This is a genomic window from Candidatus Bathyarchaeota archaeon, assembly GCA_026014805.1.
Taxonomy (GTDB): domain Archaea; phylum Thermoproteota; class Bathyarchaeia; order Bathyarchaeales; family SOJC01; genus JAGLZW01.
This window is the reverse complement of sequence record JAOZHR010000016.1, coordinates 1-91953: the sequence shown is the minus strand read 5'-3', so window position 1 is coordinate 91953 and position 91953 is coordinate 1. Positions and strand designations below refer to the sequence as shown.

Below are 91953 nucleotides of genomic sequence, written 5' to 3'. Positions count from 1 at the left end.
TGAAGTTTCATCCTTCATCGCAAAAGCTCTTCTCTCGTAGGGATCTGCTACTATCGTAGGCTTTGCCGTAGCTAGGGCTACACCTAATGCATGGAATTTTCCGCCGCCAACAAAGAGAAAAGCGTCTACTTCTTTTGAAACTGCTTTTGCATTGCTATAATCACACCCAATTACTTGCCCTGCATACTTCAACCGCCCAGCATCTCCAACTGCGACGGTTTTTCCTTCTTCCAAAAGTATGTTTCTCACTTCATCAAGTTTGTGCACGTGCTGAACGGTTGTTACTAACCCTATTTTTTTACGCTGTTTGAGGTAAGGAATTGCTTTTCTTACGGCGTTTATGACGGAGCTCTTTGCTTTCGCTTCGATGTAAAACGTTGAAAACGCGGTTTGCTTTATCATTTCACTGTGACCATAATGAACGATGAGATCCGCCCCCAGTCTTTCTGCTTCAACTATCGCCAAGTCACAGGCTCCATAGCAAGGATCGGCAGAAACAATTGCGAGAGCACCAGCACTTTCAACCTCAGCAGCCAACATTGGACCAAGAGGTTTCAACCCTTCAGGAAGCTGTATAAGAACTAATTTAGCTTTTCTTTTCTGAACTTCCCTTCGTAATTGTTTTTCTTCTAGGTCAAATGTTAAGGACGACATTTGCGATTTTCCTTTAGAGAGGAATACCTTGTGAAAGGGAGGGTGCAGTGCTTATTCAAGAGTCCATTCAGGGCTTTGTGAAGCCTTCTTTTTTGCCTTCTCTTGCACTTGTTTCCGGTTCTCTATTGCTTGTTCCAATATGATTTTCTGTTCAATACTTGCAACCAGCTGTCGGGTGCTTATCACGGCGTCGTTATTTACGGAGATGCTGTCGATACCGCAACGAACTAGGAATTCAGTAAAGTCTGGCAGGTTTGAGGGGCCTTCCCCACAGATGGAAACTGTTATTCCATTTTCGTGGGCTACTTTGATCAAGTGTGCGATTATGCGCTTGATTGCCGGGTCTCGTTCGTCGAAGTAGCCCATTTGTCCTAGTCTTTCGGAATCTCGATCTATCATTAGGATGCCCTGAGTCATGTCATTTGAGCCTATGGAAAAGGCGTCACAGAGCTTTGAGAACTTGTCTGCCATTATCGCTATGGAAGGAGTTTCAGCCATAAACCATACTTGAAAGTCTCTAGAACTTTCCAACCCTTCCTCTTTCATAATTTCAAGGCATTTCTTGGCTTCCCACAAGGTTCTTATCACTGGAAGCATGACCCAGATATTCTTGAGCCTCCACTCTTCACGACATTTGCGAATAGCTTTACACTCCAGTCTGAATGCCCCCTCGTACCATTGACTTATGTAGCGGCTTGCTCCTCGCCAACCAAGCATCGGGTTGGCTTCTTCGATTTCATATTTTTCGCCCCCCTTCAAATCTCGGTATTCATTTGTTTTAAAGTCACTAAACCTAACAACCACTGGTCGAGGCTGAATTGTCCTTGCAACTCTAGCTATTCCTTCTGCCAGCTTATTGACGAACTTGTCTCCCTCGCCTTTTTCAAGCAAGTACAGTGGATGTTCACGGATGTAACTGGCGAGAATAAACTCAATGCGCATAAGTCCTATACCATTAAAAGGTAGATCTTTATAGTCATCAATTTTTTCTGGAACTCCAAGGTTCATAAAAATCTTCGTGGCAGTCACAGGTGCAGATTGAACCATTGAAATGGAACCCGTGCTGACCATTGAGGCTGCTGGTCCTTCAAGGCTCGGTATTATGCCTTCGTAAATCACACCGTTCCAAGCATCCACAGTATATTCTTCATCTGTCTTCATAACTTTGGTTGCTGTCTCTGTACCTACGATGCACGGAATGCCTAGCTCACGGCTTACAATTGCTGCGTGGGCTGTGACGCCGCCTTTATCCGTTATTATGGCACTGGCAAGTTTCATGAAAGGCACAAAATCTGGGTTAGTCATGGGTGTAACAAGTATGTCTCCTTTTTTAACTAACTTTGAGGCGTCTTCAGGCGTGAAAACAATCTTTGCCACGCCAAATCCTATATCTCTTCTCCCCGCCGCAATGCCTCTAACAACAACTTTCATTTCTGAGAGTTGCCTTGGTGCAGCGGTTGCTTCAAGCTCCTTTTCTTTCTCCTTTATGCTCCAAACGGTTTCAGGCCTCGATTGAACAATGAAAATGTTTTCAGGAAACACTAAGTCACGGTCCATAGCCCATTCGACGTCTTGAGGTTTGCCATAATGCTGGTCGAGCTGGTTGCCTAGTTGAGCCAATTTATGAATTTCCTCATCGGTAATGCAAGGTTTGTCCTGTCTTTCTGAAGGCACCCCAGCACTCTCTGTTTTTCCAGTTTCTAGGTTGCGGACGTACTCTACTGTTTTTTTCACTATTTTTCTCCCGATTATTTCGAGTGTTTGTTTGTCTACTACAAAATGGTCGGGAGTTTCTGCGCCTGAGACAACCGCTTCACCGAGGCCCCAAGTGCCTTCGATGATTATTTGGCTTCGGTCACCAGTCACAGGGTTTATTGTAAACATAACGCCTGCCGAGCGGGCATTCACCATTTTTTGGACGCCTACGCTTATGAGGACTTGTTCGTGTTTGAATCCTTTTTCGGTTCGGTAGAAAATTGCTCTGGGAGTGAAAAGGCTTGACCAGCATTTAATCGTTTTCTTAACCAGTTCATCTGGTCCTTTTACGTTTAGAAAAGTTTCTTGTTGCCCCGCAAAAGAAGCATCTGGCAAATCTTCAGCGGTTGCGCTAGAGCGAACAGCCACAGAGAGGTTTGTAGTATCCGTTTTCTCACTTAATTCTCGATAGGCGGCTTTGATAGCTTCCTCTATTTCTGTGGGTATTCCTGTAGCTTCAATGAGTTTTCTGATTTTTTTGGAGGCTTCTTGATATTGTTTAGGGTCATCAGTATCAGTAATGGTTTCTTTAATGATTTGATATATTTTTTGAGCGATGTTTGTTTCGGTTATAAACTTCTTGTACGCTTGGGCTGTTATAGCAAATCCTGGGGGGACGGAAACCTTTGCTTGTATCATTTCCCCCAAGTTTGCGTTTTTGCCACCGGCTGTTGGAATATCGCTCTTCGTTAATTCTTCAAACCATAGTACAAGCTTTTCTTCCGTTGGGTCGCCCATGGCTGTTAGTCTCCTACTTTTTCGGTTATTATGCGGCAGGGCATTGGGAGCTTTGCTTGGCCGAGTTTTAGGGCATGTTTTGCAGTTTCTATGGAATCTTCGTTTATACCTACAACTATTATTGGCTGATTGGGTCTTACTCGTGCTGCTATTCCTATGGGTTTGCCGAATGCTCCGCGCATACCGTCTTGCAGTCTATCTGCGTGGGCGCCGAAGATCATTTTATTTTCTCTTAGGATAATGTGTGGGTAAGGCATGATTCGTAGGAAGTAGTTGTTTCCCAGTTTTGTTGATAAATGGCGGTTTGAGGCTATTCTTGCTGCTTCTAGGGCGTTGTGGCGGATTTGAGCTTTTTCAAGCGAGATTAGCTTGGCTTTGACTGGGAATTTTGTTTTTGTGTCGCCCATAGTGAACTTGGTGATTTTTGAGGGTGGTGAGCTTTTGGCATACTTTTTTCTTGTGTAAGCTTGACCTTTTACTTTACGGTAATTTTTTGCTTTCACTGCTGTTCCCTTCTGCATAGCGATTTCGCTGATATTTAAAGCGTTTGTTGTGATAGTTTGTTATGACTGTTATGAATTGAAAATATGAATTGGGTCGAGAAAAACAGTTAGAGGGTTGCTGGTGACTTGTTTTTGAACCATTTTTTTGCTAATTCTTCATAGTTTGGGAAAACTTTCTTTAGGATGGGGATATACATTTGTTTTTCCTCTTTTGTGAGGTATTGGAATTGATAAGGCCCTGTGTAGGGGGATGGTTCACCTTCGCGGGTTATGAATTCGATGTGCATGAAGGGGTCGCCTCGTTTTATTGTGATGGGGTTGCGGTTGTTATTGAGGTTGACGATTTCTAGTGCTAAGCGTCCGATGAAGCCGCTGTGGACTTTTGCGGCGTTAAGGAAGCTTAGCCCCATGCGCCCGTATTTGCTTTTAGCTGTGAGGTGGGCTACGAGGTTGGGTGGTGTGAATATTATTTCGTAGCTGATGATGTTTTGGTGTTCTAGGTAGTTAAGGGTGGTTTCTTCTTTAACGGTGAGGACATAGCCATCCCCGTCGAGGAGCTGGTAATCATAGGGGTAGATTATACGGTATTGCTCTATGAGATTGAAGATTTTGTCTTTGCCTAGGATACACATGGTTTTGGATGCTCCTGTTTGTGTTTGATGTCTGTAATGTGTATGGTGGTGAAAAAGATTTTCGGTAAGTCGTGGCGTTTATGTGTGACGCTTAGACTAGGCCATTCTATTAATCTCCGAAAATGATAGTTAAGACTTAAAGATGTGCACGTGACATCCATATCTTTTCCAGATTTTATTTGGTCAAGCAGGTATCAAATAGAAAAACTGCGGATAGGATTCGTTGATTAAAGATTTTAAATTGTTCTTTTAATGTCCATAAATAGCCCAAATTTTCTCTTGAGAACTTTTCAATTCTTCTGTTTTGCTCACCAAATCCAATAAGGCATAAGTTGTTAAATGTTTATATGGTTGGTTTTTGTTTTTAACCTAAACGCAACAAGCACGCGCGTGCACAAATATGGATTTCCCCAAAAAAATAAACACGTACTGTCCAAAATGTAAAGTTCACACGGAACACTCAGTAAGCCTTTACAAGGCTGGAAAACGCCGCGCCCTAGCTGTCGGCGCCCGCCGCCATAAAAGAGAAAAACATGGCTACGGCGGGCAAGGATGGCCTCTCCAGAAAAAATTTGCCAAAACAACCAAAAAACAAACTCTCAAATTTAAGTGCAAAAAATGTGGCTTTATCATCCAGAAAAAGGGCATTCGCCTGAGAAAATTAACTATCGGAGGCCAAGCCTAGACAATGAGCACAGATTGGGAAACCTTAATTCCTAAGCCTAAATCCTATTTCATCCGCGTTCGTTGCCCAGATTGCGGCAACGAACAACTCATCTATAGCAACCCAACTAACACCGTAAAATGTAACATATGTAAAATCACCCTTGCCACTCCAACAGGAGGCAAAGCAAAAATCAACGGTGAAATTACTGCTATAATGGAGTGAGGCTGCGTAACGATGTCCATAATCCGAAAACCCGAATGGCCAGAAAGAGGCGAACTCGTCCTCGCCACAGTCAAAAAGGTCATGGACTATGGTGCTTACGTCGCCCTCGAGGAATATGGCAACAAGGAAGGACTCCTGCATCGAAGCGAAATCAGCACAAGTTGGGTTCGTAACATCCGCCACCATGTCCGTGAAGGCCAAAAACTCGTTCTCAAAGTCCTTCGAGTTGATCCGGATAAGAAGCACATAGACCTTTCTCGTAAACGTGTCAACAAACGTGAACGCATAGATAAAATCTACACTTTCAAACACGATCGCAAAGCCGAAACTTTCCTACGCATTACGGCTGAAAAACTCAACAAACCTCTTGAGGAGATTACAGAAAAAGCAGTCGTCCCCATGGAAGAAATCTACGGTGATGTCTACACGGCTCTCGAAGATGCAAGTCGTCAAGGCTCTGAACCATTAATAAAAATTGGCGTTCCCCTCAATATCGCCCAGACTTTAGCTGAACTGGCGAAAGAAAAAATACGCCCTCCACTAGTCGAAATTAATGGAGTTCTCCAACTCACCAGTACAAAATCTGATGGCGTCAACATAATCAAAAAGGCTCTGCACTCGGCCCAAAAAACCCCGACTCCCAACACCGCGAGGATCCACATTTACACCATTGCAGCTCCAAAATACCGCCTAAAGATAGAAGCTGAAAACTACAAAGAAGCCGAGACCATAATCCAAAAAGCCTCAGAAGCAGCCATAAAAACAATCTCGAAAGCAGGTGGAGAAGGCAGCTTCAAAAGGGAAAAATAATGGTTTGGCTTCTGAGAAAATGCGAAAAATGCATTCGCTACACCTTAAACACGGAAGAATGCTCTCACTGTGGTGGCAAAGTCCACATTCCCCACCCCGCAAAATTCTCTCCAAACGACAAATACGCCAAATACCGCATAGCCCTGAAAAGGAAGGATCACACGCATGAAAACAATGATCAAAGATATATCCAAAATAAACCCCAAGAACCCTGTCCTCATTGAAGGGCTCCCAGGCCTAGGAATGGTTGGTAGAATCGCCACTCGCTATCTAGTTAAGCAGTTAAAAGCTGAAAAATTCGCCCTCCTCCACTCACCTCACTTCCCATATTACGTCATTGTAAATAAGAAAGGCAACGTTCGCCTTCTCCGCGGCGAGTTTCACTACTGGAAAAACTCGAAAGGCAATGATGTTATTTTTTTCACTGGTGACAGCCAGGCTCAGACTATTGAGGGGCAATACGAAATTGCTGAAACTATTCTAGACTTTGCCAAGAAAAACAAGGTAGAAACTATAATCACCGTTGGCGGCTACCGCAAAGAAGCTGGTGAGATACCTAAGGTTGTTGCCACCGCCACAGACGCCGAGACAATAAACAGAGCCCTTAAAGCAGGCGCCTTTTGCAGTCCCCCAGGAAACCCCATAGTGGGAACAGCAGGCTTGCTCGTTGGCATGGCAAAGTTCAAAAATATTCCGGCGCTATGTCTTTTGGGAGAAACTCGTGGCTATCTTCCAGACCCTAAAGCCGCTAAGAGTATTATCATTATTCTGCAAAAAATGCTGGAAATCACCGTTAGCTTGGATGACTTGAATAATGAGATTGTAAAATCGGACAAGATCTTGGAGAAGATGCGGCAGATAGAGGCGCGAAGAGAAAAGTACGCGAGGAAAATACGTAAGGGCGAAGAAGGTAAAACCACTTACATAAGCTGAAAAATTGCAGGTTCGCGTTAATTGGTAGAAGCTGTTTCTTATGAAGGATAGAGAATGGAGGATTCTAGTCACAGGTGCAGGTGGGCTTTTGGGAAGCAAGATCGTTGATAAAGCAGAGAAAAAATATGCAGTCTATCCGACGCATGCAACGCGTCCACTTTTCCCGAATTCGTTGAAGATGAACATTACAGACGAAGATGAAGTGCGACGTGTTTTTGGCAAAGTTAAGCCAGACATCGTAATCCACACAGCCGCGGAGACAAACGTTGACAAATGCGAGAGCAACAAGGATCACGCGTTTAGGGTGAATGCTGAAGGGACAAAGATTGTGGCGGAGACATGCAAGGAAGTGGATGCTAGAAGCGTTTATGTTTCAACCGATTACGTGTTTGATGGTGAAAAAGGGCTATACGTTGAAGAGGATGAGCCGAACCCCGTTAACTATTATGGCTTGACGAAGTTAATGGGAGAAAAATATGTTGCAGAGCTTTGCGAAAGTTTTGTTATTGTAAGAACAAGCGTCTTGTATGGTGTGCATCCAGAGAAACCGAATTTCGCAAAGTGGGTGATAGCAACTTTGACGGAAGGAAAACCACTTACAGTCGTGGAAGACCATTATAATTCTCCAACTCTTGCTGAAAACTTGGCTGATGTTATTCTTGAAATAATCGATAAAAAACTGGAGGGTGTATATCACACTGCTGGAAGTGAGCGTATAAGCCGATATGAATTTGCCTTAGAGATTGCTGAAACCTTTAACTTCGATGCGGGTTTTATACAACCAATTAAGATGAGTGAATTGAAAGCTTGGGTAGCGAAGAGACCGAAAGACTCATCATTATGTGTAGATAAAGTCAGAAAAAAGATAGATATGGAGCTTTTAGGGGTTGCGCAGGGTTTGAAGGAGATGAAAAGAAATTGGGCAAAGACAAAATAAAAGGGATTATCTTGCATGGGGGTCACGGGACAAGACTTAGACCGCTAACCCATACAGGTCCAAAACAGCTAATCCCTGTGGCGAACAAGCCAATGTCACAATATGTTTTAGAAGACTTGAGAGATTCGGGTGTAGGCGAGATTGCGATTGTAGTTGGAGACATTTTGCCAGAAAAAGTCGAAAACTACTACAGGGACGGCAGAGAGTTCGGCGTAAAAACAACCTACATTCACCAAAAAAAACCTGGTGGAATAGCTCAAGCAGTCAGCCTCACAGAAGACTTTGTTGGCGATAGCCCTTTCATCGTGTATCTTGGCGACAACTTGTTGAAAGGTAAGATTGCAGAGTATACGAAAGAATTTAGGAATTCAAACTACGATGCAATGATTCTTCTGTGTGAAGTCGAGAACCCTCGGCAGTTCGGGGTAGCTGAATTTGACAAAAATGAAAAACTGGTTAAGCTAATTGAAAAACCGAAAAAACCACCAAGCAACTACGCTCTCACTGGAATATACTTTCTCACGCCCGTAATTTTCAAAATGATAAAGGGTTTGAAGTCTTCTTGGAGGGGAGAACTAGAAATCACCGAGGCACTACAAGGCTTACTAGATGCAGGATACAGAGTTGGCTACAAGTTTGTAACAGGATGGTGGAAGGACACTGGAACGGTGGAAGACATACTGGAAGCAAATCAACTGGTCCTTGACGACCTTGAAAAGAAAATAGATGGCATCGTTGAAGAAAAATCCTCCATCCAAGGGAGAGTATCCATAGGAAAAGAGACAGTCGTCAAGCGTGGCGCTTTAGTGAGGGGGCCTGCTATAATCGGCAAAAACGCAATCATAGGAGAACATGTCTACATAGGTCCTTACACAAGCATAGGAAACAACGTAAAAATCGAAAGAGGAGAAATAGAAAACTCGATCGTCATGGATGACTGCTACGTGGAAATTGAAGGCAAAATAACCGACAGCCTCGTAGGAGCTGGGACAACGTTAACTACAAATCAGAAAAGCCCAAAAGGCTATAGACTTGTTGTAGGTGAATATTCAAGAATAGTTTTGTGAGGCGTTGTAATTGATTGAAGGAGTAGTTACAAGGCAACTGAGGCTAATTGCAGATGAAAGAGGCTGGTTAATGGAGGTCCTCAGAAGCGACTGGGAATTATTCGAAAAATTCGCCCAAGCCTACGTCACCGCAGCCTATCCAGAAGTGGTGAAGGCTTGGCACATGCATAAAAAACAAACAGACAACATAGCCTGCGTAAAAGGAATGGTTAAACTCGTTCTATGCGATGGCAGAAAAAATTCGAAAACCAAAGGAGAAATCAACGAGTTCGTCATCGGCGAAAAAAACCCTCTACTCGTTAAGATACCGCCCCAAGTCTGGCATGGATTCAAAGCAATAGGCGAAGAAACCGCCCTCGTCATGAATGTACCCACTAATCTATACAACTACAAGAAACCAGACGAACACCGATTACCCCCAGACACCGAGAAGATTCCTTATGACTGGAAACTTGCACCATGGCTAAAACACGGGTGAAAAAGAGTAATGAGAGTCTTAGTTACAGGCGGAGCAGGCTTCATCGGCAGCAACTTCACAAGACACATGTTATCAAACCATGAAGACATAGAAATCGTCAATTTTGACCTGCTTACCTACGCGGGTAGACTTGAAAATTTGCAAGATGTAAAAGACGATTCACGTTACAGATTCATTCACGGAGATATTCGAGACAGAAAAGCAGTAGAGCCCTTAGTGAAAGAGAAATTTGACTTGATAATAAATTTCGCGGCTGAAACCCACGTTGATAGAAGTGTTGCAGAGGCAGGTTCCTTTGTTTTGACTGACGCATACGGAACTTACATCCTCCTAGACGCCGCAAGAAGATTCGAAGTCAAAAGATTTGTGCAAATTTCCACCGACGAAGTCTACGGCAGCATAAAGAACGGATCTTTCAAAGAAACAGACATTCTAGACCCATCCAGTCCCTACTCTGCAAGCAAAGCCTCAGGCGATCACATTGCCTTGGCCTTCCATAAAACATACGGACTCCCAGTGATTGTCACCCGCAGCTCCAACAATTACGGACCATTCCAATACCCCGAAAAACTAATCCCCAAGCTAATACTGCGCGCCCTCCACAACCAACCTCTACCCATCTATGGTGACGGGAGACAGGTAAGAGATTGGCTTTATGTCACAGACAACTGCGCGGCTATAGATTTAGTGGCTCAAAAAGGAAAAGATGGAGAAATATACAACATCGCTTCGAGCGAGGAACTCATGAACATTGAAATCGTAATGAAGATTTTGAGAATGTTGAATAGATCAGAGGGCTTAATAAAACACGTACCCGACAGACCAGGTCATGATCGTAGATATTCACTTAATATTACTAAAATAGGAGCTCTTGGCTGGAAAGCAACGTTCGCATTCTCTAGAGGTCTAGAAAAAACGCTTGATTGGTATAAAAGTAACAAATGGTGGTGGAATCCTCTTTTAGGAGATAGATTTTTCAAAGCTGATACACCATGGAAGTCTCCACGCGCTGAGTTCCGCGTCAGCTCATGAGCTCAAACAAGTTTCTTCGTACTAGTCTTCTGCGACGCCATATCGGTAAATGCATGCATGGCTAGTGGGGCAAAACCCCTCAACAACCCTCAGAAAATTCATAAAATACAACCTGCCAACGCTTCGAAAATAACTGGAAAGGCGACGAGAGAAAAACATCCTCACCAACATTAAAGCAAGCTACCAGTGCGATGTATGCATGCAATTGTTATTATCTTAGATGCGTTTCTTTCATACATTTCTCTAGCATATTTAAACGCAGACTTAACAGGGGTGGCGCTTTAAGGTTTTTTGCTGCGCTTGCAGGGTTTAGTTTAGGAACATATGTGCTTTGGGCGAGTCTCAAGATAGAGTTCGACAGAGAAGCAATATGGAAGTCGGCAACGGCGTCTATAACCATGATTCTATCACTTTTCGCGTTGGAACTTTTAAGGGCAATCACTGATCCCTCGTCTTATCAGTTTCTTGTTCTACGTTTACGTCTGCTTCCTGTTTACGCAGCCGTAGGTGTGGTCGTTTATCTTCTTTCTTTGATTGTATTGAAAGCCGTGGAAAAGCGAGACATAGAATTACTACATAACTATCTTCCATCGCGCCTCCGATGGATTGCCGGCTTGCTTAATCATATTGTACGTGCAAGAGAGTAGCAGCGCACTAGATATTTTGAGGCAGAAGAAAGCTTTGGGCATCTTTGTTTTTCCTAAGATTTCATATTCAGTAGTTCACAAGCTTCCCATCAGTATCCGTTGCAAGGCTAATCATCTTAATATTACTAACTCAACAAATATCAAAATGCTTGAGTACCGCAACAGATCTCATCTTTCGTAAGCCAGTCACCTATCAATCTCTAATCTTAAGGAATTTTCTTCCTGTAGTTCACAAATTCTCTTCCAGAGAAACTGCACTCTATCGTAGCTATGCTGCGAAATTTATCACTTTGCCGTCTGTGTTTTCTGGTATATCCAAGCCAAGAAAATCCAATATTGTGGGAACGACATCATACACTCTTGTTCCATTTACCCAAACTGGTCGTACATTTTTTTCGTAGAGTATTATGATACCATCGGGGTGGTGATTAGAAAAACCTCTCCTTATCACTGACTTAGGCGCGATAACGTCGCCACGAAATGCGAATCCTCCATCAAAGTTCGGAACTATCACCAAGTCTGGCATAGCCTTCAACTGTTCCCCATCATAAAGTTCTTCTTTTTTCCATATCCCTCCGACGAAGGTTTTTTTCTTTAACATTGAGATAACGTAATCAATCAGTTTTTTTTCTTTTACAAAAATTCCAAATCCATGCGCAAATGCTTTTGATGATTTTGGGTTAACATGAGTTGTAAGTGCCACCTTGATGTCTGCCTTCAGAAATTGTTTATAGAGTTTCAGCAATATTGCTTCAACTGGTGGTGGAATTGCAGAAATATATCTGTTCAACTTTTCTGGTAGGCGAAATTTTACTTTAGGTTCGCCGATCTGCCGTTGACAAGAAATATTTTTAATGGTTTGTTGTGATACTTTTTCTGCCAACCCTAGATTTCCAAGTGTAGTATTGACATATACTCCTTTGCTATACTTACGGAAGCCATGATCAGAAACAACTATTATTAGATCAGCAATATCCTTAACTATTCCAAAAGTCTCGTCGATCTTAGTGAATAATTGCATTAGTCTTTTGTCTCTTTTCATGACCAAATCATAGTATCTATGGAACAGATGGTCTGGTTCGCTATAAACGACCCAAAACAAGTCCCAATTTATCTTTTGTAGAAGTGTGTTGACTGTATCGACACGGCTTGATACATCAACGTATTCGGAATGCCAATTTTTTGTTAGTAGAGGCAGCGGCTTGCTCAATGTGGGTCCTCGGTAATTCTCCGCGTATTGTTTTATCTCTGGGGAATATTTTATTTCTGGAGAGAGCCAATCAGTAATTACGTATGATTTTTGGATTCTCTTTATAGGATAGGTCAGAAGTTGGTTTACACAGACGCTTGTTAAGTTCTGTATCGCGACCATTTCATGAATTCTTAAATATTTAACGTCACGGGAACTCATGATTCTTATATCATCATAATTTTCTGTGGGTTTTGTGAAACTAAAGATTCCATGTTTTCCTGGATTTACACCTGTTGCTATACTTGTCCATGCAGGAGCTGATTCTGGAGGAATTGTTGATCGCAAAGTTCCTCTTAGTGATTCTTTTGTGAGCTCTTCAAGATTCGGCATAACTTTCCATTCAAAAAGCTGGTCTAGAATGTGCCAGGACATACCGTCTAAGCCTATCATTGCGGCTCTTTTCATATGTCTTCTCCCAACAGTTCCTTTAGACGTTTTCTATGTTCTCTGAAACGTTCTATTTCTATAGCGGGTCTTCCAACCACTTTTGTTCCATCAGGAACATTGCGTATCACCAAACTTCCAATTCCTACAAAAACGTTGCTACCTATTTTGATACTGTTTTTTATAGTTGAATGTGGTGCTATGTAGGTATGATCTCCTATTTCAGTTGCTCCCGCCACTAGAGTCATCCCTGTTATTATACAATGTTCTCCAATTTTCACCTCATGCCCAATGTCACAGTTCGGTCCAATTTTGGTGTCCTTTCCTATGATTGTAGGTCTAAGTATTCCTTTTTGAACTATTGTATTGCTTCCTATGTCTACATCATCCTCGATGATTAAATGGCCCATATGGGGTATTCTTTTTAGCTCACCTCTTTGGTTTCTCCCATAGTCAAGTCCTTCTGCACCTAAAACAGCGTTTGACCTTACAATCACTCTATTTCCTATTACTGTATTACCATGAACTACTACACCTGGATGGATGTCGACATTTTTTCCTAGTTTCACATTCACAGCCACGTAGGAAAATGGAGATATCATGGGTGTTTCCTTCACAAAGAACTCTTGGAGAACTTTGGCAAAATCGTATTTTGGTGCTTCACTAAGAATCAGCGTGGGCTTGACATTGATTCGTTCAAGCTTCCTTCTAAGATTCTTCTGACATATTATTATCCCCGCTTTTGTTTTGCTTATTGCTTCCAAATCTCTTTCATCACTCTTTAGATAACAATATGTCAGCTCGTCTCCTTTGGCTGTATGCAAATAACTTGGCTTCGTCACATCTTTCATTGGATTGCCTATAAGTTCCCCGCCAATAAACGAAGCTATTTCTTTCGCTTTCATTGTTATCGCCGTCGACCGAAGAGAGCGGTCATTGCATTCTCGTGGAAAAATCTTTCGTAATTCTCTTTCTTAACGTATTGCTTCCATTCTTCCACTATGGTAAATGGCAGCAAAGGGTAGTCACTTGCAAAAATGAATTTTTGGCTCAGGTATTTGTTCATAGCACTAATGTATGATTGTGGTAAGTGTTTTGGTCGCAACGCGCTCACTTCCAAGTATACGTTTGGATGCCTGTGTGCCAACACTAGAGGCAAGTCTCCGAAACCATTTCCAGCATGGGACATGACTATTCTCAAGTCTGGAAAATCAACACTAACGTTGTCGATTCTGAACGGACTGTTCAGTTCTAGTTTCGATCCAGTGTAATAGTGTAGCGATGAGTGTACTATTGCACATACGTCGTAGTCAATGCAAAGGGCATATAATGGATAGAGTTTTTTATCATCAATAGCCATCGGCGGATTTTGCAGGAGTCCACCGAAATTAAATCCGAGCAAATTCGCGCTCAATGATTTCTTTAATTCCTTGTAGGCGTGCATTACTCCCTTGTTGAGTTTTGCTCCTGCTATTCCAATGAAAACATCACTGTATTCTTTACACATCGTAGCAAGAATCTTGTTTCCTTCCGCGCTACCCGAACACAGTACCGCTTTTTTGATTCCTACACTTCGCATTTCTTCGATTGTTTCCTCTGGAGTTTGATAGGTTAACCGAGGTTTCATCTTGTAGAAGTCTATGTATTTTTCAAACTGAGGTATGGGTTTGGGAACCCAAGCTTTCAATGCGCTGGGTGTTCGAAGTCTCACTCTAAAGTCAACTATTTCAGACATGTTCTCTAGATCCCTCGCAGTAGTAAATTTCTTATTTTCTTTAGCAAACTTTTGTCACTCAAAGCAACTTGAATTCTACGTGGAGAGCGACGGAGAATGTAATATTTGGGGGTATACACAAATTTATAGTTGCTTGCAATTTTCTGAATGCTCGTATCTGTTCCATCCCATCTATAAGATATTTTGACTTTCTGCCAAACATGTTTCGGTAAACTATAACAACCTGTCCAAGGATTAGGGCTTAAAAAACGTGCTACTACTTTGATAATATCAACAAGGCTTCGTGTTAAGTGGCAGAAACTTGTTACTTTTCTTTCTTGAACGTGGGATAATATATCCGGGAACAAGTAAAATTCAACATCGCATTGAAGAACAACATCACATGTTTCGAATAGTTTATCAAACAAACGTGTTCTAATTCCCTTTAATCCGTCTTCACCCTCGTTCAAATCCACTAAATAAGTATGTGGCGGGGGGTCAAGATTAGCAATGGCCTGTAAGCATGCCTCCAAAAAATGCTTATCTTTGATGTGACAAGGAATCCCTATTCCTATCTTTATAGTTCTTTCGTTTTCTTTCTTTCTGCGCTTCATTTCTCCATCTCTTTACATGACAAACGTGAACTTTTGCCATTTTCTTAGCAATCACCGGACAGGTTAACTAGCCAAAAAGTATGATAAAAACATTTTACTAAAACCTGCTGTGCTGTTTTTTCTCAAATAAACGAATCAAGATAAGCCTCTATCCGATTCCAAGTTTGTTGAATTGACTCGTTCGTGTTGACCACTGGGTAGTTTAGCATCATCGCTATTTTTTTGAATTCCTTTCTTTCAATCTTATACTGCTCAATTGAGTATCGCAGGTGCTTCTCTCTTTTCTCCACTCTCTCGAAGGCAATTTCTGCAGGTAAGTCGAAAACTATGCTGATTTGGGGCTTTATCAGAGTGGAAAGTCTGAAAAGAAAACGTGTGTTGTATCCAAGAGCTTTGTGTTTAACGTAGTTGTCCCAGATAAAACGGTCGCAAACCACGTATTCCCGCTTAACGATGTGCGGAAGCACTCTAAGAATGTAAAATATGACGTTGTCAACAAGAGCCACGTAAGGTCTAATAAGAGAAAACTTACTAGTCTTGGCTATAGGAGCCCTGTTTCCCGTTGCTTGGCTTAGTTTTCCTCCACTTTTCAAGTTAGAAAGCTTGCCAAGAAAGAGGTATCTGTGGAACGGCAGTATTTCGCATTTTATACCTTTGCCTTTTAACCAAGAAGAAATGTTGCGAGCGTGCGTTGACTTTCCAGTGGCGTCAATACCGGTCAGCACAATAACCCCTTTATGCCTGTACAACCTCCTCACAGCTTCGTCATTTGCAAAAACACCAAGTAAAACAAACAAGAGCCCAGACATTATAGAAAGAGGCGAGAAAAAGCCTAGTAACACGGCTCCAACGGATGCAGATAAAACTCTTAGGACATTTGGCAGTTCATTGAGGTATGAGTTTCCTTTTCTAACTGATAGAATGGTAGCCACTATGCTGAAGGCTATCGGCGGGACCAAAATTATCCAAATCTTAGATACTGGGAGAAGTCTTTCTAAGACTATGAGCGACATAGAGACCAGTATCACTATGGCTTTCATTTTCAAACGACTTTGCCCCTGCAAATCTGTATATGCTGTAGCTTATTGCCTTGCAGCCTTAAAAAACGGCTTCTAATGCTTAGCGCCGCGGATAGGGTCCTCATCTGTTGCATAGCACCTATCTAATAAGCGAGTCTACTTCGATTCTGCTTCTTTTTTCCGTCTTTCGTTTGACTCCAGAAGAACCTTAACAAAAGGGGACGGATACAACTCTTTCAGCAACTCGGCGTTTGGAATCACACAGTGTCCTGTTATAACTCCAGGACTAAACACCGGGCGCAGATGCCTTCCCCCCGAATCTCTTTCATTTGTTCTGAAAAACTCGATTACCTCTTCCTCTTTGAGCTGGAATTTTTCGCAGATTCGGTGGATTTCTTGGAACCAAGTAATCATAAGCCCATAATAGGTGGTGTTGAGAACTTTCATGAACTCCGTTTCCAAAGGAGAGTTACATACGTGTGTTTTGAAGCCTAACGATTGATAGTATTCTTCTGTCATTTTTCCAAATTCTGGTTTTGCGGGTCCAATGAACTTTGTGTAGGTGAAGTATGCCCATTTGAATCCGTCGGCTTTTCTTCCCCGCACTGGACTGTGAGAGACTGGTTTTTGGGTTTTTTCATAGATTTTGCTTGTTGTGAAGGGGAGAACTGTGCTTTCTATGATGGTCAGTTTAGGATTAAACTTGTTCATATAATTGACCGTGGTCTCTACAAAATTTGTACTATAGGGGAAGCAAATATGCAGCACATCAACGGGGCCATGAACCTCTTTAGGCTCAATGTCTAACCCTTCTGCACTATGAACTCCCTTAACAACCTCCAGAAGAGGAGCACCTATCTCTCCCAGCCCGATAACCAGAACCTTTTCAACCCTCAAGCGTCTTTTAGCTCCATGAATACTTTTATTGTAAGATGTGGACGTTCCACTCTATTTAGCTCTTATGGATTGCAGAATTTGATAGAAATGCTGCTTTTAAAAACGCAAACTTCGTTTTAGTATTGTTTCAGCAGCATCAGAGTTTCTTTCTAATGATTTTTTCAATATAGTCAACTGGATTTTCAAGCAGTTCCAACCGTTCTTTAACATCCCATTTTTGACTCACATGTTTCTTCGCTAGTTTGAAAACCTCACTCGGCTCCACCGTGAATAATGTGAATCCCAGCTTGAAAAGATAATCATTGACGTAAGACGCTCCAAAAATGGGAATCACCAAACTCGGAGTCCCCTGCAACGCAGCTTCTCTAGAAATCGTTCCCCCAACACTCACAACTAGATCTGCAGCAGCTGAAAGACGGACAGAGTCAGCAAATTCCTGCGGAACAATCAACCCGCGTCTGGGGCTTCTGTCATATCGTGGAATAAACATTACATTCCCAAGAGAGACAAGTTTCTGCGCTATCTGTTCCGTGGCATCGCGTTTTCCCTTGGCGTAAGACGCCATGGTTTCCATTTGTCTAACAACTATTAGGGGCTTTTCGTACTCGTCGGGTCCATGCTTGTAGCCCTTCACCCAAGCCACTTCGTCCACTCCGTCAAACTGGACGATTTTCTTAACTCCAAAGCTCTCATATTCCCGTGGAGGGATTGCCTTGGAAGCGATTAAGACATCGACTAGTGGCAGTGCAAGTTTGTTTGCTGCAATAGCGTGGGGAGCATCAGCCGTTGATATCGTAGGTACGCCCAATCCGAAAGCAACTCGACACAAGTCGATAGACCCGTGAGAGACAGCATAATCTGGCGGTTCATTCTCGAACATTTCACAAAAAGCGAGTTGACGCTTCAAACTTTCCTTCAGTCTAGATTGAACTGAAGAGGGGGAATACTTGCCTACAACTTTGAACTTTTCGCCGAGCAGTTTGGATAATGCAAGTGTGTCGGGGTGTTTTCTGGTGGTGAGTATGACTTCGTGCCCTAAAGCTTTGAGCCGTTGGGCTATGGCAACTCCGTATCTTACGTGTTTTCCAGTACAAGCATCATACCAGACTTTCAAGCCATCACCCTTAAGAATGCGCAACCGACTTGTTTCGCTGCGGCTTCATCGCTGTCTCTGTCTCCGACCACGACTACGCTGTGGGGCTCCAAGCCTATTTCGTCTATGGCTTTTCTAATTTGTTGCGCTCTATCTATCTCACCTTCCCTAGTGACTACGGCATTAAAAGATAGGTGAAAGTGGTCAAGGATTTTTCTGACAACAGTCTTGCCTTGCATGGTAACTAACGCCACGGGCTTGTTGGAGTGTTTTTTGTATATTTTCATTCCTTCATCGTTGGCGCTCATGTTCGGTAACGCTTTCAATTCAGCACGTTCCCAAAGTTCGTAAACTTTCTCCCGTGACTTGCCGTCTAACTTCTTAACAGTTTTAGTTAACGGTTTAACTCTCGAAATCCTTAGCTCTCTCTTTATCTCTTCATACAACTTCTCATAGTCTATAGGAAGTTTAACTAGGGTTCCTTCTAAATCAAAAACGACGCCATCAATCATCTATACATTGCCCCAACGACTTTCCCCGCCTTGACAAGTCTTGCCGGTGCGTCGATATGTCTGATCCAGTAGAGGTCTTGTGGCAAAATGTTATATTTTGGAATGTTGGGAATATGCTCTCGGTAGCCTAGTTTAAGGCAGAGGTAGGGAAAGTTTGCGTGATAGCTCTTCAGCAATTTCTTGCTTGTGTAGGAGAAGAAAAACGAGGTTGTGAACATTCGTCCAGCGTTGATTTCCGTGGCGCACGGGATTCCCTTGTTGTTTTCCTTCAAGTCTACACATGCAATGCCATTGAAGCTTGGGTCGATTGCTAGTACAGCCTCGGTGGCGGTTTCGTTAACCTCGTCATCGTGTATTGTTCGTTGAACAGAAGGTGTACCAGTTATTCCAGAGGGGGCAAGATGGGGATAGATGTACTGTACCCGCTCTCTAGCCATTGATGTAACAAGCTCGCCATCTTTCCACAGACTGTGAAATCCGATGTTCCTGCCCTGTAGATATTCTTGAGCAATGAATTGCCATTCTTTGTTACGAGATTTCCAGTAATTGATCCACGATAACGCTGTTTCCAGACTGCTTGCAGGGGTACTTCCTTTTCCTCCAGCTCCCCATTTGGCTCTTATCCAAAGGGGGGTTCCGAGTTCTCCAAAGGCTCTTTCAACGTCGGCTTCGTTCTTTAACTCGATTGCTTTTGCCACAGAGACACCTTTTTTTTTCCACCTTTCAGCTGATTTAAGTTTGTCTTGGCAGATTTGTATTGTAGTCTTTGATGGAAGAAAGATGTTTACTTCTAGTTTTTCCCTGTTCTCTGAAAAAGTTTTCACTTCAATATCTGGTTGTGGATGAGCAAATTCGATTTTTTCTTTTTCAATAATTTGGGTTACTATATCGATGTAATTGGAGGCTGTTGCTTTTGAGACAACATATATCTTATCAGTCGATGCCAGATTGGCATAGTACTTGTTTGCTTCGGTGCCGACCAAGAACATTTTCTCTGGTGCAATCTTCAACGACTGCGTGAAGTTTACACCAGCTGGACCGCCAGCGCCTGTTATCAACACTCTTTTTATCATGTAAACCACGCAAAGACTGCTATGAAAGTTGAAAGTGCAATAAGCAACGACACAACTGATACAAGTTTCCGCTCAGTTAAAGGTTTATAGTAAGCGATTAGCGTTAACAGACTGCGCCTGTTTTCTGAACATAGTGTGTGATTCTTTAGAATGAGATGGGCTGTCTTGCCCAACAAGAAAATGTTTAGCAGTATCAGGGAGGAGTTGAGGATGAAGGGTAGAATTGAAATCAGTAACGTTTGTTCGTTATTCGCGATGATTGCGTACGAGGCAAGTGTGATGCCTACGGCGAAAGTACCAGTATTCCCAACAAAAATCTTTCCAGAAAAGTTTAAGCAGGCAAGAATTAGGTAGATGAGAAAAGGCGCAAAAAGAAGAACATTGGTCTTAGGGGAAGTAACCATTAATCCAACCATGATAATAGAAGGGCAGATAGTTTCTAAACCGTTTAACCCGCCAAGTTGATTTACTGCATTAGTCGTTATAGTGACTATTATCGGTATTACTATGATGTAGAAGTAGATGCCGAAATCAATTTTGCCGAAGATATACGTCGCCATTTTTGTGGCTTCGGGACCTATTGCTTCTCTCTGCACGGCTAAGGGCAATGATGCAAATAGTGGTAGAAACGCTTTGTATCGCCATCTCAAGTCTACCCAGTCATCAAGAAGTCCCATAAATCCGCCGAATAAAATACACCCGGCTAAAGGCAAGGCTGTTGCATGGTCAAAAAAGTAGAGTACAAAAAGGTAGACTGCACTAACTAGGACATATGTCACGCCGAGCCCATTTGGAACTAAAGGTTTGTTTGGCTTATGTTGATCAACCGCTTTAGGAAACAAGTTTTTCGCCTTCAAGCAGCGGGGTAATTCACTTCATAAAGAGCAACCAACGCGAAAAGGTACACGGTTTGTTCTTCGTAAGTTCCAAGGGATGCTATTGGGTTTCCAGGCGAGAAGTGGGAGACTTTGAAGAATTCTAGGTCAGGTGCTTCTTCGGGAGCACCACCTAAAGAGTACTTTGCTGTTTCCATCAACTTGTAAATTGTTGTGTTTTTTCCCACATCATTCCAAACCCACTGTCCCTCCTCCGTTATGTTTCCGAAAGTATTGGATCGTTCGTCTTCTGACTCCCAATAGAAGCCAGGAGCTACACTTTGGTTGGCAATTCTAGCCATCCATCGCCATTTTCCCTCGTCACCATAATTACCGTCGCCTCCTAGACTGTTGAATGTCGTGAAGACAAGAATGTGTGTTGGGGGTCCATCGGGCCCGTTGAATCGCTCTTTTAGAATTTTTACTGCTTGGGTTTCATTGGACATAAAAACTTGGCCTATCAATCCTATGTGTGTAGTGTTGAAAGTGGCATTATCTGCAAGAGATGTTCGATTCCCCTTCACTGATATCCAATATCCGTAGTCCCACCAGCTGCAGACAATTGCTTTTTCTGGAAGGTTAAGTTTCATCCATTCAAGCATCTCAGTCCACTCAGTAATTGGCTCTGATGGTCGTATTGGGGTGCTTGCGGAAAGTATTGTAGGTGGTGAGTATGAATGGGTATACATTCTCGGCGAAGGAAAGGCATAGGTTAGTGTTAAAAGCAAGAATATGAGGATGAGAACCGATCCGCTGAATTCCTTTCCAACATGTCCTGTGATATATCTTTTGCCTAGGGCTAGTTTTGGCGTCTCTTTCATTATGGTTATGAATGGTTTCAACAAGTTCACTATTCCGATTGCCATCAGAAGGCAGAATGCGGGCGCTAACAATATGGTTAATCGAACCATAGAAGAAGCGAAGTATAATGCCGTTAAGCCGAAGATAACAAAGAAAAGGTTTCTATTAGTTAGGTCTCTTATTGCAAAGAACAAGCCTAACACGAAAAAGAGCACGCCAACACCGTAGTCATAGTACAGAGAACCCCATGCTGTAAGTCTGTGCTCTTGAACTGATTGATATATTTGCGATGCCCCTCGCTGCGTCGGATTTATGACACCGATAAACTTTCCTGCAATCGAACCCATATACCCCAGATATGACAGGATTAGGAACCCACCAATCATCGTTGCAAAGAAAACTGCAGTTAAGATAATTTTCCATTTTCTGCTGCTTATGGCGTTTAACACTTCATTAAGACATAGCAAACCGAAGATGCCTAGCACTGGCAGAATCGCCCATGTAGTGAGGTAACTAATGGAGTTCTTAGGGACATTAATTGCTAGAAATAAGCCAAGGCCGAATGTTATGCTGTATGAAATAAGCAAGCGACGTGTGTAACGCTTAAGCAAAATCAGGGTAAATACAAAGAGAGTTGCCATCGCTATTGGGTAGAGTGCTGCTCCCCATGAGGCGGTTACATAACCAAGCGTCAAACCAGCTGTGACGGCATAAAGTGCAGAGTGTTTTTTGGGGCGTTTTTCATCTAAGGCTCTGAGAAACAAAAACGCGAAAAGGAGAATAGCCCCTATTCCAACGGTTTCATCATCGAAAAATCCTATAGATGTTCTTGTAATATGGGATGAATTCAATGCGAGGAAGAAGGCAGAGAAAAGACCTACAGTCTTGCCTCCAACATCGCTTCCTAAGAAAAACGCTATTAAACACGCCAACGCCCCAAAAATAACTGGAAATATTATGCAAAAGTGGTATAGGGATATGGGCACCCCCAAGATAGAGAGTATGTTGTACAGGGTTGCAGCGGTTAGAGGAAGACCAGGAAAAGCTGCGCGCCCGACCGATACTTCAAGAGGATACCATCGATTGGCTTCAGACGTTTTCCACGTAACCCAGTCGAAGTATCCGTCTTTCACTATTTTTTCTGTAAACTGATATTGAAAGTACGGGTCGAATTCTGAGAGTTCGAGCCCCCAACGGATAGGGAACAGTCTTATAGAGAAGGCGACAAAGAAAATTAACGTTAATGCTGAAATTGTGAGCAAAGTGGAACGAGAAACAGGGATTCTTAAGTTTGATAGACTATGTAGAGCGTCCACTATTTTTTCTCGTGATATCAAATTTCTAAGGTCCAATAGTCACGTCCCCTTTTTGCTCAATCAAGTTGATAAAACTCTTTTATTTCCCTTGCGGTTCCGAAAGCATTTTGCATCAGTGTTTTCTTGCGTGACCATATCGATTGGGGTCGTAGAATGGTGATTTGACTATCTCAGCTTTTGCCTGTTTATTTCTTATCTTTACGTTTACTGTTTCACCTTGAATTGCATGCTCCGTTTGGACATAGGCCATAGCGATGCCGTACTTTAATAGAGGCGAGAAGGTTCCGCTTGTCAGATAACCTATTTTCTCCCCGTCTTTAGAGATTTCATGCTTGGGGCGTGGAATTCCAGGTCCAAGCATTTTTAGACAAATACGCTTTTTCTTTACTCCTTCAGCTTTCTGTTTGAGCAGGGCTTCCTTGCCTATGAAATTTTCTTTTTTCAGCTTCACCACAAAACTTATTCTCGCTTCTAGGGGCGTAGTGTTTTCGTCAATGTCGTTGCCATAGAGGCACATGCCAGCTTCTAGTCTTAAAGTGTCTCTGGCGCCTAAGCCGCAAGGCTCAATGAGAAATTCGTTTCCCGCTTCAAGAATTGTGTTCCACGCTTTTACTGCTTTTTCCGGGTTTGAAACGGGAGTGTTCCAGATGAACACTTCGAATCCGTCTTCGCCTGTGTAGCCTGTTCTTGAAATGAAAGCTTCAAGGCCTGCGAGTTTTGTCCAGCCGCATTTGAATCGTTTAATTTCGTTTAGGTCTTCGGTGGAAATTTTCTGTAGCGTTTCTTGGGCTTTGGGTCCTTGGACTGCGAACATGGCTATGTTGTCTGACATGTCTTCTATTTTTACGTTGAAGTGGGTTGCTTGTTTTGTTAGCCATTGATAGTTTTTGTTTCTGTTAGCGGCGTTGTATACCATGAAGAATTTTTCTTTTTCTTGTCGTGAGATGACGAAGTCGTCTTTTATTCCGCCTCTTTCGTTGCACATGGTTGAGTAGTGGGCGCTTAGGGGTTCTAGGGTGGAGACGTTGTTTGTTGTTACGTAGTTGAGGAATGCTTCGGCGTCAGGTCCGGTGATTATTACTCTTCCCATGTGAGTTACGTCGAAAATACCAACGTTGTTTCTTACCGCCAAATGTTCTGGAATTATGCCTTTGTACCAAATTGGCATTTCAAACTCTGCGAAGGAGACTATTTTACCGTTTTTGGCGTTAAACTTGTAGAGGTGGGTCTTTTGTCCTTGCTTACTCAAGTCACGACACCTTGTCAACTTTCTATTCTGCTGGCTTGACTTCCACATCTATGGGTACGGAGGATAGTTTTCTGCCGCATTTTGGACATTTTCCGTCGTATTTCTGTATGATTTCGTCTGGCGGTTTCAGGTCCGGGCCGTTATATAAAACGTAACCGCATTTTTGACAAAAAACCTTTTGGGGCATAAATATTATCCCACGTGATAACTTCAAAAGAACAAATGGGATAAACTATTTATGTCTTCTTATAAGCGTGATGGGATTCAGCTTGTGCCCCGCTTCTAGGGATTTTATTTGTCTCTGAATAGGCTTCTGATCAGAGCTGGGACTGTTGCGGTTTTGGGAAACTTAAATATGTGGTGGGACAACTGGGAAGTTTATGGCGTCGTTTATCGAAGCGGTGATTTTTGGGGTAATTCAAGGCTTGACAGAGTGGTTGCCAATGTCTAGCTCGGGGCATTTGGCTATTGCAAAGGAATTTTTTGGTTGGCGACCACCTGTGATTTTTTTTGTTCTTCTTCATGTGGGTACACTTGTTGTGATTGTGGCTTTCTTTCGAAGAGACATTGTAGAGGTTTTGAAGGCGCTTGTTAGGCGAAATTTAAGGTCTGAAGAGGGGAAGCTTGGCGTTTGTGTTATTGTGGGCAGTGTACCTACCGCGGTTATTGGTTACATTTTTCAAGATCTTTTCGAGTCTTTTTTTGACAACTTGCTTGTCGTGGGAGCCGCTCTTTTGGCAACTGGCTTCTTACTTTTCTTCTCAGAACAAAGAGAAGGCGATAAGGCTTTAGGCTTTCTGGACTCGTTGCTTGTAGGAATAGCACAGGGAACCGCTATAATTCCCGGTATTTCAAGGAGCGGAGCCACTATTTCTATAGGGCTACTGCGAAGAGTGGGTAAGGAAACCGCTTTTAGATTCTCTTTTTTATTGTCGATTCCAGCGGTTTTAGGTGCGACTATCGCGAAGTCGGGCGATTTGAATTTATTAATTGGCCACGGAGATGTGATTGCAGTGGTTGTAGGTGTTGTGACATCGATGGCTGTGGGTTACCTATCGCTCAAAGTTTTGCGGAAAGTAGTTATGAAAAAGAGGTTTCACTGGTTTGCGCTTTATTGCTGGGCAGCTGGTGCTTTAGTCATAATTTCTCAAATGCTTTAAAACACTATCTTTAATAGTGGTTATATTTGCGTAAACATGGATTGTAAACGGGAGGAATGTGTGAGATGCCGGAAGACGAAATTATGGGATTCTTTAGAGACCAGATTAAATTGGAACATCATATCGTTGAGTCAATCACGAACAGCCTAGAAACAGTGAGAAATCCCTTAGTGAAGCAAGTTTTACGTGCAATAGCTTTTGACTCTCAAAAACATGCCGGAATCTACAAAGCAGCAATGTCCATCACTACAGTCACTCCAGCGTTAACAGACAAAGAATATAGAGAACTTGAAAAGATAACCGCAAAGCACATCGCGGACGAAGAAAAGGTCATATCCACCCTAGGCGAAATTATGCCTAAAATAAAAGACAAGAAAGTCAAGTTTCTACTAGAGTCCATAGCTGTCGACGAAAGAAAACACCATGAACTCCTCAACAAAATCATGGAGTTAGTCGTCAAAAAAGAAGCCATAACAGAAGAAGATTGGTGGGAAATCCTCTGGAAGAACGTTCCATTCCACGGTACACCAGGCGGGTAAACCGCGGAAACTGAAGCATTAACAACAGACCAGTAGCTAGATTTCAATCCGATGGCTTTTGAAGGTTCACATAAATCATTACAGATGTAAGGGGGACAGGGTTCAGCGTTAACCCTTGAGGTTGGGAAAGTTTTGGAACTGAAAGCTGTCTAGCTTAGGGACAAGTTCTCATAAAACTTTTATATGGTAGGGCTATGTCTCATATTCATCAGGAGTCATTAACGTGAACAGTTTAGAGCCAAGCAAGAAACCCTTGAACGTTTTAGTGAAACAACTAAACAGCAATGTCAACATAACACTGAAAAATGGCGTCACGTATAAAGGTAACATGAAGAAATGTGATGGTCATATGAACATTATTCTAGAAGGTGCCACTGAATGTAGAGGTGAAAAGCTAATCGCCAACTATGGCAGCGTCTTAGTTAGAGGAAATAACATCCTCTACATTTCTATAGAAAAATAGTCAGAATTTAGCCCTTTCACTGTATAAGCAGTGAATTTCAATGATTGATTCTACTCTTTTATCGACTTTAGGTTTCATGCTTATTCTAGCAGGAGTCATAGTAGTTTTTATTGCTGTAATTTTTCTGCTTTTTTCGTCAACAAATGGTGAAAAGAAAGTTGGAGGTGGAGGTGCAATTATCATCGGGCCTTTTCCTATAGTCTTTGGAACCGACAGAAGAACTGTGAAAGCGCTTTTTGTTCTATCTATTATTTTGGTGGTGCTTTTCCTCGTCAAAATTGCTTTTAGCTATTTGTAGGAAAGACATGGAAGTATGGCGATGTCTCAATTAACTGGGTTTAGGTTGCTTCTGGTTGGCCTTTCACTAATCTTCACAGGAACTATCTTGATTATGGCTTCCTGCTTTGTCTCTGGCAACTCTGTTAGCACAGGCATCATAATTTTCGTCGGCCCTATCCCAATTATGATTGGATCTGGACCTCATGCTTTATCAGCCATGTTCCTTGCTATAGTTTTGACGTTTTCATGTTTGCTTCTGTTCTTTCTCATTAGACATAAAGCAAAATAGATTTAGTGGAATTATGTCACAGTTCCCTTTTTGATTATTGAGTTCCTTCTTCTTGCCCGCGAAGTAGTGTAAGGAAAATGATCACCAAAGTTATGAACGCCGTGGTCATCAAAATGTACATTATTGCTTGGAAGAACTCTTCTATGCCCAATGTGGGTTTTCTCCTTTTGCATAGTTAACACAATTGGTTATTTAAGCTATCGCCTTTTTCCATTCCTTCATTAACACGCTATAAAGCCTATCTTCTTCTTTATACGAGTCATAGCTTTCTAATGTTTTAGCTAGCTTCTGTGCTATCAGGTGGTAACATAAATGTATCTGTCTATCCATTACTCGGAAGTAGAAATCGTCACATGTGCAAAAATCAACTGCAGGCATTATTAGATAGTCCCGTTCTTTTCCTACAACGATCCAGACGATGCGGTTGCTGGGTTTGAAAACATACTTTTTTACGCGTTTGTCTTTGACCGTTTCCCAGGCTTTTGCGAAACGTTGGTCGAAGGCACTGGAGAGTTTGTTCAAGTCAGCCTCCTTGATTAGTTTTCCAGTTGCTGCTTTTTTGCAGATTTGCTGAAGTATTTCAAGCTCTGAGGTTTTTGCCAAGTGGTTCGCCGCGATTAGTATTAATAAGAATTGCATAAAAGGGTGGCTGCGAACAAGAAAGGTAAGAAAAAGGTGGCTTACTCTATTTTGATGGATTTTCCCTTTGCTTTGCGCTTTTCAGTCTTTTGCAACGTTACTTCTAACACGCCGTTTTTATAGGATGTCTCTGCGTTTTTTGGTTTGACTTCAGTCGGCAGATTTATTTCTTTGTAGTATTTGTGATCTGGCGTGTTAACAGAAATCGTTAGTATGTCGTCCAAAACGTGGAGCTTTATGTCTTTTTTGTTTACTCCTGGCAGTTCAGCAACTACTTTTACTTCGCCATCTGTGTTTACTACGTCGACTAGAGGTTCACGTTCTTCTTTTATCATTGGTCCACGCTTGCTGGGTTGGATGTTTCCAAATTCTCTTATTACTGGTTTTCCGTTGGGGCCGATTGTCATGGAGTAGCCGTATACGAAGGGGCCTAATTCGCGGATTTTTCTTCCATCTGGCAATTTGCGTTCTCTCACGTAGCCTTTTGGTATGCGAGAAGTGAATTCTTTTAGTTCTTTGTTCATTATTTCTTCAATGTCACGAAGCATTTCATCTATATCTTCAAAGAACCATCCACTGGAGAATGGTCGTCGCATTTTTCTTCTAAACCATCTTTCAAAATTTTCGTCCCTGGACAAGATTTTTTCATCTCAGTGTAAAACTGGAGAACGAATCTAATAAGATTTTTTCCTTTGCAGCGTCTAGTTTAGCGCTTTAAGTTGTTCTATGGTTCCTAGGAATGTTCCATCGAGCATGTATACTTCTGCTTTGTCTCTGTTTATTGCTTCGGAGCGGAGAATCGGGCCGATGTAACTTTTGCGTTCGCGCTTTTTGTTGATAGGGCGTCCTCCGAGGAAGTCGTTGAAGCACGGCATTATGATTAGTTGCTTAACTCTGGGTTTTATGTTGAATTTTTTTTGGATGATTGCAGTGGGGTTAGTGTTTGTTTTGATATGTTTGCCTTTTAAGTATGCGCTTGCCAGCTTTTCGGTGTTGCATTTGGCTTTTATCCAAACTGGCGTTGTTATTCGGAATCCGAGGAAGTCGCGGAAGGCAACTGTTGGGTGGGCGTGGCCCATTATGAGGGTTTTGCAGTTTAGGAGTTTTTTAGCTGGCCATGTGTGTCCGTGGAAAAGCCCTGTTGTGTTTAGGGTTATGCCTGTTGAGGGGTGTAGTTGTACGGTTGGAGGGAGTAGTGGTTTAAGGTTTCCGTCGTGGTTTCCGCGGATGACTTGGATGTCGTTGACCCTGGTTTTTATGGTTTTGAAGAATTCAGGTATGTCTCGCCATTCGCTTGGCTCTGCTTTTACTATGCTGTGTTTTACGTCTCCCAGGATTATGAGGGTGTTTGGTTTTGTTTTGTTCATCAGTTGAAGGAGTTCTTGAAGGATTTTTGGCATTTGTGACGGGATGTGGATGCCTTTTTTCGCGAGGTTTATTTCCCAGCCTAGGTGAAGATCTGCGATGATGAGGGTTTTGTGTTGTTTTTGTTTGTGGAGGAGGGCTGGATAGTCTTTTACAAGTGTTATCATTAAGATTGTGCCTTTTCGAGGGTTTTTAGTATGGTTTGGTGAAGACTAGTGTTTCCTGCGGCGATGAAAGCTACTTTTTCTGTGGGGCTTAGCAGGTTTTTTAGGGGTGTGTTTTGGGGAGTGGTGATAATGCCGCCTGCTTCTTGTATGATGAGAGTGGCTGCAGCTATGTCTGTGGTGCGGATTTTGCTTCGGATGTCTATGAAGGCGTCCGTGGTGCCATCAGCTACGTAGCAGAGTTCCAACGCGTTGGCTCCGAGATGACGGATGTGTCTGGTTTGTGTTAAGAGTTGGTTGAGTTTTGCTGACAGTTCCGGGACTTTGTAGGTGTTAAGATCCAAACCTATGAGGGCTCCGGTTAGGTTGGCTGTCTGTGCTGGAGTGATTTTTTGGTAGTTGCGGTAAGCGCCGAGGTTTTTTTGGGCTAGGTAAGTCGCATCGTGAAAGAGGTCTGCAACTACGGCTGCTTGAATGGCGTCGAGGTGGGGGGTTTTGCTGATGGCGATGCTGGTGCAGGCGAAGGGTATGCCTCTTAGGGTGTTGGTGGTTCCGTCTATGGGGTCTGTTGTGACGTAATAGGTGGGCTTTGAACCATAACATTTTGTGCCTGTTTCTTCGCTGATGAGGGTGAAGTCTAGGTTGTGTTCGGTTAGTGTTTCTATTAGTGCTTTTTCGGCTTGGAGATCTATGTGCTTTTTTAAGTCGCCGCCTGCTCCTGTGCCGTAGGTTTTTTCGGCGATGGGAGTTTTAATTAGCGGTGTGACTGTTGCCTTTATATGTTGGGTGGTTTCGGTGAGGATTTCGAGCCAGTCCATGGTTTATGGTTGTGTGTTGTGGCTTTTAAGACTGTATGTTTGCCTTTGTGCCAGAATGTCCTATTAGGTTTAGAACATACTTAGTGGGTTGTTGGGTAAGAGTTAATTTTCTGTATTGTAATTATGTGTAGTTGTTTAGGCAGGGGTTCCCAAGCTAGGTCAAAGGGGTGAGGTTCAGGTCCTCATGGCGAAGGCCTTCGTGGGTTCGAATCCCACCCTCTGCACCATCATTGGCCATCAGCCGTTTTGAGGACTATATAGGCATAACCTATCCAATTTTTCCTTTGACTGCTTGCTAAAGCAAATCGCTTAAATTGGCAACAACATTTTGAACTCTGTGATGTGGTAAAAGGATGAAGCCGTATTTTATGGTCCGTAAATATCAAATTGGTGATAGAGCGCAATGTCGTGGTTTATGGAGAGAGCTAACGGAGTGGCATCGCGAGATCTATGAAGACCCTACCATTGGTGGAGAGCACCCCGAGGATTATTTTGATGAGCATTTAGCGAAGGTTGGGCCAGATCGACTTTGGGTTGCCATCCACGACTCTGAGGTGGTTGGGCTTGCAGGATTAATTGTCAAAGGTGAAGAAGCTGAAATGGAACCGCTTATAGTAAGTAAAGCCCGCCGCGGCAAAGGTATAGGGAAGCAATTAGTGAAAACAGTTGTTTCCGTAGCACGCAATTTGGGAGTGAGATTTCTCAGCGTCAAGCCTGTGGCGCGAAATGTTCAAGCAGTAAAATTCTTTTATGGGCAAGGCTTCAAGAATCTCGGGCACATAGAACTATGCTTAGACTTTTGCGAGTACGCGTGGAAGCCGGGCTTTCAATTCTTTGAGTGCGACTTCAGCTTTTAGGAATTGTAGAAAGGCGCGTGCAGGGCTATCAAACCGAAAAACGTATATAACCATCCATGATTTCATCGATAAAGAGGAAAATATTGATGGTGAAATAGAATGCCAAAAATCGTGACAAGAACTCGACTTATAGAAAATGTTCGCACAATAGTTGACAACTCTAGGACTCACAGCGTTGTTTGCGATCTACCGATTGATAAGAGAGGTGAGGATACCGGACCAACAGCGTTAGAGCTAGCAATAATGGGGCTGGGGGACTGTGCCGCTACAATATTTGCAGACGTAGCCAAACAAAGCGAAATTGAAATTACAAACCTCGAAGTGACAGCAGAAGCCGAAAAGCCCGCAGACTCGCCAAAACTAAGTAGCGTTAAGCTCAAAATTCACGTTTCTGCTAAGGCAAGAAAACAGTTGCTTGAAGCTGCTTGGAGGAGAACCGAAGCAAACTGCCCTGTAGTAGCGATATTCAAAGAAGCAATACCTGTAACAGTTGAATTGGAAATAGAGACTGTAGAATGACTTCGTAAAAATCTTATGTGGACAGAAGCCTCTACGGCAAGAAATTCGTGACAAACAATCAAAGGAATGTGTACATCAACTTTTTCTATAAATTATATCTGTCTCATATGTGGTTTACTATTGCCTTTCAATGAAGATCAAGTGAAGGAAGGACGCGCGCGCACTAGTTATTGTTTTTAATAGGCGTAATTCAATACAGTATCTCTGTGGAAAACATGCTTGTTACAAACAAAGAAATTATGTCAGTTGCTGCCGCTAGAGGTTATGGCGTCGGCGCTTTTAACATAAACAACCTTGAAACAGTGTTAGCTATTACTGAAGCAACAGTTGAGGAAAAATCGCCAGTCATCATCGCGGTAACTCCGAGCGCCATCAAATATGGTGGGTTAGAATATTTGGCTTCAATAGTGAAAGCCGCGGCGAGAACCGTTCCCCAATCTATGTCCTTACATCTTGACCATGGAAAAGATGTAGAGACAGTGGTTAAGTGTATTGATGTGGGTTTCACTTCGGTGATGATTGATGCGTCTCATCTGAGTTTTGAAGAGAACGTTGCCGTGACTAAGACGGTTGTAGGGTTGGCTCATCCGAAGGGAGTCGCGGTTGAGGCAGAGCTTGGAAGGCTGGCGGGTGTGGAGGAGTCGACGGTTGAGGAGAAGGATGCGGTGCTGACAGATCCCGATGCGGCCAAAGATTTTGTGGAACGTACAGGGGTGGATGCTTTGGCGGTTGCAATTGGTACTTCGCATGGAGCTTACAAGTTCAAGGGGAAGCCGGAGCTGGATTTTGAAAGGTTGAAGGCTATTCGGGAGCGGGTGGATGTTTTGCTGGTTTTGCATGGGGCTTCTAGTGTTCCTTCGTGGATAATTGAGAAGGCTACGAAGTATGGGGCAGAATTGGCTGGGGCTAAGGGGATACCGGAGGAGCATATTAAGAAGGCTGTTTCTTTGGGGGTTTCAAAGATTAATATTGACACTGACTTGAGGTTGGCTTTTACTGGTGCGGTTCGTGAGGTCTTGGCTACTTCGCCGAAGCAGTATGATCCGAGGAAGATTTTGGGTCCGGCAAAGGAAGCGATGAAGATGGTTGTTAAGGGTAAGATGAGGTTGTTCGGGAGTTCAGGTAAGGCGCAGTGAAAGGGGGAAGAAAGTGGATGAAGGTTGGAGTTTTAAGCGGCGGAGGGGACGCTCCTGGGATTAATGCTGTAATTAGGGCTGTCGTTAGGAAGGCAATTCAGGAGCATGGCTATGAAACTGTTGGAATTAAAGATGGGTGGCGGGGTCTGGTTGACGGTGATTTTGTTCCTTTAGATTTGAAGGCAACTTCAGGGATGCTTCCTCGCGGGGGTTCTATTCTGGGGACTTCGAGGACTAATCCTTTTAAGCGTGAGGATGGGTGGCGGCGTATTCTGGAGAACGTTGAGAAGTATGGGATTGGCGCGGTGGTTGTTATTGGCGGAGATGATACTTTGGGAGTGGCGCATAAGATGTATGAGAAGGGGCTTCCGTGTGTGGGTGTTCCCAAGACGATCGATAATGACTTGGCTGCAACTGATTACACTTTTGGTTTTCATACGGCAGTTTCAATTGCGTGTGAAGCTCTTGACAGGCTTCATACTACTGCGGAGGCTCATCATCGGGTGATAATTCTTGAGGTGATGGGTAGGCATACTGGGTGGATTGCGTTGTGGGCTGGGCTTGCTGGGGGCGCGGATGCTATTTTGATTCCTGAGAAGCCTTTTGATGTTGGTAAGGTGTGTGGGTATATTAGGCGAAGACAGAAGCGGGGTAGAAACTTTAGTTTAATTGTTGCTGCTGAGGGTGCGAAGCCTAAGGGGGGTAAAGAGATTGTTTACAGCAGCGGCGTGGACGAGTTTGGGCATGCTAGACTTGGCGGTATTGGCTATTATCTTGGGAGGGAGATTGAGAAGAGGATGGGTGTTGAGACGAGGGTTGTGGTTCTTGGGCATATTCAACGAGGGGGGTCTCCTATAGCTTTTGACAGAGTTTTAGCTACTCGATATGGAATTGCCGCCATCGACCTTGTTCATGAAGGAAGGTTTGGGCGGATGGTTGCTCTTCAGGGAAATGAGGTTGTTTCTGTTCCTTTCAAGGATGTTGTTGGTAAGCGAAAGACTGTTGATTTGAAGCTTTATGAAATAGCAGAGGTGTTTTTCGGCTAAGACCTTTTCTCTGGGACGTTTGGTGTCAAAACGCTTCAAGTCTGCCTAGGTTCCGACGTATGTGCATTCGAAAACCATGTTCTGATGGTCTGGGAATAACCAGTATATTTAGAGGATTTTATTCGAAATCTAGATGACTTCCACTATTAATTTTCGCATCTTATTTCAAGATAATAACGTTTTAATCGTTTCCCCCAGAGTAACTAGTGATTCACATGAAACTTCAATGGAATCCAAAAATCCTTCTGGTAGTTAATGCTATTGGAGCAGTGTTAGCTATTGCTGTAGCTTTATTGCTTTTTGAAATAGATGGGATAGTTAATGTTTCACTGTATGGCTATGGTTTGCAGTTCAGCGACGAATGGGCAATACCATATTGGATGTTTTTGCAGTTAGCCCTCGGGTTGGTGGGCGGCATTGCGTGCGTAAACGTTTTTGCGATAGTGTATGAGATTCTGGGTCGTAAAATCGTGCCTACCCCGAAGGCTGTTAAGCCTCGTCTATCTCCTGCCCCTGCCCCTAGGTTGAAAAGTGCGCCTAAAGTTGTGGAGGAGAAGAAACTTGTAAGGGAAGATGATGGTGTCCAAATTGCTGCTATACCTATGGTGTGCAATAAGTGTGGAAAGGTTTTCACTCAACCCCTTTGTATGTTTGATTTCAAATCGGGAAAGCCTAGGCTGGTAAACGTTTGTCCCTACTGTAACGCGATACTTGCAGTATCAGGTAACTCGAGATCGGAATGAGAAATCAGTGTTGAAAACGAAGATTTCAGAACAGTAGTCTAAGCTCACAAAGCTTATGGGCTTTTCTCTTCGATGAAAATACAGGAAGATGCACTCGTGAAAATCAACATCAACTTATCTGCAGTTGTCGTGGCTCTGATAGTTATGGCTGTGGCTTCTTTTTTGGTGATGGTTAGCCAAACGCAGATAGACCAACTGGTTCACGGGGTTTTGTACGATTTTGGATTACGATTCAGCTACCGATGGGCTATGCCCTACTGGGCCAGCTCAGGTGCTATTGTCGGTTTGTCTTGGTTCAATATAGTTGCGTCAATCACGCTGGTTTACTATATTTTTAGAAACAAACGTTCACCACGCCCGGAAACCCAACAAGTTGAGCGAATTGAAGCACCAGCTGAACAATTGGTTGCGCAACATGAAGATATAGTGGAAATACAGGTTCTTGACCAATATTGTGAGTCCCAGGTGCTTAAGATTAGGAGCTATGATGTGAGGCATCCTCGGGACGTAGTTGATAGTCAGTGTTAGTTCTCGGTTGATTCGTAAGCGAGCTCGATTTGCAGTTTATTTCTCTAGTAATTTCTTGTCGCAGAAGGGGCATTTTTTCAGAACTTTGAATTTCGGTAAAGCTTCGTTCATGCTGATGTTGCCGCCGAGTTTGGTTAAGGCGTTTCCGCAAGATTTGCAGACAAAAACTGTTCTTGCTATTTCGTTCCTTGATTTTTTGTAGGAGAAGTAGCCGATTAGAGTAGTGGCGACTAGTGTGAAGCAGAGCAGTCCGAGGGTTATTCTAAAGGTTGTCCAGTAAATATTCGCCCAGCCTAAGCTGAATTGAAGCCCGTAATAATATAGTGTATTGTTTACGATCCAGTCTAGCTGTAGTGACAAAATTATGATTATGATTATTGCGCCGTCCACTATTAAGAAGGGGAGGAGTTTGCTTAGTTTCTCAATGTGCACTTCTTTAGTTCCTCGTGCTGGTGTATATCGAGCCTTTGGGAAGTTAAATTTTTGTGTTTTCCCACGTTTGCAGTTGAAGTGAGTATGTGGAATCAGTTTGCTCAGGCTTTCATCTACGCGTTGAACAGTATTTCTTGGTTGGTGACTTGCGCTGGGCTTTAAGCTGTCTTGAGTTGTAAGATATTTCTTATGAGGTTTCTAATTTCTCCATTTGCTCGTTTGATGCTTTGTAAGTCTTCCATGCCCTTCTTTGTTAGCACGTAAATCCTTCTTCGTTCATCGTAGGATCCTTTGATTAGGCCGTTTCTTTCCATCGAATACAGTGTGGAGTAAACTGTGCCTGAGCTCACTAGATAATCGAATTTTTTGTGGATTAAGGCTATGAGGTCATACCCGCTCATTGTAACCTCGCTTAGCTGCGACAGGATTAGTATGTCTAAGAAACTTTTGATTGTTCTTCCACGTAATTCTTCCACTATTTTTTGTGCCAAATTAATCAGTCTCCAAATCAGATTTTGTTCTGTATTTTATTTCTATAAAGCTTTTCTATTTGTTTGGATTCTGAATCTGAATGGAGCATGGAAACTGTTATTTTGATTCAAGGTGAGTTTGTTTTAGGTTCAAATTGGTCTACCTGTTGGATAGACACGTGCATCTGTGGTGGGTGTTATGTCTAGACCAGGTTTAGTTCTTTTCTAGTATTCAGTTCTATAAATAAACTTTATAAGTCATCTACATAAATTGTAGAAAAACGTCGCCACACATGGTTGCCGTCAACCTTGACCAACGAAGAAGAAAAAGCGTTCACAGTGTATGTGCGAGTTGAGGGAAGAATAACTATTCCTAAAGAGGTTAGGGACGCGTTGAAACTAAAGAAAGGCAACTTGGTGGAGTGTCGGGTTAGAAGAGTTAGGTGATTTGTGGAATGACTTCGAAGCTGGGTTCGCTAGATAGATGTGGTTTAATCATGTTGAGGGCTAAGGCGTTTAGACGCCGTGTGTGGTTTAAGACGTTAAGTGGAATGGAGCGAGGGCTGATTAACTCAGTCATAAAAGTTGTGGATAAGGTCCGCAGCACATTGCTGGCAAAGGTTCTAACATCGATTGTAAAGAAGCTGTTAACTGCGTTGGAAAGCCATGTTGCACGTATGATGAGAGAAGTCGGTAGACCACTCGCTAAAAAAATAAGCCTTATCGCCCAGTCGTGGGGGAACAAATCCGCCAGAGAATGGATGAGTAATAAAGAGTTTATCCAGTTTTTAGCGGTGACCATGATGAATACGCCGTCTTCATTTAGGGTATGATGCGTGCACGCGTTAGACTATCAGGCTAGTTTGTGTGCGAACCCGTTTTGATCGTGCGCCTGCGTGAGAGCTGTTGGATTCGGATTTCAATCAGAGGCAACTTTACCAAGGATTCACAAGCGATTTATATTCAATGCTCATTTGCAAGATAGTTTGTTCTGAAGTACGCAGGTTAGGGGATTAGCAGAAATTGAAGGTAAAATGCTTAAGCTTAAACCGTCGATATAGAGGGGCATGAGTTTGTTTACTGTTCTCTTAATTGTATTGTCTGCCGTGGTTTATTCTTGGGCGCTTTACAACTTGCCCGTGTTGATAGTTGGAATTAGAAGTTTCCGCCGTGATGGAGCTAAGAAGCAATCTTTTGGGCGAAAGGCGGTGTTCGAGAAGAATCTTCCTACGTTCTCAGTTGTTATTCCAGCGAAGAATGAAGAATCTGTTCTTCCTCGATTGTTAGGTGCTCTCTTAAAGCAAAATTATCCAAGGAAAAAAGTTGAAGTAATCGTGGTGGAGGATGGTTCAACTGATGCTACATTAGAAGTTTGTGAGAAGTATGTGAAGGATTTTGGTGGGCGGTTAAAGATAGTCCGTGGGGGAGATTCCACTGGGAAACCTTCTGCTTTGAATCGAGCATTGAGAATCTCTAGCGGCGATATAATAGCTGTGTTTGACGCAGATAATGTGCCAGAGCAAGATGCTTTGCTTAATGCCGCGAAGCATTTTCAAGATGAGACAATTGCTGCTCTTCAAGGTAGAACGTTTACGTTGAATTCAGGTGTTAACATGCTCACGAAGTTTGTGTCTTACGAAGAGGCTGTGTGGTTTGAGGGTTATCTGAAGGGAAAGGACACTTTGAACTTGTTTGTTCATTTGAAGGGGAGCTGCCAGTTCATTCGTAGAAGCGTTTTGGAGAGCCTTGGAGGATGGAGTGAGAAGCATCTTTCAGAGGATATGGAGATGTCTGCGCGGCTTACGCAGAAAGGGCATCGAATTAAGTACGCAGGTGATGTTCAGTCGTGGCAGGAGAGTCCGGAAACCTTAGTTCAGATGTTTCGTCAGAGAATTAGGTGGTTTAGAGGGTCTATGGAAGTTGCCTTTAAGTATGGGCGTTTAATGGAGAGACCTAGTTTAAGAGTTTTTGATGCTGAAGTAACGCTTTTGGGACCTTTTGTGCTGATTATTTCGCTTTTAAGCTACATACTGGGCCCCTTAGTTTTCTACCAGTTGGACAGTTCGGTTGTCTTCGCTATAACTTTGGTCGGGTGGGGCCTTCTAACAGGTTCAATTGTGGCTGGGGCTCTGGCGTTGCTGTACACCACAAGGCCGAGAAGAATTAAGGATTTGCTGTGGCTTCCTTTTATATACGCTTACTGGTCGTTCCAGGTTTTCTTGGCAACTTGGGCTTTGATAAAGATTCTTTGCAGGGCGCCAAAGGAGTGGAATCGAACGCCGAAGACGGGGGTCATTGCTGTAGCTGGTTCAGCTTTGCCGGATTGTCTTGTTGTCTCGAGTTGTGCGGAGAGAAGGCAGTCTCTCGATGCCGCTGGGAAACCGTTTGGATGAGAAAAGTGGTTGACTTGAGGGTTCTTGTCACGGGTGGGGCGGGGTTCATCGGTAGCCATGTTGTTGACAAGCTTGTTATGATGGGCTGTAAGGTTTGTGTGCTTGATAATTTGTCGACTGGGCTGTTAGAAAACCTGCAACGTTACATGGAGGGTGGGAGCGTTGAGTTTGTTAAAGGCGACATACAAGACAGTGAGCTTGTTGAAAAACTTGTCAAGAACGCTGATAGTGTTGTCCACTTAGCCGCTGTAACTAGCATTCCCTTTTCGGTGGAGCACCCTCTTTCGACGAATAGGGCGAACGTGGAGGGTACGTTGAATCTGTTGAATGCGTGCTTGGACGGCGACGTTCAGAGGTTTCTGTTTGTTTCCTCTTGTGCCGTTTATGGTGAGCCCTGTTACTTTCCAGTTGATGAGAAGCATCCTGTGTGTCCTTTGTCGCCTTATGCTGCTTCTAAGCTGGCTGCAGAGTATTATTGTCGGGCTTTTGGGCGTTCGTATGGGTTGGAGACTGTTGTGTTGCGTCCCTTTAACGTGTATGGGCCTAGGCAGAGGAGAGAAGACATGTATAGCGGCGTCATAACTAGGTTTTTCGAGAATCTGTTTTCTGACAGGCCTCTGGTTGTCTATGGTGATGGTTCGCAGACGAGGGATTTTGTTCATGTTTTTGATGTTGCTGAGGCTGTTTGGTTGGCTCTAAACGTTAAGGATGCTGGCGGTCAGGTGTTTAATGTGGCGTATGGACGATCGGTTAGAATAAGCGAGTTAGCTAAGACTCTTGTGGAGCTTGTGGGCAACCATGTGGAAATCACGTATGAAGCAGCACGTGTGGGCGATTTGAAGCATAGTTTTGCAGATATTGCGAAGGTAAGGGAAGGCTTGGGGTATGAGCCGAAGATTTCGTTGGAGATGGGTTTGCAAGGCTTGCTGGATCAGTGGAAAGAAGAGACCCCTGCAAATCAGGCTGTATTAGCGCATGGCTTCACGCAATTGGAGAAAACTGAGCAGGGTCTTCGGTCTTTTGCATCTTGAGATCAGTAGCAAGAATGGGAGTTTTGTTGTGATAAGGGTTGAGAATTGGCTTTCCGCTTTTCGTCCTTCGGTGAGAACTGGGTTGTTGATGGCGTTTGCATTTGGGGTGGCCGTTAGGGCGATTCCGGAGCTGCTGTCTTATCCGTATCCGATTGGCTTTGACACGATTTATTATGCTTGGAGGATTGAGGAGGGGGTTGTGTGGGCTCATTGGAGCGGAGTTTTCAGTGGTTGGCTTCTGTATGCTTTGTTGGTGTCTGGGTATAGTTTGTTGAGGGTTGAGCCGTTTCTTCTGCTAAAGATAGCTATGCCGCTGCTTTTTGGGTTAAATGTGTGTGGAGTATATTATTTGGCGACCAAGGCTTTTAACTGGTCAGCAAGGAAAAGCTTGTTTGCGGCGGGGCTGTTTTCGTTTCAAGTTGCTATTCTTGGGATTTCGTGGCATTTTTACAGGAACATGTTGGGGTTAGGAGTTTTGCTTTTCACGCTGCCTTGGATTTTGAAGGATAAACTTGACTTGAAAAGCTTGGCGTTATTTAGCGTCTTATCGGTTTTAGTTGTTTTTAGCCACGAGTACGGCTCAGTGCTGTTGTTTGTGTCTGTCTTAGGTGTTGCGGCTTCACATCTGCTTAGAGCGAGAGGTCGTACGGCTCTGAAGGTTCTCGCGGCCACTTTGCCAGCTGCGGGGGTCTTCGTCGTAAGTGTTTTTCCAATAATTTCTCCGAGGTACTCCGTTGTCCAGTCGAATGTTTTGAGGGTCTTTCAGAGTCAGGGACATTATTCTGGGCTGCTGCGTTTCTTTACAAACTATCTTAGCGTAGTTGACACTGTTCAGTACTATCCAACTTATCTTGATTTGGCAGCCTCTGTTGCTTCGCTGTTTGCGTTATTGTACGTCGCGATTCTTCCTCTTGCAATTGTGGGTTTTTTCAGACATCCGGCGGTGGACGCTTGGATGATTCTGCTTTGCGTAGGAGCCTTCGGCTGCTTGGTACTGCCCTTTTTTGCTTTGGACTTGTGGAACAGGTTGATGCTTATGTTGGTGTTTCCGTTGACTTATTATGCGGCTAATGGCTTTGTGAGGGTTTTGCACTCGGTTAAGCCTGTTGCTGTGTCGTTTCGTCATTTTGGTTCGTTGAAGGTTTCGAAGAGAGTGGCTAAGGGGTTGGTGTTGGCTTCTGTGGTTTGCGGCTTCGTTTTTATGACTTCGCCAACATTATTCGGGAGGGGTGGAGTTTTCGGTCTTCCCACTACAGTGAACTATTTGCCTTCAACTATGCTCTCTAATGCTGTTCCTTTAAGCGATGTGGATGGTACGGTTGAGGCGTTTCGATGGGTAGATGTAACGATGGATGGTAGTTCTTGTTTTTTGGCTCATGATGCACTCTTCTATTGGGCTAGATTTTCTCTGGATGAACAGCATACTATTGTGTTCTTTAAGAACGATGTTTTCGGTGCAGTTAGTTTGGCGGCTGAACGTGGTTATGGTCGTTTTTGGCTTGTGTGGTGGAATACTGACATTGGCTGGTATGGTTTCAAGGTTCCTCAAGGCTTTGAGGAGGTTTTTAGCGCTGGTAGGATTTCGGTTTATGAGTACGGGGGTTAGAAGCTATTGGTGACTGTGGAAGAAGTCAAGGGTGAATTTGAAAAAGGCGCGGTGTTGGTTGAGAAGCCTTTGATTGCTATTGGTATTCCGGCGTATAATGAGGAGAGAAGTATTGCGCGGGTGGTTTTGGACGCTCAGAAGTATGCAGATGTTGTCGTGGTTTGTGATGATGGATCTTCAGATTCGACCGGTGAGATTGCTGAGCGGCTTGGAGCTATTGTTGTTAGGCATGATGTTAACAAGGGATATGGGGCTGCTGTGCAGTCGTTGTTTAAGGAAACAAAAAGGTTAAGTGCGGACATTTTGGTGACGCTTGACGGTGATGGACAACATGATGTTAGTAAAACCTCGTTGTTGATTCAACCAATCCTTGACGATAAGGCAGACGTGGTTATAGGATCTAGGTTTTTAGATGGGATGCAGAAGAACGGTGGCAATGGGCTTCCGTTTTACAGGCGGGTGGGCATAAAGGCGATTACCAAGCTGACTACTGCTGCCTCGAAGTGCGTCATCACTGATGCTCAGAATGGTTGTCGGGCGTACAGTAGGGCTGCTTTGGAAAAGTTGTTGCTTCTTGAAAATGGGATGGGTGTGAGTGTTGAGGTTTTGTTCAAAGCCAAGGAGCAAGGGTTACGCCTTGTGGAGGTTCCGCTTGAATGTAATTATTCGGGTGTAGAGAAGACATCGACGCAAAATCCATTTAGGCATGGGGCAAGTGTTGTATGGTCTCTTGTAAGGTTGATTGTAGAGGAAAGGCCTCTAGTTTTCCTTGGAGTACCTGGTATCATCTTATTGGCAATAGGCATGTTTTTTGGGATTTGGATGCTGCAAATCTACTCCGTAGGACGTCAAATAGTTACGAACATAGCGTTGGCTTCAATGACCTTCATGTTAATGGGGTTCTTTGCCTTGTCCACTGCAATTACGCTGTATGCTATTTTGCGGCTTGCAGAAAAAACTAATGCAAAGCGTGAAGAGTGACTTGGTGCTGGAAATAGAGGTTTGCGAGATACGTGGCTACTGTCCTGTGCATAAGGTTGGCGATAAAATAGTGATTGATGATCCTGAGATAGTTTTGGGAAAGACTGATGCTTTGTGTGTGCACGCGCTTTCTTCGCTGTTGCATTATGTGTTGGTGCTGGAGAGAGGTGACGATCCTGTTGGGTTGGGGTTGTCGAAGCCTGGAGATAGAGAGCACGCGTATATTCAATGCGTTGATCCTGGCGAGCCTTACACGCGTGGGGGAACGGTGATTTTCAAGTGTCGAAGGATTAAGAAGGAAGGCTGTCAAGAGTGAAGATTTCTATCGTTCTGGGCACTCGTCCTGAGATTATTAAGTTCTCACCTATTATTCGTGAATGTGAACGTTTAGGCTTGGATTATTTTGTTCTTCATACGGGGCAGCATTATTCGTATAATATGGATCGGGTTTTCTTTGAGCAGCTTGAATTGCCTGAGGCAGAGTATAATCTTGATGTGGGGTCGGGGACTCATGGGGAGCAGACTGGGAGGATGCTGATTGGGATTGAGAGGGTTCTTCGGAGGGAGGAGCCGGACTGTGTTTTGGTTGAAGGTGACACTAACACTGTTCTTGCTGGGGCCTTAGCTGCGTCGAAGCTTGGTGTTAAGGTTGGGCATGTGGAGGCTGGTTTGAGAAGTTATGACCGGGAGATGCCTGAGGAAGTCAACAGAGTCTTAGCAGATCATTGTTCAGATTTGTTGTTTGTACCTACTGAGAAGTCTAGGCAGATACTGCTTGGTGAAGGGATTTCTGAAGACAAGATTTTTGTGACTGGCAACACGGTTGTTGACGCTGTTTATCAGAATTTGGAGATATCAAAGAGGAAAGATGGCATTCATAACCATTTTGGCGTTGATGATGAGGGTTACTTTTTGGTCACGGTTCATCGTCAAGAGAATGTTGATAATGAGAAAAGATTCCGCGGGATTCTGAAGGGTTTGGAATTGGTGCAGGAAGAGTTTGGTTTCAAGGTTGTGTATCCGATTCATCCTAGAGCTAAGAAGCAGCTTAGAGTGTTCGATGTTGAGGTGAATGGGGTTACGTTTGTCGAGCCTTTGGATTATCTGGAGTTCCTGCATCTTGAGAGTAATGCTAAACTTGTTTTGACAGATTCGGGGGGCGTGCAGGAGGAAGCGTGTATTCTAGGGGTTCCGTGTGTAACTTTGAGGTACAATACTGAGAGGCCTGAGACTTTGGAGGTCGGAGCTAACGTGCTAGCTGGAACTGATCCTTACGAAATTGTGGATAAGACAAAGTTAATGCTCAGTGGCAACAACAACTGGGAGAATCCGTTTGGTGATGGTGACGCTGCGGAAAGAATAGTTAAGGTGCTAAAAGAGAAAATTGACTAGGTCAATTGTTAAGGTTTTGGTGACGGGTGGGCGGGGGTTCATCGGGTCGAATTTAGTAGCCGAATTGGAGAAACGTGGGTATGATGTTTGGGCTTGTGACCTTATGCACGCAGAGATGGAGAATTATGTTCGTTGTGATGTGGGCAGGTTTAGACAAGTTGAACGTATGTTTGCGAAGCATGATTTTGATTATGTTTATCATGCTGCTGCAGAGTACGGCAGATGGAACGGTGAAGACTACTACGAAAACCTGTGGCTTACGAACGCTGTGGGAACTAAAAACGTTATCAAGCTTCAGGAGAAGAAAAAGTTTCGAATGATCTTTTTCGGTAGTGCAGAGGTCTATGGTGACTACGATGGCGTTATGAGTGAGGATGTTATGGAGAAGATTCCGATTAAACAGATGAACGATTACGCGATAGCTAAGTGGGTTAATGAGTTGCAGATACTTAATTCGGCGGGCATGTTTGGAACAGAAACCGTTAGAGTCCGTTTGTTTAATGTTTATGGTCCAAGAGAGCATTATACGCCGTATAGAGGGGTTGTTCCTAAGTTCATTTTCAAGGCTTTGCATGATCAACTATACACGGTTTTTCTTGGTCATAAGCGGACATTCGAGTACGTAGAGGACATTTGCAGGACATTCGCTAACATTATTGACAGCTTCAAGCCAGGCGAAGTCTATAATCTTGGAAGCGAACGGCAATATGAAATTAAGTATCTATCAGACCTGATTTTGAAGAATCTTGGGAAGAGCGACTCTAAGGTTACATACGGAGAGGCTGAGCCTTTTACTACGAGGGTTAAGAAGCCGGACTCTTCTAAAGCTGTAAGAGACTTGAATCACAAGATTACTGTGCCATTAGAAGAGGGAATCCCACGAACTATAAAGTGGATGCGAAAGTTCTATAACGTTTAGGAGTTTGCGAGTATGGAGTCTTTTATGAGCCATTATGAAGGAAAATGTGTATTGATTACTGGTGGCTCTGGGTGTATCGGAAGTAATTTGGTTCGAAGGTTGATTGACGCGAATGCTGAAAAAATTGTTGTCTTGGATGATCTTTCAGCTTCGTATAGGTGGAATTTGCCGAATCATCCCAAGCTTGTGTTCATTCATGGAAGCATCTTGAACGAAGAACATTTGAAACATGCCTTTTCCGCGAAGCCACAATACGTTTTTCACCTAGCGGCCCATTTTGCAAATCAAAATTCTGTGGATCACCCTGAAACAGACTTGCTCGTTAACGGGCAAGGCACTTTAAAGGTGCTTCAATATTCAAATCTCGTTGGCGTAGAAAAATTTGTGTTTGCGTCCTCTGGCTGTTCAGTTTATGGCAGTCAAGCCCCGCTGCCGCTAAAGGAAGATTTTGTTTCACTTCATCTTGACACGCCATATCAGATTCACAAATTGCTTGGAGAGCTCTACTGCTACTATTTCCACAACTATTATGGGCTTCCGGTGGCAATCGCGCGGTATTTCAATGTTTATGGACCTGGAGAGGTGCCGGGCAGGTACAGGAACGTGATACCTAATTTTACTTGGTTGGCTCTAAATAAGAAGGTCTTGCCAATCACAGGAACTGGTGAGGAGACTAGAGACTTCACTTTTGTTGATGATATTGTTGATGGAACGCTTAGGTTGGGGACGATTAATGAAGCGGCGGGTGAAGCTATCAACTTAGCCTCTGAAACTGAGACAAGAGTAATCGACTTAGCGAATTGGATTAACGAGCTTACGGGAAACGAGGCTGGAACAGTTTTAGGACCTAAAAGAAACTGGGACAAGGTAGTGAAAAGAAGAGCTTCTATAGAAAAGGCTAGAAAAATTCTGGGCTATGAGCCTAGAACTAAAATTAGTGATGGTTTGGAGAAGACTTTGGGTTGGTTCCGCGAGAACTGGGATAACATTGGGAGGTGTGTGAATTGAAAAGCCTTGGAGTTGGCATCCAGATGGTTGACCCAGTGGGCTTCGAAGAGACTTTCAGTGATATGATAAGGTGCACAAAGTGTATTTTGCCTGAAACGTTTCCAGGAATAGAATTTGACGAGGATGGTGTATGCAACTACTGCTTAGATTATGAGCCGGTTGAGGTTTATGGAGAAGAGGCATTATGCACAGTTTTAGACGCGTACAGAAACGCAGGAGAGAAATATGATTGTCTTGTTCCGATAAGCGGCGGACGGGACAGTTCCTTCGTTCTGCATCAAATAGTCAAGAAATACAAGATGAGGGTTCTTGCTTTGACAGTTGATAGCGGCGCTATTAGACCGGAAGGTTATCGAAACATAGAGAAAGCTACACGCGCGTTGGATGTGGATCACGTGTGGTTGAAAGATGAAAATCAGATTAAAACAGCAAAGAAGAACACGAAGATAAAGTTTCATGCGTGGCTCAAGAAGCCTTCAATTAACACAATAGTTCCTGTGTTGAACGCTGGTGATAAGACGATGAACCTTCGGATATACAGACATGCAAAGGAAAACGGAATACATTTGGTTTTGGGAGGAAACAATGTAGGTAATAGCTGTTTTGAGCAAGAACATTTCAAGACGGGGTTTTTGGGAGTTTTCCCAGACGAGCGGGGGATGTATTCCAAGTATGGCAAGGTTAAGTTGTCAGTCCTTCTTGGACTCGAATATGTAAGGAATTGGCGTAATCTTCGCTGGTCTGTATTTAAGGAATATGTGAAAGGTATGTACGTCTACCTTTTTGAGTCAATTTCTAAGCCAAAGGGAATTGCTCCATTAGGCTTCTACGACTACATATACTGGAACGAAAAGGAAGTCGTGTCAACCGTACGCAGAGAATTAGGTTGGGAAGGAGCGTCTGATACAACAGCCACTTGGAGGGTAGACGACTCTATGTATCCGCTGATTGATTATCTGTATTATAGGCTAGTTGGATTCACGGAATTCGATGAACATTACAGCAAGCTTGTTCGGGAAGGACAACTTTCCAGAGGTGAAGCGTTAAAGAGGTGTCTTTCGCATAACGCTCCTAGGATTCCTTCGTTGATGAGGACTTTTGACGAGTTGGAAGTTACAAAGGAGCGAGTTGATGAAGCCGTAGATAAGTACAGGCCAAAGCTTCTGAAAAAGATTTTAAAACGGTAGATTCGGGAACCCAGTTCTATTGCGAGTGAAATCAAAACGGCTGAAATGTAAGAGATATTGATTTGAATGTGCTTATAATTGGGCAATACTTCCCGCCGGATTTGGGAGGAGCTGCAACAAGGGCATATAATGCAGCTAAAGGCCTTGTTTTGAATGGATGCCGAGTCACCGTAATAACAGCTTTCCCACATTATCCCCATGGCAAAATACCTAAGAAGTACAGGTGGCTTCCCATTAAAGTGGAACATTTTGGAAGAATGAGAGTTGTAAGAACATTTATTCTACCATTGGAATCGACGGGTCTAGCTAGAAGAATAATCCTATTTGTGTCGTTTATGATTTCGTCATTATTTGCTTTACCATTCGTAGGAAAAATCGATGTAATATGGGCCGCAAATCCAGACATAATCTCCTTGATTCCTGCACTAGTCTATGGTAAAATGAAGAGAAAACCTGTAACCTCAAATGTGGATGACCTGCTGCTGAAAGATTTGTATGACCTTGAGTTCATGAAGGAAGGTTCTACGCTGTCGAAGGCAGCTGAACTTGTCGCAAGAATGGTGTATGGGAAAGCAAAAGCCATCACGCCAATAAGCCCAGGATACGTCGACTACATCTCCAAAAAATATCATGTGGAAAGAAGAAAAATGTATGTGGTAAGAGGTGGCGTAGACCTGACCGTATTCAAGCCAAACGCATCTCACTGGGCAGGTAGAGCGAAGAAGTTCCGAGTCCTTTATTCTGGGGCCTTCTCAGTTGCCTATGACTTCGAGCAAGTCCTCAAAGCTGCCAAAATCGTACAAGAGAAGGATGATGGAGTTGAGTTTGTTCTTCAAGGAAGAGGTGAACTTGCGGACACCGTAAGATCAAAGATCGGGGAGCTGAAGTTGAAGAACGTTAAGGTAATTGAAAAGGTTTTCAGTAGAGAGGAAGTGGCTGGGCTACTAAGTCTAGCTGATGCTTTGATCCTTCCTCTCAAAGATTTCGGTGAGCCTTATCTCGGAATGTCATCAAAGCTCTATGAGTATCAAGGCGTGGAAAAGCCGATAATATGTTGTGCGGAGGGGCAACCAGCCGATTATGTGGAAGAGACGAAATCAGGGATAGTAGTCAGACCGGGCGACCATGAGAGGCTTGCTGAAGTAGTCGTTTCTTTGAGGGGGGATCTTGGACGAATGATGGAGATGGGTAGACGAGGAAAAAGGCATGTAGAGAATTATTTGACGATAAAGATGATTGGATTTGAGTTGAAGAAGATCTTGAGTATGGTCAGAAAACAATGAGCGTGAAAGATGAAATCAATGTATATGCCAGAGCTCAGGTTTCGCCTGTCACTGGCGAAACTGAAAGCTATGATGCCGCTGTTTTTCCAAACGTTATCCGGCGCAGAGAAATTGATTTGATCAAATCTGAAATTGAGGCTGCTAGGCCAAGTATGATCTTGGATTATGGCTGTGGTGGAGGGTGGCTTTCTTTGTTGTTGTTTAAATGGGGATTCGATATTGTTGGGGTAGATATAAGTGCGAACATGGCAAGAAACGCTAAACTTGTATGCCCTAGAGCAGAATTCATCGTGTGCGACGGAGCAAAACTGCCATTTAGAGACGCAGTTTTTGATTGCATAATTGGAATATCTATTTTGCATCACTTTAGCGATATTGGACAAGTGTGGAGCAGTCTGAAAAGAGTATTGGTTAACAACTCAGAGTTCATGTTCATGGAACCTAATTTGCTTAATCCTCTGTCAGCGGTTGGGAGGAAATTATTCCCAATGGAAGCACATACAAAAGGGGAAAAGCAATTCACACCGGAATCTTTACGGAAAATGCTGAGTCTAGCCGATTTTGCTGTTAGAAGATATGTTGGGTTGTTCTTCTTTGCTTTCCCTGTTGCACGGCTTCTCAAGATTGCAGGGATAAAACTCCATCCATCCTTAGTCAAAGTGATATATTTGCTTGAGAGTTTTCTCGAAATAGTCCCTGGTGTCAGATATCTAAACTCCACTATTGTCGCTGTGGGAACGACGAGCAAGTAGATAGCCATTGAGAATACTTCATGTTGCATATATTTACCCACCTTCACTTGGGGTGGCTGACGGCATTACTAATGTGATATATAAAGTTACTAAGGGGCTTGCTAGAAGAGGGCATCAAGTCGAAGTTTATGCTTCAAGGAAAAGGAGAACTTGCAAGCTACATAGAATCCGCGATCATGGAGCTGAGCTTAAAGAACGTGAGACTGATGAAAAAAACTCTCAGCAGAAGTGAGGTAGCTGAGTTACTAAGTAAAGCCGATACGCTGATCTTACCGCTGAGAGATCTTGGAAAACCATACCTCGGGATATCATCAAAACTTTACGAATATCAAGCAGTAGGTAAGCCGATAATATGCTGTGCGGAAGGGCAACCAACAGAATACGTAAAAGAGACAAACTCGGGGATAGTAGTTAAGCCAGGGAACTATAAAAAACTCGCCGAAGCAATTTTTCTGTTGAAGGAGAACCATGAAAAAGCTAGAGAGATGGGTCGAAAAGGCAGAAAGAATGTGGAAAGATATGTAACAATAAATGTAATAGGACTGGAGTTGAAGAGTATTCTTGAACGTACACAATTATATCCCCATTCCACGAGGTGAAACTGATGGGCTGCACAAAGAAAGATAGCGATGAAAATTGTGAAAAGCTATCCTTGGCTTTGGGCACGATAGCACAGGTTTCAGTAATTATACCCACTTGGGATTCACAGGAATATATCGAAGATTGTATTTGCTCAATCCTTAATCAATCATATAAGAATATCGAAATTATAGTAATTGATCGATTTAGCACTGACGACACTTTAGAAATTGTAAAGCGACACAGAGGAGTTAGAATATTGCTCAAGGGTGGCGGGCGTTCTGCTCAACGAAATTATGGCGCTAGATATGCAGCAGGTCAATTTCTACTGTTTATTGATTCTGATGAATTTGCCACTCCTGAGTTGATTCAAGAATGCGTTAGTCTTTGTTCTTCAGAAAAAATTGATGCTATCTATGTAACAACTTTCGATACAGGCAATAGCTATATTGCAAAAAGCAGAATTCTTGGCGATATAATTGCTTATTATTCACTTAAAAACAGGGTTAATCTGCCTAACTCTCCAATACGCTTTTGCAGATCTTCCGTATTTGAAGATATCGGAGGATTTGACCCAGAGCTAGTTATAGGCGAAGATGTGGTTTTCGGAGAGAAGATTAATCAAAAAAACTATGCTGTGGCTAGAGCTAAGAACGTAATTGTGCATCACACCTCAGAATCAATTCGAAAAGAATTCCTAAAGAAGTACAACTATGGTAAGAATTTGAGAAACTTTACGAGAAAATCGCGATTCGTATCAGAGAGTTATACAAAAGTATTCCTTCTATACTTATTATCATTTCAAAAACATCCGCGTTATGCAAGGTATCTTCCTGGATTTGTTTCTGCAAAGCTTTTGCAGGTCTTTGGTCTGTTAATAGGATATTTACTATATTCCTTCTAATCAGACAAATATGTTACCACTTATTCTTAGAATCCCGATATCAAACATTCTTTTCAGTATTAGAAAACTACCGGTTGGAGAACCCCCCATTACTTTCAAACGTCTTCATGCAGATTGCCCAAGAATTTTGTTGGTTCCAACTTTTGACGTGGAGCTGCCTCCTCCGCGTCAAATGAAACTCGCGACTTGGCGCAATCTCATCAGGCACGATGAAATTGATTGCGCGTTAGCCGGATTGGAAGAAACCGTAAGTGTGATGAACAAGTTAGCTTGTCCAGCAACATATTTTCTGGAGGGTGTTTTTTGCAAGATTCTTAGCAAAAAAGTGAAAAATCTTCTATGCCATGACAGCGAAATCGGATCACATGGATTTTCGCATGAGAGCTATACAAGATTTTGGCCCAAAGGGAATTGGTTTTCCAAGTCTGAAGTGGAGAGGAGTCTAAGGAAGAGCATTCTATTGATAAAACAATTTTCAGGAGAAGATGTAAGATCGTTTAGAGCACCATTCCTTGCTCTAGAAGGAAGATGGTTAACGATTATGCACAAATATGGCATAACGGCAGATAGCTCTTTATACAACATCGCATATGGCTTTTCCTCCACTCCTTATCATTCTTCTTTTGATGATTTAAGCAGGTTGGGGGCAGCACCCGTATGGCAGGTTCCCATAACGGTTTACCCTATGCCAAGAAAGTCTCCGCTATCTAGCCCTTATCTACCAATTTTAGGAATAGAAGAAAATCGATTTAGAACATTCTTGAATGAACTGCGCGGTTCTTCTTCAAAGGAGATGGTTAGGATAATTGTTACAATCTTTCATCCTTGGGAACTTTTTGAGGGAAGTAACAGAGCCAAATCTCGTGCAAGAATAAAGCTCAATCGTCTTGTAGAACTAATAGAATTAACTAGAGAATGTGGTGGCGATATATTGACAGTACATAATCTGATAAAACGATTGGAAGCAGAACCATCGAAGATGTAGGAGGGCGTGATGTACGAGGATTCTACATGTAGTACAATATTTTCAACCTGAACTAGGATACGCAGAGACTTACATTGCGCTGTCACAATCACAACACGGAAATGACGTAGCCGTGATGACATCTTCTAGGAAGGGAAAAACCGTGGAAATCATGCTGGGCGAAGACGCTAGGAAGCTGGAAAGAAAAGGTAAAAGCATCGAAGAAGAAATATTGGTCTATAGGCTACCGCAACTCATAGACATATTTGATACACCTCTTACTATATGTGGCTTGAAAGCTGTTTTGAAAGACTTTAAGCCTGAGGTTGTGCATTGCCATGACCTTTTTTATCCGACGTTACTTCAGCTCGCCCATCTAAAAAGGCAGTTCAACTACTGCCTATTTGTTGATTCGATCACAGGAATATTTAGTCCAGGTCTATGGAGGAAATCCGCGTACATTTTTTTCCAAAAATGTATTTTTCCCCTTATAGATCCTAAAGTTGATGTCTATTTTGCGGTTTCTGGAGGCTCTGCAAGATGGCTTCGAAAGCATTTTAGAGTTTCCGAGCATCGTATTGTGATAAGTAGACATGGTGTTGATGTTGAGCTTTTTAAGCCCAATATTAAGGCAAAGAATGACACTAGAAAAGAATTAGGTATAACCAAGGATCAAATCCTTTTAGTTTATAGTGGAAAAGTAGTGCTAGGTAAAGATCTGGAAATTCTTTTTTATGCATTATCTAAAATTAGACCCTTGTTGCTTAGGAAACTTCGGGTTGTACTAGTGGGAAACGGTGTTGATGAATACATGCGATTCTTGCGCTCTATTATGGATCGGAGTCTGATTAGCAAGATTGTACAATTTCTTCCAACAGTATATAGGAAAAAGTTAGCTAAATACTATAATGCTGCAGATATCGCTATCTGGCCAGGAGATCCCTCGATATCTATTCTGGAAGCAATGGCTTGTGGAATACCGGTCATAGCCCCCACATATGAGCCTCCTCGAGATGATGCATTTGATAACGAGTTTTATATTAAAACAGCAAAAATGCCAACGTTCAAGAGGGGCGATGCAGGTAAACTCGCCGATCTTCTAGAAAAGTTAATTCTAGATGAAGATCTAAGAAGAGATTACGGTATGAATGCAGTTAATTTGATCTTTAAATCTTTGAATTGGGAAATAATAACTGAGAGAATGGAACACATTTATCGTTCAAGTGCATGTACAAGGTTAGCGCAGAAGGACGCTCATATAAACCAATGAAGAAGATAAACGAAATATACTGCTGTCTTACATTTCCCCTTTATTTTTTAAGAGAATTTCTAAGGCGGAATTCCTTTCATGGATTCGTGAAAAGTGTTGTAATGTGCACACAGCAGTCAAGGTGGGGCGATTATATAACGCCCAAAGCAATTATATCAAAGAAGAAAAGATGAATGCCATTTATTCAAATAATGAAAAACTAATCAGATGGATAAACCAATGGTCGAATTTGAAAGTAACTAGGGGGAGAAATATTAAGGAAATTTTAGCATATAGCAAAATCTCGCTATGGTGGTTCTACCAACAACATGTTTATTCAGATATAAAAGCTATGTCTTGCATCACGTCTCAATCATCTACTGATTACATTTTGAAATGTATGATGAATCGATTTGGCAAGCTCTTTCTTTTTGCCAAGACAATTACAAGATTTGCTATTGGAAATCTATTGATGAAGAAACGGAGTTGGATTGATGGAAAGACAAACAGAATTATGATCATCGGTTCTAACTGGGTTGACGCACATGAACCTATGTCGAAGAGCCCAAAACAAGATTCGGTTTTCGGCAATCTAATCAAGCGTTGTGGAATGAAGTATAATATCATAGCACTGGATCAAGATATCGTAGTTGCATCCATGCAATTGCTAGACCTGAGGAAGCTCTTTGAAAAAGCTAGATATAATAGCGGTCTCTGGAAAACAGTCGAATCTTTCATGACTTTTGGAGTACTCAGCAGAATTTTCAAACATTCTCAAAAGTTCAAAAGAATTTGGAAAGAATTGTATAGTGATCCCGACTTCATAGACTCGTTAAATTTCAATGACCTAAATCTATTTAGGCTATTGAAACCTACTTTTGATCATTTAGCTAAGTATGTGACCTTCAACACTATCCTATACACAGAGCTTTTGAGGAAAGCCGTAAACGTTGAGAAGCCAGATTTGATCCTAATATCTGATGAATATTCAATTATAGGAAAAGCCGCGACATTAGCTGGAAAACTTGCTGGTATTCCAACATTGGCTATGCAACATGGAATTATCTATTCCCACCATGCAGGCTACATTCATTTTCCTTCTGAGATTTCTGTGAAGGCATCAGTAAATTACACCTTAATTCCCGATAAAACGGCCGTTTATGGAGAATATGCAAAAGATGTTTTAACCAAATATTGTGACTACCCAAATGACACAGTTGAAGTAACAGGTCAACCTAGATATGACATACTAGCGAAAGCTGAAGAAATATTTGATAAAAAGAGGTTTCTTAAAGATCACAAACTCGATTTTGATAAGAAGATAGTTCTGCTAATAACTCAGAATCGCTCGACATCAGAAAAATTTCTGCGAATTGCCATAAACTCCTTGAAGACGTTGAAGAATGTTCAAACGATAATAAAGCCACATCCATGTGACAGTGAAAAATGGCATAGAAAGGTCTTACAGGAAGAGGGTTATAGCGCTTTAATTTTGAACCCTAAAGCAAACACTTCTGAAGCTCTTTTTGCATGCGACCTCGTGGCAACAGTTTCATCGACTGTTACCATAGAGGCGATGATATTGAATAAGCCGGTAGTTATAATTGACTTGGTAGGGCATATGGAACCGATGGGGTATGTTGAAAGTGGAGTAGCGTTAGGGGCTTACGATGAAAAAGATGTTGCACTCACGATAAGAAAAGCATTATTTGACGAAAAAACGCGCGTAGAATTAGAAATTAATATGAACGAATTTGTTGAATATCACCTGCATGATGTTGGGAATGCAACCAAGAATGTTCTTGGGCTAATTAAAGAAATGGTTGGGGAGTAGCCATAATCCTTTCCGATAGCATTCGTGGGAAAGTTTCCATTCTTTTGCGATACGCGCACGTAATGTGATGGTATATAATGACGAAAAAGATACGCCTCTTTATGCAAGCTTATTGCGACGAAGATAATTATAACGCCCAAAACCTCAACGCGCGTGAGATGGCCAGAAGGCTTGACTCTTCCCGGTTTAATGTTACTTTACTTTATTTGGCTAAGCCTGATAGAAAGCTTCTAACTAAAAAGAATGTTCGTTGCATCAGAGCACGTAACTTACACGGAAGACCAATAAGATTTATAACTTTCCTGTCTGAACTACGGCGTTTTTTTGAAAAAGGCGACCTATTTTTCTTTCCAAGGTTTCTCAATGGTTACATATATTTAACATTCAGAAAGCTATTAGGAGATAAAAAGGTTAACATTTACAGTGTTGAGAATATAGTAACTGGTCTAAACCGAAGCACGTGTGCTGAGTTTATAGAGCGATCGAATTTATACAAATGCGATTACGTCTACAGTAATAGTAAGTATGTTGCAGAGACCGTGAAAAGGAATTATAATATAAAAACACCCGTCATTTATACTGGTGTCAATACCAAGATTTTCGTTTACCTGCCGAGAAGAAAAAAGGACAGACTTGACGTTTTGTATGTAGGATCGTTCCAGCAAAGAAAGAGACCCTTTCTAGTTCTTGAGGCTGCAAAGCGTTTTCGAAATATGGATTTTGACTTGGTTGGATCAGGTCCTCTGCAAGGAATGTTGTTAAACATGAAAGAAAGATTTAACCTCAAAAACGTGCGTATTCATGGGCATTTGCCGCTAAATGAACTTGTTTCTTTGATGCAAAAGGCAGATATTTTTCTTTTTCCATCTGTTCGTGAAGGCTTCCCTAAGGTTACAATTGAGGCAGCTGCAACTGGATTGCCAACTATTGTTTTTAATGATTATAAACCTGAAACTGTTATCGACGGCGAGACTGGCTTCATTGTTGGGAATATCGAGGAGATGATGGATAAGTTAGAGATTTTGATGGGCGATTGTGCCCTTAGACGTGAAATGGGAATAAAAGCTAGGGAACACGGTGAGAAATTTGATTGGGAAATAATAGTTAAGCAATGGGAAAAAGAATTTGAAATGGTACTTGAGAAAAATGAATGTTAGCAAAAATTCTTTTATGCTGTTCTTTGCCTTTCTATGTTCCTTACCTACTTTATTGCTGTTAGAGCACTGGATGAGATATTTCCTATTTGTTTTTCAGATTTTAGCAGTTATTCTGATTTATTTGTTGTTGTCTACAAATACAGAGGTAAGAATGGTATTGCCACATAAGATACATCTATATATTGATTGCTCTTTTGTAATAGTAGCCCTTTTCGTTCTTTTAACAAACGCTTTTCAATTTTATACTCAATTTAGCTGCATTTTCTCAATTATTGTTTCCTTAATAATGCCAGGCTATGTCCTTTTGCGTTTGATAAAGCCTAGAAACCAAGGTTCATTTATGGTGATTGCGGTTTTCTCCTTCACCTTAAGCATATTTCTAACAGGTCTACTTTCCACCGTTCTATTTCTTGTTGTGGAACAACGATCGCAAATAGCTTTAATTCTCAGCTTTTGTTACTTTTTATTATCCTTTATGTCATTTGCTAAGAATCAGTTTATTAGCAAAAGAACCTCAAAGAAAAATGATGGTCCTTTCATTTCTACTTTTAAGCTAGTTGACATATTGATTCTAGCTTTGATTTCTTGGCTATTTGTATTTAATGTCATGATTATCTACCCTGAAGTGGGTCTGGATCCAGGGCTTGATCCCTATGATCATTTTGTGGCCGCACGTTCAATAAGCGAGAATAGTAATTATTTGTGGTTTGATCACAGTCTAGGGGTTGTCTACTTGTTGTCTTTCAATTCTAACGATTTGTCATTCGCATCTATGTCTAGCTTTCAGGTGTCAATAGCATATTTGGGCATTTTTGTACTTCTTTCCTTTTTTGTTACTGCAAAGAAGTATCTCAACGGAATAGATAAAAGACTTCCAGTATTGGCTACTTTCCTTTTCTCAACATTCTCTGGGTTTGGGTGGGTTTATTTCCTCAAGGAAAAATTGATAAACCTTGACTTGCCTGAATTTGACATCCTTAGTGACACCATGTTCAAGACCTATTGGGACATAAGCCGAAATGGTGGGATTGGTGTTTGGGGGCGATTCAGAGCTGAAACATTGGGCATTGTTTTTCTTTTTGCACTTTTATATTTGCTGAGCGAAAATCGAGTGCGTAGAAAGGCGTACATATCTATCTTATCCATCCTGATAGTTACCCTTTTTTTTAGTTACTTTCCATACTTAGTCATCTTTATAATTATATTGACAGTTGTGGCAATGTTTGCGCCAAGAATTGGATTACGTTTGGATGATACATTGCTCTCAACTACAATCGGACTTGTGGTCGCATTACTAACAACTCTAACCATTAATCTAGCCGTTCAACAAGGATTTTCATTAGCCCAATTTTATGCACTGGGCCTGATTGGATTAACTTCATTCTTGTATCTTTTGACATCCCGTGGTTGGAAAGGAGTTTCCATAACGGTTAAACTAGGTCACATCAAATCGTTCTTGTTTTTTTCATCATTCTTATTCATAGGACTTTTGGTTACATGGTTCTTTTCTATTGATTTCTTCGTGTATGACGTTTCGCCTATTTACAATATTCCGCTGTTACTTTATCCAACTCTTTTAGGGATCAACGGATTATTTGCCTTGATAGGAATAGGTGTTATTGCTAAAAGTTATAGAAATCAGGCAGTAACTGTATTCATCTTCTTTGCAGCTTCAACACTAGCGTTTTCTAGAATAGTGTCTTTTGCAAACTCAGCCTTCTTTATAACAGGTTATTGGGAAAGGCGATTGTTTCCGCTCCTTTTCTCTGCCTGTTCGATGATGGCTCCGGTGGCATTACTTGAAATATGGAATCGAGTTTCGTCACCTAAAGTAAAGAGGCTAATGTACTTTAGGAACATGAAAATCATTTGTTCTGTATTTTTGCTTGGGCTCATAACGATTAGCGGGATTACTTCGACCTTTCTAACTATGGAGTATTGGAAATATCGTGCAAACGTCAATAGTGAATCTGGCTGGATCTTAGATGAAGAAGAAATGGGTGCCTTGAATTATCTTGTTGAAGAGCATCCACAAGGTTCAAGGCAACATCCTACTTTTGTTTATGCAGCTCCTGGTGGCTCAATAGACCATTTGGATTTGACAACGATCTATTCTCCTCCTAAACTGAACTCTTTATTTGACGCGAAGTATCCTGAAGAAACGTTAACAATTTTGTATCATCCAGAATTTCTGCCATCATATGTATATATGCACGAGAGAGACCTTGAAATTCTGCAAAGGAAATATGCTAACGGATATCTTGCTCAGCACTTGCTTAAGTATTCCACAGTAGTCTACAATAATTCTGAGGTGAAGATTTACAGAATGGAAGGCGCCCCTCCAGTCTCAAAAAGTGACGTTACTCTTATTATCCCTACTACCCCTACAACGGACAACTATTATTTTGCTTATGATATGTTATTCTCAGGTCGATACAACTACACTGTGTTACTTGATTCGGATAGAAGTATAGACAGCAAAATAATCATAGTTCCTTCTAATGCGTGGGAAACGAAATCAATAGATGGTATCCTAAACTTCTTAGAGAACAACCCAGTAGAGAAAATTATCATTCTTAATATGGATGATCATAACCAAATAGCAAACACTCTGTTTAATTCAGTAAACGAGATATCATTAACGAACAATTCAACTGATTCATACTTGCATCAAATTCATGACTACTCAACAGCGTTAACAAAATTCAATGTTTCCAACATAGATGGCAGTGTTGAGTTCATTATTGATAATGATGCAGATCACTCTTTTACAATGGTTGGCGACAATCAATCCATGTTCTGGAATCCTTATGTACACGGGTCTGCGGACGAGCATGGCGGTGTAGACACTCCGCAACTGACAGATAGTTTATCCATCAAAGCCAAAGGTCTCAACGGGTTGAAGATTGGTGTGGCAGACGGACCATATAAAAAGTGGGCGATAGAACACGTCTACAGTACACCTCAAAATTGGTCCACATATGACTTCTTTATCTTCAATTGGTATGGGTATGGTGATGGAAAGAACTATTATTTTCAAGCCTTATCCGACGAAGGTTATTATTGGTACGTTTTCAAAGATAGCTGGAAAGGCTGGAAAAAAGTAATCTTGCCGATGAAAATCCCTTTTGGAGAATATGTCATGAGCAATCTAACGTTTGCAAAAAGTCTTAGTGGCAATCCGCAATGGAGCAAGATCACGAGAATACTAATCGGAATAACAGAGAGTTGCGCGAGCTCTGGAATATGGTATCTAGACGAGATTGAGTTTGACGTGGGTAGGTGGTCCAACATTGAAGCAATAATATGTGGCAACTTAGATGATGAATACGATGCAAAATTATTCATTTTCAATGGTTCCGCTTATGTACCGATCACATTACCTAATGGCTCAGGGAAAGCCTTGATAGATACAGTGTATTCTATTGATGGCGTAAGAAGCGACCTATTCTACAACTCGAGTGCAGGAATGGTAACTGCGGAAAGAAGTGGTAGCTCCTACCGAATCAATATATTGCTGAAAATGCCTCCTGAAGATGGTAGAGACTCAAAGTCTTCTGGATTATCTCAGGTAAGATTGAAGTTTGAATTTCCCATTAAGAAAGTAAACGCATCAAAAATCATTGGGAGAAATTTGGAGTTAACGCTGCCAGCTGATATTGAAGTTACTCCATTAGATGTAAACCAAGGTGTTGAAGCGCTGAGTTGGTATATATCAGATGAAGGATTGATTCCACTTGCAGCCAAAACACCCATTAATGGAAAAGAGATTATCTATGTGAATATTTATCCATTGATTGAAACGTTACTTTCGAACGAAGTTTCTGGCCAAAAGTTTTTTTCTGTTTTTCAAAACCTATTAGATACTATCGGTCTAGATCTTCCTAAACATAATGGAAAGACTCAATGGATTGTTTACAGCAACACATGGATTTTTAAGGAAGCCGTTTTAGAGGGTATAGTTGAAGCTAAATCCTCTTCCATCATCTTTCCATCGGAAATGAATCCTGTAACATTGAGCATCACATCTGACGACTCGCATGAGCGGCTTAGAAATGTCACATCGGTTTCGATTGAAGGCGGCAAAAATGTTACTATTCGCAGTTCCTACATAAAAATACTTCAAGGAAGGGGATTTTACCCACAGATGGGCACTAACCAATCAATAGTAGCCGTAGGAGGAAGCAACATAACTCTTTATCTGAGTTTTTCTAATGGAAGCGACATTAATGTTGATTGTGGATCACACTTAGAATTATCGATAAGTGGTGATCACGTATTTTACATGAGGGAGCCGCACTTCCTAGTCGATGGAGAAGCTTTGTTCAAGGAGACGTATACATGGGGTCTATCACTGACTCAGAAGTTAAAAAGAATGGTACGTTCAGACATATACGGTCAAGACGTGCAAATCAATGGTACAATCGAGTTCGATGCGTCTTTGTCAGACATCTTCACTTTCGCAGATAACTTTACTTGGAGTGGTCCTGTCACGACTAATCCTCCAACCGTTAAATGGAATGAATGGGAAAGCCTAAAAGAAACTTTTTCACCCATAGCGTGGTTAATAGTTTTTAATATATTTCTGCTGTCTTGGAATCTGCATTTAAGAAGAACTGAGAAACGACTTAAAAAACGAACGATCAAACAACGAAAGAAGGAACCCCAAAAGACTCTGAATAGTGCGATGTGGTCAGTCCCGGCAAACTCACCTAGAAAAACAGTGAAAACAACAGATAAAAATAATTGTGCACACCCCTATAAACGAGTTTTAAGAGACATCGAAATTGACCACTATAAAACGAAGACTCAAAACTCTCAACACCCCCTTCGAGTTGTTTAAAAGTTATTGCTACATGATTCAAGACAAACTTGTGGGTTATAAAATACCTCGCTTAGTCCATAATTATGAAAAGTTCTTTCGTGTTCAGAAGGGTGATGTGGTTATTGATGTAGGAGCTCATATTGGTTTGTTCACCATTTTGGTTGCAAAAAGAGCAAGCAGAGTTGTAGCGATTGAGCCTGAACCAAAGAATTTGCGATGTCTACTTCATAATATTAGATTGCGAAAACTGAGCAATGTCTTGGTTGTGGAAAAAGCAGTCTGGGATTGTAGAAGGAAATTGCTTCTGTATTTAGGGCTCTCATCGAGTGGGCATAGCCTAATTAGAGATGTTAAGGTGTTAAATAAATCTCACATAACAAACTGTAAGATAACGGTGAACGCAGACACCTTGGATAGCATTGTAATGAACTTGCGTTTACCTCTTGTTGATTTTATCAAAATGGACATAGAAGGGGCGGAGATTGAAGCGTTAGAAGGAGCTAAAGAAACCTTGAGGAGAACATCCAAAATTGTTGTTGCTTCATACCATCAAAGAAACGGACTGAAAACATCTGCTGGAATCGCTCGCATACTAATTGAGAAGGGATTTCGAGTATATATAGAAGATGACATCATATACGGTGCGCGCAACCGGACGGCGCATAGAAAAGTATGCGTAGATTAAGCTGGGGGCTGTAAGGATATGTATAATCGCCACAGAATCTTGGCAGTGATACCAGCGAGGGGAGGATCAAAGGGCATCCCACGTAAGAATGTTCGATTGTTAGCTGGTAAACCTTTAATCGCTTATAGCATACAGACAGCCTTGAATTCGAATTACGTCGATGACGTGATAGTTTCTACTGAGGATGAAAAGATCATGCAAATAGCGGGAATTTATGGTGCAAACATAGTTGAAAGGCCTATAGAACTTGCTGGAGATGATGTTCCTCTAGATCCTGTTATTTATCATGCCCTGACCCATATTGAAAAGGACAAGGGGTTAACGTATGATTATATCATTTCGATGCAGCCCACCTCTCCTCTTCTAAAAGAAGAGACTTTGGACAGAGCAATAGTCGAATTTGAAAATAGTAAACGAGAAACTTTGATTACTGTAAGAAACGAAACTCACCTATATTGGAGGAAAAAGGACGGTATTCTTCTTCCCTTGTTTAAAGAAAGGAGGAACCGGCAATTTTTAGATCCAATATACAAAGAGACTGGGGCCTTATTCATATCGCGGAGAGACGTAATTACTAAGAAAAATCGAATTGGCAATGATATCTACTTGTTTGAACTTCCCTTCAATGAAAGCATCGATATAGACAAATACCAAGATTGGTGGGTGGCAGAAAATTTGTTGCGAAGAATAACTGTGGTTTTTCGAGTCGACGGTGATAACTCCATTGGATTGGGGCATGTCTATAGAGCCATAACATTAGCAAGCCAAATGTTCAACCAGAATATATATTTTCTTATGGATAAAACTAAGAAGCTTGGCATAGAGAAAGTAGCTGAGTATAATTACCCAATAATAATGATTGAAAATGAACGTGATGTATTTCTGCAGTTGGATAAAATTTCACCCCAGATTGTAATTAACGATATTTTAGACACACCCGCTGATTATATATCGAAATTGAAAGAAAGAGCTTTTTTTGTAGTTAATTTTGAGGATTTAGGTAGAGGTTCTAAGCAGGCAGATCTCGTTATCAATGCTCTCTATGAGAAAACTGAACCGCCAGAGAACAGCTATTATGGATATAAATACATATGTTTGAGAGACGAATTTCACATATTTCCACCTAACGACACAAACCAAGAGGCAAATAAAATCTTAATTCTTTTTGGCGGTTCTGATCCAAATAATCTTACTCTTAGATCACTCAAAGCAATTCAGACACTTAGTTTAAAAAATATTGCTTTATTGATAATTTTGGGTCTAGGCTATAATTTTAAAAATGAACTATATACCTATGTCAACAATTTAAAGAAAAACGGTTCCAATATTGAAGTAAAAGAAAACGTGGAAATAATTGCAAAAATCATGAGTGAAGCAGACCTGGTATTAACCTCTAATGGGCGAACGATTTACGAAGTGGCAGCAATGGGCGTTCCATGCATATCCATCTCGCAAAACGAGCGGGAAGTAAGACATTTATTTTCACACACTTGCCAAGGAATCTTAGATCTTGGAATTGAATCTAGGGTCACTGAAGAAGACATTGCATTAGCTTTGAGAGGGATAATAAATAATTATGAATTACGTCGAAAGATGAGCGAAGCTTTGAAAAACTTTAACCTTAGAGAAGTAACTGATAGATGCATAAAACTAATATTTAACAAATATTGGGAATCAAAATTTGAAACGAATTAAAGTCAGAAATAAAATACTTGATGAGAGAAGTGGTCCATTTATCGTAGCTGAGGCTGGGGTTAATTATGAGAACGATATGGGACTCGCCAAGAAATTGATCAATGAAGCGGCATCTGCAGGTGCAGACGCCATAAAATTCCAAACATACAAAGCTGAGAAAATTGCATCGAGGATTTCACCCGCCTATTGGAAAACTAAAAGAAGCCAATATGCCTATTTCAAAAAATATGACAAGTTCGCCGAGGAGGAATTTCGTGAACTCGCTGAATACGCTAAGGATAAACACATAATTTTTATGTCTACACCTTTTGATTTTGATGCTGTTGACTTCCTCGATGAACTCGTTCCTGCATTTAAAATTTCTTCTTCAGACATCACAAATACACCATTTATAAAACATATTGCCCGGAAAAAAAAACCGATTTTTTTATCAACTGGTGCTTCAACAATTGGGGAGATTGAGGATGCCCTGAACGCTATAGAGGTAGAAGGAAACGAACAAATAGTGATTTTACATTGTGTTTTAAGTTATCCCACAAGATACGAAGACGCTAACCTAAACATGATTACACACCTTAGAAAAGCCTTCCCAACCTACTTGGTGGGCTATTCTGATCATACATTGCCAGATAGAAGCATGCTAACGTTAACTACTGCAGCTTTGTTGGGTGCAAAGGTTCTTGAAAAGCATTTCACTCTTGACAAATCTCTTGAAGACAACGATCATTATCATGCAATGGATTTTCATGACTTGGGAACCTTAGTCGAGAATATGAGGCTGTTAGAAAAAATTCTGGGGGAGGAGGGAAAGAAGCCATTAGATGTTGAGTTGCCTGCAAGGAAATATGCCCGGAGAAGCATTGTTGCCCGGAAAGGCATTCCAAAAGGGGCAGAGATTACTAGGAATATGCTAACTTTCAAAAGACCTGGAACAGGGATTTCTCCTAAATTCTTAGAATTAGTAATTGGAAGAATAGCGAGAAAAAACATCAAAGGCGATGAAGTAATTGAATGGGAATATATTTGAGAAATTTTGACTTGATGCACATGCATTTGTTTCTCTCTGACCTTGCGAGCAATAATTGCTATTGCTGAACCTGCTCAAAATCCGAATAAGAATAATTAAAATGTTGAAGTGCAGGTCTCGCACAATTTCTTTCAGAAAACTACGCTTATACACATTTGAGAACTCTGACTTTGATGAGTAAAGCAATTAGGATGGCTAGGGTCTTAGCTAGGGACGGATTCAACCTTTTTGGGGCTTAGCAGCTTCCACAATCATATCTGCCATAGGTTTGTACTTGCAGCAAGACTTCAATCTCCGTCTATGCGCGCGCGAGACCAAAACTGAAAATTTAATTTGCCACACGCGTAACATAAATCGAGGGAAAAAAGATTTCAACAGAAACCAAAAAATATTTCCACGAAGGGCATTTCGGCATCTGGGTTCCCACTACATACCTTTCGAAACAAGCCAAATTCGAAAAAATGATTCTTGAACAGTTCAACTGGCAAAATAGCATCGTTTTAGACATCGGCGTTGGCGCAGGACGCTTCTCGATAGCAATAGCACAGAAAGGTGCCGAAGTAGTAGCCATAGACATCTTCCCAAAAACCGTAAAACTCGTCAAAAACATCGTTACGAAGCATCACCTCAACAACATTTCGCTTTTAATAGCCGACGCTGAAAACCTTCCATTCAAAGCAGAAACCTTTGACATCACCATTTGCATAGAAACACTTATGCACCTCGCAGAACCACAAACCGCATTGCAAGAAATATGGCGCACGACAAAAAAACGCAAAATCGCTGTCGTTCAAGCAAACAACAAGTTTTCAATACACAACTTCAAAGGCGTTTTGCGTGAGACAGAATTAAAAACCTACCGCTTTCTCATACGCAAACCACTCCCCAAAATAACTCCCCATTACTGGCTTTACTCCATATCATCATTTAAAAAGATGCTATCAAAAGTGGGCTTCACCTTCCTAAGACACGACAGTTACAACCCCTTCAGGTTCAAAGTACTATTCATCGTCCAAAAATAAAATGTGCGGGTTTGGGTTTGGGATTAAAGTATTGGAGTATGACGCGCGCGAAGCCATAGAAACCGCCTACAAAACAGCCAGGAACCATGTTGAAATCTACAACGTAGGCTCCGAGGATCAGATAAACGTAACCCAAATGGCCAAAATAGTAACGGAAGAAATGGGCCTAAACAACGTAAAACTCACCTACACTGCGGCGTGGACGGTGGAAGAGGCTGGAAAGGTGACGTCAAAAACATGCTACTAGACATCAGCAAACTCAAATCCCTAGGGTGGAAACCAAAACACCATTCTGTATATCAGTAAACAACAACACTCAAAAACCAACGTTTCTGCTTTCTAGTACCACTCACCTCTCACACCACTCCACTATGCGGCGCATCCAAACTCGCAGGCGAAGCCCTCCTCTCCGCCAACGCCAGCACCTCAACAAAAACCCGTAATCCTCCCTCTCCCAACACCACAGGCCCAACCCGACACGGCGTCATCCACGACTTCATCCAAAAACTCCGCAAAATCCCGGGCAACTCGAAATCCTAGGCGACAGAAGAAGAATATACAACCCACAAGACTTCGCTGAAAAACTCGAATTCACAGCCATAGGACTAGGAAGCCTTCACAAATAACCTCAGCAAAGCAAACTCCCACACGCCTCCTTTAATCTGAGAATTACACATACAACACAAATGAAAAACTCACACAACCCGAAAAACCCGCTCAGGCGCACACTGAAGAGCAGTCATTATTCTCAACCGTTCAAACCTCCACAAAGGATTGTATACACCAAAAAATAGGGAGGGGGGGGGGTCTAGGTGTTTCGTCGCAAGGAGCATACACACGAATAGAAACTGCTGTACCATAGAATTGGTGGGCCGGGAAAGATTTGAACCCTCCCCACAGTTGAGATACCACCCAAGATTTCTGCTGGAAAACTAATAGATATGGCAGGACTTAAAGGATTCAGAAAAGGAGATACAGAAATTTCCAGAGTTCATGCAAATTTTATTGTAAACCTTGGAAACGCCAAGTCAGAAGATGTGCATGCTTTAATAAGGCTTGCTCAAAAAGAAGTTAAAGCTAAACATGACATCGATTTGATTCTAGAATTAAGAATAATTGGAGAATGAAGCCTTCACGAAAAAAGTAAACTTCAAAAGGTGATTAAACGTTGAACCTGAAACGTACTATCCCTAATGGTAGGTTATGAAAGTGGGCTTAGTCCCCTAACCCTCACAGATCCCAAGCAACTAATCCCCGTAGCCAACAAGCCGATTTCACAATACGTTCCATAAAACTTGTTAAAGCTGAAGTAAAGTAGCCATCGTGATCGGCAACATTTATCCAAAGGAGGCGCGCAAAGCCCATCGACAGAGCCTTTGAGAATCTTCAAAAGTGATGTTTACTGTGCATTCGATAAAGTCAAAGAAGTCCCTTCGGCTCTTCTCAGTTCGGTTCATGAATCGTAAAAGTTTGTTCTCGGAAAATAAAAAAAAAAGGGTGGTGTTTGTTGACTGGCTTAAGTTGCTATGGGTCTAGATGTTGAGGTTTCTCGCTTATCGTGCCTAATGTTCTTCCCACGTATGTTCTCGGAGTGTGATATGTGTAGTCGACGTATAGGAAGACTGTTGTTGCGCATGGATTCATGTCTTGCAATTCTATGAGACCGCCATCATGTAGCCATTTGGTTATGAAGTAGGTGTCTTCTCCGGTCCATCCCCAGGCGATGAAGCCGACTGTGCCGTTCAAGTCTTTGTACGTTGAAACTATTCCGAATCCCCAACCGTTGCCAGGTGGCATTGCATATCGCATGTAGTAGTCCCATGAGCTAGGCAGGTAGATTCCATATTTGGCCCATTCACCGTATGGTGGTCCTGTCATGAAGGCGTCTGTGAAGTCGTTCCAGTATTCTGAGTCTAAGTTGGCTGCGGGTCCGCCTACGGTGATTATGTTGCTGCTGGCTACTGGCCAGGTGCGGCAGTAGTCGTCTTTCAACGCTGTTCGCATCAGCATGTCGTAGTAGCCTTCACGTACTGTTCCGTCGCCTGTGAAGAAGGTGTGCACGTATGGGATTCGTGGCCCGAAACTGTTGTCTTTCATGTCTAGTCCGCTGAGGCCGAGCTCGATTCCTTTGTTCTTGAAGGCTGCTGTGACCATGGATGCGCCTGCTGAGTCAGTTGCTCTTGAGTCGCGGCCCACTATGGCCCATTCGTAGCGTCCTTTCGGCGGCGGAATTATGATCTCGAATTTGTGAACTATCGCTTCAGCGAATGCGTCGGCGTCTGCAACATGCTCCACCCATCCTGCGTCGTGTGGCGGTGCGATGGTGCCTGGCTGAGGCCAAACAACTCCGTCTCGCATCCAGGTGACGTCTGGGCCTAATCCGATTGCTTCTGCATCTAACTCGTCCAGATAGGGGGCTTCGCTTGCCGCATTGTTGCGAATCAACGTAACGTCGTCGTATGCATTGCCAGTGGTGAAGTTGATCGGGAGCAGAACGTTGGGGTCTCCGTCGGTGGCTAAGTTGATTATTTGCTTCGTGGCTATTGCGGCGTTTGGCGAGTTTTTCATTTCGAACCATGTCAAGTTAAGGCCAGCTGCCATTGCGGTACTGCCGCCTCCCTTAGTTATGCTTTCGATCGTAGTTGCCACGCTTTCAAAGTTGGCTTGGGTGATTACAGTTGGGGTGACTTCTAGACTTGCTGCACTGCCGAACTGAACTACAGTCAGTTCTACTGTTCCGTCGTGGGGCAAGTTGTTCCGCACGGCTTTTGCGGTGCCGTTAAGCATGATGGCAAAGTCACCGGAACTGATGCTTCCTGAGCTGTCAAGGGTAAGTCCCAATTGTACCAGTTCACCGGGGGCGACGATTGTTTCCCTAGTGGAGTACAGTACTTTTATCACCGCGCCCTTAGGTGGCGGCGTGTAGAAGTATATCGAGCCTACTCCGGCGCGATCAACCACAAGGGCGTATTCTCTGTGGATGTTTATGTAGCTTTCTTCCCTGGTCTGTGGGTGGTCTCTGTGTTGAAGTACGCCGTTGAGTAGTACTCTTTCGGGGAACCCGTTGTAAGTCCAGAAGCTGTCAACCACGACTGGAGCATTGTCCAAGTAGAAGAATTGTGTAACTCCGTCTCCAGTGAAGAATTCTACCCATCTCATTGTTTCTTTGTGAGCTGCTTGTCTCAAGTCCCACGGGTTGAAGATTTCGTTGAGTTGGTACATGACTTCTGCGTCGACTACGTTGCCGTAGCCTGCGCCCATCTGCATGTCTTCAGCGTTGTGGTAGTTTGTGACTCCTTTGACGTCTACGACTCTGTATTGAGGTATATCTGCAGGGTCTAGCAGGAAGTCCCATTGAGCGATCATGAAGGGTATGAACGGTTCGCTTGCGCCGTCAGCGATTTTTATGTTTATGAGTTTCTCCAGTGCCTTGTCCCAGCCGTCAACAGTGAATTGGGACAGGACAGGCCAGTAAGCTGACCATCCCACGTACTGCATGTCTGCAGAGATGAACTGTGCTAAGTCATAGAGGTGTGGAAACTCTGGTTTGTCAACGTATTTGCAGATCACCTCGATCTTTTGCCAGCCTTCAACGACGTCGGTGAACGCTATCACGCCTTTTTCATAGTCGATGAGGTAGTCTGATGGGGGTCTCATTAGCTCTCCGGCAATGTAGACTTTCTCGTAGCCGCTGGCTACAGGCGTCTTTGGCAGAGGCGAAATGAACTCCTGCAAGGAATACGTCGTTCCGTAGTCACCATATTTGTATCCTTCCCAATGTCTCAGTATCTCATTCGCTAAGTGCCATTCCGTTCCATAGCAAGTTTCCAGTATTTCTTCGTAGAGGTGGGCGTAGCTGTAGAAGCTCGGCTTTGGTCCGAGGTCCCATTCTTCGCGTTCGCTGAATTCTACGTTCATCCGTCCGTCGAGATCCTTGGATGGTATGGTGAGCTTTATGTCCTTGATCAACTTCACTTGGTGCTTAACCTTGTTAAAGTCGATTGTGATTGTCAGGTTAACGACAGGCCAGTCTGGGAGTCCTGGTTCTTGGTCCCAGATTTGATTCCTCATCTGGGCAACGAATCTTCTTGGACCATCGTAGATGACTTTTATGTCATCTGTCTCAACTCTTGTGTTGGTTTTTCTACCGCCGTATGGTGCTGAGGTTGGGTCGTCCGTCTGTATCCAGTCGTATCCCCAGTCTCCACCGTCAGAGAACAGTGCCATGGCCCAGACGTGTCTGTCTGGGTCGATGACTGGCGAAGTGTGGATGTATTCGATGTCTATCATCCATCCGTTGATCCATCGTTCCATTGGCACATCAGGGTTAGCGAAGGGGTCACGTCCACCTAAATCTAAGCCAACCCACTCCTCCGAAGTTGCGGGAGGAACGTCATCGGGTGGCACTGATGGATCAGAGCCGATCAGTTCCCCGTACTTGGAGAAGCCTATGTTTAAAGACTCGAAAGACGGAGTGTCGTAGGGATAGAGCGTGTAGTAGTCGCTGTCCAATACACCATTAACAGTCATATACCAGTCGTCATCATGTTGTCCGGTTTCCACCGTTGCAAGCGTTGGAATAAATGTGCTCATCATTATAACGATTATCATAGAGATTGCTGTTCCGACTAATCTATTGTTCAATTTTCTTTTCTCCTTTCTCTTATTTTTTCACGTAATATTATTATCTCTCTATACATGAATAAAAACTTTATAGAATGCTTTTCTAGAGCAATCTTCTATAAATGATAAAGAAGAAATTCCAAATGAGAATCGAATTAAACAAGGGAGAGGCGCGGACATGGCAGTTGAGGTTCAGTGACGGCAGCAAGAATTCATTACCTGCAAGTCTCTCATCGCAACCCTCTTCCAATTGAAATGCCTAACATATTTTTTCGAGGCTTCAGCTAGTTTCCTGGTTTCATTCATGTTAAGAACTTCTAAAACTGTCGCCGCAAGTTTCTCGACGTCTTTCGTTGGTGTGAGAAAGACGCTGCGACATTTGCCGAAAACTTCGCGTAAGGCAGGTACATCATAGCATACAACGGGTAAACCACACGCTAAAGCCTCGGCAACGGCCAAGCCCCAACCTTCAAATACGCTTGGAAAAACAAACACCTTACTCGCCTTCATCAAGGTGTACATCTCCATATCGACGCAACGACCCTTGACTATAACGTTCCTCTCCAGACCGAGCTCTTCAACTGCACGCCTAACTTCGTGAATGTCCGGTCCACTGCCGATAAAAAGAAGTCGAGCATTGTTCTTCACGTCGACGATTTTACGCCAAGCAGCAACTAAGTCAAAGACGCCTTTCTCCTTGCTGATCCTGCCAACGAAGACTCCATCGTAGGATTTTCTGCCTCCAAACTTGAAGCTGTCGATGTACCTTATGTTGACACCGTTCCCACTTACGTAAACCCTCTCCTCAGGCACTCCGTTGTTTACTAGGGCTCTCGCTGTGGAATTTGAAACTGTTATACAAACATCACAACGCCTTAACACCGCGAGGATTACAAGGAACGCTAAGGCTTTAGAGAAGGAAGTGAGCTTGCCGAAACCTGTCTTCCTATACATATGATAAGCCATGGAAAAACTTGGTTGGGCATCGGCTGAGATGAGGTCTATGTGATGGACGATGACACATAACGGCAGATGGGACACGCAATGGACGAAGAAAGCAGGAATAAGATTGGGCACCGTGTTGTTTGGGGCAAGTATTACATCATACTTTTGACCACGAATAATAGGCAAACATCTGACACATGTTCTCAAGATCCACACAATCCACCCCAAATAAATTCCGGGCCACCCACCCCCAAGAGCAGAAACGTGGCTAGTGAGTTCGTGTTTTTTGCAGCAAACTCCAAATCCAGCTAACAGAGAAGGCTTTGGCTCTATAACAGTTATCTCAACTTCTTTTTGCCTCCTTAAGACCTTCAAAGTTTCAACAAACCTTTTCTCAGCTCCACCTACAGCACTTACTGACGGATCTGGATGGAAAAACACACTGAAGACGCGCATGCCATCATCATTTCCTAAAGAAACATAGTTCAATTCAAACTAAAATCCTTTTCAGCGCACGCGACTTCTCGATTTCGACATTTCAAAGATTCCCTCTAGTTTTTCGAGCAACCAGATGCTTTTAACGTGGAGAAAGTGCGCGCACCGCATCGCACGTGCGCACGTTCCTGAATTCCATAATTCGGGCACACTTGTCCAATGGATGGTTCTCCCGAAGCCTCTAGTTTGACATGGGCTTCTTCAGAGATACCCTATAGCTTTCTCTAGCAACTTCAAATGTTTTTCACATGAAAAGTTCTTTTGAACAAACTCAGAACAAAGCTTGCTTACTGTCAGCTTATCCATGTCTAAAACTTTCATTATTTTTTCGGCGAAATCTTCAATGTCGTAGGGTCTGGCTCTGAACCCGGTTTTCCCGTTGATGACGGTTTCGCACGGACCCGCCCCATCATCCCATACAACTGCAGGCGTTCCGCAAGCCATGGCTTCAGGGGGACCTAAACCGAAGTCTTCACTAGGAACTGGATAAGCATAGATGTCCGCCGCGTTGTAAAGCTTCACAAGTTCATCAAGTGGCAAAAAGCCAAGAAACTTCACGTTTTCTCTGACGCCTAGAGATGTTGCTAGTTCAACCAGTTTTTGAACGTATGATGTGTTTTCTCTCGTCGTCTTACCAGTAATGGCCAAAGCTGCGGATGGAAATGTCCTCTTCACATAAGCTATAACCTCTAAAAGCCATTCCCATCGCTTAATAGGAATGATTCTTCCCGAAGATAGAATTAGAGGTGAACCGAATCTTGAACGTGTCTTGTGAATAATCTGGTCATGGACAGGTTTGAACACATTTGTGTCGATCGGCGGATAGCAAACTACTGGTTCTAGCTCATAGGTAGCTTTTACACGTCTTGCCGTGAAGGCGCTGTTGACCAAAACGGCATCTGAATTTGTCACGCCTAGAACATCTAGCTTCCTTGATATTTGTCCACCCACTCTACTTATTGAATAAAGAGTGTGACGGGTCCTATTGAACCTCCAGAGCTCTTTCATTTTTGTGCTAAGATGCAGAAAACGTGGCAGTGAGTGAATATAACTAACATATTTTAAGCCCTTAATCTTCTTCGTGACAAACCCAATCCAGGTTGCGGGCCCGTAACCGTGGCAAATTAGCACATCCATGTTTCTGAAAGTGTTAAGCGTTAATGGCGCTAATGGTATAGAAGAAACTATTCTAAATATTTCGATGTTCGGGACGGGAAACTTGAAGTAGCTTTCTACTTTAGGCGCGCACGCGTAATTCGTAAAACCTTTAACTAAACGTTTATCTATGTAGGCGAAATGACATGAAGCTTCATGTCCATGACTACGAAGTAGTTCAGCTTGTTTTAGAATTACACCTTCAGTTCCGCCAAATTCTCTTAGATGACTGTAGAGAATTGCAAGTCTCAAGTCTGGGTGCTCCTAAAGCTTTCCACAAAACTACTTTCCCCAGAAGTATAATATAACTGAATATCGTGGGTATGATCTTTATCTTACTTCTTCCAATTTTCTTGCTGTAATCTAAAGTGTTGGGGACCTCACTGACAGACCCGCTGCACCAGTACGTTTTCAACAGAATTTCGCAAGAAACCTCAAACCCTTTGGATTCAATAAATTTCTTTCCGAAGATTCGCATAACTTTCCTTAGAGCTGAAGCTTTATAACATCTATATCCGCTAGTGGCATCTTTGACAGGCATCCTCGTAAGCATTCTGATAGACAAATTAAGTATTCTGCTCAATATTACACGATAAATAGGAACGTGAAGCTGTCTACCGCCCTTCGCATAACGCGAACTTACTACAACTTCAAACCTCTTAGCTTCCTCAGCTAAATGTAAAATGTATTCAGGGTCATGCGTATTGTCTGCGTCCATAGTAACGATTAAATCCTCGGCTGAGGCACATTTCATTGCCAAGTTCAAGCCTGTTCGAAAAGCAGAAGCTAAGCCACAGTTGTGTTTATGTTCTGCCACAATAATTGGGTATTTTTCCGAAAGCTTATAGAGAATTCTGCCGGTCCCATCCGTACTGCCGTCGTTGACGGCTATAATCCGGTATGGCATATGGGCATGTAGGGCTTTGTGGATGGATGGAATTAACCTTTCAAGGTTTCCTGCTTCATTATGGCAAGGGAGCATTACAATACATTTCATCTTCTCTTTCTCCAACTAACGTATGTTATTTTGAAATATATGAGGTTTGCATATTTATGTCCCCAATTGGTTTTTAAGCCTTTGCGGTTTCGAAAGGAATAGTATAGAGAATCTGAAAAAGAGCTATGAAGCAATGATTCGTGGTACAGAGGTAGATTTCTCACCAAGGTTTCCACTTACTTGATTATTATTTGATTATTGCGCTCTCTCTCTATTAATGTAGATGAAAGATAACTCTAGAAGATAATTTTGTAATACATGTCTAGTTTTATTTCTGCGCGCGGGCGCGCTGTCTTATATAGTGTTTTAAACGTTTGAAAACTTTGGATGGAGTTACTAGAATTGCTAGTACCACGACAAGTGTGACTCCTGATGTTCTTAATCCCAAGTCAGCGTATGTTTGTCCAGTGAAGTATAGTGTGACATCGAAACTCCCTGTTTTGTTGATGAAAAATCCATTGACAAACGAGTATGCGATGGTAGGCGACACTTCAAGGTCGTCTACGTATGCTTTCCAAAGTGGGTGGTGTGAGTCGGAAAATATGAGAAGAAAGGGTTCGCTACTGTTGACGTGAATATTGTATTTGACGGGGCTTACCTTTTCGTAGCTTAAAGACGGGGGAATAGCGTTAGATTCGAACAACTGATCTAGAGAAACAGCGTTCTCGTTTTCTTTAAGAGAATAAAAAACTAATTCGTCAACATCAACTTTTCCAATACTGCTGATACTTATCGTTTGTTCACCAGCATTCAGGTATATTGGTCCAAATTCATGCCAATTAAACACGGCTTCAGAGTCGGAGCAATTGATTAGAGTGGTCAGACCATTTACTTTCACGTTTAGAGTTCCATAATCTGGTCCCGAAGCCACTCGTGCCGCGAACATGTAATTACCCTCACGAGGTATGAAAACCCTAGCTGACGCCGAAGAAGTGCTGTACGTTTCAAGTTCCCATATACTCACCATATCAAAGGCGGGAGCAGAGGTCACGTAGACACGCAATTTTGTGGTTTCTACGGTTTGTTGAAACATGTGGAAGCGTTCAAGTAAATTGTTCCCTTTCACATAAACCTGATCTACCCAATTTGTACCGTTCCACGTTTGTATGACGTAGTCCTCTGCATAAGCTCTCTCGAAGAATATTTGAACACCTGTTAACTCTTGGGGACTTGTCCACTCTATCTGTAACCATTGTGGCATGCCCTTTGATGATGCCCACCTTGTATCAAGGTTTCCATCATTGGCTGCTTGTGCTTTAAGGTCTTCTTTTTCTAATGAACTAGCTGAAGCTTTCCCTAATGATGATACATTTGGTCCTTCCCCGTCAGAATGAAGTACAACACCGCTGTAGGGGATCATAGTCCGAGACCACCCGCTGTGGAGGGGAGAAAAATTGTTTTCAGCTTCAAGTATGTAAACAAGTCTGCCTTCAGAGCTGTTCAAAATGTCAAACACTTCGTTCATTCGAGATTGAAACTGCGATGTCTCAACAATTGCGATACTGTCGATATCATTGAAGCCTGTGCCATCGTTTATGAATGTTATCACGTGGTTGCCACTTCTTAAACTTAGCCGCGTAACGTTCATCCACTTAAGTCCCACCCAGTTATCCGCGGGGGGACGAATTTCTCCTACTAGTGCATTATCCACCGAAATGCTTAATTTCCCGCGCTCAGGCGCAAACCCAACTCTGATCCAAATATCGTAAGCTTCATCCGCATCTACCCTGATGGGAATGCTAATGCTGGCTTTTCCACGCGTCGTTAGTACCTCTCCACCCATCGCGAATCCTCCAATATTCCTCCACCAAGAGGTTGGAACCCAGTATTTCGTAACATTTGTGCTAGGGACACCATATTCCGCAGCATAGACTAAGTTTACATAATCTTTCAAAGACAACATAACCATGTCTAAAAAATTGCTATCAACAAAAATCAAAGCTTCAGAGTTAATGGTCCTATCAAAAAGCGCGGACTTGTCAAGCTGATTTGCAAAGATAAGTGCATTCTGGTTCAAGGCGAAGGAATCTATTTTACTTAAGGAGGAAAAACTTTGTAATCCTCCTACAACAACGTCATAATTAGTCGTTGCAAATAAGTGTGGAGTGTAATAATCGTTCATAATGATAAGTGAACCACTTTGATTGTAGATCGTACGAGCGCCTTGCTGGTTCAAGAAGAAATTTCGCATATTTGCGCTAGCATATGGTGCTAAAACAACGTATTTATGATTAAATGTTCCCAGCATTTTCAAGAGATCGTCCGTCATGTAATCATTTGCTAGCCGAAGTCGTAAATGATCAACAAAGGCGTGAGATAGGAGGGCCCAACCACCGTCTTGCAGTACTGGTTTGTCGTGGATAAAAGAACTGTCGTAGCCGATATCATGCCCCCACCCTATATCAGTAAGCATCCGGGGAAAACCAAAATCGGTCCTAGCCCCCGGAAATTCCACCCACTCCTCCGGACTTCGACTTACTGTAACTATTTTGTATTCCCCAGTTTGCTGAGCAATCCATTCATAGGGTTCTAAGTAGCTTTTAGGAGGAGTGTAGATCTGTAAGCCTTGACTAAAAAAGAACCAAGACGACAAGAAGCCACTCAGAAAGACCGAGACTAATATCATCAAGGCTAAATACCATGAAAATTTGTAAAAACGTTTTGCAACTTTGTTTAAGAAGTCAAAAGGAACGTAAACTTCCTTGGTCTTAGCACTAATTTTCTGCTCAAGCCTGAAAAACAATTTACTTATCTTCAAGTGTCTTCCTTTTTGGATGTATTTTGCTAGATAGACAACCAAGATGGAAACAAAAAACGAGTGGCTGAAAGCGGTCATCATATCCAATCTTGGGGGCGCACGTAAAATCGAGAAGAAAGGTACGTTAAACCATGCCCAAGTGAAAAGGTTTCCAAATGGAGGATTGGGACCTTTAGATATGAACACGCAAACCAAAGCCGACATCATAAAGAAAGCGGTATACCTGTCCCAACGAAGGAATACAGTACAGTACGAGATCAAGAAGAGAAACAGCAAAAAGACATAGATTGGAAAGTCAGAATAACTTAGCCCAGAATAAACATCCACTACACGAATATATCCACCACTTTCGACGGCTCTTAAGGTGAAAGCTTCTGCCACATCTACGTGGCTCCATCCTCTGGCTTCTTCCAAAGAATATCTATATCGAGGTGAAAAGTATATTGGGGCCGTGTTGAAAATAAGAGGCCAAAGCAAAAACGCAGACAAAAGAAAAACAGTGACTCCAACGGGCAATGCTATTTTGAGCACACGTCTAAAGCGTTTGCGAAGACTATTGGACTTCGTCGGAAATATAAGATAGAACAAAATGAATACATTAAGAAAAATCCAATAGATGACCATGGATTCCGGATGAAAACCAGTCATGAGAATCGATAGACTAATTGCTAGAAGGAAGACATCTTTGATCTTTCCACTTTTAAGTGCTTTGTCTAAAAGCAAAAAAACTAGTGGAGCAAAGGCATAACTGAATATCAAACCAGCGTGTCCTTCGGTAAACTGGGAGAAAAACCATTGATTTAAAGTATACACCAAGGAGGCAGAAAGAGCAGCTACATGATGACCAGTGTAGCGATAACTAAAAGCGTACATCGAAAAGCCAGCTGTCAGAAATGAAGAAAACAAAAGCACCCTAATTGTAGCCGCGGCATCTTTGAACACGGCGTATATTAGCATTAAGAAGAGATCCATAAGGTTTATACCCTCAACGAAACCGAACGCATGAGGACGCCACACATAGATCCATCGCAAATCTTTTCCAAACAAGTATGCCCTGGAAATCCACCCAAGAACATCGTTTCCCGCTGGCCAGTCTCCAGAAAAAAGTAAATTGCGAAAAATCACAACAGCCACAATGGTAATTACGGAAAAATCGATCACAATGCGTGCATATTTCGTGTGAAGAGTCTCTTTCAATCGTCCGACTGTTGGCATAAATCGAATCACCCGTATGCCTACATTTATTTTCGGTTCTAGTTTTCAATTTTTCCTCAATTGGGTTGCATTATGTTTCAGCGCCAGAAGATGCGCTGGGCGCGCATCTACATGACTGACACTCCCTAACTTTACTTTTTCCACATTGTCACCTTACAATACTTAACCTGGGGCTATGTCTCCTTTTTGGATATCCAAATGTCTGATTTCAGACATTTATCGCAATTTCCTTGACTTGACATACTTAAGACATACCTAAATAAGTCTATGCAAAATTCATGGGATCATTTTTATAGAAACTATCAGCTACATTCTGCTGAAAGCGACACGCGCGCGCGATTTGCCTAAGCTTCGAAAGAGGAACTCGCAGGGCATAGCATACTATGAATAGCGTGACCTGGTCGGGGATATTTTGAATGAACCAATTTGATGGAAAGTCACGTTGTTTGGTGGTTTACGAAGTCGAATATATGGCGCGCGCGATAAGGCCTCAAATTGATAGCAGTACTTGGCCATATGCCTAAACAGTTGATAGCAATGGATGCCTTCTGTCAAAAGATAATCGGACAAAATGTAAGAAGCTGAGGCACCAAGACTATTGCCGTGCCTGATCTGCCGATTATTGCTAGAAAACAAACATTTAGACCTTATGATTTTTCTAAAACAAGAGTTTGTCGCGTAGCACAGGGCAACTGCGCGCTGTTCCCCCTGTTCTGCAGAAAGTATTTAAATGTTGCAATGCTCGCAATTCGTATGGAACGCCTTGAAAAACTGAAACTGGCACATGCACGATTGAAGATTTTGAAACACTGGCTCGAAAGCAAAAGAAACGGAATTTCAATGAAAGAAGTGTTGCAAAATGTGTTAGGGCGAACCTATACGATGAAAGCAAAATCTGTCATCAAGAAAATGAATCAAGCTGAGGCATTTTTAGAGGTCGTTTTTAAGGACTTTGAATATCCCTTGTATTATCCCATCGAGATGCCGATAACGTCACTATATCAAGTGATAGCGGAAGTGTTCTATAGCAATGATTGGCATTACTATGAAATTGAACAAACAAAGGTCAGCAGAGAAGACACAGTCATCGATTGCGGAGCAGGTGAAGGCCTATTCAGCTTATTGGTGGCGAGAAGATGTTCCAAAGTCTATGCAATAGAGCCATTACCACGATTTGTTCAAGCTATGAAATTGAGCTTTTCGAAATTTAGCAATGCGAACATTATTCCCTGTGCGTTGGCAGATTACGAAGGCGAAGGGAAATTGTCTCAAATGAGTATTTCATCTTCATTAGCAATGCTTGGAGACAATACAATAACGATAAGAATCAATACTGTAGATAACCTCTTCTTTGAAAAAGGCATTAAGGTAGATTACATAAAAGCAGACGTGGAAGGTTATGAACTGGAAATGCTCCGAGGCGCCTCTAACACGATAAAATCATTTGATCCGAAGATAGCAATAACCACCTATCATAGAGATGAACATGCGAAAGAAATCTCCAGATTTTTGAAAGGTATCAATCCGAACTACAAAATTAAGCTTAAAGGATTGCACGCCCGTGGTACATATGTTGTGCTTCATGCCTGGATTGGTTAAAACACCCGAGCAGCACCTTAACGTTCGCTTTAGAAGTGCAGGATCTTTAGAGCAAGGGGAGGCAATATGCACTAGAGAATTTCAAGAGGAGGATTTCATTCAAAGATAATCGAGATGGCGCGCCTGTTTTCGTTAGGATTTCTGCGCGCGCGCATAGACAGAGGTTCTTTTACCTTTTCGTCCAATTTCTCTTTCAGGGATCAATTTAAATCAAGCCTAACATCGTTGTCAAGATGCCAATGAAATAGGCAATGTACTCAACAAGCTTTATGAAAATCAGACCTAACAACGACGCTGGATGCTTGAACAATAACTTCATATTCCTAGAATAAATGAAGCGGGCGGGATTGGCTCTCTTCATAGCGAGTGAAGGATTCTTCCTTATGAAAAAAGGCAAAGATTTACCATAATAGAGAGCTTTCAAAGCAATTATAGTGAAAGAAATAATTCCCTCATAATGCTTTATCTCAGCCTTGATCTTAGCGACTTTAAATCCAGCCCTTTCCATGCGTAGACGCAAATCCGCGTCCTCCCCCAAGATGAGACCTTTGTCAAAGCCTCCGGTCTTTAGAAACAGCCCTTTCTTAAAAAAGCGGGGAATTTCGAAAAGCCGATCCCCTATAAGCATTGATCTCTCAACTTTTCTGCACTCAGCTAGAAAACCTGTAGCTACGGACAGTTGGGGAATAACTACCGCATCTACGTCTTTACTAAGGCACACATTTACACATTCTTCTACAACTTTCGGAGTTAGCTCCATATCCGAATCCAAAAAAAGAAGGAATGAACCGTGCGCCTTTGCGGCGCCATAATTCTTGGCGGCACTACGTTCAGAGCTCACAAGATACACCTTTGCATTAAACTTTTTGGCTATCCCAAGCGTGCTATCACTACTGTACCTGTCTACAACAATAATCTCAAGATTCGGATAAGTTTGATTTTCAACTGATTGCAAGCAAGCCTCCAATGTTTCCTCTGAATTGAACGTAGGGACTACGACGGAAACAAGGGGCGTATTCGTAAAGCCCTTTTGATTCAAATCGACCACATGCACTTTCCATGAAATCTATACGCGCGCAAACTTCACAACTTATTCTTAAGTTCTTCCAACGTAAAAAAGTGTTTATAAGAAACTTATACCTGAACTTGCGCGCACCTTGCTGAATTTGTGTTCTCTACAATTTTTGGGTCGTTGAACAATTCAATACGCTTGAGCTGAACGACGATGTGAATGCGCCATTTTTATAGTCAATCTTGAGTATGTCTAATTAAATCGAATCGTATGTCGTGTTACATAAGACATAATACGCTTTCAGCGTTATACACTATGGTTGTAGAATTGCGAAGCGGCTCAAAACATTGGACTGGCAAAATAACCCCTGAATTTTCTCGTGTACTTTTTTTATGTATCCTATTCATTTTATCCTCCGTCGCGTTGTTCTCCGTTACAAACATGTTGTTCATCTATAACCATGATTCATATGATGAAACTAGGCCAAATCCTGAACCGCCTCCAGAACCGAATCCGAATCCAGACCCGAGTTCTGAGCCCACTTTTGGCTGGATTATGGGCATCGTTACTGACGTTTCAACATCATGGGAGCGGATTAAAGGAGCAAGTGTAGGAGCTAAAGACTACTCTGCCACAACAGATGTTAAGGGATACTATAAGATTGAAGTTCCAGCTCCGGGAACCTACAATCTCACCGCTTCAGCTGACGATTATTACAACCAAACCGTTGCCAATGTCTTCGTCGACATTCAAGCCACAGTCACCGTAAGCTTCTACCTAACACTCATCCCTCCAACGCCTGAACCAATCGTGGAGAAACACGATGTAGCAGTTTCTAGCATCTCTGCTTCAGTTGAAGCATATCAGGGACAGGTTGTAGCCATTAAGGTTTACCTACTGAATCCAGGTGACTGCGATGAAACCTTTAACTTAGCGGTTATGTGCAATGCAAGTTCCATCGAAACCCATTCTGTCTTCTTGGCTTCGAAAGACTCGAAAATTGAGGTTTTTAGCTGGAACACCACAGGCATTTCTCCAGCAACCTACGCCATAACCGCTGAAGCCATTCTCGCTACAGATGAGGTTCAGGCCAACAACTTTGCCAATACATCGATCGTTATCAAACCCGGCGTTGGTTGGATTGAAGGTTATGTCACTGACCACGAAACATCTCTTCTGGTTGTGGGTGCCACTGTTTCTGCTGACGGTCATACAGCATCCACCGACTTGTTTGGTTATTATAATATTGAGGTCCCTTCGCCTGCCACGTACGATGTCATAGCCTTAGCAGACGGATACTACAATGAGTCTAAACCAAGCATTTTCGTGGACATCCTAGCCACAGTCAATCTGAACTTCACTTTAATATCTATCCCCAAACCTCCTTTGAAGATACACGACGTAGTTGTTACTAACGTTTCTGCTCCAGCTCAGGTATACATAGGAAACGTTGTAACCATTAACGTGGGCGTCAAGAATCCAGGTGACTACGAAGAAACCTTTGATATCAAAGTTACATACGACACAACCCCAATACGTACGGAAACACTGACGTTAAATTCAAAAGAATCCACGATCCTCTCGTTCAACTGGAATACATCGAACATTGCCCCAAACGACTACGCTCTAACCGCAGAAGCAATCCTTGAAACTGACGAAAATCCAGCCAACAACCTAGCTGCCATAAAAATCTCTATCAACTTGGAACAACCAGAAAACACGTTCACCTGGATAGGTCAACATGTCAATCTAACCCTCGCAGAGTGGGCGCATAACCTTTCCATTCAAAACGTAGTAGTACGATACGATCCAGACCTGAACAGAAGCATGAACAACCTAGCTCGATACAGCATCAAGTTTTGGAAGTGGGTTCCCTGCTATCTTTTTGAAAACGCAACCACTGAAAAAGACTTCGTCTACATTCTTCAAAGCGAAATTTCAGCCAGCCCGTCTCAAAGAATATATGTTGACGACGTTGACGCAATATACATGTTATATGGTGCTTCTGCCCTGTCAAACTTCCTAAATGCTGTAAACACGGTTCAACACAACAACGTCATATTGTGCTTCTACATGTCACATCAAACACCATACCAAGGACTCTACCAGTTCATGGATCAATATGATTGGAGCAACTTTCACATAGACCTCTACGGTCCACCCAATGTAAACTTTTCAGCCTTAATACCCCTAATGAACTCACGTACTTTAGGCACCTATCTTTGGTTGTGGCCATATGGAGGCCTCGGCTACTCTTGGAAAAGTGTCAGCCTAAACGACGTAATTTCCAGATATACCGACGCAATTAACCATAAAATCCAACGCTTCGCTGTTTGGATGGGGTATGAGCCAGAAACACACGAGGCTGGTATGGATGAGGCAAGCTTATACAACCATCCCTACTGGTGGAACAAAATAGCGAAATACAACAGAAACTTCCTAGAAGACAAGCCGATTCCTCGCGACCGAGGTGTCATTCTCTGGTTTGACGACGGACTATTGAACACTTATGAAGTTGCAAAGCCGATCCTAGAACGTCATGGCTACGTCAGCGTCGTTTCCGCGATCACTTGGATGGTCAGAAACTATGAAAATAAACGTTACACTTGGGATGATGATCAGTGGAGAGATAAACCAATCATGATTCTGCCGGAACTGTTAACCATGAAAAACGAAGGTTGGGAAATAGTAAGCCACAGCCAAAGCCACCCGCACTTAGGCAGTCTACAAGAACATTACGCCAGGTGGGAAATTGAAGAAAGCAAAGAATGGATTAACGACAACCTAGGGCCCATGAAAAATCCATGCTTCGTCTACCCCTATGGCGAAGTGCATTGGGACTCAATCGTTGATGAATATTACGCATATCAAAGACTTGGTGAGGGAGACCAAGAACCAAAAATGATCTGGAACCCAAACGACGAACACGGCACTCACATTCCCATAGTAGGTGTACATCTCTCCAAAAAGATGATCGGCTACTGGCTGAATGAGACAAATCAAAACGGGGGAATCGCAATCTTCGTCATCCACGGAATACACGAGAGCCCTGAGCCTGAATCCTTAGAAAACACGCCGGAAAACCTTGAATACCTACTGAAAAAGATCAAGGAACTGGAAATACCCGTACTAACCCTGACGCAGGCTATAGAACTCTATCAAGTAAAATCACAGAACACCTCATCTATTAAAACCCTTGCTGTGTTGGAGGGCCAAATCGAAAACACTACAATCAAAAGCGAAACAGTTAGTTTCTATGGGCTCCAGAAACTTTCAAGCCTTTGCCTCAACGTTATTCTACCAGTCTTAGGCGTTCTAAACCAATTCCCACGCTTACAAAGCATAGCATCAAGGCATAAGGCACCCAAAGAATATCCCTGCGAGAATTTTCCAGATGCAAAGCCACCGCGATAAAGATAGGCAAAGCAAGAGCCACATAAGCGCGCGCAGTCGAATGTCCTCAGGTTCTGTGGGTTAAAGAAAACAAGCTTGCTTTGACTTTCAAGAACTCCAGCTTGTTCCCAAGCCATTCTGCAACATACGAAACACTTGTTTCATTCACGATGAAGGCTGCATTAAGTGGCATAGAGTAATCCCCCGCCTTGTCTGGATAGTACAGCAAAGTACTGTTGAAAAATGGATCTGGACCCACTTCATTCATTGTTTCTCTCACAGCATCCTTTACCGTTTTCTTTTCCAAGAGAAGATGTTCAACTAGACGAGTCGTCGCTGCGTCGGTGTGGGTAGCCAACACTTCTAGACTCCAGCTTATATAGACTTTCGCACCCTTTTCGACAAAAGCCTTTGCCACCTCATCCTCAGGGTTTCTCAAGCCATTGCAACCCATCATAATAACCATAGTGTGCGAAAAGCTTCCATCCAGAGCCCTGATAAACCCTGGGCCTATGCCGAAATATGGTTCGTCGGCAGAATAATACGCGATTACAAGCCCAGGGTAATCAGCGTACATGCCTGGCTCATACGGTTCACAGGTATAGAGGATAGCACATTCCTCTCCTGCGACCCTTAACCAAGCTGTATGAACCCTTAAAATAATCAATCCATATCCACGGGATGGAAGATTCCTGTAAAAATCCACCGTAACTTCTTCTCCCTCATAATAGTCAACATCAAACCCAGCTGACTCCAACATTGTCGTAGATGTATTTACGAAACTTTGATTGGTCCAGCCTGTAAAGCTAAGATGATCTACTATGGCAGCCTTAAACGGAAAGTGCTCACTCCTGCGCGTAGAGAGGAAGATGACGAATGAAAGGGAAAACAACAATAGGACGATTAGAACAATCTTTAATCTCCGTCCTGTACTTTGCTTCTCACCCGTCATGCGGAAGATCCTCCACATGCTATATGGTCTTTAATGTACGTATCATTTTTCCACTTTTGCGCCTAGTCCAAACAAACGCTACAAAAAAAGCCACCATGATTGCATAGGCCAAACCCACATTGAAATTTAGTGAAGAACTTTCTTCGTTTCCTATGGGCACAGCATAGCCTCTTCCTACAGGAGGGACAACCGTTTTGATATGCCACATCGTGTCGTACGGGTCATAGCAAGGAAGACCTTGAGGCCCTGGAGGAGCATAAACGGTTAGTGTTACGTTGTACTCCCCTTCTGCATCAAAGATGAAGGTCACGACCGACTTATTTGAAACCAAGTCTAACTCGCCGTCTCCATCAAAGTCCCAACGATACTCCGTGATTGGACAAACATCATAACCGTCAAAACCAGGCTGCGAAATCGAAGCATTAAAAGTGACCGTTTGACCAACCAGAGGTTCAACAGGATCTTCGGTGAACTTGGCAACCGGAGGATAAGGAAGAATAACATCAACACTCCAAGAAGCCACGTCACTAACAGTCAACCCCAACTTGTCCGTTCCTGAAGCGGTAACCGTGTTATCTATCTTAGCGGGAGTTCCCTCACAAACCGGAACCGTGTAGTCCACATCAAAGGTATTGACTTCGCCTAGGTCTAGAGTGTCATCTGGCAGATATGAGGTGAGGTCGCCAAGCAAAGTGTCGATAACAGTTACACCATAGAGTGGACAATCACCGGTGTTCCTAACCGTTATAGTGTAGGTGATTGTGTCCCCTTCATGAGCCAAGTCCACACCAGATTTTTGCACGTCAATTTGCGGATGGATAATTCTAACAGACCAATCGTCTGTGTCTGTCACCTGCCGACCCAGCTCATCATATCCCTCAGCTGTGACTGTGTTGTTTACCCACTCAACACCTGCTGGAACTATGTAATCAACGTAGAACGCCTTTGTCTCTCCTACAGCAAGACTAAAGGTTCCATCTATTATCCCCAACACGGTATCGGTCAAGGTAACGTCGGAAAGAGGACCGTTGCCCGTGTTCGAAACTGTAATGGTGTACTTGATTGTATCGCCCTCATGAGCTAAACCTGGACCAGACTTCTCCACGTCAATTGCAGGCTCTAAAAGATAGTTGCCGAAATCATAGGGTCCTTCTATTTGTCCTCCATGGACCGATACCGTGTATGTTGAAACCGTGGTTTGCATCCATCCCTCTGCGCTTCTTAATTCCTCGGTTATCGTCCAAGTTCCATCAGGCAATCCCAAAAACTCATAGTATCCAGCGTCATCGGTTTGTGTTTCCCAACTGATTGGTCCTTCAAGATAAATGCCTTCTAGAAATATCTTCCAACCCCCTATTCCATAATCGCCATCATCCGGGACAATGCCGTTGCGGTTGTAGTCATAGAACTTGTGTCCATAAATCTCGTTGTGTGGAGGTATTGCAATGGGCACATCTTGGTTCCCTGTCACCGCGGTGTGGGCGTGTAGCGAGGAGCCTGACCATCCACTTGAACCTATGGCGAGGTGAGCCATCCAGTAGAGATAAATGACTTCACCCACGTATTCACTTGGAACCGTAAACGTTGACGTATACTGAATCAAGATGGTGTTGGATTCAATAAGGTCAGAAATCCTTGCCGTGCTGACTGAGATTGGTAGAAGGACTCCCGCTTCGTCTCCAATCCAGAAATCGTCGTAAGTTGGTTCAGTCCAAAACTCTGGAGTGCCATAAAATGGATCATCGTGCTCTGACCTGCACATATCAACCCCTGGATCTGGCCCGCCTGATCCAGTCCATTCATAGTCATGCTGTATAGTGACGTCAAAAGAGCCTGAGGTAACTATTTCCATCCTAAGGCGGTATGGAACCCAATTGTCCTCCAACCAGCCCTTCAAGTTGCCTCTGACCCACTCAGCCTTGCCCCTAGAATATCCCTCAAGATGATATCTTGCGTCTCCCACCTGACTAAAGACGACAGACCCAAGCAACACTAGCGCTATGACTACCGTCAGAACTAGAAAGAAACTTTTTCCCCCTTTGCTCATAGGATTCTCTCCTAAGCGAAAGAGAGACGTTGATAGCAGAATTCTTTCATGAATTGACTTCTCCCTTCTCTAGGTGTGCCCACATATCATATTTACTGTTTGGCAATTTAACAGTTAAGGAACTTTCTTCTATAATTATGGTCAATTTCTGGGCTACCTTCTTGTACACGTATTGATGCGCGCACGCGCGTGCCTAAAATTCCCGACGACACCCTCTTAGAACTCTGCAAACATGTGCAGTGCACATTCCATCGTACATTACTATCCATAAAAAACTCTCACAATACTAAGAAGCCTAGAAGCAACCGTGTTCTTCAAGGCTTCTCTAACCCAAAACTGACACCGTAACGAGGCAAAAATTGATTAGCTACCAAAAGAGCCTAGGGGGGGAGGGGTCTAATCTATTGGTAAAAATCTCCGCCAATAGATATGTTTCAAGGCGGATCACGATAATAAGAAAGGAAGTTGAAACAAGCACTCAAAGGCTTCGGAAAAGAACGCTTAAGAACCTTGAAGAAATCTTCGAAGTCGCCACTAAGATCGCCGGGGGCGAAATAAAACACCAAAGAATCAAAGGAAAAATGATTCGGATAAGCCTTAATCAGCAGCGAAGGTGGCTATTGATCGCAGGACAAGCTGCAGAAATCATCAAGAATGTTGCATCTAACATTGAAGAAAAAGAAATCTATGCTCAGCTTGACGAATTAGAGAGGCTGGTCAACGAAGCAAAAGCCCTCCTTGAAAAAGCGCTAAGAGAGCTGAAATAAAACGCCTCGCAACCTAATTTCTACCACTTTAAACGCTAGTTCTGTAACTAGGCGTTTCTAACGTGCAAAGTTTTAAATATTAATGGTAGCAATTTTTACTATATGGAAGAAAAAATTACCAATTACATCTTTGCCATATTAAATTTATACAGAACCGACTACGCAAAAAGCTTACACGTAAGAGCCATGGCCAAACAACTCAACACCAGCCACGTAACACTCCTACCCCATCTAAAAAAACTGGAAAAAAACAAAATACTAATTTCCAGAAAAGTAGGAAAGAACAAAGAACATCTACTCAACTCCAACAACATCCTAACAAAAGACTATCTCTCAGTATCCGAGAAACTTGAAGCAATAAAATATTTGCAAAAGAACTTCCTAATCAAAAAAATCTCCCAACACCTAATAAATGTAAATGTTCAATGCGCAATTGTGCTTTTCGGAAGCTATGCAAAAGACTATGTAACCGAAGCCAGCGACATAGACTTATTTTACCTCGGTAAACTTTCAGAAAACCAAATAATGGAAATAAAAAAAATCGGCAAAATTTATGGCAAAGAAATCAACATTAAAACCTCTACCATAAAAAATTTCAATGAAGGCCTAATAACTGGAGACACCCTAATAAAAGAGATTGTAAAGAATCACATAATCCTGCAAAATCCAGACTTGTTTGTCAATTTGCTATGGAGGAATTATACTGGTAAATAGAGGAGTCACCTGGTGTTTTAGACAGAGAAGAGGTATAAGAATAATTGAACCAAACGAAAATCTAGCAAAGGCGTACATAAGAAAAGCCAAAAGCTCTCTAAACACAATGAACGCCGCTCTGCAAATAAAAGAAACCGACTGGATTCTAACAACAGCATATTATGCGAGATACTTCGCACTTTACGCCCTACTAATAAAATTAGGAATCAAATCAGAAATACACGACTGCAGCATCGCCATCGCAAGACTACTCACAAGACACAGAATCCTCAATAAAAATCTAGTCACTGACATTTCACAAGCTAAACAAATTCGAATAGAAACTCAATACTATGTAACCCAAGAACTTAAACAAACAAAAATCAGAAGAAACGTCGAATCTGCCCATAGATTCGTCTTAGAAATAGAGAAAACCATAGAAAACATAACAACAGACCAAATTAAAAACATTAGAACCCACTTAAAACGCATGTCATCAATCACTAAACTTGATAAAGGACATACAGAGCAATAATAAAAGAAGCTGGATTAAGCAGAGAAGATTTCCTTAAGCTTCTAAAAGAAAAATAGGACAAAGCGCGATTACATTAACTTTATTCATATGCTCTTTCTTTGAAACCACGTAATAGTTCTCGCAAGACCTTGCTCTAAGCTAATTTTTGGAACCCACCCCCGATTCCTACGCGCTGGACTGGGATACGGAGAGTCATGCTTTCCTAAAGACGTGAAAGCGCTTATCGCCTTCTCCAACCAACTCGGCTACACACCCACCTTACTTCAAGCAGTCCACGAAGTTAATGAAAACCAAGCGAAACACGCAGTTGAAATAGCAAAAAGAGAGTTATGAGAATTACATGTCAACACAAATGAAAAACTCATACAATACTAAGAAGCCTAGAAGCAACCGTGTTCTTCAAGGCTTCTCTAACCCAAAACTGACACCGTAACGAGGCAAAAATTGATTAGCTACCAAAAGAACCTAGGGGGGAGGGGAGAGGGGGGGTAGGAAGTGCAAGCGTCTTGAATGGCATGTTCACATTCTGATTCAGAACACTCCATAATTATCATATTAGACAATAGTCCAATTATCAAGAACGATGCACTCATAAAGGGAGGGGTTTAACCTGCAAAATAATGGAGATTTGTTAGAAGGAAAAGAAGTTGACTTCGAAAACGAAAAAGAAGAATGGAACATCTACAAGCTGGCAGACGGTTCAACACTAAAAGTCAAACTTGTCCTAGTCAACGTTGTCAGAAGTCATGACAGATTCGACCCTCTAGGCAAACCAATCTACGGCATAACCTCCAAGAACATTATCAGAGTACTAGACGTGCCAGAAGAACTCAAACAAAAACTGTAGCCTAGACCCGAAAAAGAGGTTTAGCAAAACTTGACACGCGTTCGCATAGTAGTAAGTCTTGTATTAATGACAGTATTAGGCGTAATTCTGTACTTTTCACCTATCAGAGGCGACAGCGTGAAAGTAGTTGGAGTTTATGCCTGCCTAAGCGCCGCAATAATCTTCTTAGTTCAAACGACAAAAATCGAAATCATCGAAGGCGAGGAAGAGAAAATTGCTACAGGAATATACACGTTCACAAGTATACCAGAAGAAGACCCTTCAAACAAGACCCTAAGTTACACCGTTGGATCACTGGACCTTGGCAACACATGCATGTATCCAACAAAAAGAGAAACATTGGATGCATCCTTTTCCTCTTCAGAATGCCAGCTAACACTAAGCTCTCTTTACAAACCAAGCCGCGCCACTCCAGTAGACTTGCCACAAAAGAAGCGAAATGACCACCACCGAACCCGTGCCCGTACAAAAAGAATTGAGAAGATAAAAAATGGAAGTAGAAGTAAACCTGCTCCAGCCAAGCCCATACCAGCCTAGGCTAATCTTCGATCTGGAGACTCTAAAGCAAGAAATCAAGAAAGACGGGCTTCTCTGCGATCTAATAGTTCGCCCCAGAGGCGAGTTCTACGAACTGATTGACGGCGAAAGAAGATATAGGGCAATTAAGGAGCTTGGATGGAAAACCGTACCCGTCCAAGTGGTCGATGCAGACGACGCGAAGGCAATGCTGTCAGTCTTCAAGATGAACAAGGTTAGACAAAACTACACGGTTGAGGAGGAGGCACTGTTCTTCAAAAAGCTCAGAGCCGAAGACATGACACTGCAGGACATAAGCAAACAGCTGAACGTGGATTCCCGCTGGGTTTTAGCACATCTCAACATATTCAAGTTTCCTGAAAACATTCAGAAAGCCGTGTGGACAAAACAGATCCGCATATCACACATAATGGCACTCAAAAAAGTGATAGAGAGAAACATCAAAGAAGCAGTCTTCACCGCAAACGAAATTCTCAAGAAGAAACTCACTACATCAGAAACCCGAAAAATCGTTGAAAAACGCGAAAAAAAATTCAAAGCAAGAGTTGACGAAAAACGCGTTGAAGCCGCCGAAAAGATCCTGCCTGTAATCGCACCCAAAATTCCCAAACTAGAAACTCCAGAAGAATTCGAAAAAGCTGCCGAAGCTCTCAAAGAAACAGCGATCAAAATACGTAAGGGCATCCTAGAGCCCAAAGAGATTAACGAGCGAGCGAAACGCTTTGAAGAAGAGACAGCGACGAGAGAAGAAATAGAGAAAAACCCGGGAAAACCATCACCGCGAATTATTAAGAGCCTTCGAAAGAAAATTGAAGCATTAGAAAAAACGAAAGCAAGCCTCTTAGAAAAGAAAAGCTTTCTCACAAAAGCATTAAGCTTCAACTGCCCCCACTGCAACAATTCTTGCATAATCTACCGTGAAGGCGACGGCTACTGGGTAGAATAGCAAGCTACGACCATACACCTTGCCTTACTCAATGCAACGACGTTTATGAACCTGAAATGAGTAAACGCCCGCAATCAACGGCAGAAGGTAAGCAATGCGTCAACACCCATCAACATCACCACCTCACTACCACGCCAAAATGCAAAAGATAAATAACATCCCTAAGGCAAAACAACCCTTCAAGGAATAAAAATGCATACGCTTGTTACAGGCGGCGCAGGCTTCATTGGAAGCCACCTTTGCGACTCACTAGCCCAGCACAACTGGGAAGTAACAATCTTAGACAATCTTTCCGCCGGCTCAAAAGAGAACGTCAGACACCTTCTAAAGCGAACACCCAAAAAAGTGAAGCTGCTTGAAGGCGACTGTACAAACCCCGCTCACGTTAGAAAAGCCCTAGAAAACATTGAAATCGTCTATCACTTCGCTGCCAACCCAGAAGTTCGCTTGGAACTAAGTGACCCCCAGACATGCTTCAGACAGAACATCTACGCAACACACATCTTGCTTCAGCAGCTCAAAGACAACATGAAAATCCACACAGTAATCTTCGCCAGCACATCCACGGTTTACGGCGAGCCCAAAACCATACCTACCCCCGAAAGTTACGGTCCGCTAAAGCCAATTTCACTTTATGGCGCTTCCAAACTAGCCAGCGAAGCCCTCATCTCCGCCTACGCCCGCACCTACGACAAAAAAGCCGTAATCCTGCGCCTAGCCAACACCATTGGACCAAGAAGCCAACACGGCGTCGTCCACGATTTCATCTTGAAGCTTCGCAGAAACCCGAGACAACTCGAAATCCTAGGCGACGGAACCCAAACAAAATCCTACCTCTACATAGATGACTGCATAAAAGCCATAGAAACCGCCTACAAAACAGCCAGGAACCGAGTTGAAATCTGCAACGTAGGCTCCGAGGATCAAACCTCCGTAACCCAAATAGCCGAAATAATAACGGAAGAAATGGGCCTAAACAACGTAAAACTCATCTACACTGGCGGCGTGGACGGCGGAAGAGGCTGGAAAGGCGATGTCAAAAAAATGCTACTAGACATAACCAAGATAAAATCAAAAGGATGGAAACCAAAACACAACAGCCTCCAAGCCCTAAGAAGAACAGTCAAACATTTGGTAGCGTAGCTCCATTTCGTCAATTCCTCTTTTTTGCTTTGTCAATTCAAATAGGACATATTTCTCCATGCACACATCTAGGATGTACGTCGCAGCACCTTTTTAGAAGACCAAAAGTTATTATTTGACGCCTAGAACTTTCAACAATCAGTGAGGAAGCAGCTCTGGAAAAACCTACAAACTAGTTCAATATGTGAAATTAACTTGTTGTGTGGAAGACTGTATGGCTAATGAATGTTATAGTTTGCTTTACCGCTTTCACCAACTCTAGGCATAGTTATGGTGATTTGGGCTCCTTTGCCTTGTTTGCCCGTTTCTCTGATGCCCCAATCATACACTTCACACATTTTCCTCATCAAGTAAAGTCCATGCCCTGTGCCTTTTCCGAGGTCTTCCTTGAAAATCTTCTCTTTCTCAGCCTTAGATATGCCTACGCCGTCATCCTCATAAATCAACTTCAGATCATCTTTTCCCTCTTCGTAGTACATTCTAATCCTGCTAACCCTCTCACCATGTTTCAACGAGTTATCAACTAGATTGTAGAATAACTGCCTCAACAACGAATCCGCCAGAACCATCAATCCACGACAATCATTCGTTACTTCTACGCCGCTCAGGTCTGAAAACAGCGAAACTGCCTCATCAACAGTTTTCCCTACGTCAATATAAACTAATTCTTCGGCACCCAACTTCTCGTAAATACTTGCGAAATTGAAGATTCCTTCCACCTGTTTAACAGCTAATCCAATTTCGTCCAAGTGTTTCAAGGCTTCATGGCTTTCAGCCAGCTTCTGCTTAGCTAAGAAGACGTTCATTGTAACCACGGAAAGCTTATTTCGCGCATCATGCCTAGTCAACTTGCCAACGACACCCAGTTTTTCCAGCGATTCCTGTAATGCCTTCTCAGCGCGTTTAAGTTGAGAGATGTCTTTGTACACTGCTACATGCTCTAAGCGTTGACCTTCAACTACGACTGGGGCGGCAGCTATGGACACCTGAACCAAAGACCCGTCTTTCCTCTTCCTAACAGAATCAAAATACACATATCCTTTCTTGGCTTTTCTGTTCAACATCTCAGCTTCTTCCATCTTGTCCTCTGGCACCAGTATGTCATTGATGTACTTTCCTTTAATTTCATCCATAGAGTAGCCGAAAAGCGCTTCGAAGCGTGGATTAGCATCCAAAATGTGAAAGGCTGAATCCACACATACGGCGGCTTCAGGATTACCTGTAAACAACCGTTCAAACCTCTCTTGGCTCTCTAGAATCGCTCTCTCCGCCTTCTTGCGTTCGGTGATGTCTGTAGTAATTATTACAACACTGGGACTCTCTTTATCATGTCTGATGGGAACCACTTTTGCACTGAACCATATGGTGCCAATTTTTGGGATGTTTGAGGAAACCTCGAAGCTATCTGGTTTTCCCGTTTTGAAAACTTTTCTCAGAGACTCCCTCATTACATCGTGCTGCTCTTTCGGCACATAATCGT

The 91953-nt window shown here is 42.6% G+C and carries 87 protein-coding genes, 1 tRNA gene and 2 pseudogenes; 56 read left to right on the top strand and 34 right to left on the bottom strand.

Annotation, left to right across the window (positions count from 1 at the left end; all coding sequences use genetic code 11):
* The 4 genes from NWE91_04205 to NWE91_04190 all read right to left on the bottom strand — a co-directional run.
* Positions 1-654 (bottom strand): diphthamide synthesis protein (locus NWE91_04205; protein MCW3985598.1); only part of this gene is annotated, 654 nt, incomplete at its 3' end.
* Positions 655-705: 51 nt separating this feature from the next.
* The gene (gene ppsA / locus NWE91_04200; protein ID MCW3985597.1) at positions 706-3147 is read right to left on the bottom strand and encodes a phosphoenolpyruvate synthase; all 2442 of its coding nucleotides are present in this window, start codon (positions 3145-3147) and stop codon (positions 706-708) included.
* Between the two features lie 5 nt (positions 3148-3152).
* Positions 3153-3668, bottom strand: a complete 516-nt coding sequence (locus NWE91_04195) for a 50S ribosomal protein L16 (protein ID MCW3985596.1) — start codon at positions 3666-3668, stop codon at positions 3153-3155.
* Between the two features lie 89 nt (positions 3669-3757).
* A complete protein-coding gene (locus NWE91_04190) occupies positions 3758-4282 on the bottom strand; it encodes a hypothetical protein (protein ID MCW3985595.1) in 525 nt (174 codons plus the stop codon).
* Between the two features lie 400 nt (positions 4283-4682).
* On the opposite strand from NWE91_04190, the gene NWE91_04185 reads away from it, so the two are divergent.
* From NWE91_04185 to rfbB, 9 genes are read left to right on the top strand one after another with little or no spacing between them, the layout of a single operon-like run.
* On the top strand, positions 4683-4967 hold the full coding sequence (locus NWE91_04185) for a 50S ribosomal protein L44e (protein MCW3985594.1): 285 nt from the start codon (positions 4683-4685) through the stop codon (positions 4965-4967).
* A 3-nt stretch (positions 4968-4970) separates the two neighbouring features.
* Positions 4971-5171 (top strand): 30S ribosomal protein S27e, encoded by a 201-nt coding sequence (locus NWE91_04180; protein ID MCW3985593.1) that lies wholly within the window; start codon positions 4971-4973, stop codon positions 5169-5171.
* Between the two features lie 12 nt (positions 5172-5183).
* Positions 5184-5981, top strand: coding sequence for a translation initiation factor IF-2 subunit alpha (locus NWE91_04175; protein ID MCW3985592.1), 798 nt, complete (start codon positions 5184-5186; stop codon positions 5979-5981).
* A complete protein-coding gene (locus NWE91_04170) occupies positions 5981-6205 on the top strand; it encodes an RNA-protein complex protein Nop10 (GenBank protein MCW3985591.1) in 225 nt (74 codons plus the stop codon). Before NWE91_04175 ends, NWE91_04170 begins: the two co-directional genes overlap by 1 nt.
* Positions 6147-6914, top strand: a complete 768-nt coding sequence (locus tag NWE91_04165; protein ID MCW3985590.1) for a PAC2 family protein — start codon at positions 6147-6149, stop codon at positions 6912-6914. Before NWE91_04170 ends, NWE91_04165 begins: the two co-directional genes overlap by 59 nt.
* Positions 6915-6954: 40 nt before the next feature.
* A complete protein-coding gene (gene rfbD / locus NWE91_04160; protein ID MCW3985589.1) occupies positions 6955-7851 on the top strand; it encodes a dTDP-4-dehydrorhamnose reductase in 897 nt (298 codons plus the stop codon).
* Entirely contained in the window at positions 7833-8918 is a 1086-nt protein-coding gene (locus tag NWE91_04155) for a glucose-1-phosphate thymidylyltransferase (protein ID MCW3985588.1), read from the top strand. Before rfbD ends, NWE91_04155 begins: the two co-directional genes overlap by 19 nt.
* Before the next feature lie 10 nt (positions 8919-8928).
* The gene (locus NWE91_04150; protein MCW3985587.1) at positions 8929-9396 is read left to right on the top strand and encodes a dTDP-4-dehydrorhamnose 3,5-epimerase family protein; all 468 of its coding nucleotides are present in this window, start codon (positions 8929-8931) and stop codon (positions 9394-9396) included.
* A 9-nt stretch (positions 9397-9405) separates the two neighbouring features.
* Positions 9406-10428 carry a dTDP-glucose 4,6-dehydratase gene (rfbB, locus tag NWE91_04145; GenBank protein MCW3985586.1) on the top strand — a complete coding sequence of 341 codons (1023 nt, stop codon included), beginning with the start codon at positions 9406-9408 and terminating at the stop codon, positions 10426-10428.
* Positions 10429-10866: 438 nt separating this feature from the next.
* On the opposite strand, the gene NWE91_04140 is transcribed toward rfbB, so the two are convergent.
* From NWE91_04140 to NWE91_04075, 14 genes are all read right to left on the bottom strand, one after another.
* A complete protein-coding gene (locus NWE91_04140; GenBank protein MCW3985585.1) occupies positions 10867-11019 on the bottom strand; it encodes a hypothetical protein in 153 nt (50 codons plus the stop codon).
* 324 nt (positions 11020-11343) lie between these two features.
* Entirely contained in the window at positions 11344-12732 is a 1389-nt protein-coding gene (locus NWE91_04135) for an alkaline phosphatase family protein (GenBank protein ID MCW3985584.1), read from the bottom strand.
* Positions 12729-13616, bottom strand: a complete 888-nt coding sequence (locus NWE91_04130; protein MCW3985583.1) for a hypothetical protein — start codon at positions 13614-13616, stop codon at positions 12729-12731. The genes NWE91_04135 and NWE91_04130 overlap by 4 nt, the downstream gene beginning before the upstream one ends.
* Before the next feature lie 2 nt (positions 13617-13618).
* Positions 13619-14446: an amidohydrolase family protein gene (locus NWE91_04125; protein MCW3985582.1), complete on the bottom strand. Its 828-nt coding sequence runs from the start codon at positions 14444-14446 to the stop codon at positions 13619-13621.
* 5 nt (positions 14447-14451) lie between these two features.
* Positions 14452-15039 carry a hypothetical protein gene (locus NWE91_04120; protein MCW3985581.1) on the bottom strand — a complete coding sequence of 196 codons (588 nt, stop codon included), beginning with the start codon at positions 15037-15039 and terminating at the stop codon, positions 14452-14454.
* A 122-nt stretch (positions 15040-15161) separates the two neighbouring features.
* Positions 15162-16079, bottom strand: a complete 918-nt coding sequence (locus NWE91_04115) for a hypothetical protein (protein MCW3985580.1) — start codon at positions 16077-16079, stop codon at positions 15162-15164.
* Between the two features lie 135 nt (positions 16080-16214).
* Complete coding sequence (locus tag NWE91_04110) at positions 16215-16955, bottom strand: hypothetical protein (GenBank protein ID MCW3985579.1); 741 nt, start codon at positions 16953-16955, stop codon at positions 16215-16217.
* 136 nt (positions 16956-17091) lie between these two features.
* The gene (locus NWE91_04105; GenBank protein MCW3985578.1) at positions 17092-18069 is read right to left on the bottom strand and encodes a DUF354 domain-containing protein; all 978 of its coding nucleotides are present in this window, start codon (positions 18067-18069) and stop codon (positions 17092-17094) included.
* Entirely contained in the window at positions 18066-18560 is a 495-nt protein-coding gene (locus NWE91_04100; protein ID MCW3985577.1) for an HAD-IA family hydrolase, read from the bottom strand. Before NWE91_04100 ends, NWE91_04105 begins: the two co-directional genes overlap by 4 nt.
* On the bottom strand, positions 18557-19633 hold the full coding sequence (locus NWE91_04095; protein MCW3985576.1) for an ATP-grasp domain-containing protein: 1077 nt from the start codon (positions 19631-19633) through the stop codon (positions 18557-18559). The genes NWE91_04100 and NWE91_04095 overlap by 4 nt, the downstream gene beginning before the upstream one ends.
* Positions 19630-20475, bottom strand: coding sequence for a hypothetical protein (locus NWE91_04090; GenBank protein ID MCW3985575.1), 846 nt, complete (start codon positions 20473-20475; stop codon positions 19630-19632). The genes NWE91_04095 and NWE91_04090 overlap by 4 nt, the downstream gene beginning before the upstream one ends.
* An 11-nt stretch (positions 20476-20486) precedes the next feature.
* Positions 20487-22661, bottom strand: a complete 2175-nt coding sequence (locus NWE91_04085; GenBank protein ID MCW3985574.1) for a hypothetical protein — start codon at positions 22659-22661, stop codon at positions 20487-20489.
* Positions 22662-22737: 76 nt separating this feature from the next.
* Positions 22738-23874, bottom strand: a complete 1137-nt coding sequence (gene gcvT / locus NWE91_04080; GenBank protein MCW3985573.1) for a glycine cleavage system aminomethyltransferase GcvT — start codon at positions 23872-23874, stop codon at positions 22738-22740.
* 22 nt (positions 23875-23896) lie between these two features.
* Positions 23897-24061, bottom strand: coding sequence for an endonuclease Q family protein (locus tag NWE91_04075; GenBank protein ID MCW3985572.1), 165 nt, complete (start codon positions 24059-24061; stop codon positions 23897-23899).
* Between the two features lie 193 nt (positions 24062-24254).
* Here NWE91_04075 and NWE91_04070 point away from each other — a divergent pair, with 193 nt between their 5' ends.
* From NWE91_04070 to NWE91_04055, 4 genes are all read left to right on the top strand, one after another.
* Positions 24255-25034, top strand: a complete 780-nt coding sequence (locus NWE91_04070; protein ID MCW3985571.1) for an undecaprenyl-diphosphate phosphatase — start codon at positions 24255-24257, stop codon at positions 25032-25034.
* Between the two features lie 65 nt (positions 25035-25099).
* Positions 25100-25573: a ferritin-like domain-containing protein gene (locus NWE91_04065; protein ID MCW3985570.1), complete on the top strand. Its 474-nt coding sequence runs from the start codon at positions 25100-25102 to the stop codon at positions 25571-25573.
* A 223-nt stretch (positions 25574-25796) separates the two neighbouring features.
* The gene (locus tag NWE91_04060; protein ID MCW3985569.1) at positions 25797-26036 is read left to right on the top strand and encodes a ribonucleoprotein; all 240 of its coding nucleotides are present in this window, start codon (positions 25797-25799) and stop codon (positions 26034-26036) included.
* Between the two features lie 40 nt (positions 26037-26076).
* Positions 26077-26334 (top strand): DUF131 domain-containing protein, encoded by a 258-nt coding sequence (locus NWE91_04055; GenBank protein MCW3985568.1) that lies wholly within the window; start codon positions 26077-26079, stop codon positions 26332-26334.
* Positions 26335-26796: 462 nt separating this feature from the next.
* Here the strand turns inward: NWE91_04055 and NWE91_04050 are convergent, their stop codons facing one another.
* From NWE91_04050 to NWE91_04035, 4 genes are all read right to left on the bottom strand, one after another.
* Complete coding sequence (locus NWE91_04050) at positions 26797-27207, bottom strand: hypothetical protein (GenBank protein ID MCW3985567.1); 411 nt, start codon at positions 27205-27207, stop codon at positions 26797-26799.
* 77 nt (positions 27208-27284) lie between these two features.
* Positions 27285-27881 carry an Hsp20/alpha crystallin family protein gene (locus tag NWE91_04045; GenBank protein MCW3985566.1) on the bottom strand — a complete coding sequence of 199 codons (597 nt, stop codon included), beginning with the start codon at positions 27879-27881 and terminating at the stop codon, positions 27285-27287.
* A 63-nt stretch (positions 27882-27944) separates the two neighbouring features.
* Entirely contained in the window at positions 27945-28775 is an 831-nt protein-coding gene (locus NWE91_04040) for a metallophosphoesterase (protein MCW3985565.1), read from the bottom strand.
* Positions 28775-29590, bottom strand: coding sequence for a hypothetical protein (locus NWE91_04035; protein MCW3985564.1), 816 nt, complete (start codon positions 29588-29590; stop codon positions 28775-28777). Before NWE91_04035 ends, NWE91_04040 begins: the two co-directional genes overlap by 1 nt.
* A 139-nt stretch (positions 29591-29729) precedes the next feature.
* On the opposite strand from NWE91_04035, the gene NWE91_04030 reads away from it, so the two are divergent.
* The 7 genes from NWE91_04030 to NWE91_04000 all read left to right on the top strand — a co-directional run bounded on the left by NWE91_04030 (position 29730) and on the right by NWE91_04000 (position 34419).
* Positions 29730-29817 (top strand) — tRNA-Leu (locus NWE91_04030).
* Positions 29818-29943: 126 nt separating this feature from the next.
* Positions 29944-30447, top strand: coding sequence for a GNAT family N-acetyltransferase (locus tag NWE91_04025; GenBank protein ID MCW3985563.1), 504 nt, complete (start codon positions 29944-29946; stop codon positions 30445-30447).
* A gap of 99 nt (positions 30448-30546) precedes the next feature.
* Positions 30547-30966: an OsmC family protein gene (locus NWE91_04020; GenBank protein MCW3985562.1), complete on the top strand. Its 420-nt coding sequence runs from the start codon at positions 30547-30549 to the stop codon at positions 30964-30966.
* Positions 30967-31181: 215 nt separating this feature from the next.
* On the top strand, positions 31182-32102 hold the full coding sequence (fba, locus tag NWE91_04015) for a class II fructose-1,6-bisphosphate aldolase (protein MCW3985561.1): 921 nt from the start codon (positions 31182-31184) through the stop codon (positions 32100-32102).
* A gap of 17 nt (positions 32103-32119) precedes the next feature.
* A complete protein-coding gene (locus NWE91_04010) occupies positions 32120-33148 on the top strand; it encodes a 6-phosphofructokinase (GenBank protein MCW3985560.1) in 1029 nt (342 codons plus the stop codon).
* Positions 33149-33363: 215 nt separating this feature from the next.
* Complete coding sequence (locus tag NWE91_04005; GenBank protein MCW3985559.1) at positions 33364-33891, top strand: hypothetical protein; 528 nt, start codon at positions 33364-33366, stop codon at positions 33889-33891.
* A 72-nt stretch (positions 33892-33963) separates the two neighbouring features.
* On the top strand, positions 33964-34419 hold the full coding sequence (locus NWE91_04000; protein MCW3985558.1) for a hypothetical protein: 456 nt from the start codon (positions 33964-33966) through the stop codon (positions 34417-34419).
* Positions 34420-34455: 36 nt separating this feature from the next.
* On the opposite strand, the gene NWE91_03995 is transcribed toward NWE91_04000, so the two are convergent.
* Both NWE91_03995 and NWE91_03990 read right to left on the bottom strand, forming a co-directional pair.
* Positions 34456-34851 carry a hypothetical protein gene (locus NWE91_03995; GenBank protein ID MCW3985557.1) on the bottom strand — a complete coding sequence of 132 codons (396 nt, stop codon included), beginning with the start codon at positions 34849-34851 and terminating at the stop codon, positions 34456-34458.
* A gap of 158 nt (positions 34852-35009) precedes the next feature.
* Positions 35010-35342, bottom strand: a complete 333-nt coding sequence (locus tag NWE91_03990; protein ID MCW3985556.1) for a PadR family transcriptional regulator — start codon at positions 35340-35342, stop codon at positions 35010-35012.
* A gap of 288 nt (positions 35343-35630) precedes the next feature.
* Here NWE91_03990 and NWE91_03985 point away from each other — a divergent pair, with 288 nt between their 5' ends.
* The 25 genes and pseudogenes from NWE91_03985 (at position 35631) to NWE91_03865 (ending at position 64120) form a co-directional block, all read left to right on the top strand.
* On the top strand, positions 35631-35768 hold the full coding sequence (locus tag NWE91_03985) for an AbrB/MazE/SpoVT family DNA-binding domain-containing protein (protein ID MCW3985555.1): 138 nt from the start codon (positions 35631-35633) through the stop codon (positions 35766-35768).
* Positions 35769-35776: 8 nt separating this feature from the next.
* Positions 35777-36154: a hypothetical protein gene (locus NWE91_03980; protein MCW3985554.1), complete on the top strand. Its 378-nt coding sequence runs from the start codon at positions 35777-35779 to the stop codon at positions 36152-36154.
* A gap of 234 nt (positions 36155-36388) precedes the next feature.
* Positions 36389-37714, top strand: a complete 1326-nt coding sequence (locus tag NWE91_03975) for a glycosyltransferase family 2 protein (protein ID MCW3985553.1) — start codon at positions 36389-36391, stop codon at positions 37712-37714.
* Entirely contained in the window at positions 37711-38745 is a 1035-nt protein-coding gene (locus NWE91_03970) for an SDR family NAD(P)-dependent oxidoreductase (protein MCW3985552.1), read from the top strand. The genes NWE91_03975 and NWE91_03970 overlap by 4 nt, the downstream gene beginning before the upstream one ends.
* Complete coding sequence (locus tag NWE91_03965; protein MCW3985551.1) at positions 38690-40351, top strand: hypothetical protein; 1662 nt, start codon at positions 38690-38692, stop codon at positions 40349-40351. The genes NWE91_03970 and NWE91_03965 overlap by 56 nt, the downstream gene beginning before the upstream one ends.
* A 9-nt stretch (positions 40352-40360) precedes the next feature.
* Complete coding sequence (locus NWE91_03960) at positions 40361-41332, top strand: glycosyltransferase family 2 protein (GenBank protein MCW3985550.1); 972 nt, start codon at positions 40361-40363, stop codon at positions 41330-41332.
* Positions 41313-41648, top strand: a complete 336-nt coding sequence (locus NWE91_03955; GenBank protein ID MCW3985549.1) for a TIGR04076 family protein — start codon at positions 41313-41315, stop codon at positions 41646-41648. Before NWE91_03960 ends, NWE91_03955 begins: the two co-directional genes overlap by 20 nt.
* A complete protein-coding gene (gene wecB / locus NWE91_03950; GenBank protein MCW3985548.1) occupies positions 41645-42724 on the top strand; it encodes a UDP-N-acetylglucosamine 2-epimerase (non-hydrolyzing) in 1080 nt (359 codons plus the stop codon). The genes NWE91_03955 and wecB overlap by 4 nt, the downstream gene beginning before the upstream one ends.
* Positions 42717-43643, top strand: a complete 927-nt coding sequence (locus NWE91_03945; protein ID MCW3985547.1) for an NAD(P)-dependent oxidoreductase — start codon at positions 42717-42719, stop codon at positions 43641-43643. The genes wecB and NWE91_03945 overlap by 8 nt, the downstream gene beginning before the upstream one ends.
* 24 nt (positions 43644-43667) lie before the next feature.
* Complete coding sequence (locus tag NWE91_03940; GenBank protein ID MCW3985546.1) at positions 43668-44651, top strand: NAD-dependent epimerase/dehydratase family protein; 984 nt, start codon at positions 43668-43670, stop codon at positions 44649-44651.
* Positions 44648-45838: a hypothetical protein gene (locus NWE91_03935; GenBank protein MCW3985545.1), complete on the top strand. Its 1191-nt coding sequence runs from the start codon at positions 44648-44650 to the stop codon at positions 45836-45838. The genes NWE91_03940 and NWE91_03935 overlap by 4 nt, the downstream gene beginning before the upstream one ends.
* Before the next feature lie 68 nt (positions 45839-45906).
* Positions 45907-47121: a glycosyltransferase family 4 protein gene (locus tag NWE91_03930; protein MCW3985544.1), complete on the top strand. Its 1215-nt coding sequence runs from the start codon at positions 45907-45909 to the stop codon at positions 47119-47121.
* Positions 47118-47873, top strand: coding sequence for a class I SAM-dependent methyltransferase (locus tag NWE91_03925; protein MCW3985543.1), 756 nt, complete (start codon positions 47118-47120; stop codon positions 47871-47873). Before NWE91_03930 ends, NWE91_03925 begins: the two co-directional genes overlap by 4 nt.
* 80 nt (positions 47874-47953) lie before the next feature.
* Entirely contained in the window at positions 47954-48472 is a 519-nt protein-coding gene (locus NWE91_03920; GenBank protein MCW3985542.1) for a glycosyltransferase, read from the top strand.
* 5 nt (positions 48473-48477) lie between these two features.
* The gene (locus NWE91_03915; GenBank protein ID MCW3985541.1) at positions 48478-49356 is read left to right on the top strand and encodes a glycosyltransferase; all 879 of its coding nucleotides are present in this window, start codon (positions 48478-48480) and stop codon (positions 49354-49356) included.
* A 172-nt stretch (positions 49357-49528) separates the two neighbouring features.
* Positions 49529-50341 carry a polysaccharide deacetylase family protein gene (locus tag NWE91_03910; protein ID MCW3985540.1) on the top strand — a complete coding sequence of 271 codons (813 nt, stop codon included), beginning with the start codon at positions 49529-49531 and terminating at the stop codon, positions 50339-50341.
* Between the two features lie 79 nt (positions 50342-50420).
* Positions 50421-51590, top strand: coding sequence for a glycosyltransferase family 4 protein (locus NWE91_03905; GenBank protein MCW3985539.1), 1170 nt, complete (start codon positions 50421-50423; stop codon positions 51588-51590).
* 169 nt (positions 51591-51759) lie between these two features.
* A complete protein-coding gene (locus tag NWE91_03900) occupies positions 51760-53403 on the top strand; it encodes a CDP-glycerol glycerophosphotransferase family protein (protein MCW3985538.1) in 1644 nt (547 codons plus the stop codon).
* A 77-nt stretch (positions 53404-53480) separates the two neighbouring features.
* Positions 53481-54560, top strand: coding sequence for a glycosyltransferase family 4 protein (locus NWE91_03895; GenBank protein ID MCW3985537.1), 1080 nt, complete (start codon positions 53481-53483; stop codon positions 54558-54560).
* 475 nt (positions 54561-55035) lie between these two features.
* Complete coding sequence (locus tag NWE91_03890; protein ID MCW3985536.1) at positions 55036-59403, top strand: hypothetical protein; 4368 nt, start codon at positions 55036-55038, stop codon at positions 59401-59403.
* Positions 59348-60070, top strand: a complete 723-nt coding sequence (locus NWE91_03885) for an FkbM family methyltransferase (GenBank protein MCW3985535.1) — start codon at positions 59348-59350, stop codon at positions 60068-60070. The genes NWE91_03890 and NWE91_03885 overlap by 56 nt, the downstream gene beginning before the upstream one ends.
* An 18-nt stretch (positions 60071-60088) precedes the next feature.
* On the top strand, positions 60089-61765 hold the full coding sequence (locus tag NWE91_03880; GenBank protein MCW3985534.1) for a hypothetical protein: 1677 nt from the start codon (positions 60089-60091) through the stop codon (positions 61763-61765).
* The gene (locus NWE91_03875; protein MCW3985533.1) at positions 61752-62792 is read left to right on the top strand and encodes an N-acetylneuraminate synthase family protein; all 1041 of its coding nucleotides are present in this window, start codon (positions 61752-61754) and stop codon (positions 62790-62792) included. The genes NWE91_03880 and NWE91_03875 overlap by 14 nt, the downstream gene beginning before the upstream one ends.
* Before the next feature lie 368 nt (positions 62793-63160).
* The gene (locus NWE91_03870) at positions 63161-63814 is read left to right on the top strand and encodes a class I SAM-dependent methyltransferase (GenBank protein MCW3985532.1); all 654 of its coding nucleotides are present in this window, start codon (positions 63161-63163) and stop codon (positions 63812-63814) included.
* Between the two features lie 88 nt (positions 63815-63902).
* Positions 63903-64120: pseudogene (locus NWE91_03865) on the top strand (UDP-glucose 4-epimerase).
* Between the two features lie 50 nt (positions 64121-64170).
* Here the strand turns inward: NWE91_03865 and NWE91_03860 are convergent.
* The gene (locus NWE91_03860; protein MCW3985531.1) at positions 64171-64314 is read right to left on the bottom strand and encodes a hypothetical protein; all 144 of its coding nucleotides are present in this window, start codon (positions 64312-64314) and stop codon (positions 64171-64173) included.
* 417 nt (positions 64315-64731) lie between these two features.
* Here NWE91_03860 and NWE91_03855 point away from each other — a divergent pair, with 417 nt between their 5' ends.
* The gene (locus tag NWE91_03855) at positions 64732-64941 is read left to right on the top strand and encodes a hypothetical protein (protein ID MCW3985530.1); all 210 of its coding nucleotides are present in this window, start codon (positions 64732-64734) and stop codon (positions 64939-64941) included.
* Positions 64942-65338: 397 nt separating this feature from the next.
* On the opposite strand, the gene NWE91_03850 is transcribed toward NWE91_03855, so the two are convergent.
* The 5 genes from NWE91_03850 to NWE91_03830 all read right to left on the bottom strand — a co-directional run bounded on the left by NWE91_03850 (position 65339) and on the right by NWE91_03830 (position 76002).
* Positions 65339-68458 carry a VWA domain-containing protein gene (locus NWE91_03850; protein MCW3985529.1) on the bottom strand — a complete coding sequence of 1040 codons (3120 nt, stop codon included), beginning with the start codon at positions 68456-68458 and terminating at the stop codon, positions 65339-65341.
* Between the two features lie 171 nt (positions 68459-68629).
* A complete protein-coding gene (locus tag NWE91_03845) occupies positions 68630-69838 on the bottom strand; it encodes a glycosyltransferase (protein ID MCW3985528.1) in 1209 nt (402 codons plus the stop codon).
* 240 nt (positions 69839-70078) lie between these two features.
* A complete protein-coding gene (locus NWE91_03840) occupies positions 70079-71284 on the bottom strand; it encodes a glycosyltransferase (GenBank protein MCW3985527.1) in 1206 nt (401 codons plus the stop codon).
* Positions 71235-72029, bottom strand: a complete 795-nt coding sequence (locus NWE91_03835; protein ID MCW3985526.1) for a glycosyltransferase family 2 protein — start codon at positions 72027-72029, stop codon at positions 71235-71237. The genes NWE91_03840 and NWE91_03835 overlap by 50 nt, the downstream gene beginning before the upstream one ends.
* Positions 72030-72297: 268 nt before the next feature.
* Positions 72298-76002, bottom strand: coding sequence for a discoidin domain-containing protein (locus NWE91_03830; protein ID MCW3985525.1), 3705 nt, complete (start codon positions 76000-76002; stop codon positions 72298-72300).
* 603 nt (positions 76003-76605) lie between these two features.
* On the opposite strand from NWE91_03830, the gene NWE91_03825 reads away from it, so the two are divergent.
* On the top strand, positions 76606-77601 hold the full coding sequence (locus NWE91_03825; GenBank protein ID MCW3985524.1) for an FkbM family methyltransferase: 996 nt from the start codon (positions 76606-76608) through the stop codon (positions 77599-77601).
* Positions 77602-77806: 205 nt separating this feature from the next.
* Here the strand turns inward: NWE91_03825 and NWE91_03820 are convergent, their stop codons facing one another.
* On the bottom strand, positions 77807-78649 hold the full coding sequence (locus tag NWE91_03820; protein ID MCW3985523.1) for a glycosyltransferase: 843 nt from the start codon (positions 78647-78649) through the stop codon (positions 77807-77809).
* A 279-nt stretch (positions 78650-78928) separates the two neighbouring features.
* On the opposite strand from NWE91_03820, the gene NWE91_03815 reads away from it, so the two are divergent.
* Entirely contained in the window at positions 78929-82027 is a 3099-nt protein-coding gene (locus NWE91_03815) for a carboxypeptidase regulatory-like domain-containing protein (GenBank protein ID MCW3985522.1), read from the top strand.
* 46 nt (positions 82028-82073) lie between these two features.
* Here the strand turns inward: NWE91_03815 and NWE91_03810 are convergent, their stop codons facing one another.
* Both NWE91_03810 and NWE91_03805 read right to left on the bottom strand, forming a co-directional pair.
* Positions 82074-82958, bottom strand: a complete 885-nt coding sequence (locus NWE91_03810) for a hypothetical protein (protein MCW3985521.1) — start codon at positions 82956-82958, stop codon at positions 82074-82076.
* Between the two features lie 19 nt (positions 82959-82977).
* Entirely contained in the window at positions 82978-85005 is a 2028-nt protein-coding gene (locus NWE91_03805) for a PKD domain-containing protein (GenBank protein ID MCW3985520.1), read from the bottom strand.
* 404 nt (positions 85006-85409) lie between these two features.
* On the opposite strand from NWE91_03805, the gene NWE91_03800 reads away from it, so the two are divergent.
* The 8 genes and pseudogenes from NWE91_03800 to NWE91_03765 all read left to right on the top strand — a co-directional run bounded on the left by NWE91_03800 (position 85410) and on the right by NWE91_03765 (position 90473).
* Entirely contained in the window at positions 85410-85772 is a 363-nt protein-coding gene (locus NWE91_03800; GenBank protein ID MCW3985519.1) for a hypothetical protein, read from the top strand.
* 102 nt (positions 85773-85874) lie between these two features.
* Positions 85875-86486: a nucleotidyltransferase domain-containing protein gene (locus NWE91_03795; GenBank protein ID MCW3985518.1), complete on the top strand. Its 612-nt coding sequence runs from the start codon at positions 85875-85877 to the stop codon at positions 86484-86486.
* Positions 86449-87000, top strand: coding sequence for a HEPN domain-containing protein (locus NWE91_03790; protein MCW3985517.1), 552 nt, complete (start codon positions 86449-86451; stop codon positions 86998-87000). Before NWE91_03795 ends, NWE91_03790 begins: the two co-directional genes overlap by 38 nt.
* 147 nt (positions 87001-87147) lie before the next feature.
* Positions 87148-87285: pseudogene (locus tag NWE91_03785) on the top strand (UDP-glucose 6-dehydrogenase).
* Between the two features lie 343 nt (positions 87286-87628).
* Positions 87629-87847, top strand: a complete 219-nt coding sequence (locus NWE91_03780) for a hypothetical protein (GenBank protein ID MCW3985516.1) — start codon at positions 87629-87631, stop codon at positions 87845-87847.
* 30 nt (positions 87848-87877) lie between these two features.
* Positions 87878-88384: a hypothetical protein gene (locus NWE91_03775; GenBank protein MCW3985515.1), complete on the top strand. Its 507-nt coding sequence runs from the start codon at positions 87878-87880 to the stop codon at positions 88382-88384.
* Positions 88338-89330 carry a ParB/RepB/Spo0J family partition protein gene (locus NWE91_03770; protein MCW3985514.1) on the top strand — a complete coding sequence of 331 codons (993 nt, stop codon included), beginning with the start codon at positions 88338-88340 and terminating at the stop codon, positions 89328-89330. Before NWE91_03775 ends, NWE91_03770 begins: the two co-directional genes overlap by 47 nt.
* 192 nt (positions 89331-89522) lie before the next feature.
* A complete protein-coding gene (locus NWE91_03765; protein MCW3985513.1) occupies positions 89523-90473 on the top strand; it encodes an SDR family NAD(P)-dependent oxidoreductase in 951 nt (316 codons plus the stop codon).
* Between the two features lie 218 nt (positions 90474-90691).
* On the opposite strand, the gene NWE91_03760 is transcribed toward NWE91_03765, so the two are convergent.
* A partial coding sequence (locus NWE91_03760) for a PAS domain-containing sensor histidine kinase (GenBank protein ID MCW3985512.1) occupies positions 90692-91953 on the bottom strand: 1262 nt, incomplete at its 5' end.

What these genes read in the sequence shown, in the direction of transcription:
- ppsA (MCW3985597.1), bottom strand. Translation starts at nt 3,147, where the DNA reads ATGGGCGACCCAACGGAAGAAAAGCTTGTACTATGGTTTGAAGAATTA.
- NWE91_04195 (MCW3985596.1), bottom strand. Translation starts at nt 3,668, where the DNA reads ATGCAGAAGGGAACAGCAGTGAAAGCAAAAAATTACCGTAAAGTAAAA.
- NWE91_04190 (MCW3985595.1), bottom strand. Translation starts at nt 4,282, where the DNA reads ATGTGTATCCTAGGCAAAGACAAAATCTTCAATCTCATAGAGCAATAC.
- NWE91_04185 (MCW3985594.1), top strand. Translation starts at nt 4,683, where the DNA reads ATGGATTTCCCCAAAAAAATAAACACGTACTGTCCAAAATGTAAAGTT.
- NWE91_04180 (MCW3985593.1), top strand. Translation starts at nt 4,971, where the DNA reads ATGAGCACAGATTGGGAAACCTTAATTCCTAAGCCTAAATCCTATTTC.
- NWE91_04175 (MCW3985592.1), top strand. Translation starts at nt 5,184, where the DNA reads ATGTCCATAATCCGAAAACCCGAATGGCCAGAAAGAGGCGAACTCGTC.
- NWE91_04170 (MCW3985591.1), top strand. Translation starts at nt 5,981, where the DNA reads ATGGTTTGGCTTCTGAGAAAATGCGAAAAATGCATTCGCTACACCTTA.
- NWE91_04165 (MCW3985590.1), top strand. Translation starts at nt 6,147, where the DNA reads ATGAAAACAATGATCAAAGATATATCCAAAATAAACCCCAAGAACCCT.
- rfbD (MCW3985589.1), top strand. Translation starts at nt 6,955, where the DNA reads ATGAAGGATAGAGAATGGAGGATTCTAGTCACAGGTGCAGGTGGGCTT.
- rfbB (MCW3985586.1), top strand. Translation starts at nt 9,406, where the DNA reads ATGAGAGTCTTAGTTACAGGCGGAGCAGGCTTCATCGGCAGCAACTTC.
- NWE91_04140 (MCW3985585.1), bottom strand. Translation starts at nt 11,019, where the DNA reads ATGGAAGATAGTTATGTAGTAATTCTATGTCTCGCTTTTCCACGGCTT.
- NWE91_04135 (MCW3985584.1), bottom strand. Translation starts at nt 12,732, where the DNA reads ATGAAAAGAGCCGCAATGATAGGCTTAGACGGTATGTCCTGGCACATT.
- NWE91_04130 (MCW3985583.1), bottom strand. Translation starts at nt 13,616, where the DNA reads ATGAAAGCGAAAGAAATAGCTTCGTTTATTGGCGGGGAACTTATAGGC.
- NWE91_04125 (MCW3985582.1), bottom strand. Translation starts at nt 14,446, where the DNA reads ATGTCTGAAATAGTTGACTTTAGAGTGAGACTTCGAACACCCAGCGCA.
- NWE91_04120 (MCW3985581.1), bottom strand. Translation starts at nt 15,039, where the DNA reads ATGAAGCGCAGAAAGAAAGAAAACGAAAGAACTATAAAGATAGGAATA.
- NWE91_04115 (MCW3985580.1), bottom strand. Translation starts at nt 16,079, where the DNA reads ATGAAAGCCATAGTGATACTGGTCTCTATGTCGCTCATAGTCTTAGAA.
- NWE91_04100 (MCW3985577.1), bottom strand. Translation starts at nt 18,560, where the DNA reads ATGATTGATGGCGTCGTTTTTGATTTAGAAGGAACCCTAGTTAAACTT.
- NWE91_04095 (MCW3985576.1), bottom strand. Translation starts at nt 19,633, where the DNA reads ATGATAAAAAGAGTGTTGATAACAGGCGCTGGCGGTCCAGCTGGTGTA.
- NWE91_04075 (MCW3985572.1), bottom strand. Translation starts at nt 24,061, where the DNA reads ATGCCCCAAAAGGTTTTTTGTCAAAAATGCGGTTACGTTTTATATAAC.
- NWE91_04070 (MCW3985571.1), top strand. Translation starts at nt 24,255, where the DNA reads ATGGCGTCGTTTATCGAAGCGGTGATTTTTGGGGTAATTCAAGGCTTG.
- NWE91_04065 (MCW3985570.1), top strand. Translation starts at nt 25,100, where the DNA reads ATGCCGGAAGACGAAATTATGGGATTCTTTAGAGACCAGATTAAATTG.
- NWE91_04055 (MCW3985568.1), top strand. Translation starts at nt 26,077, where the DNA reads ATGATTGATTCTACTCTTTTATCGACTTTAGGTTTCATGCTTATTCTA.
- NWE91_04040 (MCW3985565.1), bottom strand. Translation starts at nt 28,775, where the DNA reads ATGATAACACTTGTAAAAGACTATCCAGCCCTCCTCCACAAACAAAAA.
- NWE91_04035 (MCW3985564.1), bottom strand. Translation starts at nt 29,590, where the DNA reads ATGGACTGGCTCGAAATCCTCACCGAAACCACCCAACATATAAAGGCA.
- NWE91_04025 (MCW3985563.1), top strand. Translation starts at nt 29,944, where the DNA reads ATGAAGCCGTATTTTATGGTCCGTAAATATCAAATTGGTGATAGAGCG.
- NWE91_04020 (MCW3985562.1), top strand. Translation starts at nt 30,547, where the DNA reads ATGCCAAAAATCGTGACAAGAACTCGACTTATAGAAAATGTTCGCACA.
- fba (MCW3985561.1), top strand. Translation starts at nt 31,182, where the DNA reads ATGCTTGTTACAAACAAAGAAATTATGTCAGTTGCTGCCGCTAGAGGT.
- NWE91_04010 (MCW3985560.1), top strand. Translation starts at nt 32,120, where the DNA reads ATGAAGGTTGGAGTTTTAAGCGGCGGAGGGGACGCTCCTGGGATTAAT.
- NWE91_04005 (MCW3985559.1), top strand. Translation starts at nt 33,364, where the DNA reads ATGAAACTTCAATGGAATCCAAAAATCCTTCTGGTAGTTAATGCTATT.
- NWE91_04000 (MCW3985558.1), top strand. Translation starts at nt 33,964, where the DNA reads ATGAAAATACAGGAAGATGCACTCGTGAAAATCAACATCAACTTATCT.
- NWE91_03980 (MCW3985554.1), top strand. Translation starts at nt 35,777, where the DNA reads ATGACTTCGAAGCTGGGTTCGCTAGATAGATGTGGTTTAATCATGTTG.
- NWE91_03975 (MCW3985553.1), top strand. Translation starts at nt 36,389, where the DNA reads ATGAGTTTGTTTACTGTTCTCTTAATTGTATTGTCTGCCGTGGTTTAT.
- NWE91_03970 (MCW3985552.1), top strand. Translation starts at nt 37,711, where the DNA reads ATGAGAAAAGTGGTTGACTTGAGGGTTCTTGTCACGGGTGGGGCGGGG.
- NWE91_03965 (MCW3985551.1), top strand. Translation starts at nt 38,690, where the DNA reads ATGGCTTCACGCAATTGGAGAAAACTGAGCAGGGTCTTCGGTCTTTTG.
- NWE91_03955 (MCW3985549.1), top strand. Translation starts at nt 41,313, where the DNA reads ATGCAAAGCGTGAAGAGTGACTTGGTGCTGGAAATAGAGGTTTGCGAG.
- NWE91_03940 (MCW3985546.1), top strand. Translation starts at nt 43,668, where the DNA reads ATGAGCCATTATGAAGGAAAATGTGTATTGATTACTGGTGGCTCTGGG.
- NWE91_03925 (MCW3985543.1), top strand. Translation starts at nt 47,118, where the DNA reads ATGAGCGTGAAAGATGAAATCAATGTATATGCCAGAGCTCAGGTTTCG.
- NWE91_03915 (MCW3985541.1), top strand. Translation starts at nt 48,478, where the DNA reads ATGGGCTGCACAAAGAAAGATAGCGATGAAAATTGTGAAAAGCTATCC.
- NWE91_03910 (MCW3985540.1), top strand. Translation starts at nt 49,529, where the DNA reads ATGAAACTCGCGACTTGGCGCAATCTCATCAGGCACGATGAAATTGAT.
- NWE91_03900 (MCW3985538.1), top strand. Translation starts at nt 51,760, where the DNA reads ATGAATGCCATTTATTCAAATAATGAAAAACTAATCAGATGGATAAAC.
- NWE91_03895 (MCW3985537.1), top strand. Translation starts at nt 53,481, where the DNA reads ATGACGAAAAAGATACGCCTCTTTATGCAAGCTTATTGCGACGAAGAT.
- NWE91_03890 (MCW3985536.1), top strand. Translation starts at nt 55,036, where the DNA reads ATGTCATTTGCTAAGAATCAGTTTATTAGCAAAAGAACCTCAAAGAAA.
- NWE91_03880 (MCW3985534.1), top strand. Translation starts at nt 60,089, where the DNA reads ATGTATAATCGCCACAGAATCTTGGCAGTGATACCAGCGAGGGGAGGA.
- NWE91_03860 (MCW3985531.1), bottom strand. Translation starts at nt 64,314, where the DNA reads ATGAAGTCGTGGATGACGCCGTGTCGGGTTGGGCCTGTGGTGTTGGGA.
- NWE91_03845 (MCW3985528.1), bottom strand. Translation starts at nt 69,838, where the DNA reads ATGCGCGTCTTCAGTGTGTTTTTCCATCCAGATCCGTCAGTAAGTGCT.
- NWE91_03835 (MCW3985526.1), bottom strand. Translation starts at nt 72,029, where the DNA reads ATGAAATGTATTGTAATGCTCCCTTGCCATAATGAAGCAGGAAACCTT.
- NWE91_03830 (MCW3985525.1), bottom strand. Translation starts at nt 76,002, where the DNA reads ATGCCAACAGTCGGACGATTGAAAGAGACTCTTCACACGAAATATGCA.
- NWE91_03815 (MCW3985522.1), top strand. Translation starts at nt 78,929, where the DNA reads ATGGTTGTAGAATTGCGAAGCGGCTCAAAACATTGGACTGGCAAAATA.
- NWE91_03810 (MCW3985521.1), bottom strand. Translation starts at nt 82,958, where the DNA reads ATGACGGGTGAGAAGCAAAGTACAGGACGGAGATTAAAGATTGTTCTA.
- NWE91_03805 (MCW3985520.1), bottom strand. Translation starts at nt 85,005, where the DNA reads ATGAGCAAAGGGGGAAAAAGTTTCTTTCTAGTTCTGACGGTAGTCATA.
- NWE91_03795 (MCW3985518.1), top strand. Translation starts at nt 85,875, where the DNA reads ATGGAAGAAAAAATTACCAATTACATCTTTGCCATATTAAATTTATAC.
- NWE91_03770 (MCW3985514.1), top strand. Translation starts at nt 88,338, where the DNA reads ATGGAAGTAGAAGTAAACCTGCTCCAGCCAAGCCCATACCAGCCTAGG.
- NWE91_03765 (MCW3985513.1), top strand. Translation starts at nt 89,523, where the DNA reads ATGCATACGCTTGTTACAGGCGGCGCAGGCTTCATTGGAAGCCACCTT.